An 82,610-nucleotide genomic window follows, 5' to 3' on the forward strand; every position below is an offset into this window, starting at 1 on the left:
GTCGGCCTTGTCGGCCGGCAGGTTGATATCGGCGGTCACCGTGCGGGAGAGCACGTCGTTGTGCGAGGGCAGCGGCGTCCGGACCCGGCAGGCAGCGAGGCGGGGGGTCGTCAGCGCGCAGGCAGGCAGCCGGACCATGCGCAGACGTCCCGCCCAGCCGCCGCCGTAGGCCGACGCGAACGCCCCGTAGCCGACGTCGACATGGCCGCTCATGCCGTTCACGGCGGTGGCGCTGAACAGCACTCCGTGCACTCCGGCGGCTTCCGCCGACGCGCTGCCGAGCGTGTCGATCCTCAACCGTCCGTCTGCGGCGGCCTGTTTCGTCGCGGCCCTGCCGGAGACGGCTACCGGCAGGCCGCCGGCGACCAATTGGTGCCGTGTGCCGTCGAGTACGCCGGTGGCCTCGCCGCGCTCCGGCCAGGCGGCTTTCTGATCGGCGACGGCCCGTTTCGCCCGCAGGGCTTTCGCCGCCTTCTGTGCCGCGACGTCCCGGGCGGCCTGGGCGCTCAAACGAGTGGACGAGTGCACGGCGCTCACCCGTTGCCCGGGGACCGCTGGTCGCCCGACTCCTGCCACAGGCACTCCGGCGTGGGCGGCCGGAGCCAGGCCCACGGGAACGGCCAACGCCAGGGACAGCGCAATTCCCGTCCCGACCTGGTGCAGGCGCGCTCTGGTACCGCTACCCACCTGTTTCCTCCATGCGAGGGTGAGGCGCGACGAGCTACGCGCCGACGATGTCTTCGATCTGGTCCCGGTCGGCGGCGGCGCCGACCCAGAAGCGCAGATCCGTGATGCGTCCGGGCAGGTAATGGTCGGAGGATCCGTTGAAGCCGTTGCCGACCGACAGATCGCCCGAGCCCAGGACGACGCTGAACGTCTTCTCCACGTCGTCGGGGTCGAGGCCGACGTACAGGCGCACCGTGCCGGATCGGGCGTTGTAGACGCCCGCGAGCGAGACAGGAGTGTCGACCGCCGCCGAGGCGTCCGAGGTCACGCCGTCGAAGGTGCCGTCGGCGAGGAGACGGCCGAAATGCCAGAACCCGACGGGCACGGTGCTGTCGGTCTCCGGATCGTCCTCGAATCCGGTCAGCTGGTACCACAGGCCCCAGGCCGACCCGTCCGCGCTGCGCTGCCCCACCGCTTGGGCGGTGTAGCCCACGGGCTTGGTGAGCAGGACGTCGGGGTCGAGCGAGACCTGCGTGCTGACGGTGAACGACCCGGTCTCGTCGATCACCGGACCTGGGGCCGAGGCGGAGCCGTCGGCTCCGTCGAGAACGATCGCGGCACCGTCGAGGCGGGCGCCGCCGGCGAGGGTCAGCACCTTCCCGTATCCCGTGGTGGTGTCCGCCAGGGTGGACGCGCCGGGAGTCGCGCCGTCGGGGTTCCAGTCGACGACGTTCTCCAGCGCGGGCAGGCCGTCGTTCTCCCTGAGAAGCTGCGTCTCGATCGCCGCTTCTTCGGAGGTCAGGGCCCGCTGCCACAGCGTGACCTCGTCGATGCGGCCGTGCCAGTAGGCCGAGTAGGTGCCCGGTGTGCCCGCGGTGAGGCGGGCCCGTCCGATCTGCAAGGCGCTGTCAGGTGTTTGCGCGGCGGCCGCGGCCGGCAGGGTCGCGGGCGGCTGCGCCTTGCCGTTGACGTACAGGGTGATCGTTCGCGTTGCCGCGTCGTAGGTGACGGCGAGGTGCGTCCAGGCTCTGAGCGTCACCGGTTGCGTGCCGTTCACTCCCGCCTGCTGCTGCGTCCCGCCGGAGTTCCACGTCCACAGGAACACCCAGTTGTGCAGGCTCGGCGAATACCGGAGGTTGAACCCGGACACGTCGCTGCCGATCTGCGAGACGACCGTCTGGAACTGCGTGTCATTGGTGAGGTAGGCCCATGCCGAGACGGTGAAGGACGACGAGGGGTTGATCACGGGGCCGCCGGTGTCGGCGTACCCCGCCTGTTGCGAGGGGTCGGCGGAGTCGTTCAGCCACAGGGAACGGTCGTCGTTCCCGCGCCGTCCCATGACCGACCAGCCGGCTCCGCCGTGTGCAGGGTGGCTCGGCGTCCGCTGTCGCCGGGACTCAGCGAGTCCGCGGCGGTCGTCGACGTCAGTGCGTCGTCGAAGTGCCAGTCGCGGACGGGGCCGGCGCCCATGGCCACGTTGAACTGGGTCGTTGCGGTGTAGCCCCAGCGTCCGCCCGCGACGCCGTCCTGAGCCCGGACCTGGAGCTGGACCGTGCCTGACAGCGGCGGGACCAGCGTGACGGTCGCGCTGGAGCCGGAGATCGGGGCCCGCCACTGGGCATCGGTGGACAGCTTGTACTGCAGGTGCGTCACGTTCACATCGGCTGCGGCGTGGGTGAAGGTGACCGAACCCGGAACGCCGGGGCCGCCCTGAGCGGGACAGGAGTTCGGCAGACACTCGGAGTACGGGCCGTCGAAGGTGATCACAGGCTCCTTGGGAGCCGTCTTGTCCACCGTGAAGTAGCACCAGCCGGCGGTCGTCACCGTGCTGGGCGAGTCGATGTGCGTGGTGCCGTTGTCGGCATAGGACCAGGTGAACGCGGCGAACCGGTAGAGGACGCCCTCCGAGAGCACGGCCGGGGACAGGTCCGCCACGGCCTGGTTCTCGATGGCGAACCCGTCATCGGGTTCGGGGCGCACGAAGTCCTCGACCGCGCTCCACGCGCCACCGGTGGACTGCTGCAACAGAAGCTCGGCGCGCAGGCTGGCGTGGTTGTCGACGGTGGTGCTCCCGGACGCGACCCGAACGGTCGCGCCCAGCAGCGGCTGGGGGTTGCCGATGACGTCCGGGTCGGACGCGTTCGTCTCGCAGCGCACACTGGTGCCGTTCTTCACCCCGGCGAGAGTCGGCTGGGTCGGGACGGGGATGTAGGTGACGCTGAGCGTGGCATCGTTCTTGAACCGCTTCCACGCGGACGCGTCGCCCTCGTCGTGCGCCCTCAGCTCCAGCGTCAGCTTGGCGAACTTGCCCGCTGCGAAGTCCTGGAGCGTCGGTGTGAGGTTCTCGTCCGGCTCGGCGGGGTTGTCGGTGAACTCGATGGGCGCCGCAGGAGAGTCCGGATCACACGAAGATCCACGGCCGGCCGAGAACAGCCGATCTCCCATCCAGTCCAATTCCTTGGGCCGACTCGACCAGGTCGTGGAGGAGGTGAAGTTGTCGGTGCGCACCAGATCGCTCGTACGGTCCTGGCACTGGAACGCCCACGGCGAAGTGATCCGAAAGGTCGCCGACAGCACGTGTTTGCCCTTCAGCGCTGCCGGGGTGAACTGGAAGTACAGCCGCTGTACGTACCCCGGGCCGCAGTAGTAGCCGTTCCAGCTTCCGCACAGCCCGTCGCCCTTGCCCTGCTGGCCGCCCGCCTGGTCGGTGTTGTCCCAGCCGTAGTCGGCGACCCCGTCGTTGCGCAGCAGTGTCCGCTCGGCGGAGGAGGGGTTCACGGCGATGGGGTCGGGATCGATGTACAGCGGGTAGGCGTCCGGATCCGTCTGGGCGAGCATGCCCGGGTCCGGCTCGATGGCCAGGCTCGTGCCGTCCACGTCGATGGGCACGGTGACGGCCGTCCCGCCCGGAGTCGGGCCGTCCTCGGTGCTCGCGCGGGAAGCGCCGGCTCCTTCTGTGGTGCTCGGCCTCGTCTGCGGTGCCGCGCCGGTGGACGCCGAGTCCCACATCCGGGCAGGAGGAGCGACGAACACCTTGCGTCCGTCGTCGTCGACCGCGGCCATCCCGCCGCCGGCGGTCGTCGCCATGTGCACGCCGGCAGTCGCCAGCCCGAACTCGATACGGCTCAGATTCGGGTCGGCAGCGGCAGCGGGGGTCTTGACGACCAGTAGCTCGCGGAAGCCGTCCACCGTCGCCCGCAGCCGGAGGTCCACGCCGGGCAGCACGTCCGCATACACGGCGGTGTCGCCCTCGGTCGTCGGAGTCGGCAGGGCGCCGGGCCACGTCAGCGACATCGACCGGTCGGCACTACCGATCGTCACCAGAGGCGCGCTGCTCCCGCCACCCGAGAACACCAGGTCCGCCATGGTCGCCGTGGGCGTCACGGTGCCGTCGGTTCGGCGGTGCAGCGTACTGTCCGGTGTCACCCAGCTTCCGGTGGCGTCCCTGACCCGGACCGGGACCGCCGAGTCGTCCAGCGTGTAGGTCATGCCGTCCGGATTCGCGTACGTCGTGGTGTACTCGGTGCGCGCTCCCACGACCTCCACCGCCTCGCCCGACGCCGCGGCGCGCTGGGAAGGCGTCTGGGTCGCTGCCGTCGCCCGTGCGGGCGGCGTGCCCTGGTCCGCGTAGGCAGTCGACGGGCCCGCGACGGCGGCGACGGCGGCCAGCAGTGCGGAAAGCGTGAATCGGAAAACGTGCAGCCAGCGCTTTTCGCGCACGCCGAACAGAGCCGCCTTGCGTACCAAAATCCCCACCCCACTGGCACGTCACACGTTCGAGGCGAAATCACATCAGTGTTCGCTGTGCTCGGTCAATGAGTTCTTTCGCCGATGGCGTGGCCGGAGAATGAACATCTCGGAAACGCCGAATGCCGCGGCCGCCGCGGTTCACGGGGCGTCGGTGCAGCCTAGGAGCTGATCGCGTCCAGGACGCGAGTGAGGCCGAAGTCCCAGGCGTCGTCGACGTCGCCGCCGAGGCGGAACGCTCCCGCGAGCTCCATGCCGATGAAGCCGTTCGCCCAGGCGACGAGGGTGCGCGCGGCCGGGAGCGCGGACCGGGGGCCGGACAGTTCGGTGACCAGGCGCATCAGCGTGGCCGCGGACCGCTGGGCGCGCAGGGCCGCGCCCTCGGGTGCCGCCGGTCCGTTGAGGAGGGCGTAGGTGACCGGGTTGGCGTGCGCGAAGGCGCGGTAGGCGTTCATCGCGGCCCGCAGGTCGGCCGCGGGGTGGCCGGAGCCGACCACCCCGTCGATCGCCGCGGTCAGTTCGTCGGTGACGTCCTCCAGGATCAGCCGCAGCAGGTCGGAGCGGCCGCGTACCCGCTTGTACAGCGACGGCGTGCGCACCCCGACCGCGTCGGCGACGTCGCGCATGGTCAGCGCCTCCGTCCCGCGCTCTTCGAGCAGGCGGCGGCCGGCCGCGACGACGGCGGCGTTCGAGGTCTGGGCGTGGGCGGGCATCCGGCGCCTCCTGGTTCGTCACCGACCGCCCCGGGGCGATCGGTTCGCGTGGCCTCACGTGGATCCACGTGGGGCGGACGACTTCAAGGCTAATCAGTGTAGCCATCCGAAGGCTAATCGATGTAGCCTTGAACTCGCCGGCCCCGCAGGGCAGGCAGCTCCCCACCCACGCCCGCCCAGGAGGCACCCCGTGAAGATCGCCGAGAACCTGCACCGCATCGGCTCCGACATCGTCAACAGCTACCTGGTCGTCGACGCCGACGGCGTGACGGTCATCGACGCGGGCCTGCCCCGCTACTGGCGGCTGCTGGAGGCCGAACTGGCCGGCATCGGGCGGAGCCTGGACGACGTCCGCGCGCTGATCCTCACCCACGGGGACACCGACCACATCGGGTTTGCCGCCCGGCTGTCCCGGGAGAAGGGCATACCGGCCTACCTGCACCCGGCCGACGACGCGCGGGCCCGCCTGGAGGTGAAGAAGCCCAGCAGCGGCTGGGGTCCGGTGAAGGCAGGCCCGATCGCCGGCTTCCTGTGGTACTCGGCCCGCGAGGGCGGGCTGCGCATCAAGCCGGCCGGCGAGCTGCGCCCGGTCGAGGACGGGCAGGTGCTCGACGTGCCCGGCAGGCCGCGGATCATCCACGTGCCCGGCCACACGCCCGGCAGCGTGGCGGTGCACGTCCCGGCGGTCGACGCGCTCTTCCTCGGCGACGCGATGACCACGCGCAACGTCCTGACGGGCGCGACCGGCCCCAAGCCCGCGCCCTTCACCCTGGAGCCCGGGCAGGCGCTGGCCTCCCTCGACCGCCTGGACGACGCGGACGCGACGTGGGTCCTACCCGGCCACGGCCCCGCGTGGGACGGCGGCGCCCCCGAGGCGCTGCGCCTCATCCGCGAGGCCGCCGCCGAATGACCGCGGCACCCACAACACCCGCGGCGCCGTACGCGTCCTCGCCGCCCGCGCCCGCACACCACAACGCCGAACGGCGCCCCCCGGGAACCAGGAGGCGCCGTCCGGCGCATGGGATGAGTGGAGGTCCTGACCACTTAGACATCGTTTCTTATGGTCGGCCCCACCCCCTTCCAGGCGGGGATACTGCTTTCAGTGCTGTTGACATGGATCGCTGAGGTGGCCGAAGAGCCGCTTGCATTGGAGCCGGGTAACCGGCGGGTGGAGTGGGAGACGAACACCTGGTCGCTGGGTGCAGGTGACGAGGACGGGCGGCCGTTGTCCGCTGCCGAGGTGGTCGCTGCCTTCGAACAGACTGCTGCCGGCATCCGGGAACGCATTCGCGAGCTGGGCTTCTCCGGAGTGGCGACGTTCTATGTGTGGCACGACGGGCAGGCCGGGCAGCTCCGGTGCTCGACCGGCTCCGTTCCTCCGGAGGAGTTGCCGTTCGACGGCACCTACAGGGTTGCCGACCAACTTGGTCCGATCGTGGAGGGTTTCCTGGCCGACAACATGCCAGGGGTCGTCGCCTGGCCGGAGCTGGACGAGGCGGACGGCCACTTGGAGCAGGTCATGACGGAGCCTGAGATCGCGCCCTTGCGTGTCTGCACCAGCAGCGTTGGAACCTCACACTGAATGCCCTTGCGCATCTAGGCGGGCGAGTCGGCGGTGGCCGATGAGGATTGCGGCTATGCCGACGAAGGCGAGGAAGTGCTCGGCCTTGCGTTCGTAGCGGCGGTGGAGCCGTCGGCAGCCGGCCAGCCAGGAGACGGTTCTCTCCACGACCCAGCGGTGTCGGCCCAGCCGTTGTGAGGACTCGATGCCTTTGCGGGCGATGCGGGGGCGGATGCCGCGCTCGCGGAGCCATCGGCGCAGGTGGTCGTAGTCGTAGCCCTTGTCGGCGTGCAGTTTCGCCGGCTTCCGTCGCCGGGGCCCGCAGCGGGAGCGGATGGGCGTGATGCCTCGCACGAGCGGCTCCAGGCCCTGGCTGTCGTGCATGTTCGCGCCGGAAATCCCCAGGGACAGGGGCAGCCCGTTCCGGTCGGTGATCAGGTGGATCTTCGATCCGAGTTTGCCGCGGTCGGTCGGATTCGGTCCCGTCAAAGGCCCCCTTTTGTCGCCCGCAGACTGACCGAGTCGATAGCGCACCGCGACCAGTCCAACTCGCCCCGCGCCCCGAGCTCGTCGAGGATCACGCGATACAACCGCGCCCAGACCCGCTCCCGGCTCCACTGGGCGAACCGCCGGTAGACCGTCTGCCAGGCCGGCCCGAACACCGGCGGCAACTGCCGCCACGTGCAGCCCGACGTCGCCACGAAGATGATCGCAGCCAGAGCCTCGCGGTCACCAGCCCGGCGTCGGCCGCCGCCCTGCGGACGTATCACCTCAGTCGGTGGCACCACCCGCCGGAACAACACCCACAACTCGTCCGGCACCAACCGCTCAACCAGATCCGTCATGCACGGAACAACGAACGATCGCGCCATAAGAAACGAAGTCTTACTCGAACCTGTCCGACCAGGTCAGAGAGTTGCGCGCGGCGCTGACGCGGTTGTCGGGGTCGGAGGCGCCAGCGGACGAGTCGGAGCTTGGTGATCAGCCCTACCGCTGACAAAGCGCCGACCATGGCCGACCGCAGCAACCAGCTTTGAAGGGCCGCGCGGCTTCACATGCGTACGCATCCGCTCGCGGAGCCGTTGTCTATGAAGCCCTAGTGACCTCACCAGCGATCAACCGATCTGGCGAAGTCGTTCTCTTGACCGGTAGCTTTTGAGCCACCGGTCACGGCGGTGATGCCGACTGAGAGGTTGGGGGGCCTTGATGGATCCACAGGTAACCACCCTTGCGGGTACTGCTGGTACGACTATCGTCACGCTCATGGCCACGGATGCCTGGCAGCGCACGCGAGATGGAGTCGTTGCCATCTGGCGCGGTGTGCACCCAGAGCGGGCTGAGTCTGTGGCTGATGAACTTGCCCAGACTCGTGAGGAACTGCTGGCCGCACGGAGCAGCGACGATCAGCAGACAGAGATCGAGCTTCAGGTGGAGTGGCGCGGGCGGATTCGCCGGCTACTGCTCGCTGATCCCAACTCCGCCGAAGAGCTGCGGGCGCTGCTGAACGACGTGTCACGTCAGCATTCGGCGGGCAGCAACCCTGTACATATGGAGGCCCACGCAACAGGACATAGCCGGGTCTATCAGGCCGCTCGCGACCAACACATCCAAGAGTCATGAGTAACTCTCAAAGCCGCATGACGATTGGCGCACAAGCATCCGGTCAAGCAAGAGTATACCAGGCAGGTCGCGACCTCTATGTCAATGACGGCGGCGACCCCGTTGTTCCGCCAACCGTCATTCCCCTGAGCCGAGCGGGACTTGCAATCGGTGAGTTCGTCGGCCGTGATGCCGAGATCGAGAACATCCTCTTCCACCTCCGAACGGCAGAAGGAGGCACTAGCGACCGCACTGTTCTAGTGCTATCAGGACTTGGTGGCATCGGAAAGACCGAGCTGGCCACACGGGCCGCCTTCCTTGCAATTCACCAAAAGCTTTTCCCTGGCGGCGCCGTTTCTGTCAACCTACGCGGATACGACACACCATCCGATCTCTCTGTGTACCCACATCAACTCTAATCGCCAGTTCTCAAGGCCCTGGGAGTCGACGCAATCGACCCGACACCCGAAAATCTTGCTCCGCAATTTCATGCCGAATTGGAAAAGCGAGCAAGGGCCAAACTGCCCGTTTTAATCCTCCTGGATAACGTCCGCAATCCGGAGCAAGTTCTTCCTCTCATCCCAAACGCCCCTGCACATAGGGTCATCATCACATCTCGGAATTCTATTGCCCCACTAATCCCCGGGGCGACTAATGTGCGACTAGACGTGCTTTCACCCGAAGAAGCAGCAGTCCTCATTAGCGCCAAAGCGAGACGGAAACTTCCTTCCGAGTCCGCTGTCGAACTAGCAAATCTGTGCGGTCGTCTACCTCTGGCCTTGAGCATTGTTGGGGCAATTTTGGCCTCCGATCCAGACCTGAGCGCATCAGAACTTGCGGGTGAGCTTACACAAGAAGAGCAGCGACTGGCGGGACTGGAACATGAAGAAGTTGCCGTACGTGCAGCTTTCGAGCGATCCTACGTGCGACTGAGTGAATTCCATGCTGCAGCATTCAGATCGGCGGCGCTTAACCCGAGCGCTGACTTGTCAGCGGAATCAGCTGCCCTACTGCTCAACACAGATCACCTAAAGGCGAAGCGGGCTCTGAGGTACCTGCTCAACTGCCATTTGTTGGAGAGAAGTGAATTCCCGGGGCGGTGGAGAATGCATGACTTGGTACGCTTGTACGCGGCCGAGCTGTCGCGGATTGTCGATACCAAGGAATCTCGCGACGCTGCTCAAACGAGACTCGTATCCCGCCTCGAACATCGAGCCGCCTGTGCCGCCGAATGGATCAACAGTCACCCACGAGATCAACTGACCGACGGTTTTGAAAATCGGACCGGAGCCATGGAATGGCTTACTGCCGAAGCGTCAAACCTGGTCGCCAGCGTTGCAGTATCCGCAGAGCTGGGAAAGTACGACACGAGCGCAGACTTGGCAGCGTCGGTTGCGTCATATCTCAACAACGTTGCGGATTTTCCCTCCTCTCTGTCTGTATTGTTCACCGCAATGGAGGCTGCGAAAAAATCCAACGATTTGTCGCGCCTATGCGGTGTCTACAACAATCTCGGCATTGCATACAACTCGATGAGGAAGTATCGCCACGCAGTGCGCTGGTTCAATAAATCGGTTGCTCTTGCGCACTCCCTGAAAGATCACGATCAGGAGGCGCGAGCGCTTATCAATCTGAGTGGCGCACTTAGGGACCTGATCGGCGTTGAGGCCAGTATGGAGCCTTTGACTAGAGCCATGAGAATCAGGGGAGACTACGGGGAAGAAGGAGGTTTTGCTCTGACCAACCTCGGGATCTCTCTCCGTGAGGCGGGAAGGTTCCAGGAGGCTGAGGGAGTATTGCGGCGGGCCCTAACCGTCCATGCTCGCAATGGAGCGAAAAAGGCAGAGGCATCGACTCTGGCTCAGCTCGGAACAACGCTGATGCAGAGGGCGGAACAAGAGCACTCCACTCCCCACCTCCGAGAAGGCGCGAGGTATCTCAATGCGGCAATCGCAGCATACCGAGAAGTAAGAGATAGCCAGGGTGAAGCGATGTGTTACTTGAATCTAGGAAACGCAGCAATTTTGGCTTCCGACGTCAAAAAAGCCTTGGAATCCTACCAAGTTTCCTTGCAGATCTTTCGTGGCGTGGGAGACGACCACGGGCAGGGAATCGTACTTACGGCTATTGGGTCAGCCCTGATTTCCACCGGAGAGGTTGAGCGTGGGCATTCCGCGCTAAGAGAGGCTAAGCGGTTTCTTGAGCAGTTTCATGAGCCCGACCGGAAGCGCTTGATAGACCAGTATCTTCATAACTCTGGCACTTAGCTCGGTGGACGCGCGCTCCAGTACAGCGGTGAGTGTTACCCAAAAATCATTGCTCCGTCCCACACCCGTTCGAAGCTCTCCGCGTAGTTGGCCGCGAGCATGCCGTCCTCGGTGGGGCGGACGTGGAGGACGGGGGCCGCGGCTGCGGGTTGGGCGTAGACGTGGGGGTTGATCAGGAGGTCGTCGTCGGCGCGGTAGATGGAGTTGTAGAGCGCCGTGCGGTGGAGGCGGAGGAGGACTCCGGGTTCCGCGGTGAGGGGGCGGAGGAGGGCGAGGGCGTTGCGGATGCGGGCGGGCATCGCGTCGCCGATGCCCTCGGACTCGCCGCGTTCGGCCGCTTCGGGGCTGTCTGGGTCGCCGAGCAGGATGCGTACCGAGACGCCCGCGCGCGCCCGGTCGGCGAGGGTACGCAGGATGCCGGGGTCCTCGACGAGGAACAGCGCGCTGTACGCCAGGATGCCGATTTCCCGCTCGGCGCCGGCGAAGTGGCGCAGCCACGTCTCGCGCGGCACGGCCCAGCGGTGCGGGTAGATCGCCAGCACCTCGCCGCCGGGTGGCAGCCGAGGGCGCAACTGACGCGTGGCGGGCCACAGTTCGTGCTCGTCACGGCCGACGAGGGCGGCGAGCGACGCGCGGTTGCGCGCGTACGGAACGCGGCCCGCGCACCACTGCTCCACGGTCTTGGGGTCGACGCCGAGCTGGGCGGCGACATCGGCGGCGTCGAGGCCGGCGGACATGAGGGCGCGACGGAGCGCGTCGTTCACGCTTCCCCCTTGTTCGGGGTGTGGACGGCTTCAGACTACCCAAGAAGTCCCTAGACGTCCCTCAAGACGCGGTGTCCGCGCCGGAGCGTGGGCCCGACGCTCGTGCCACGGACCCCGGCACCTCGCCCGCACCCTGTGGCGTAGGCGGTAGGCAGTACCCCAGACCGGCCGGGGCAGGAACGTCTCGAACGGAGCGAGCAGCCTTGGCCAGCATGCAGGAACACCCGGCGCAGCAAGCGGCCGTGAGCGCCAGGTCCCCGATTCCCGGCGTCGCGGGAGTCGTACGGTGATGCGCGTTCTTCCCTGGGCCGGCGAGGACGGTCAGCCCGCGTACGTGGACGAGGCGGACGAGGACTCGTACGTCTCACGCCTGGCGGACGGGCTGGAGTCCGTACAGCTCGCGATGGCCGAACGGCTTCTGCGCAACGTCGAGGCGGCGTGGGCCGATCGCCGCCCGGACACGGACCTGACGGGGATGGTCCCCCACCTGTGCCACGCCCTGCGCGACTCGATGCGCATGGCCAGGAGGCTGCGCGAGCGTCTTCTGGGGCCGGGTCCTGTGGATCAGGACTCGTCCGCCAGGGTCTACGCGGCGCTGGCCCGTGAAATCGCCCTCGATCAGGTCGACTTCGCGCCCACGGCGGCCCTGCCCGAGCGCGTCGAGGCGGGGCCGGAGTCCGTCGCCCACCGGTGGCCCGCCGAGCCCGCGTCCGTACCCGCGGCCCGGCGGACGCTGCGGCGCTGCCTGAAGCGGTGGGACATGGCCGATCTCGCGGACACAGCCGAACTCGTCGTGACCGAACTGGCCGCCAACGCCGTACGCCACGCATCAGGCCCCGACGACCGTCTCATCGAGATCCGGTTCGGCCGGCTGCCGGGCGGCCGGCTGCGCATCGAGGTCCACGACACGGACGACACGAAGCCCGAGCGCGACGAGCTGTCGGCCGACGCGGAGTCCGGGCGCGGTCTGCTCCTCGTGGAGGCGCTCACGGGCGGGCGCTGGGGCGTCGGCGAACGTGACGGTGTCGGAAAGCTCGTCTGGGCCGAGTGCGCACCCGCTGACGAGGCGGCCGAGACCGAGCAGACCAACGCGGGTACGGGAGCGTCCCGATGACGAACGCCGAGCGGGAGACGGCGCGTTCGGGCGAGTGGACCATCACCACGACGGACGGGGAGACGGTTCGCGGCTACCTCCCCGACTGGGCTCAGGACGACCCCAGCCGCAGCGGCGTCCGTCCCGACCGGCTCCATCTCGCCTTGGCCGACATCGAGTTGGAGGCCAACCTGCGCGGCCTGATCCTCCCCGTCACATTAGGTCAGGCCCCGGCGGAGGCCACCCCCGTCCTCGCGGTCACCATCGGCTGCAAGCCCTTCGGCGAGAACGACGAGCCCCGCACGCCGACCGCCCGCGTCCAGATCGTCGACGACTTCTGGATCGACGACCTCGGACCGGACGACCTCGCGGACCTCGGACGGCAGTTGCGAACGCTCGGGGACTTCCTCGTCACGACGGCGAAGTCGGTGCTGGAAACTGCCCGCGCCGACTGGGAGCGGCACGGGCCTGCGTCCCGGCCGCACGGGTGACGGCCCGGTGCCCGCACCCCGGCGAGCCGGACGCGTGCTCGGCCGCGCCCGGTTCGCCACCCGCTCCCATGCGCGACGATGGAGGCAAGCGGCGACGCGGGCCGAGGCGAGTCCCGGCCCGCTTCACCGCCACACACCACGAAAGGACGGCACCGGGTGGGTTCGCGCGCGACGCCGTGGGGCGCGTACAGGACGATCACGGACGCCATGCGCCGCCGCATCGCCGAGGGCGAGTTCCCGCCGGGTACGCAGCTCCCCGGCGAAGCCGCGCTCAGGGCCGAGTACGGCGTCGCGCGCAACACACTCCGCCGGGCGCTGGCCGATCTCGAACGCGAGGGCCTGGTCGTCACCGTGCCCGGCCGGGGGCGCCGGATCGCACAGCCCGGGGAGTCCGCCGCCCCGGCGCCCGCCTTCCGGCGGATCTCCGCGGACCTGCGCGCCGCGATCGAGCGCGGCGAACTGGGCCGGGGCGACGTGCTGCCGAGCGAGACCGCGCTGACGCAGCGGTACGGGGTGTCGCGCTGGACCGCGCGGCAGGCCCTCGCCGAGCTGGAGTCCGCCGAACTCATCGAGACACGTCACGGCAAGGGCCGTTTCGTACGGTGACGTCCACCCGGGATAGCCTCGACACCGTGCAATCCGTCCCGTGGTCACAGCAACTCGCCGGCGACCTGCTCGCCGAGGCGCTTCCGCGTCGCTGGGCGCACAGCCAGGGCGTCGGCCGCAAGGCCGAGTCCATCGCCCATCTCGTCGGGGGCGACGCCGAGTTGCTCGTCTGCGCCGCGTGGCTCCACGACATCGGCTACGCGCCGAAGCTGGTCGACACCGGACTGCACGCCCTCGACGGCGCCCGCTACCTCCGCGACGTCGAACACGCCGACCCGCGCCTGTGCGCTCTGGTCGCCTACCACTCCTGCGCCCACGTCGAGGCCCGCAACCGCGGCCTCGGGGACCGCCTGGCCGCCGAGTTCGAGCCCGTGGGCGGCCTGCTCGCCGACGCGCTGATCTACTGCGACATGACGACGACCCCGACCGGCGAACCCGTCGACGTCGAACAGCGGCTCTCCGAGATCCTCTCCCGCTACGGCCCCGGAGCCGTCGTCACCGCCTCCATCACCGAGGCGTCGCCGCGCATCCTCGCCGCCGTGCGGCGCGTCGACGAGCTGCTCGTCACGTAGCCGCGCGGCTCGACCGGACGAGCCTGCCCTGTTCGTCGCGGTTCCACTGGCGGCCGGCGCTGTCGAGGAACTCGATCTCCACGGGTTCCGGCTCGACGTAGGAGCGCAGCCAGTCGCGCGGGGCGGGACGGCGGACGGTCTTGCCGGGCGGGACGAGGCCTATGAACTCGGTGCGGGACTCCTCGCCCGCCGGGGCCGGCAGCGGCAGTTCGACCTCGTATATGGGCATGTCGCTGGCGTTGTGGACGTGGAGGGCGAGTTCCCGGGTGCCGTCCGGGCGCAAGTGCGCCTCGACCCACGCGCTGACGCGGGCCGCCTGCGCGCGGTGGGCCTCCTCCTCGCGGTCGGCCTCGCGCCGGTGCTCACGGCGCAGGAGGACGAATCCGGTGCCGAACGCGCCCACCGTGCCGACCGCGTTGAAGACGTTGGCCGCCGAGTCGAGCCAGCCGCTACCCAAGCTGGGGCAGCCCTTCGCCGCGGAGGTAGGCGTCGATGCGGTGGCGCATCGAGCGGTCCATCGTCAGGCCGGCGACCTCGTCGCGCGGCACCCACACCACCTCGCGGGACTCGTCGCTGGGCGTCGGGTCGCCGCTGACGTACCGCGCGGTGAAGACGATCGAGAACTCCTGCCGGACCTCGTCGTTGCTGGTGTAGTGGATGACGTGGCGCGGGTCGGTGTAGATGCCGACGAGACCGGTGATCTGGCAGTGGATCCCGGTCTCTTCGAGGGTCTCGCGGACGCCGGTCCGCACGATGGACTCGCCGACGTCCATGGCGCCGCCGGGCACCGCCCAGTTGCCGTTGTCGCTGCGGCGGATCATCAGGACGCGGCCGGCGTCGTCGGTGACGATGACGTTGGCCGAGGGGACGATGCTGTTGGCCTTGGGCGCGCGGGGGTCGTCGAAGTAGTCGAAGCGGGTGGGCATGCCGTCGTCACTCCAGTTGCCGGGCGCCGTCCCAGACGCGTTCGAAGCTGTCCAGGTAGTTGTTCACCATGCCGCCCCCGGCGACCTTCCGGAGGTGGATAACGGGGGCCTGCGATGCGGTGAACCCGTAGATGTGGGTGTTCACCAACACCTGATCGTCCGCGCGGTAGATCGAGTTGTAGAGGATCGTGTCGTGGAGCCGGAAGTCGATGCCGGTCACGCCGCGCAACGGCCGGTACATCACCAGGGCGTTGCGGATCTTTGCGGCCATGGCGTCGTCCACGCCCTCGTCCGCACCGCGTTGGGCGACAGCGGGACTCTCCGGGTCGCCGAGCAGTATCCGCACGCGCACCCCGGCGTCCGCCTTGGCGCGGAACACCTGGTGCGTACCGGCGTCCTCGGACAGGAACAGCCCGCTGTAGACGAGGACCCCGATCTCCTCCTCCGCGGTCTCGAACAGGCGGCGCCACAGGTCGGAGGGCACCGCCCAGCGATGCGGGTAGACGGTGACGATCTCGCTCTCCGACGCGCCGGCGACCTGGTCGGGGGTGAGCGCGTCGGGCCACAGATAGGTCTCGTCCAGGCCGAGTTGCGCCGCGACGGCGTACCGGTGCCGCCGGTACGGGGTGCGTCCGGTCGTCACCCAGCGCTCGACGGTCTTCGGGTCGACATCGATCGCGGTGGCCAACTCGTCGAGCGTGAGCCCGCGTTCGAGCAACGCGGCACGCAGGCGCTCATTAGGCATTCATCGACCTCAAGACGTCACGAGACGGCTCCACAATAGGCGGGACGTCTCGCACACGTCCAGTCATGTAGTGATGACGTACCGCGTTGCGACGGCACTCTCGGTGATGTCGGCGCGGACCCGCGCCGACCCCCGTTGAGTCCCGTTGAGTCCCGCTGAGTCGCAGCACTCGATCCCCGCCTTGACAGTACGTCAGTCGCTGGCCACCGTGGACGTGAACATGTTGGACATGTTCATATACCGCGTTCGAGTGGTGCGGCTCCCCGAGAGAGGAGTCGTCCCCGTGAACGTCATCCCCGACCCCGAAGAGGACCCGCGATGCCTGTGCGGAGCCCTGCTCACCGCGCCGGAGCGCCGCGGCCGGCGGAACGCCGGGCTGTGCCGCAAGTGCCGCGCCCGCGCCCATTGGCAGCGGCGCGAGCAGGCGCGGCGCCGCGTGACCGCCGGCCGCGTGTCTTCGACCGCCGCAGCGCGCGGGAAGCGGAGGGCCTGACCATGCAGGTCTCCGTCTCGGCCGCCGTACTGCTCGGCGTCCTCGTCTGGCTGCTGTGGAGGTACGCCAACCTCCGCGCCTGGCACGTGGCCCTGTGCGTGTTCTTCGGCTTCTGCCTCACGTCCACGACGTCCGGACCGCACATCGCCGACGCGTTGCAGGCGGCGGCCCGGCTCGTCTCCACGCTCCACCTGTAGCGCTCGGATGCTCCGCACCGGCCCGCTCATCGACGTTTTGCCCCGACCGAAAGGAGGCGGAACCCACCCCATGACCGACACCGCACCCCGACCGACCCTCGACAAGGAGGCCGTGTCCCACCACCTCGCCACCGCCGTACGCCGCCGCACGCCCACCGCACTGTGGACCGCGCTCATGGACATCCCCGTCCTGCTCGCCGAGCACGGACGCCTCTCGTCCCTCCTCACCGAAGCACGCCGCGACGCCGCGAACCTGCTCGCCGCCGCGCGCGCCACGCTCCACGCGCAGCGCGGCGAGCCCGACCCGCTGTCGTACCTCCGCGACGAGGTGGCGGCGCACGCCCCGACCGGCCCGTACGCCGCCGCCCCGACCGACCCGACCGACGAGGAGCGCCGATGAGGGCGTACGGCCGCAGGGCCCGCCGCTCGCGCAACGCGCAGCCGTTGATGATCGTCGCCGACGGGTCGCCGCTCGTCGACGCGCTCGCGGGGCTCGTTCGTCTCGCCTTCCGGTACCGCTCGGAACTCGCGCCGCTGACGACCGCCCTCGGACTCGAAATCGCCGCGGTGTGGCTCCACGCCGCGCACCCGGCGTGGTGGCGGTACGCGCCCGTCGCCGTCCTGGCCGTGCTGGTGACCGTGGTCAGGCGCCTGGACCGCGCGGAAGAGCGGTGGTACGCCGCGGTCCTGGCCGTAGGGGCCGGCGCATGGCTCGCCGCCGCGGCGCGGTCCGGGCCGACACGTCCGCCGCTGCCCACCCTGCTCGCCGTGACGACCGCGGCCGGCGCCGTCCCGTGGTGGACCCACCGACGCCGCAGGGTGCGGGTGCGGGTCGACCGCACCATCCGCGCGTGGCCCGGCGTCGCCGAGGCCGTGGGGCTCGCCGGCTCGCACGTCCTGTCCGCCGTCGTCGACCTGTGGGGATGGCGTGCCCGCATGACCCTGCGCCCGGGACAGACCGTCGCCGATGTCGTCGCCCATGTGCCCGCCATCGAATCCGGGCTCGGCACACGCCCCGGCGCCGTACGCGTCGAGGCGGACCCCGCGCACGCCGGGCGGTTCCTCCTGCGCGTGCTCGCCGAGGACCCGCACGCTTCCGCGATCCCCTGGCCCGGCGCGTCGGCCCCGTCCATCGGCGCGCCCCTCGATCTCGGCGTGTACGAGGACGCCGGCTCGGTACGGGTGACGTTCCTGCGCCGTCATGCCCTGGTCGGCGGCATCGCCGGATCGGGCAAGAGCGGCCTGCTCAACGTGATCGTCGGCAACCTCGTCGCCTGCCCGGACGTCGTGCTGTGGGGCGTCGACCTCAAGGGCGGCATGGAGCTGGGACCGTGGGCGTCCTGCCTCGACCGCCTGGCCACGACGCCCGCGGAGGCCGCCGCGCTGCTCCACGACGCCGTGCGCGTCGTCGAGGCCCGCGCCCGTGCGATGAGCGAGCGCAACGCCCGCCTGTGGGAGCCCACCCGGCATGCGCCGGCCCTGGTGATCGTCATCGACGAGTACGCCGAACTCGCCGAGAACGCGCCCGCAGCCGCCTCGTCCGCCGACTCCGTGGCCCGGCGCGGGCGCGCCGTCGCCGTCACCCTGCTCGCCGCCACGCAGCGACCGACCCAGCAGGCCATGGGCAAGGGCGCCGTGCGCTCACAGATGGACATCCGCATCTGCCTGCGGGTGCGCGAGCGCAAGGACACCGACCTCGTCCTCGGACAGGGCGCGTCCGCCGCGGGCTGGCACGCGCACACCCTCGACGCTCCCGGCAAGTTCCTCGTCTCCGCCGAAGGACTCGACCGGCCGCGCCGCGCCCGCGCCTACCTCATCACCGACGACGACGTACGCGCCACGGTCCTGCGCCACGCGCCCGGCCGCCCGCCGCTCGACGCGCTGTCGGCCGCCGCGCTCCCCGGCGACGCCGACTGCGCCCCGGAGCCCGCGGCGGAACCGGAGGACGTCGTCGACGCCGAACTCGTCGACGCCCCCGACCCCGAACTCGCCCTCTGGGCCGCCCTGCTGGACGCCGCCGACGAGGGCCTGACCGTCCCCGACCTGATGACCACCACCGGAATGGGCCGCACATGGATCTACGACCGGCTCCAAGCCCACGCCCGAGCCGACCGCGCCCACCAGGTGGCGCGCGGCCGATGGCGAGCCGCCGCACCCCACCGCCCGCCGTCCGCATAGCCGTCCTCGTCCGCGCGGACGTCCGCTCCCCCGCGCGCGTCTGCGCGTCGAGGAACGCGGACGGACAACGGACGGACACCCGCGCGGACGCGCCACGGAACCGCGACGTCGAACCGCTCGCACGCCACAACGCCGAACGGCGCCCCCCGGGAACCAGGAGGCGCCGTCCGGCGCATGGGATGAGTGGAGATGGCGGGAATCGAACCCGCGTCCTGTGGTGCGGAACCAGGGCTTCTCCGAGCGCAGTCCGCTGTGCTTTTCTCGGCCCCGGCGGTCACGCGGACAAGCCGCCGACGGGCTCAGCCACTGTGAGGTTTCCCGCCGTGCCCCGTGGCCGGGCTCGGCGGTTGAGTTCCCTAGATGATGCCAGGATCCGGGTCGGGAACAGCCCCGGGCTGACACTCCGCGGAGTCTTCGCTAGCTGCTAATCAGGCAGCGAGAGCGAAGGCGGAGGAATCGCGCTTGGAATTGGCGATTATTGGTTTCGGCATATGGTTAACGAGATCATTGCCGCTTCCTCGGCTCGCTTCCCCTGCTTCGACATCCCCAGTCGAAACCGATCATCCCCATGTGGTGTTGTCAAACTGCTCCCGCCGGTGCGGGCGGGCTCACCTCACCATCGTACGGGATCAACGCCGGACCGGGCCAGCGCATTCCCCCCGGCCCGCCCCCGCCGCGCCCCGCGCACACCGCGCACACCGCGCACGCCTGGGCCGCCCCAAGCGCCCCGGGGTCCCGCCGGCTGACGCGCGCTGCCTGCGCCGCGCCGCCGAGATCGCCCGGTCGGTCTCGCGCCGGTCCTGCTTCTCCCGCAGCGTCTGCCGCTTGTCGTACTCCTTCTTGCCCTTCGCGAGCGCGATCTCGACCTTGACCCGGCCGTCCTTGAAGTACAGGGCGAGCGGCACCACGGTGTGCCCGGACTCCTGGGACTTCTGGTCCAGCTTGTCGATCTCCGCCCGGTGCAGCAGCAGCTTGCGCTTGCGCCGCGCGGAGTGGTTGGTCCAGGTGCCCTGGGTGTACTCGGGGATGTGCACGTTGTACAGCCACGCCTCGTGCCCCTCCAGCTGCACGAAGCCGTCGACCAGCGACGCGCGGCCCAGACGCAGGGACTTGACCTCGGTGCCGGTGAGCACCAGGCCCGCCTCGTGCGTGTCGAGGATGTGGTAGTCGTGCCGCGCCTTCTTGTTCTGCGCGATCATCTTGCGACCGGTCTCTTTAGCCATAGCCGGCCCATTGTCCCACTACGAGGGGGCTCCCAGGCCAGCGAATACCTCGCGGCTGAAGGCGACCGGGTCCTGCCCGGCCGGCACGTCCACGTCGGGCGCGATGCCCTTGCCCTCGACGGTGCGGCCGTCGGGCAGCCGGTAGTGGCCCACGGTCAGCTCGGCGACCGATCCGTCCGGCAGCGCGCTGGGCATCTGCACCGAGCCCTTGCCGAAGGTGCGCGAGCCGATGACCACCGCCCGGCCGCGGTCCTGCAGCGCCCCGGCCAGCATCTCGGCCGCGCTCATCGTGCCGCCGTCGACCAGCACCACCAGCGGGACCCGGGTGTCGCCGCCGGGCGCGGCGTACAGGGCCTGCTGGGTGCCGTGCACGTCGTAGGTGGCGACCAGGCCGCCGTCGAGGAAGGCGGAGGCGGTCGCCACGGCCTCGGTGACCAGGCCGCCGGAGTTGCCGCGCAGGTCCAGCAGCACGCCGCGGGGCGCGTCCCGCACGGCCGCGGCGACCTGCTTGCCGACGCCGGCGCTGAAGGCGTCGACGGCGATCACGGTCGGGCCGCCCGCGGGCCGGGTCACCGTCACCGCCTCGGTGGCCAGCGTGGCCCGGCGCACGGTCACCGACCAGCTGCGGCCGGCCCGCTGCACGCCGAGGGTGACGAGGCTGCCCGGCACGTTGTCGCCGCGCAGGTCGGCGACGACCTCGGTGACGGCCAGGCCGGTACATCGGGCGCCGCCGATCGACGCGAGCACGTCGCCGACCCGCAGGCCCGCGCGGTCGGCCGGGCTGCCGCCCTGGACGCGGGCGATCTCGATCCGCCCGCCGTCGATCCGCCGCACCCACAGGCCGACGCCGACGTAGCGGCCGTTCAGCGCCTGCTGCAGTCCCGCGTACTCCTGCGCGGTGTAGAACGAGGACCAGCGGTCGCCGCTGCGGCTGACGAGCTTCTGCACGGTCTGCGCGCCGACCTGGCCGCTCTGGATCTCCGCGGCGATGCGGCCGGTGTCCAGCGGCGGCCGGTCGCCGTCCGCGCCGTCGTCGCCGGCCGGCCCGACGCCCGTACTGTCCGTGCCGTCGCCGCCCTGGCCGCCGGTTCCGCCGGCGGCGAGGGAGCCGTACGCGGAGGCGGCGCGTGAGCCGTACGGGCCGGCCGCGCCCTTGTCCGTACGGCCCTGGTCGGCGACGGTCGCGGCGCTCTCGGCGGCGATCCGGGTTCCGGGGCGGCGCTGGGCCGGATCGGTGAGGCTGCCGGCCGCGGCCCCGGTCGCGAGCATGGTGCCGAACACCAACGTCAAGGTGGCCCCGCGGCGCAAGCGGCGGGGCGTCCCGAACAACCACGGGCCCGACATGGCCGGCAGTCTAGGCCAGAACGGGCCGCCGGACGGGGCGTTGCCGCTACCCCGTGCGGCGGCCGCGCGCAACCGCGGGGCTCCTGCCTGCGGCGACGGGCGCGCGGTGCGGCGCGGGTCACACGGCCGGGGCCGCGCGGCGGCGGCGCGTCACACCTTCAGGTAGCGGCGCAGTGCGATGAACGCCGCGATCGCCGGCATCACGATGCCGATGCCGAGCACCAGCGGAAGTTCGCGCACGACCGGCCCCCAGCCCAGGAACGACACCAGCGGGATCTTCTCCTGCAGCCGCAGGCCCGAGTCGATCAGGAAGTAGCGTCCGCCGAGCAGCATCACGCAGGCCAGTCCCGCGCCGACGAGTCCGGCGAAGGCGGCCTCCATGATGAACGGCATCTGGATGTAGAAGCTGGACGCGCCGACCAGCCGCATGATCCCGGTCTCGCGGCGGCGGCTGAACGCCGAGACGCGCACCGTGTTGACGATCAGCAGCATCGCGACCGTCAGCATGAACGCGAGCACCACGTACGCGATCTTGGTCATGCCGTTGAGCAGGCTGAAGAGGTTCTGCAGCACGTCTCTCTGGTCGACCACCGACTGCACGCCGGGATGCCCCTGGAAGAGGCTGGCGATGATGGCGAACTTGGTCGGGTCCTTCAGCTTGACCCGGTAGTTCTCCTGCATCTGGTCGGGGGTGATGGTGCTGGCGAGCGAGGAGCTCTTGAACTGCTCCTGGTAGTGCTTGTACGCCTGCTCGGCGCTCTCGTGGTAGACCTTCTCGACGATCGGCTGGGCCTTGAGGTCCTTGAGGATGCTGGCCTTCTGGTCGTCGGTGACGGCGCCGTGCGCGCAGTTGGGGGTGGAGGCGCCGTCGCTCTTGTTGCACATGTAGATGGTGACCTGGACCTTGTCGTACCAGTACCCCTTCATCGCGTCGACCTGCTTGTTGACCAGGAACGCTCCGCCGGTCAGGGCGAGGGACAGGGCGACGGAGATGATGACGGCGAACGTCATCGTCAGGTTGCGGCGGAGGCCGACGCCGATCTCCGACAGGACGAAGTGGGCGCGCATGGGTCAGGTTCCTCTCAGGGGGCGACGGGGACGGACGGCTTCCGGTGACTCAGTGCTGGTAGCCGTACACACCGCGCGACTGGTCGCGGACCAGTCGCCCCTTCTCCAGTTCGATGACGCGCTTGCGCATCTGGTCGACGATGTTCTGGTCGTGGGTGGCCATCACCACGGTGGTGCCGGTGCGGTTGATCCGGTCGAGCAGCCGCATGATGCCGACCGAGGTCTGCGGGTCGAGGTTTCCGGTCGGCTCGTCGGCGATCAGCAGCATCGGGCGGTTGACGAAGGCCCGGGCGATGGCCACGCGCTGCTGCTCGCCGCCGGACAGCTCGCCCGGCATGCGGTCCTCCTTGCCGGCCAGGCCGACCAGGTCGAGAACCTCGGGGACGGTCTTCCTGATGGTGCCGCGGGGCTTGCCGATGACTTCGAGGGCGAAGGCGACGTTCTCCGCGACCGTCTTGTTGGGCAGCAGCCGGAAGTCCTGGAAGACGGTGCCGAGCTGGCGCCGCATGTGCGGGACCTTCCAGTTGGACAGCCGGTTGAGGTCCTTGCCGAGGACGTGCACGAGACCGGTGTCGGTGCGCTCCTCGCGCAGGATCAGGCGCAGGAAGGTCGACTTGCCCGAGCCGGACGAGCCCACCAGGAAGACGAACTCGCCCTTCTCGATCTCCAGCGAGACGTCCCGGAGTGCGGGACGGTTCTGTTTGGGGTAGGTCTTCGAGACGCTGTCGAATCGGATCACGTTCGCACCAGGTTTGCGGGGGGAGCGGACAGGGGATAGGGGCGACACTACCCGGCGCGGCGGGGGCGGCGCAGTCGCCGACGGGGGTTGGTGGCCCGCCCCACAGGGCATACCGGGGCAAGGGCGTCATCCCGCTCGGGACGGCGTCCGGGCGGCCCTTCGCGGCGGAACCTGGCACAGTAGGAGGCAGGGGGAGAACCGCGCGCGAGGCGTTCGCGCCGAGTGGAGCGGGGCCCCGAATGGAACGATTTCCGCGACGTGGGCGTTCACCGGACCGAGGAGGAGATCACCATGACGGTCGACCGGCTGGTGTGCGCGAACTGTTCCGGCCCGGTGAGCGAGGGCCGCTGCGCCGTGTGCCGCGCCAACCGCGCGCGCCTGCAGCAGGAGAACCCCTGGTCCTCCATATCCCCGCTGGCCCTGATAGCCCTCCTGGTCGCGCTCCTCACGGTGGCCCTGGTGGTGGAGCACGCCACGGCGTGAGAGCCGGCGGTGCCGCAAAGCCACGCCCTCGCGGTCACTTCAAGGGCTGCGCGCCCAGGTGGTACCTGAGCCAGTCAGTGCCGCCCATTGCCGCCACCCCGGAGTCGACAAGCCGCTTCGCCTCTGCCGTGTAGTAATGCCCGGCTAGCCAGGACCGGCTGCCCGACACAGTGTTCTCCACCCATGCCCCCTTGATCATTTTCGACCCAGCCTGCTTTCGACACCTTTTCCAAAGAGTCATCAGGGGCGTGTCGTCGGTCATCGCCGAGAGCACGGATACGCGAATCACCGATTCGGACTGCTCTCCTACAGAGATAAACAGCGAGTTCGGATTCGCCTTCGCGTATTCAAGGGCCGACTGGACGTCCAGGTTAATGGGCTCAGGGTTCAGCGACAGGCGGTCGACCACAACTTCCGGCTGCCCCGCCTCCTTGCCGATCTCAGCCTCGGGTCCGACCAGTCGAGCTTGATACGCGGGGAAGAACTGCTCCTCCACGAGGATCATCCCGGAGTCGGCAGCCCACTCTCGCACCATCGCGCAGATCTCACGACGATCACCATGAAACTGAAGCGATATCTTCATCCTGCCTCACTAGTTGTAGGCCACGAAGTGCATCTCGATTCCAATTCCTTCGAGATCTTGAAGCGCTTCAGCTTCTCTCTTGATAGGGGCGCCCGACCGCATCGATTGCTTTCCGACGTTGATTCCGTACAGCGATCCATCCGCTCGCTGCACGAGAATATCTGGGCGTCTCGACCCTTTGAATCCGCCGGGAGTGGCGAACTCCCTCTCTGGCAACCTTGCTCCTCCAGCAATGACCTCCCCATCGGACACCTGGTCAGCGACCTCGGCGATCTTCAGATTGTGCGGGCCGGTACCTGCCGGCTTTGGACCCCGCATCATCTGAGGCCGTCCACCGTTCGCGCAGTCGCATACGGAGCGATGGCGCGGAACAGACCCGCCGCAGTTGTGGACCAGGACCGGAGTGGCCCCCGCCAGGACATAGTACGAGTGGAGGTCGGTGACCGTCAGGTCGTAGGTGGTGGCCCGGCGGTGGTAGCTGCGGACCGCGGTCACGGTCGCGGTGGTGCCGTCGGGCTGGCGGAGGACGGTGCCGGCAGTCAGGTCGCGCGCATCGGTCCAGCGGTGGTGGGTGACGTCCCAGAAGGGATGGTGCCAGGTGGTCGTCAGCTTCTGGGGCGGTGCGTTGGGCTGCCGGTCTGAGTGGACGGCCAGGTCGGTGAAGTCCCGGTCAGTGTGGGTGACGATGACCCGCTGCACCTTCTCCGGCTTCGTGACCCCGGTCTGCGGATCGGTGGCCAGCACCGTGTCCCCGGCCTTCACCTTGGCGATGGGTTTCGAGCCGCCGCCGGCCAGCCGCACCGGGGTGTCGGCCAGGAAACTGTGTACCGGGCAGCCCGCCGCCTCAGCCGGCTGTGGCGGCAACTCGTCGGCCAGGTCGACTTCTCTGTCGAACTTGGCGAGTTCGCGCTCGGAGCGGACGGCCGCGAGCGCGTCCTCCGCGTCCTTCTCCAGCATGGTGGCGTCTTTGAGTGCCACCAACGCCTTGTCCAGCGCCCTGGCAATCTTGAGCGCTTTGCCGGCGACGCGTATCGCCTTGAAGACCTTCGTCCACGGCACGAAGTTCGCCAGGGTGCTGATACATCCCATGGCGCTGCCCTTGGTGATGCAGTCGATCGCGTCGTCGACACCGATGACCGCGCCGATGAGGTTGAGCAGCTGATGCGTCAGGCTCTGCTTGACCTTCTTCGCAGCCTCCTGCGCGGCGTGGGCCGTCGCCTTCTTCTGCTCCGCCGCGTGCTCCTCGTTGTCGAGTTGCTTCGTCGACGCCGTGCTGGTGCTCGTGCCCTTGGTGCACTTGCCCTTGTGGCAGGACGCACGGCCCGGGTTCTCGGGGTCGACGGGGCCGTCGGTGATGATGTCGCCCGAGCCGTCGCCCTTCGGTGTCCCGATGCCGCACAAGTCGGCCGGGCAGGCGCCGCTGGGATCGGAGCTGCTGACCGGGTCGTTGCCCGAGTACGCGTAGGCATTCCATGTCTGCGGCGCACCTGGTGACAGCAACGCGTCCGGCGTCAGGAAGCGCCCGGTCGACGCGTCGTACTCACGTGCTCCCAGATTGGTCAGACCGGTCTCGTCGTCCTGCTCGCCACCGACGAACCCGCGGTCGCCGACCCATCCCGACGACGCCGTGCGCAGCTGGCCGAACGGCAGGTACTGGCGCCGGGTGACCGCGCCCGTGCTCGCGTCGATCTCGATCTGACCGGTACCGTTCTGGTCCCCGACCAGGTACGCGAAACCCGCGGAGGAGTGCACGGCGACGGTCATCCCGGCGATGGCTATGTAACGGACCCCCGTGGCCGTGCTGTCCCCCGCCTTGAGCGTGACCTCCTCGTCGGGCAGGAACAGCACGCTGCCGCTGCCGTCGCGCCGCAGCAGCAGGTTGCCGTCCGCGTCGTACACGTACGACGTCGCCGTGGACTGGCCGGTCTGAGCGAGCTGGGTGAGCTTGCCCTCGTCGTCGAAGGTGAAGGTGTCGATCCCGGCCGAGGTGGTGCGCGTCGAGACGTTGCCTGCCTTGTCGTACGTGTAGTCCGTGTTCTTGTCGACGACCGGGGCGCCCGGCGTGTGTGAGGCCACCTGCGCGAGGGCATGGGCAGGCCCTCCGGACGCCTTGGCGTCGGTGTAGGTGGAAACCGCGTCGTCGGCACTGTCGCCGGTCAGGTCGTGATCGATCTGGGTCTTGCGGTCGCCGGTCGCGTCGTAGGTCCACGACTGCCAGTACGGAGCGGGTCCGCCGACGGTCGCCGCGGAGCCGGACGACGGTGTGGCCGCGCACGCGTCGGTGGCCGTCCATGCGGCGGTCAGCCTCTGTGCGTAGTCGTAGCCGAAGCATTGGGTGTCGGTCTGGCCGGTCTCCAGCTGGTCGCTGATCCGCGTGATGAGACCCGACGGCAGATAGGTGTAGTTCGCGTCGTCCGCCTTGACCCGGCCCGAGTCGGTGACGGTGAGCTGGTCCTTCAGCCGACGTGTCTGCTCGTCGTAGCTGTAGGTCGTGTTGACGACGTTGCCAGACGGACCGAACGAGAACTGCTGTGGCTCGTCGTACTCCGTCCAGCTGAGTTTGTCGACGTAGTCCCAGCTGCCGGCGTCGCCGCCTGCGGAGGTGGGCCGGCCGAACGCGTCGTATCCGTAGCTGACGGTTTCCGACGGCAGCGAACCGGCCGCGCTGTCGGTGTACGAGTGGAGGTTGCCAGTCGGGGTGTAGGTGCGGTCGGTGATGTACGTGCCGGCCGGGTCGGTGCCGTCGGGCGAGGGGGGGATGACAGTCTCGGTCGACTGGGTCCAGCCGTGGCTGTCGTAGCCGAGGATCTTCTGGGTGTAGGCCAGCCCGTTGTCATAGCGCGTGGAGGAAGTCGGCAACCCCTTCTTGAGGGTGTCGTAGGTCCACGACGCCAGCTCGTTGGACGCGGAGAGGGTGGCTGTGGTCGTGGTGTCGTACTCGGCCGTTTTGCGGCCCAGCACGTCGTACGCGTTGGTGATCGTGTCGCCGCGGGCGTCGGTGGAAGTGAGCTGCTGGCCCGCCAGGTCGTAGGTGCTGCTGGTGGTTCCGGTGTCCGGGTCTGTCTGCGACACCTTGCGGCCCAGCAGGTCGTATGTCGACGACCAGACGTTGCCGTCGTTGTCCTTCTGCCCGGTCTGATGGCCCGCGGCGTCATAGCTGTAGGTCACGGCGTCGGCGGGGCCGCTCGGGGTGGGGCCGTGATACGTGAGCAGTTCGACGGTCTGCCCGCGCGCGTCGGTGATGGTCGACGTCGCGGTGCCGCCCTGCGGAGGCGTGACGTCGGTCCGGTCGGAACCCGGGTAGGCCGTCGTGGTGCGCCAGGTCTCGGTCGCCTTGGAGTACGCGGCGGACGCGGTGACGCGGCCGGCGCCGTCGTAGAACGTGCCGGTCTCGGTGGCCACCTGGTTGTCCGGGGCGTAGACGAGGGTGCTGTCGGGTGCGCCGCCGTTGTAGTAGGGGCCGTTGACCTTGACCGTCCAGCCGTGGTCGTCGTACGCGGTGTCGGTGATGACCCGGCCGCCGTCGGCCGTGGCGGTCTGCACCTCGCGCGGCCGCAGCAGCGAGTCGAAGATGCTGACCGACGTCCGGTAGGCAGTGGCGCTTCCGTTGTCGACGAGGCTCTGGGTGGTCACCGTCGAGGGCGTGGTGCCGTTGGACAGGCTGTACGAGTACTTGGTGTTGGGGTCCGCTCCCAGCGACTGGGAGAATCCCGGCTCCCACACGGCGGTCACCCTGCCGAGCGCGTCATAGGTACTGCTCGTGACATAGCCGGCCGCATCGGAGGTGGACAGGGTCAGTCCGCGCGCAGGGTCCAGCTTGCTGGTGGTGGCGAACCCCTGGGTCTGGTTCGGCAAGCGGGGTTGCGTCACTTTGACGACGGCCGGTGCGGCTCCGGTGGCCGGGGTGTACTGAGTCGTGGTGGTACGGCCGAGAGCGTCGGTCTCGCTCAGCGACCGTCCGTACATGTCGTACGCGGGGTTGCCCGTGGCCGGATCGGTGAACTGCATGGCCGTCACGTAGTGCGGCGTCCCGTCGGCGGCCACCGAGTCGGCGCGCTTGACCATGGTGACGTCGCCGGGGCCGGTGAGCGCCGCTGTGTTGCTGGACGCGCCGTCGAAGAAGGCCTCGTCGTCGCTGATCAGGTCCGCCGGGTAGTGCGGGGTCGCGGAGCAGGCCACGGCAACGGCCTGGACCCGGCGGGGCGCCGGCAGCAGGTTCCCCTTGGTGTCCGCGGCGTACCAGGTCCGCTCACAGCGGTCGTCGCTGGTCAGGCCGGTGTCGCCGAGATCGTCGACGGCGGTCGGAAGTCCCGTATCCTGGTCGTAGCTGTAGTCCGTCTCAACGGTGCGCGGTTTGCCGTCTGCCTTGGTCGTCGTCACCCGTTCACTTGCGACGTTCACCATGTGGGCGGTCAGGACCGGGAGGCCGGCGGCGCTGCGCGACTGGGAAGCGGTCGGCTTGGCGCTCTCCCAGGGGTCACTGACCGCATCGACGAGCCGGGCGCCGCCGTCGCCGTTGAACGTCTGGGACTCGAACACCCGGCCGGCGAACTCGTCCTTGTCGGCGACCTTGTCGTCCCCCGCTGTGTCGGTGAGCTGGACGGAGCGTGTGCCCGAAGCCGTCTTGTCCCCGTCCATGCCACGGAAGTACGTCGTCCGCTGGAGCGTCACCACACTGGGGTAGGACCCGGTGCGGGTCTCGACCTGGCCATATCCGCGCCACTGGTTCCACGTGCGGTACGCCGCCTTGGTGCCGGGGTCGTCGGCGAAGTGCCAGGCCGGATCGCCCACATACGTGTAGACGGTCTCCACGGGCAGCCCGGCACCGGCGGGATCCTGCTCGGTGACGGAGTGGACAAGGTACTTGTTGAACCAGTCGAGCTGCGGGGTCACCTGGCCCGGCGGCGTCCAGTACGCGGGATAGCAGAGCAGGTAATTGTCGTCCGGGCTGGACGGCAGCACCACGGTGTTGAGGCGGTGGCAGTCCGCCTCGGTGTAGGTGATCTGCAGGACCTCGCCCGACTCGGTGGTGATGGTGTTCATCCGGTAACGGGCCAGCGGCTGGTAGCCGTCGAGGCCGTCCACCCGGTTGACCATCGCCTTACCCGTGAAGGTGATGGGCTTGAGCGCAACGGATCCGCCGTCCAGGCCGGTCCGGGTGATAGAGGACAGCCACGCGACGGGCGTGGTGGTGTCCTTCGCATCCATGGGCGGCGGGAACGTGTGCGTCAACGTCCAGGAATCGACGTTCTGGTAGGCGCCGGAGACCAGGATCTGGGTGCGGATGCCGGTGAGCCAGCGGGTGGTGAAGTAGGCGGGCCCGTGGTTGTTGCACGTCCCCGACGACGCGCAGATCTGGTCGAAGGGCACGTCGGGCCAGTGGAAGGCGTTGGCGGACGTGAGTTTGGCGGGGGCGCAGTCGAACGAAGCGCTGCTCAGGCACCGTTCCGCGGTGTCGAACCAGACCTGGGCGGCGGCGGGCGTGCCTGTGGTGTCGTAGACCTTGCCGGCCCGCTGGCCGTACTGGATCTTCGTCAGGTACCCGCCGCGGGTGTACGGGACCGGAGCGGTGGCGTTGTCCGCGCCGTAGTAGCCGGTCTCGGGCACGTACCAGTAGCTCATCGCGTTGCCGTGGTCGTCGACGACGTAGTCGAGGTTCCAGCGGTAGGCCTGGTTGCAGGCCGAGGCCGCGAAGGTGGCGGCGTGGCACGGCTCGCCGGAGTTGTTGCCGTAGACGCGGGCGGTCCATACGGAGTTGGTGACCGGGTCGTCGTCGGCGGTCGTCGTGGTGCCGTGGTCGGACCAGCCGGGAAGCTGGTTGCGCCCGAAGTAGTAGGTGGTGCCGTCCTGGGTGGTGACGGTGAAGTAGCGGTGCTCCTTGTCGGGATTGGCGGTGTCGGTGGAGACGGCAACCGTCTCGCCGCTGTCGCCCTGCGGGTGCCAGGTGCCGGTGGCGTCGTCATGGACGAGGGTGTTGGAGGCGCCGTTCAGGGAGAGGGTGATCTGGTCGGTGGCGTCCGACCAGCACTGGTCGCCCGTGGCGGGCGTGCCGCCGGCGGCATCATCGGAGCAGCTGCCGTACGACTCCTCGACGAAGCCCGGCGAGTAGTCCCAGCCGTCGCCGATCCAGGAGGCCTGGGGAGAGGTGGACGAGGTGCGGCCGTCCACGCTCTGGGAGCTGTAGGCCAGTGACACGGACGGCTGGAGCCCTCCGGGAACCTGGGGTGTGCCGATGCCGTAGGACCATGTGAAGTCACCGGTGGAGCTGCCGCCCGACCACTGGCCGGAAGGAGTCAGGGAGGTCGCCGAGAAGTCCCCGCCGCCGCCGGACGCCCCCGCGTCGGCGGCCACGACGGCGTCGGGGGCGAGCGGGACGGCGGCGGACACCGTGTGGGTCGCCGCGTCGTTCGTGGAGGGCAGCGGCTGCTCGATCCGGCAGGCCGGCAGCGCCGGGGTGGTCAGCGCGCAGGCTGGGAGGGACACCAGACGCAGCCGGGTGCCCCAGTCGGCGCCGTACGCGTCGCGGAAGGCGCCGTAGTCCACGCCGATGTCGACCCCGCCCGTCCCGGTGCCGCCGTCGGTTCGGGTCACCTTCAGGACCAGACCGTCGATGTGGAGGCGTTGGGCCGCCTGCTGAGCGACGACGGTGACCCGGGCCCGCGTGACGGGGACAGACGTGGAGGGAGCCGAAATGGCGCGGGTGGACGGGGAAGAGGCCGCAGTCGCACGACCGGGCACCGGTGTCTGGGCGAGGCTGACAGGGAGACCAGCGGCCCGCGTCGCCGTCGACCTCACCGACACGTCCGTGGAGCCGGCTTCCGGCCAGGTGTGGTGTGCCGCGGCGGCATCCCAGCGCGGCATCGCCGGAACCTTGACCGCGTGGGGGCTGACCGGCCGGACCGGTACGGACTTCTCCCTCTGCGGTGTGACGTCTTAGTGCGGCGTCGAGCTGGCTGCGGCGGGTCCGCCCGCAGCGATCGGAACGACGAGCGCGACGACGGCCGCCCACAGGCCCCATGCCCAGGATTTGCGTCCGCTTTTCACCGATCGACGGCACAAAGGCATGCCGATTTGACTGCGCACCACAGACCCCCCCAAGGGCATGTCAGGCCGAAGGCTGAAGGTAGCAACCAGCAGGACCGCGAGGAGGATTCCGAGGCGAACACAGTGCAAAAAATATCTCCTCGCATACCCATCGAATGTTAAAAATCGCAGGACGATGCAAGGAAAACTGATCTTCGCGACATATTCGTGCGGCATTGGTAGATAACGGACTTCCCATGCATAACCAGTGCAACGAGCCACACGGTGGCACCACGCCTACCCGCATCTTTGACGGCCCGTCATGGCCCGGTGACTCCTTGCCGCCTCGAACGCATGGGTATTACTTTGCTCCGGGTTGTCTCTTCTTTCGATTCACGCAGGGGTGGGGATGCATAGAAGAATGCGCATGCGCGGCGTCGGCCGGAAGAAAAACGGACGATGGAGATCCGCTTTTGTGGCGGGCATCCTCCTGGCCGGAATACTCCCGACGACAGGGCTGGCGGGAACGGCGGCCTCGGCCGCGGCCGACACTGCACCGGATGTTCGGGGAACACCGGCGAACGTGGTGGAGGCACCGCAACCGAAAGACCCGGACCACCCACCGGGCACGCCCCTCGCGTCCCGTGAGAGCGACGATGGGATGACCGCGCCGCAACGCGCGGCCCTCGCCGCCGCCCAGGACCAGGCTGCCACGTCCGGGGAACCCGTCCGCGTCGACGCACTGACCACCGAGACGTCGACGATCACCGCTGATCCGTCCGGGACCACGACGTACCAGTCGAATGTGCTGCCGGTCCGCGTGCGCAAGGACGGTGCCTGGACCCCGGTCGACGCGTCGCTCGTGCGGAACCCGGACGGGTCCTACAGTCCCGCCGCCGCGTCCGGCCCGCTGACACTCTCGGGTGGTGGCAGTACGCCGCTGGCGGTGATGGGATCTGGAGACGAGAAGCTCGCGATCGACTGGCCGACCACCCTGCCGGTTCCCGACGCCTCGGGGAACCAGTTGATCTATCCCGATGTGCTGCCGGACGTCGATCTGCGGGTCACGGCCACGACCCTCGGCGGCATCTCCGAGGTCTTGGTCGTCAAGTCGGCTGCAGCGGCAGCCGATCCAGCGCTGAAGTCCCTGGCGCTGCGCACGCACGGTACAGGGGTCAGCCTTCGGGACGGCGGCGCCGCGGGGCTCGCGGCGGTCACCTCGTCCGGTGACATCGCGTTCAGCGCCCCGGCGCCGATCATGTGGGACTCGGCCCGTCCGGCCGGCACCCCGCAACCAGCGACGGCGGCTGCGGCTGCGGCTGCGGCTGCGGCTGCGGCTGCGGCCGAGCGGGCCGACGCGACGGATTCCGCCGCAAGCACTGCTCCCCCACCGGGCGCGCACATCGCCCCGATCGGCACCCGGTTGGACGGCAGCGATCTCGTCCTGACCCCCGATCCGGCCATGCTGACCAATCCCGACACCGTCTACCCGCTGTACATCGACCCGAGCTGGAACCCACACCCCGCTTCGGCGTCACGTCAGCACTGGAGCGAGGTACAGAAGGGCTGCCCGACGCAGAAGGACAACTACGACTCGACGAAGTACGGCGACCCCGGAGTCGGCGACAACACCTACTCGGGCTGCGTCGGTGTCGAGCGGTCCTACTTCCAGTTGGGACTGCCGTCCGTCATCCGCGGCACGACGACGCACATCGTGAGCGCGGTCGTCAACGTGACGGAGACCTACGCGGCCCAGTGCGACACGACGAGCACCATCAACATGTACCTCACCGGAGCGATCGACTCCCCGTTCTCCTGGAACACGCAGCGAGGCCCCAGCACGAAGATCGGCTCACACGCCTTCGCTCCCGCCTGCACCTCTTACGTCTCAGGAGGGTTCAACGCCGCCTCGATCATGACCAAGGCGGCGCACGGCAGCTGGCCGGTGCTCGCATTCGAGCTGATCAACGCCAACGAGACGAACGGCTACTACTTCAAGCGGTTCGCGACCAACCCGTCGATGAGCATCACGTACAACCATCCGCCCAACATCCCGTCCAAACTGTCGATCCGGGTCAACTCCGCCACGTACGGCTGCGCGACGACGACGCCGTACCCGATCCTGGGCAAGACCGTCGCCACGACGCCTCCGTCCATGGACTCGGTCCTCTCCGACCCCGACAAGGACGCGGTCCAGGCGACGTACACCTACAACGCGTCCGGTGGCACGACGGCGACCGTCATGAGCGCGGACATATCGAGCGGACAGCACGCGCCCGCGAGCTTCCCCTCGGCGTGGATCAAGGGCCTCAAGGACGGCTCGGTCGTCGGCTGGACAGTGTCGGCGAGCGACGGCGAGGACTCCCACGGCTACGGAACGACATGCCACTTCATCGTCGACCAGCGCGCCCCAGCCGAGCCGACTGTGACGTCCAACGGGAACCTCTATCCCGACATCGACGCCGGCGACACCCCGGGAGCGCCCGCCGGAACCGCAGGCACCTTCACCGCGAAGGTCAATCCCGGAACGACGGGGAACAACGCGTCCAAGTTCGTCTTCGGGCTGGACACATCGCCACCGACCTCCGGGGCACCGGCCTCCCAGACGGTGACCGCAGTCAACAACGCCGCCTCTTACACCGTGACTCCGATCGCCCCCGGCACGCACACCCTCTATGTGTATGCCCTCGACACCGCAGGCAACGAGTCCCCCGCGCACGAATACCACTTCACCGCTGTGGGCCACGTCTCCAAGACGTATCCCAGCCTGAGTGCGGCCTTCAACAACACGGCGGTGAGCAGCGATGCCACGCCCGCAACTGCGAACGCGGACGGGGCAGGTGACTCCTTCTCCCTCCAGGACCTGGAGCAGGCGGGCTGGAACCCGGGCCAACACGTGACAGTCGACGGAACCGACTTCGCCCTGCCGAATTTCGGGTCCGGCCCCGACAATGTACTGGCCGCGAACCAGACGATCAGCCTCGACGGACAGAAGGGTGAATCGCTCGTCTTCCTGGCGACGGCGACCAACGGGAACAGCGCCGCAGATCACGATCCGGGCGACCACAGCAGCCCCTACGTACCCGACGGAACGACGATCGCCGCGAGCAACTGCACCTATGCCAACAACACCGCCCTAGACTGCAGCGAGACGAGCGGGAGCATCACGTACAGCGATGGCCAGACCGCGCCGCAGTCCTACTTCCTTTCCGTTCCTGACTGGGTGACGGGCCCTGCCACACTCTCCGCCCTTTATTTCACCCACCGCAACAACGCGGCAGGGCAACTGACCTCCGCTCCAAGGCTCTATGCGATCGCCGTGCCGATTGCCAGGAACGTACCGGTGGCGTCGGTGACTCTGCCGGATCTGGCGAACGGCGTTGCGGGGCGCACCCCGGGCCTCCACATCTTCGGGATGGCGGTACGCGACACGACGTCGGGCCCCGACAGCTCGCGGTGGACGGGGGCCTGGAGTTCGCCGAGTGAAGCCAGCGCCGTGAACTTCACGGGCACGGACTACGGTGACCAGACGTTCAGAATCGCCGCCAGGCCCAGCGTGAGTGGACACGCGGTCCGGATCAAGCTCTCGAACCGCGGCGGCGTCGCACCGCTGACCATCGACCATCTGACGTTCGCCCAACAGGCGACGGGCGCGGCGTCTGTCGCCGCGCCGACGGACGTGACCTTCAACGGTTCGGGTCACATCGTCATCCCCATCGGGGGAAAAATACAGTGACCCTCTCACGACACCCGTCACGGCTGACCAACCCGTGCTGATCAGTTTCCATCTGGCCAGCACGGTGCATTACATCGCCTATCACTCGCAGGCACCGGCAGCCGTCAGTTACCTCAGCGCGCCGGGCAGCGGAGATCACACAGCCGACGTCTCGGCATCTGCGTTCACCGGGACCGGCACCACCTCTGGCTACTTCAGCGATGTCGTCACCGGCGTCGATGTCGTCACCGACACCGACACGCAGACCGTCGACGTCATCGGCGACAACTTGGTGGACGACGACATATCCGGAACCCACCCGCTGCGGGGAGACGGGCGATGGAGACTGGCCGGCAGAATCGCCACCGCCGTGCAGGCGGATACGAGTGGAAACGCGCATTACGGAGTGGTCGCGGGCGACATCCACGAAAACCGCATCTCCGTCGACGCCGCCCACGGGCACGGAGGAGGCTATTCACTTCTCACTCGACTGAGTTACGACATCCTCTCGGAACCGAACCTCACTACGGTGGTCGTCGACGAGGGTCTTCAGGACATCGTCTACGGCACCGACGACACGGCGCTCACCACTGCCTATCAAGTCTTGCTCGACCAACTGAAGGCATGGGGCATCAGGGCAGTCGTCATGAACCTCACGCCATGCGAAGGCTATGCGGGCTGCACGGCCGCCGCTGACGAGAACCGCCAGGCGGTGAATGTGTGGATCAGCGATCTCACCGCTGCCATTCCGCCCGGCGTCCAGTCGCTGGACGCGAATGCCGCTGTGGCCGTGGACGACCCGAACAGCACTACGGACCCGGCACAGCAGCAGATCAGCAGCCAGGCAGCACCGCTGGACTTCGACGCCGGTGACCACGTCAACCTGTCCGCCGACGGCTACGCGGCGTTGGCGGCTGTTGTCACCAATGATCTGACGGTGCTTGGGCCGTCGGTGGCGGGTTAGGAGCCGCTGAGACGCCAAAGGCGGGTCCGGGGTGAGCCGGGCCCGCCTTCGCGGTGGTACGGGTGAAGCGTGGTGCCTCAGGCGGCGTCGCCGCGGCGGGCGAGGCGCGGGGTGAGGCGGAAGCCGACGCCGCCGGCGATCAGGGTCGCGGCGCCGATGATCATGAAGGTGGTGCCGCTGGAGCCGGTCTCCGCGAGTTGGCTCGTGGTCTGGCCCTGCGCGACCTGCGCGGTGTTGTCGGTGCCGGGGTTGTTGTTCCCGCAGTCGACGCTGTCACCGGTCAGGGTGCAGGTGTTGTCGTTCCCGCCCGAGGTCGAGGTGCCCCCGGAGGTCGAGGTGCCCCCGGACGTCGAGGTGCCGCCGGAGGTCGAAGTGCCGCCCGAAGACGACGACCCCCCGGTCGTGGAGCTGCCGCCAGACGTCGAGGTGCCGCCTGTCGTCGAAGAACCACCGGTGGTCGGCGTGCCGCCGTTGTCACCGCCCGTCGTCGGGGTTCCACCGCTGTCACCACCGGTGGTCGGCGTGCCGCCGTTGTCACCACCGGTCGTCGGGGTTCCACCGCTGTCACCACCGGTGGTCGGCGTGCCGCCGTTGTCACCACCGGTCGTCGGGGTTCCACCGCTGTCACCACCGGTGGTCGGCGTGCCGCCGTTGTCACCACCGGTCGTCGGGGTTCCACCGCTGTCACCACCCGTCGTGGGCGTACCGCCGCTGTCACCACCGGTCGTCGGCGTACCGCCGTCCTCGCCACCGGTCGGGATCGTGCCACCGCTGTCGTCACCGCTGGTGCCGTCCTCGCTCTGACCGAGCTGGACGCCGATGTGGAGGCCCGTGGAGGTGTTGCTGCCGTCGTTGGTGACGGCCTGGGCCGCGCCGACCGCGGTCAGGGACGCGCCTGCCGCGATCACGGTCGCGGCTGCGAGACGCGTGATGCGGACGCGCGTGGTGCGCTTGCTCATGTGTGAAGAACCCCCAGTGAGTCAACTGCTTCGGGGCCGCGCAGACATGGGCGGGTGCGGTGCCACTGGAGGGACCGGATGCGCTCGCCCCCGTGCGCTTACGCCTCAATCATGCGCATGCCGCGCAACACCCTCGCGGCTTTCCCGGGGACCGTCAAGGTCATTAAGCACGCAATGGGTGAATTGCCCACGCCTGCCCATCAGTTCTGCACAGCACTGTGACATGAACGATGCCGGGACCCTCCCCGGAAGCACACCTTCCGCCTCGGGCCCGGCACCTCACCGCCGCGCGCGCCCGCCGGCCACGCTCCGGCCACGCGCCGATCGCGCTCCGGCTATTTTCCGACCGCGCTCCGGCTACTCCCCGCTCTTCTCACGGGACTTGCGCCAGCGGATCCCCGCCTCGATGAAGCCGTCGATGTCGCCGTCGAGCACCGCCTGCGGGTTGCCCACCTCGAAGTCGGTGCGCAGATCCTTGACCATCTGGTACGGGTGCAGGACGTACGAACGCATCTGGTTGCCCCAGGAGTTGCCGCCGTCGCCCTTGAGCGAGTCCATCAGCGCCTGCTCCTCCTGGCGGCGCCGCTCCAGCAGCTTGGCCTGGAGGACGTTCATCGCGCTCGCCTTGTTCTGGATCTGCGAGCGCTCGTTCTGGCAGGAGACCACGATGCCGGTGGGGATGTGGGTGATGCGCACCGCGGAGTCCGTGGTGTTGACGCCCTGACCGCCGGGACCGGACGCCCGGTAGACGTCGACGCGGAGGTCCGACTCGTCGATCTCGACGTGGTCGGACTGCTCGACCACCGGCAGCACCTCGACGCCGGCGAAGGACGTCTGGCGGCGGCCCTGGTTGTCGAACGGCGAGATGCGCACCAACCGGTGCGTGCCCTGCTCCACCGACAGGGTGCCGTAGGCGTACGGCGCCTTGACCGTGAAGGTGGTCGACTTGATGCCGGCCTCCTCCGCGTACGAGGTCTCGTAGACCTCGGTCGGGTAGCCGTGGCGCTCGGACCAGCGCAGGTACATCCGCTGGAGCTGCTCGGCGAAGTCCGCGGCGTCCACGCCGCCGGCCTCGGCGCGGATGTTGACCAGCGCCTCGCGGGCGTCGTACTCGCCGGACAGCAGGGTGCGGACCTCCATCTCGTCCAGCGCCTTGCGGACCGACTCCAGCTCGCCCTCGGCCTCGGCGCGGGTGTCCGCGTCGTCCTCGGCCTCGGCCAGTTCGAAGAGCACGGCCAGGTCGTCGATCCGGCCGCGCAGGGCCTCGACCTTGCGCAGCTCGGCCTGGAGGTGCGACAGCCGGCTGGTGATCTTCTGCGCGTTCTCGGGGTCGTCCCACAGGGAGGGGGCCGCGGCCTGCTCCTCCAGCGCGGCGATATCGGCCCGCATCCGGTCCAGGTCGAGGACGGCCTCGATCGACCCCATGGTCGAGGAGAGGGACTTCAGTTCTTCGGATACATCGACGATCGCCACGTGGCCCAGCCTACCGGCTGGTCGTGCGAACGACGCCGCCCCGCTCGCCGCCGCGGTCCAGCCCCCCGCTCCCCCGGCTACGCCGGCGCCGTCGCCCTCGTGAGCGTCCCGTGCGCGGTCGGCGCGTACAGCTCCAGCGTCCCGGCGGCGCCCGCCGCGCCGACGGGGCCGCCGCCGAGCCCGGCCGGCAGCGGCGTCGCGGGTCCCTGGAGCGCCGACGCCCGGCCGGCGGCGAACACGTACAGCCGGCCGCCCGCGACCAGCGCCTCCGGACGGCCGGCCCCCGCCGCGTCCAGGCCGTCGACCACGGACGACGGCCGCCACGCGCCGCCGGAGAACGGCAGCCGCAGCACCGCGCCGTCCGCCTTGCGGACCACGAACGCCTCCAGCGTGCCGCGCCCGCGCGAGACCAGGGCCGGCGCGGAGGTGATCCGCCCGGCGGTCGGCACGAGCGCCCAGGCGTTCCAGCGGCCGTCCACCAGCGACGCCGTCACCAGGTCGCCGCCGACCCGGTCCACCAGGTCGATCCGGCCGGGTTCGGAGGAGGCCGCGGCCGGGGCCGCGTCGAAGTGCGTCCGCTCGTCCACCTGCGACCAGGCGTTCCAGGAGCCCGCGCCGGCCGCGCCGGACGCCGGGCCGGTGTACGTGCGCCGGTACAGCAGCCCGTCCGTGCCGGCCGCGAACAGGTCGATCCGCCCGGCCCGCGCCGAGACGACCGCGGGGTCGCCCTGGGTGCTTATCCCGGTGAGCTTGTGCCAGGGGCCGTAGCCGGAGCCGTCCCGGGTCACGTACCAGACGTTCTTGTCCTCGCCGCGCGCGAAGACGTACGTCGTGTGGCCGAGGACGACCGCGCGCGGGCCGCCGGTCAGGGGCACGCCCGCCGCCGGCACGTCCTGCGCGGCGCTCCACCGGGGCAGGGCGACGGGAGCGCCGGTGCGGCCCTGGGGCGAGGCGGCGCCCGCGGTGGGCGCGGTCGGGGTGCCGCCGCGACCGGCGGTCGGCGCGACGGACGAGCGGGCGGCGCCGTCCGCCGAGGTGTCGGGCGCGGCGGACCGGTCGTCGGTGGAGGCGCCCGGGTCCTTGCCGCTGCCGCCGTGGTCGGAGCCGGAGGAGCCCGCGGAGGCGATGCCCCAGCCGCCGAGCCCGGCGACGGCCAGCGCCGCGGCGGCAGCGGCGGCGAACTTGATCCGGCGGCTGCGCACCGCGTCGGAGACCGCGCGGTGGCGGGGGCTGGCGGGGCGGTCGGGCGCGGAGGCCCGCAGGGCGCCGGCGCCCGGCCCGCGGCCGTGCCTTTGCCGGTCCCGCCGTGTCCGGCGCCGTTCTTCCCGGTCTTCCCGGCGCCCCGGCCGCCCGCGCCCTTGCCCGCGGCCCGTCCGGCGCGCGAGGCGGCGCCGTACCCGGCCAGCTCGTCCGCGGTCGGCAGTCTGATGCTGGTGTGGGTGTCCCGGCTGGAGTCGGGCGCCGCGCCGCGCACCAGCGGTACGGCACCGCGCCGCCGGTCGGCGAAGCCGGTCACGGGCGCGGCGGGAGCGCCCGCGCCGCCGGTCGTCGGGCCGCCGACGCCGCCGCTCGCGACTCCGGGACCGCCGGCCGCCCCGGGGGCACCGGAGACGCCGGAGACGCCGGAAGCGCCGGGAACCCCTGCCGCGGCGGCGGCGCCCGCGGCCCCCGGCTCCGCGTCCTCGTCCGCGTAACCGTTCTCCGCCGCCGCGCCGTCCGCGCCCGGCGGCGCCACGTCCAGGGCCGGCAGCCCGGCCAGGTGCGGCAGCAACTCCCGCAGCCGGCCCCGAGTTCGCCCGCGGTCAGCCGGGAGGCGGGCGCCTTGGCCAGGCACTGCGCGAGGATCTGCCACAGCTCGTCCGGCAGGTCCGGCAGCGGCTGCACCGACTCGGTGACGTGCCGCCGCAGCACCGCGCCGGGGTGCCCGCCGCCGAACGGCGTGAAGCCCGCGAGCAGTTCGTACAGCACGGTGGCCAGCGCGTAGATGTCGACCGAGGCGCGCGGCGGCAGGCCCTCGATGATCTCGGGCGCGAGGTAGTCGGGGGTGCCGATGATCCGGGTCGCGCGGGTGCGGCGCGGGGAGTCCACCAGGCGGGCGATGCCGAAGTCGGTGAGCAGCGCGGGCGGCGCGCCGCCGGGTCCGGCCGGGGCGGCCGAGTCCAGCAGGACGTTCTCGGGTTTGACGTCGCGGTGCACCACCCCGCCCGCGTGGGCGGCGGCCAGGCCGTCGGCCACGTCGGCGGCGATGGCGACGGCGGCCTCGGGGGTCAGCCGGCGCTCGCGCTCCAGCCGGGAGCGCAGGTCGGTGCCGCGCACCAGGTCCATCACCAGCGCGAGGTCGGCGCCGTCCACCACCAGGTCGCGGATGCCGACGACGCGCGGGTGGTCCAGGGACAGCAGCGCGGTGCGCTCCTGCACGAAGCGGCCGACGAGGTCCTGGTCGGAGGCGAGGTCCTCGCGCAGCAGCTTGATGGCGACCGGGCCTTCCGGGCCCTCGCCGAGCCACACCGTGCCGGCGGAACCCCGCCCGAGCACCTGGTGGGCGGTGTACCGGCTGCCGATCTTCCTGGCCAAGGCTGCTCCGACTCCTCCGAAGGTCCGTCGCGTTGGCGACAAAGCTACGCGGAACCAAGGCCGTTCGGGGTACGCGTGGACGGTGAGGAGTCGTTCTGCCGGAGAAATCACCCTCCGGAAGTCGACAAATCCCCACGCCAGGTGTTACGTCCGCCCTCACGCCAGGTGTGACGTCAGCTCCGCGCGGACTCCCCCGCCGAGCGGCGGGGCGCGGTGGCGGGGCCCGGTGGCGCGACACGTGCGGCGGGACCCGAGCGGCGGGACCCGGCCCGGTCAGTTGCCCGAGCCGCCCGACCCGCCGCCGGAGTCACCGGTGATCGCGGAGACCTTGTCCCAGGCGGTGTGGACCCAACTCGACGTCGCGTCCCACAGGTTGCGCGTGCTGTTCACCCAGTCGGGCAGCGGCGTGGTGTACCAGACCACCACGAAGATCACGATCAGCACGAGGATCACCGTCAGGCAGCCCTTGAGGCAGCCGAGGCCGGGGATCTTCATCGGGTTGGCGCCGCGGCGGCGTTCGCGCGGCGCGCGCGGTTCGGGGGCGGGGCGCTCGGGAGCGGCCGGGCGCCGCGGCTCGTACCGCTGCGGCTGGGGCTCGTAGCGCTGCGGCTGGTACTGCTGCGGCGCGTGGCCGCCCTGCTGCCCCTGGCCGTAGCCGCCGCCCTGCTGCTGGTACGGCTGCCCGGACCGGCCGCCGTACGCCTGTTGCCCCTGGCCGTAGTGCTGTCCTTGGCCGTACTGCTGCCCGCCGTACTGCTGCTGCGGCGGCGCGGGGGCCTGCTGCGGCTGGCGGCGCGGGCGGCGGCGCAACGGGTCCTGCTCGGGGGCGAGGTACTGGACCTCGGTCTGCTCGTTGCGGTGCCGGGCGGCGCTGAGCTGCGACTCCCAGGGGTGCGGGCCCTGCGCCTGCGCGGGCTCCCCGGGCTGTCCCTGCTGCCCCGAGTCGGGCACCGGCGGCAGCACGCGCGTGCCGTCGCCGCCGCGCGGGCCCTGTCCGGCCGCCCCCGCCGCCCCGGCCGCGTCCGCGGGCAGCATGCGCGTCGCGGCGTCCGGGTCGTACGCGGGCGCGGCCGAGCCGCCGGGCAGCACCTGCGTCGGGTCCGCGCCGGGCGCGGCGGAGCCGGCGGGCAGCACCTGCGTGGGGTCCGCGTCCGAACCGCCCTGGCCGGCGCCGGTGCCGGGCACGGGCGTGGGCTCGGCGTCCGGGCCGAGCAGCGCGGCGACCCCGAGCGCGGCCTCGGCCTGCGCGGGAGTGGCCCGCGCGCCGACGCCGGCCGCGACCACCCGCAGCGCCCTGGCCAGATTCTCCGCGCTCGGCCGCTGGTCGGGGTCCTTGCGCAGGCAGCGCTCGATGACCGTCCACAGCGGCTCGGGCACGCCGGAGGCGCGCGCCGGCTGCTCGTGGAGATGCGCCTGGAGCACCTCGATCGCGTTCTCGCCGCGGAACGGGGGGCGGCCGGTGACCAGCTCGTACAGCAGCACGCCCGCGCCGTAGACGTCCACCGCGGAGGTCTGCGGGCGGCCCTGCGCGGACTCCGGCGCGACATAGGCGGGGGTGCCGACGAACTCGTGGGTGCGGGTCACGCCGGGCGAGTCGGCGAGCCGCGCGATGCCGAAGTCGGTGAGCATCGGGTGCATCCGCTCGGCGCCGTCCTCGCCCGCGACGGTCGCGAGCAGCACGTTCGCCGGCTTCAGGTCGCGGTGCACGATGCCGTCGGCGTGGCTGGCGGCCAGCGCGTCGGCGACGGCGGCGGTCAGCAGCGCGGCGCCGATCGGGCTGAACGGGCCGTTCTCACGCAGGTAGCGGTGCAGGTCGGGGCCGTCGACCAGGTCCATCACCAGGGCGAGCAGATCGCCCTCGACGACCAGGTCGCGGACCCGGACGATGTGCGGGTGGCGCAGCCTGACCAGCGCGGAGCGCTCGCGCAGGAAGCGCATCACCACGTCCGGGTCGCCGGCCAGCTCCTCCTTGAGCACCTTGACGGCGACGGCGCTGCCCTCGTCGTCGCGCACCCGCCCGCGCCAGACGGTGCCCGTGGCGCCGCGCCCGAGCGGCTCCTCGATGAGGTACTTGCTGCCTACCGGCCGCACGTCGTGTGCTCCCTCGCTTGTCGTGCCCGTCGTGACTGTCGTCGACCGCTCGCGTCCGCTCGCGCCCGTTTGTGGCTGCTCGCGTCCTGCTCGCGTCTGCTTGTGTCCGCTCGCGTCCGCGTGGGTGCGGCCGCGGTCCGCCCGCCGCGGTGCCGCCCTCCGGCGCCGGTCCGGTCCGCGCCGGGGCCCGGCGGGCTCCGGCGGTGTGCGGACCAGCGTAGTGCCGCGCGCGGGACCACCGCCGGATTCCCAGGTAGGACGCCGGTCGGGCGCGGATGGTTGCCCGGAACGGCTCCGCGTACGGCCGTCCGGGCGAGACCCCGGGCGAGACCCCGGGCGGGGACTGGGCGGGTACGTGCCCTTGGCCGGGCGGGTACGTGCCCAGGGCCGGGCGGGTCCCCGGTGAGGCCGCCGCGAGCAGCCCCGGAGGCCGGCTCGGCGCGGTCCGCGTCACCCCGCCGGGTGATCGTCGGCCCGCGGTCGCGTGATCGTCGGCCGATCGGTCAAGATCACCGGAGGCGGTACCGGCGTCCGGCTGTCCCCGGCGGGTGGGAGGATGGACCGCGCGGGCGTGCGCGCGGCGGTGTGACGCCGGGTGTGCGCGCCCTGCCGCGCCCGCCGCCCGTGCGGTACGTGGTGGTGTGGGCGGTGGGCGGTGCGGGCGCCGTACGGGGCGGCGCGGGCACCTGACGCCGCGTGACGTGTGCGGCCGCCCCGGTCCGGTGCCGGGCGGGCGCGGTGCGGGGCGCCGTGGGGAGGGACTCCCGCGGGCGGGTCCGCGCCAGGGTGATCACAGGGGTGATCAGGGGAGAAGGGACCGCGGACGAGATGCAGATCCGGCTGACCGTCCTCGGGCCGCGCGGCGGCCGGGCCGCCCGCGGCTGCGACGTGCTCGTCACCGCGCCCGAGGGCACGCCGCTGGGCAAGGTCGCGGGGGCGCTGGCCTCGGCGGCCGGGGCCGGGCAGCCGGGCGGCCGGTCCGCCGCCGCGGCCGTGGTGCTCTACGCGGGCCACGAGCGGCTGTCCCCGGCCGCGGTCCTCGGCGCGCCGCCGCTGGTCGACGGCGCGCTGCTGTCGCTGCACGCGCCGGCCGAGCCGCTCGGCGACCACGGGCAGTACGGCAGGTTCGGCCAGTACGGCAGGCCGCCGGCCGAGCTCGCCCGGCTGCACGTGATCGGCGGTCCCGACGCGGGCGGCGTGCACCTGCTCCAGGGCGGCCAGGCCAGGATCGGCCGCTCGGCGGACGCGGACGTGCCGCTGGACGACCCGGACGTCTCGCGGCTGCACTGCGAGGTCGCCGTCGGCGCGGACGGCGAGGTCACGGTGGCCGACCTCGGCTCCACCAACGGCACCGCGCTCGGCGGCCGGCCGGTCGGGCCGCGGCCCGTGCCGTTCCCCGCCGGCGCGCTGCTGCGGATCGGCGAGTCCACGCTGCGGCTCGACCCGCCGCACTCCCCCGCGCCGCCGTCCCTCGCGCCGCACCCCGACAACGACGGGCACCTGCGCGTGGCCCTGCGCGACACGGCGTGGCCGCCGGCCCGGCCCGAAGGTCCCGCGGGCGCCGAGGCGGCGGGCGGTACGGGTGCCGGTACGGGTGCCTGGCCGGGTGCCGGTGCCGGTACGGGCTCGGGTGCGCTGCCCCCGCGGGAAGACGCGGGCGCGGCGGCCGGCGCACGTCCGGCCACGGTCCCCGGCCAGGCGGACCGCCGTGCCGGCGGCGGCGACGGGTGGAGCGCGCCCGCGCTCGGAGGACCGGAGGCGACGGGTCCAGGACGCGTACCGGGAGCAGCGGACGCGGCGGCTTCAGGAGGCGCGCCGGGCGGACCGGGCCGGCTCCGGGCCCCGTCCCGGCTCCTGGCCGGCCGGCGCCGGGCCTCGGCCACGTCCCGCCGCAGCCCACCCGCGCGCCGGGCGTCCCGCCGGACGGCCCCCGTACCCACGGTTCCCGTACCCACGGCGCGGCGGACTGGCGGCCCGCGGCGGCCGAGCACGAGGCCGACGCCTTCGGCGACGGTACGGACGCGGGCGCGGGCGCGGGCTCGGGCGGCCCGGGACGGCGACAGGACGGGTCCGGCGGCACGGACCCCGTCGGCCCAGGAACGCGGCAGGACGCGCAGGACGCCACGGGGGCGCGCGCCGGTGGGCCCTTGGCGGACGCACCGGCCGACACCCGCCAGGCCCCCGGAACGCCCGAGGGGGCGCGCCGCGCCCCCGGCGGCGCCCCGGACCCCCGCGAAGGCCGCATGGGCACGCCCCCCGCGACCGGGTCGCACCCGTCGGCGTACCCCGCGGGCCGCCCGGACGGGCAGGACCGGGCCTCGCGCCCGGACGGCGAGCCCACGACCGCGCCCCGCCCCGACGCACCCGGCCGGGCGGCACCCTTGGGCGGGCCCGACGCGGACGCGTACCCGAGCCGGCAGGACCGGCCGGGGCAGCCAGGCGGACCCGACGCGGCCGCGTACCCCGGGCACGACCCGGCGCCGGGGGCGTATCCGGGCGGCCCGGACGCGGCACCCACGAACGGGCCCGAGGCGGAGGCGTACCCCGGCGACGGGCCGGCCCCGGCGCGCATCCCGGCCGGCAGGAACGGCCGGCGGCCCCGGGCGGAGCGGCCGGCTCCGGCACGCGGTCCGGCCAGGCCCCGGCGGACGGTCCCGCCGGACACGCCGGACACGCCGCAGGCGCGTACCCGGCCCACGGGCCGGGCTCCCCGGCCTACTCGGACCCGGGCCGCCGCACGGACGGCCCGGGCGGACCCGAGGCGGAGGCGTACCCCGGCGACGGGCCGGCGGCCCCCGGCGCACGAGCCGGCGGACCGGACACGGCCTCCCACGACGACCGGCGCGACGCCGACGCCCACTCCGGTGGCCGGGGCGCCGCCGGCCCGGCCCGGAGGGCGCCGCGCAGGACGGCGGGACGCGGCGGGCCACCGGGGAGCGGGCGCGGCCCGATGTGGCGGGACGGGGGCGCGGGGTCGGGGCGATAGGGGCGTGGGCGCGGCGGCGGTTCGCCGGCGGGCGCGGCGCGGCGCAGGAGGCCGGCGACGGCGGCGCGCAGGCCGAGGCGCTGCGGGAGCGCTGGCCGGACCCGGCGGCCGTGCTGCTGACCGTGCTGGGCCCGGGTCGCAGGCTGTGGGAGCGCGGTGTCGCGCACCCGGACGCGCTGACCGTACGGCTCGGGACCGCGGACCTGCCGGCGCGGGACGGGGCGCCGCGGCTGCCCGCGGTGCCGTTCACCGTGGACCTGCGGGCGCCGGGGAGCGCCGCGCTGACCCTGGCCGGTCCGCGGCCGCGGCTGTCCGGGCTGGCCCGCGCGGTGCTGGCGCAGCTGTGCGCGCTGCACTCCCCGACTGTGCTGGAGGTCGTGCTGATCAGCGCGGACCGGGCGCGGACCGCGGAGTCCCGCGCCGAGGAGTGGTCGTGGCTGAACTGGCTGCCGCACCTGCGGCCCGCGCACGGCCAGGACTGCCGGCTGCTGCTGGCGTTCGACCGCGAGCAGGCGGAGGCCAGGACCGCGGAGGTGGTGCGCCGGCTGGAGGACGGCCCCCTCGGGCCGTCCTGGGCGACGGCCCCGCAGGCCGCGGTGGCGGCGGCCGGGGCGGCGCACCGCGGCGCGTACACGCTGCTGGTGGTGGACGGCGACCCCGGTTCCGCGGCGCTGCGCGAGACGGTCGCGCGGGTCGCGGAGACCGGCCCGTCGGCGGGCGTGCACGTGCTGTGTCTGGCCGAGGAGGGCGATCCGCCGGTGATCGCGCACGGCGTGGTGGCCCGGCTGTCGGGTGACGTGGCGACGACGCTGCGGGTCGAGCCGCCGGGGCTGACGGCGCCCGCGGCGGGGGCGGGCCGGGGCGCGGACCACGGCGACGCGGGCGGCGGCGAGGTCGTGCTCGACGCGGTGTCCGCGGACTGGGCGGAGCACTTCGCGCGGGCGCTCGCGCCGCTGAAGGAGGCGGACGCGGACGAGTCGGGCGGCCGGTCGCGGCGGCATGCGCTGCCGCAGACCGTGCGGCTGCTGGACGAGCTGGACCTCGCGGTGGCGACGCCGGCGAAGATCGGCGCGCGCTGGGCGCAGGCGCCGGCCGCCTCGCCCGCGGCCACGGCCGTGCTGGGCGTCGGCGGGACCGGGCGGGTCGCGGTGGACCTGGCCGCGGAGGGGCCGCACGCGCTGGTCGGCGGTGCGCAGGGCGCGGGCAAGACGGAGCTGCTGCGGTCCTTCGCCGCCGCGCTCGCCGCGGCCGAGCGCCCCGAGCGCCTCGCCCTGATCCTCGTCGACGGGGCCGGCCAGGAACGCGGCGAGGGCCTTGCGGCCTGCGCCGAACTCCCCCACGTCACGGCCCACTTGGTGGCCTCGGACCCGGTGCGCATGCGGGAGTTCGCGCAGGCGCTGAGCGGTGAGCTGAAGCGCCGGGCGCAGGTGCTGGGCGGACGCGACTTCGCGGCGTGGCACGCGGAGCGGGTGGTCGCGGCGACACTGCCGCGGCAGGGGTCCGCGCCCGCGTCGCCCTCCGCGCGGGGCGCCACGGACCACGCGGACGGTGACCCGCTGCCGCGGCTCGTGGTGATCGTGGACGACTTCGACGCGCTGGTGGCGCCGGCCCTCGGCGCGCCCGGGCGGCCCTCCGCGGGCAGCGTGGTGCGGGCCTTGGAAGCGGTGGCGCGCGAGGGCGAACGCCTGGGCGTGCACCTGGTCGCGGCGACCGGGCGGCCGGAGCGGACGGCGGACACCGACGCGGACGAGCGGGCGCGGATACGGATCGCGCTGCGCGCCGCGGACCCGGAGTCGGCGGCGCTGCTGGTGCACGTCGAGGACCCGGCGGGGCTCGACGACGCGGCGCCCGGGCGGGGGTATCTGCGGCGGCCCGGCGGGGCGGTGACGCTCTTCCAGACCGGGCGGGTCAGCGCGCGGATCCCGCGGACGGCGACGCTGCGGCCCACGGTGGTGGCGCTGGAGTGGGAGCGGATGGGGGATCCGCCGGCCCGGCGGCAGGTGCGGGAGCTGGGCAACGGACCCACGGATCTCGCGCTGCTCGCGAGCGCGCTCCAGCGCGCGGCGGACTCCGCGCGGTCGACGTCGGGCTGACTCACCGTCGCTCGCTCAACGTGCCTTCGGCAGCGGGGAGTTGACGCCGAGCATCGGACATGACGTAGTGCCGGCACAAGATCACGGCATGGTCACGATCAGTGCCGCCGCAGCGTAGGGAGCCTTGTCGTGCGCAGGCCCAGGGGCGTAGGACAGAACGCCAACGGGACTGAGGGGATGGCCAGATGCTGACGTTGAGGAAGAGACCACGCACAGATCGCCCGACCCACCGCACTACGCGCATAGCGCTCGCGACCCTCGCCGCGAGCGCTCTCGCGCTGACCGCCGCGGCCTGCGGCGGCGACGGCAAGAAGGACGACGGCGCCACGACCTCGCCGTCCGGGTCCACGAGCGCCGCGAGCGCCACGGGCGGCAGCGGCGCCGGCGTGCACCTGCCCGACCTGCACGGCCAGAAGCTGGAAGTGGCCGCGGTGTGGACCGGCCCCGAGCAGCAGAACTTCCAGCGGGTGCTGGACTCGTTCGACAAGCTGACGGGCGCGAAGACCACGTACGTGCCCACCGGTGACAGCCAGTCGACCTTCCTGGGCACGAAGATCGCCGGCGGCGCGCCGCCGGACGTGGCGTTCCTCGCGCAGAACGGCGTGCTGCACCAGTTCGCCGACAAGGGCTGGCTCAAGCCCCTGGGCCCCGAGGCGCAGGCGCAGCTGAAGGCGAACTTCTCCACCGGCTGGCAGCAGCTGGGCGCCTGGAAGGGCACCCAGTACGGCATCTACGCCAAGGCCGCGAACAAGTCGCTGATCTGGTACAATTCCGCGGCGTTCGCCAACGCGGGGGTGAGCGCGCCGAAGACGTGGGCGGACTTCCTGAAGACCGCGGAGACCGTCTTCGAGTCCGGCACCGCGCCGGTGTCGATCGGCGGCGCGGACGGCTGGACGCTCACCGACTGGTTCGAGAACGTCTACCTCTCGCAGGCCGGCCGGCCAAGTACGACCAGTTGGCCGCGCACAAGATCAAGTGGACCGACCCGTCGGTGAAGACCGCGCTGACCACGCTGGGCCAGCTGTTCGGCAACAAGGACCTGATCGCCGGCGGCACCAAGGGCGCGCTGGCCGCGGACTTCCCCAAATCGGTGACGCAGGTGTTCACGGGCAGCAACCCGGCCGCGATGGTCTACGAGGCGGACTTCGTCGCGCCGTTCATCACCTCCAACACCAAGGCGAAGGTGGGCGTCGACGCCAAGGAGTTCCCGTTCCCGGCGGTCGGCTCCGGCAAGCCGCCGGTGGTCAGCGGCGGTGACGTCGCGGTGGCGCTGAAGGACGGCAAGGGCGCGCAGGCGCTGCTGACGTACATCGCCTCCGTCGACGCGGCGAAGATCTGGGCGTCGGGCGGCGGCTACCTCTCGCCGAACAAGTCCCTGGACTTCTCGGCGTACCCCAACGACGTGCAGCGCGGCATCGCCCAGGCGCTGATCGGCTCCGGCGACGACTTCCGCTTCGACATGTCGGACCAGGCGCCGGCGGCGTTCGGCGGCACCAAGGGCGAGGGCGAGTGGAAGGACCTGCAGGACTTCCTCGCCCATCCCTCCGACGTCGCGGGCGCGCAGGCCAAGCTGGAGGCGGACGCGGCCAAGGCGTACGGGAGCTGAGGCGGATGGCTGACGCCTCGCTCCCCGGGGCGGGGGGCGGCGCGGCCGGCGCCGCCCCGCTCGCGCCGGGTCCCGCGCAGGGGCCCGGCGCACGCCCCCGGCGCAGCATCGTCGGCACCCGGCCCTGGGTCGCCGCGGTCTTCCTGCTGCCGGCGCTGGTCCTGCTGGGCGCCCTGGTGGCGTATCCGATCGGGTACACCGTCTGGCGCAGCCTGTACGACGCCGACGGCAGCGGCTTCGTCGGGCTGGGGAACTTCCACACCGTCTTCAGCGACCACGACATCCTGATCGCGGTCCGCAACAACGCCATCTGGGTGCTGGTCGCGCCGACCGTGGCGACCGCGCTGGGGCTGGTCTTCGCGGTGCTCACCGAGCGGGTGAGCTGGGGGACGGCGTTCAAGCTGGTCGTCTTCATGCCGATGGCGATCTCGATGCTGGCCGCGGGCATCATCTTCCGGCTGGTGTACGACCAGGACCCGAAGGAGGGGGTCGCCAACGCGGTGGTGGTGGCGGTGCACGACACGTTCACCGGCGGCTCCGCCTACCCGGGGGCCCGCCCGCGGCCGAACGGCGACCTGAAGCCGACCGCCGGCGGCTCGTACACCTCGGCGTCCACCGCGCGCGTCGGCACGCCCGACGACCTGCCGCTGATCGGCATCCCGCAGAACAAGCTGCCGGCCGGCGCGCGGCAGGCGAAGCCGGCCGCGACCGCCCCGGACGCGGTGACCGGCACGGTCTGGCTGGACTTCAAGCCGGGCGGCGGCGGCCGGGTCGGGGCGATCGATTCGGGCGAGAAGGCGCTGTCCGGGGTGAAGGTGCAGGCGGTCAGGGACGGCACGGTGATCGCCTCGGCCACCTCGGGCAAGGACGGCACGTACAAGCTGCCCGCGAAGGCGGCGGGCGCGCAGCTGCGGCTGCCGTCGTCGAACTTCTCCGGCAAGTACAACGGCATCAACTGGCTGGGGCCGGACCTGGTGACCCCGGCGATCATCGCCTCGTACGTGTGGATGTGGGCGGGCTTCGCGATGGTGCTCATCGCGGCGGGCCTGGCCGGGGTGCCGCGCGAGCTGCTGGAGCAGGCGCGGGTGGACGGCGCCGGCGAGTGGCAGGTCTTCCGCCGGATCACCGTGCCGCTGCTGGCGCCGGTGCTGGTGGTGGTCATGGTCACGCTGATGATCAACGTGCTGAAGATCTTCGACCTCGTCTACATCATCGCGCCCAGCGCCACCCAGCAGAACGCGAACGTGCTGGCGCTGCAGCTGTACCTGTCGTCCTTCGGCGGCGGCAACGACGAGGGCGTGGGCAGCGCGATCGGCGTGATCCTGCTGCTGCTGGTGCTGCCGGTGATGATCTTCAACATCCGGCGGCTGCGCAGGGAGGGGCGGCGATGAGCGCGGCGGGCTCGATATCGGACGCGGGCGCGGACGCCCGCGGAGGCGCCCGCGGGGACGCGGACCCGCGGAAGGGACCGGCGGCTGCGGGCAGCCGCAAGGAGAGCCTGGGCGCGCGGCTCGCGGCGGGGGTCAGCGGCGGTGTGCTGCGGCTGTTCCTGCTGGTGGTGGCGCTGTTCTGGCTGCTGCCCACGCTGGGGCTGCTGCTGTCCAGCCTGCGCTCGCCGAGCGACATCTCCAGCAGCGGCTGGTGGAAGGTCTTCACCTCGCCGTCCCAGCTCACCGTCACCAACTACCGCACGCTGCTGGACAACCACGCGGTCACCGACTCGCTGTGGAACACCGCGCTGATCACGGTCCCGGCGACGCTGCTGGTGGTGGTGATCGGCTCGCTGGCCGGCTACGCCTTCGCGTGGATGGACTTCCGCGGCCGGGACTGGTGGTTCCTCGCGGTGGTGGCGCTGCTGGTGGTGCCGGTGCAGGTGGCGCTGGTGCCGGTGGCCAAGCTGTTCGGCGACATCGGCATCTTCGGCGACATCTCGGGCGTGGTGCTCTTCCACACCGCCTTCGGGCTGCCGTTCGCGATCTTCCTGCTGCGCAACTTCTTCGCGGAGATCCCGCGGGAGCTGCTGGAGGCCGCGCGGCTGGACGGCGCGGGCGAGCTGCGGCTGTTCCTTCGGGTGGTCATGCCGCTGGGCGGCCCGGCGATCGCGTCGCTGGGCATCTTCCAGTTCCTGTGGGTGTGGAACGACATGCTGGTCGCGCTGATCTTCGCCAACAGCGACTCGCAGCCGATCACCGTGGAGCTCCAGCAGCAGGTCCGGCAGTTCGGCAACAACATCGACATCCTCGCGCCCGGCGCGTTCATCTCGATGGTGGTGCCGCTGGTGGTCTTCTTCGCCTTCCAGCGGCAGTTCGTGTCGGGGGTGATGGCGGGCGCGGTGAAGTAGCCGCCTGGGGGCACGACCGGTTGCCCCCACCCGAGGGACCCGTGGGTGGCCCGCCCGGTGGACGGCGGGGCGGGCCGCCCGCGTGGCGGCCCGATCATGCGATGACCTTTTGGCACGCTGATTCCCGATCGATCGATTTCGGTCTGCTCATCCCTCTATGCGCCGATATGCGCATACGGGCGGGCCGCGATCGCCGCTGTGCGCCACCGGGAGTCGGGAGTTCCGCCATGACCTCGCAGCAGCTGGCCCCTGCCCCCGGGACCCGGCAGGGCCCGCCCCGGACGGCCGGCGGCCGGATCGGGGCGCTGCTGCTGGGCCGGCGGGTGCGGGAGGCCGCCGCGATCGGCGGCCCGGCGCTGGCCGTCATGGCGCTGGGCTGGCAGCAGCGCTGGGTCGGCGACGACGGCATGATCTACGCCCGCACGGTCCGTCAGATCCTGGCCGGGCACGGTCCGGTGTTCAACGTCGGCGAGCGCGCCGAGGCGTCCACCGGCACCCTGTGGCAGTGGCTGGTGGCCGCCGCCGCGTACGTCAGCGGGCGCGACCCGTCGCTGCTCGCCGTGGCGCTGGGCATCGCGCTCACCGGCGCCGGCTACGCGCTCGCGGTCGCCGCGGCGCGCCGCGCGGTGCGCCCGCTGACCGCCGCTCCGCTGCTGCCGCTGGGCATGCTGGTGCTGCTCGCGGTGAAGGCCGACTGGGACTACGCGACCTCCGGTCTGGAGAACGGCCTGTCCGCCGCGTGGATCGGCCTGGCCTGGTGGCGCCTGGTCGCCGCGCGCGACGCCTACGCACCGGTGCAGCCGGAGTCGGCGGCGGCGGACGGCACCCGCTACGACCGGGCCGCGCGCACCGTGCGGGCCGCGCACCGCCGCGGCGGCACCTACACCCTGACCGGTTCGTTCGTGCCGCGGCGCACCGAGAGCCGGCGCCGCGGGGTGTGGCCGACCGCGTTCCTGCTCGGTCTCGGGCCGCTGGTCAGGCCGGATCTGGCGATCGTCACGGCGGTGTTCCTGGTCGCGCTGTGGTGGATGGTGCGGCCGGGCGCATGGCGCGGCGCGGGGCTGCTGGCCGCCGCGTGCGCGCTGCCCGCCGGGTACGAGGTGTTCCGGGCCGGCTACTACGGCGTGCTGGTGCCGCTGCCCGCGCTGGCCAAGGAGGCGTCGGACGCGGTGTGGGCCCGCGGCTGGGCGTACTTCGGCAACTTCGCCGAGCCGTACCGGCTGTGGGTGCCGCTGCTCCTGCTGGTGCTGCTCGCCCTGGGGGCGCCGCGCGCCCTGCGCCGGGCGCTGCGCCCCGAACTGCTCGCGCCGCCGGTCGCGGGCCTGCTGTCGTGGGCGTACGTGTGCCGGGTCGGCGGAGACTTCATGCACGGCCGGCTGCTGCTGCCGGGGCTGATGCTGCTGGCGCTGCCGCTGTGCGCGGTGCCGGTGCCGGGCGCGCGGGGCGCCGAAAGCGCGGGGCGCGTGGAGGGGACGGGCGGGGCGGCGGGGGCGATCGGGGCGGCCGGAGCGACCGGGAGCGGCGGGAGCACCGGGGCCGCCGGGAGCGGCGGGACGGGGCGTGCGGCGCGCAGGTGGTTCGTGCCGGTCGTCGCGGCGCTGGCGGTGTGGGCGGTGCTGTGCGCGGTGCTGTGGCGCCCGCCCGCCTCGACCGGCAGCCCGTACCTGATCCTCGACGAGCAGGCCGACTACAAGGTGTACACGAACTCCGCGCACCCGGTCTCCGAGGCCGTGCACGCCGACCGGGACAAGCCGCTGCGCGCCGCGGTGGCCGCGGCCACGGCGGCGGGCCGGCCGGTGCTGCTGCTCCAGACGCCGGCGAGCAACGGCCGCTTCGTGTCGCTGCCGCTCGCCCATCGCCTCGGCCACCGGATCGCCGGGGCCTACGACCTGCTCGGCTACAACGGCATCGTCACGCCGCTGGCCGACGCCTCGGTCGACCCGCTGGGCCTGGCCTACCCGCTGGTCGCCCACCAGGAGCGGCCGGCGCGGCGCACCGACGGCCGCTCCGGGCACGAGAAGCCGGTCGACCCGGCGTGGATCGTCGCCGACCTGACCGACCCGGGCACGCCCGTGCCGGCCGGCGTCGACCCCGCCCGGGTGGCCGCCGCCCGCACCGCCCTGACCTGCGGTCCGCTCGCGGCACTCCAGTCCTCCGTCCGCGCCCCCCTCACCCCGTCCCGCTTCTGGCGCAACCTCACCGGCGCCTGGTCCCGCACCACCTTCCGCTACCCCGCCGACCCCGTCATCGCGGCGCACCGCCTGTGCCGTCGCTGACCGTGGCGGACCCGCGGTGACCACCGGAACGCACGGCGCCGGGCCGCGGGAGGCCGTCCCGCGGGAGGCCGGGCCGCGGCCGGGCGCACGCGGGGGGACCGGGGCGAGCCGACGGCCCGGACACCGGCCGCGCGGGTGGGCGCGCGTCCGCAGGCCCGGGCCGTACCTGCTGTTCGGCGCGGGGTTCTGGCTGGTGGTCTCGGTGGTCGTCGGGCACACGCCGATCGCCTCGGACTTCGGGCAGCACGCCGCGGCCGTGGAGCAGGTCCGCGAGAACTGGCGGCACCCGGCGAACCCGCTGCTGGCGGCGGACGGCGCCGGCAGCCCGTACTACTCGCCGTACGTGGTGGGGCTGGGACTCGCCGCGAAGGCGACGGGCGTCCCGGGGTGGGTGGCGCTGCGCTGGTGCGGGCTGCTCGACGTGGCCGTGCTGGTGGCCGGCGTCGGCGCGTACGCGCGGACGCTGAGCCCGCGGCCGATGGCGCCGGTGTGGGCGCTGACCGCGTTCTCGCTGCTGTGGGGGGTGCGCGGGACGGAGTGGAGCGGCTTTTGCGGACTGTGGTCGCTGACCCGCGGCGCGGCGTACCCGAGCACCTTCGCGGTGGGGCTGACGTTCCTGCTCTGGGCGTGGACGGACCGGTTGGTGCGGAGGGAGGCGGCGGCCGGGCGAGGAGGACCGGGGCGGGACGTGCCGGGCACGCGGGATCGGCCGGGCCGGCGGGACGCGCCGGTCGCGCCGGCCGGGCGGGAGGCGCCGGTCGCGCGGGGCGGGCGCGCGGTGCCGGCGGGGCGCGGCGGCGGGTGGGGCGAGCACGCGGCGCTGGGCGCGGCGTGCGCGGTGCTGCTACTGATCCACCCGATCACCGCCCTGGCGGCGACGGTCGGCGTGGCGGCGACGGTGGCCGCGCGCCGGCCCGCCCCGGCCCGGAGCAGCGGGCGGAGGCGGGGCGGCGGGTCCCGGTTCGGGTCCCGGTCCTGGTCCTGGTCCGAGGCCGCCCGGTGGGCTCTGACCGCGGCGGTCGCGGTCGGCGCGGCGGGCGCGTGGCCGTACTTCGACGTCTTCGCGCTGGCCGGCGACGGCACCCTCGACGCGGTGCACCGCACGCTCTACGAGCAGCCGCTGCGCTGGTACGCGCTGGCAGCGGTGGGGCTGCCGGCCCTGGTCCGGCGCGCGCGGACGGCCCCCCGGCCCGGGGACGGCGTACCGGCGGGGGACGACGGCAGCGGCGCCCGGGCGGCGTACGACACGGGCACTGCGCGGCCGGGCGACGCGCGGGTACGGGGCCGGGCGCGGTGGAGCCTGCGCGACCCGCTGCTGCTGATGTTCGCGGCGTACTGCGTGATCGCCGCGTACGGCTGGGTGAGCGGCCACTACACCTACGGGCGGGTGTTCGCGCTGCTCCTGGTGCCGCCGCAGTTCGCGCTGGCGGTCGAGCTGGCCGAGCTCCCGCGCTGGACGCGGCTGCGGGCGGTGCTCGCGCCGCTGGCCGCCGTCGCGCTGTGCTGCGGCCTGGTCGCACAGATCGGCGCGGTGGTGCCGCGCCGGGTGCTGCCGGTCGCGCTCGACCACCCGCTGCGCTTCCACGACTACCGCTGGGCGGCCGACCGGATGCGCACCGGCGACGTCGTCCTGACCGACAGCTACCAGGCCACGCACGTGCTGCCCGCGTACGGGGTGCGGCTGGTCGCCCCCACCTGGCCCGACCCGTCGGTGCCGGCCGCCGAGCGGGACCGCCGCTTCGCCGACCTCTTCACCTACCTGCGCGCCGGCACCTCCGACGACACCCGCGCCGCCATCGCCCGCCGCTACCACGTGCGCTGGCTGCTGCTCACCCAGGACGAGCACGTCCCCTACGACGGCGTGCTCGTCGACTGGGACGTCCCCTCCCACGAGCGCCTGATCCGGCTGGCCACGCCCTAGAAGCGACGGGAGCGGCGGGAGCGGCGGGAGGCCCTGCCCGCAGATCCCGTCATCTGACGCCGCGTCGGCCCGATGTCACAGAACTGATGTGAATCCGCCGCGAGTTGGGGACGGAGGACGGGCGGCGCGGGGACGGCCGGATAGCATCGGAGGTCGCGTGAACGCCTACCGGGGGGTGCCGCCATCTCCAGCCAGTCCAGCCAGTCCGGCCGCCACGAGGGCAACGGCCCGCTCCGGCCGCTGGAGCCGCACGACCCGCGCGAGCAGGCCGGGTACCGTCTGCTGGCCCGGATCGGCGAGGGCGGCATGGGGACGGTGTTCCTGTCGCACACCCGCGGCGGCCAGCCGGTCGCGCTGAAGGTGATCCGGCGGGAGTACGCGCGCGACGAGGAGTTCCGGCGGCGGTTCCAGCAGGAGGTCACCGCCGCGCGGCGGGTGCAGGGCTACCACGTGGTGCCGGTCGTCGACCACGACACGACCGGCGACCAGCCGTGGCTGGCCACCAGCTACGTGGCCGGGCTGCCGCTGGACGAGGCGCTGGCCCGGTACGGCGCGCTGCCGCTGCCGGCGGCGCTGCAGCTGGTGGGCTGCGCGGCGGAGGCGCTGCGCGCGGTGCACGGCGCCGGCGTCATCCACCGCGACCTCAAGCCCAGCAACGTCCTGCTGGCCGCGAACGGCCCCTGGGTGATCGACTTCGGCATCGCGCGGGCCGCGGAGTCCACGCAGATCACCCGCAGCGGCGGACTGATCGGCACCCCGCAGTTCATGTCGCCCGAGCACGCCAACGGCCTGGACCTCACCCCCGCCACCGACGTCTTCTCGCTCGGGCTGATCGCCGCCGTCGCCGCGACCGGACGGCATCCGTACGGGCAGGCGGGCGCGATCACGCTCGCCGCGAAGATCGCCAACACCGCGATACGGCCGCCCGACCTGTCGGACTACCCCGACGCGCTGCGTCCGCTGCTCGAACGCTGCCTGGCCGCCGACCCCACGGCGCGGCCCGCGCCCGCGGAGATCGCCGAGTTGTGCGAGCGCGGCGCGGGGCGTGCGCTGCGGGACTTCGCGGGGTGGCTGCCGGGGCCGCTCACCGCGGAGATCGCGCGGCGCGAGGCGGCGGCGCAGCGCCCGCAGCAGCAGCCGGGCGGAGCCGCCGGTGCCGCTGGGGCCGCCGGTGGCGCTGGTGCCACTGGGGCCGCTGGTGCTGTCGAGGCCGGGGCCGCCGGAGGTGCGGCGGGGACGGGAGCTGCCGGGGGCGCGGGTGCGGGTGCGGCGCCGTCCACCGTGCCGGACGCGCCGTCGGCGCCTCCCCAGCCCATGACGCCGCCTCAGCCGGCCGGTCCCCCGCGGCCGTCGGTGCCTCCGCCGCCGGCGTCCACCCCGCAGGGCGCGCAGCGCGCGGCGGCTGCCGGGCAGCCGGTGGACCCGAGGGTCGCGCAGCCGCGGCCGGTGGACCCCAGGACCGCGACACCACCGAGTGCGTACCCGGCGGGCGCGGCGTCATCGGGCGCGCAGGGTGTGCGGGGCGCGGCGGGGGCACCGGGGACGCCCGGTACCGGCGGTATGCCCGGACCGTCCGCCGCGACCGGTACGCCGCAGGGAACTCCCCCGCCGTACGCGACCGGGAGCAGCGTGCCGCCGTACCCTGCGCCCACCGGGCCCACGCCCACCGGCCGCTCGTACGACGGGCGGACCGGCGGCGGCGACGTTGGGCCGCACGCCACCGCGTACCCCTCACCGGGCGGCGGCCCGACCGGCGACCGTCCCCCGTACTCCCCGCAGCCGCACGGCGGCGGCGTGACCCGCAAGGTACTCGCCGTCGGCGGCATGGTCATCGCGCTCGTGCTGGCGGTGACGCTGACCTACGCCTTCGCGCGCCAGAACGGCGGCGACCCGGCCGCGAAGAACGGCTCCGGCAGCAGCGCGGGCGCGAACGCCGGAACGTCCTCCTCGGGCGGCGCCCCCACCTCGACCGCATCCTCCGTCGACGGCGGCTCGACCGTCCAGGACGGCGGCGGCCAGGACGCGGGCCAGGAGTCCGGCGGACAGGACACCGGAACCGCCGCGCCGCCCGCCGCCGCGCAGCCCCGCCTGCTGTTCAAGGACCGACGCTTCGTCATCCGCTCGCCCTCGTTCAACTCCGGCACCCACGTCGACCTGGACAAGGCCGTCGTCGACCCGAACGGGGAGATCGGCCAGACCAAGGGCATCGAGATGGAGTACCAGAACTGGAGCGGCGGCAGCCTGCGCTTCCTGACCGTCTTCGGGAAGTCCGCGGGCACGTCGTACCAGCAGTGCCGGGACGGCGTCGGCGCCGACGCGCTGCCCCAGGAGATCTTCGAGAACGACCTGGACTCCGACAAGTACTTCACCAAGGGATCGGTGCTGTGCACGGTGACCTCGGACGGCAACCTCGCCATGCTGCGGATCACCGACGAGACGCCCGGTGACTTCTCCGGCTTCGGCGAGTCGATGCCGGGCTACACCACGCTGCTGACGCTGTGGCAGCTGCCCGACGCCCACACCGCGTCGCCCGGCTCCGGCTGAGCGGCCGGCCGCGCCACCCGCGCCGGACCGCCACCCGCGCCGGCCGTCCCTCTCCGGACCGTCCCGCGCCGGCCGCCGGAGACTTCTCCGGCGGCCGGCCGCGGTCCGAGGAGCCGCGGGCCGCCTCAGCGGTGCGTGCGCAGCAGCGTGCGGAACGTCCGCATGGCCACCGACAGGCTGGCCAGGTCGAACTCCTCCGCGCTCTGGATCTCCTCCAAGGTGGTGCGGGCCCGGCCGATCAGCCCGGCGTTCTGGGCCTCCCACGCCTTGTACCGCTCCTCCGGCGTGGCCTTCTCCGCACCGGCGCCGAGCACGTCCGCGGTGAGCGCCGCGTGCGCCGCGAACAGGTCCTCGCGGATGGCCGCACGCGCCATGGACTGCCAGCGGTCGGCCCGCGGCAGCAGGATGATGCGGTCCAGCAGCCGGGTGATGCCCAGCCGGTCGGCGAGGTCGAAGTACACCTCGGCGACCTCCAGCGGCGCCCGCTTCGCCCGGTCCGCCACGTCCACGATGTCCAGCGCGGGGAACGCCGAGGAGAAGCCCGCGACCCGCACCGCCAGATCCTCCGGCACCCCCGCGCCGGTCAGCTCGGTGTGCAGCGACTCGTACCACTCCAGGTCGGCGCCGCGCAGCAGCTTGGGCAGCTGCGCCCACACCGTGGAGACGCCGTCGGCGAAGAAGTCGATGGTCTGCGCGATCTGCAGCGGCTGCAGGCGGTTGTTCAGCAGCCAGCGGGTGCCGCGCTCGACCAGCCGCCGCGAGTGCAGCCTGATCCTGGTCTGCACGTCGGCCGGCACCACGTTGTCCAGCGACTCGACCTCGTCCCAGATCGGGCCGAGGTGGAAGATCGCGCGGGCCGCGGTGTGCGCCCGGACGATCTCGTCGGTGGTCGCGCCGATCTCCTCGCGGAAGCGGTGCAGGAAGGTGGTGCCGCCGCTGTTGATCGTGTCGTTGACCAGCACGGTGGTCACGATCTCGCGGTGCAGCGCGTGGGTGTCGATCTGCTGGGTGAACCGCTCCCGCAGCGCGACCGGGAAGTACGCGTGCAGCAGCGACAGCAGGTACGGGTCGTCCGGCAGGTCGGTGTGGATCAGCTCGTCGGCCGCGGTGATCTTGGCGTAGGCGAGCACCACCGCCATCTCCGGCTGGGTCAGGCCCTGGCCGGCGGCCAGCCGTTCGCGGATCTGCCGGTCGGTGGGCAGGAACTCCAGCGCGCGGTCCAGCCGTCCGTCGCGCACCAGGCGGCGGATGAACCGCTGGTGGGCCTGGAGCAGGCTGGTGCTCTGGGCCATGCTGTTGGCCAGCGCCACGTTCTGCGCGTAGTTGTTGCGCAGCACCAGGTCGCCCACGTCGTGGGTCATCTCGGCCAGCAGTGCGTTGCGCTGTTTGACCGTCAGGTCGCCGTCGGCCACCACGCTGTTGAGCAGGATCTTGATGTTGACCTCGTGGTCGGAGGCGTCCACGCCGGCGCTGTTGTCGATCGCGTCGGTGTTGATCCGGCCGCCGGTGCCGTCCGGGCCGCCGGAGCGGGCGAACTCGATCCGGCCGAGCTGGGTGAAGCCCAGGTTGCCGCCCTCGCCGACGACCTTGACGCGCAGGTCGGAGCCGTTGATGCGGATCGCGTCGTTGGCCTTGTCGCCGACGTCCGCCTGCGACTCGGTGGACGCCTTGACGTAGGTGCCGATGCCGCCGTTCCACAGCAGGTCGACGGGGGCCTGGAGGATCGCCTTCATCAGCTCGGCCGGGGTGATCTTGGCGGTCTTGCCCTCGATGCCCAGCGCGCGGCGGATCGCGCCGTTCAGCGCGATGGCCTTGGCGGTGCGCGGGAAGACGCCGCCGCCCTGGGAGATCAGCGAGGTGTCGTAGTCGGCCCAGGAGGAGCGGGGCAGCTCGAACAGCCGGCGCCGCTCGGCGTAGGAGGTCGCCGCGTCCGGGTCGGGGTCGATGAAGATGTGCCGGTGGTCGAACGCGGCCACCAGGCGGATGTGCTCCGACAGCAGCATGCCGTTGCCGAACACGTCGCCCGACATGTCGCCGATGCCGACGACGGTGAAGTCCTCTTCCTGCGTGTCGTGGCCCATCTCGCGGAAGTGCCGCTTGACCGACTCCCAGGCGCCGGAGGAGGTGATGGCCATCTTCTTGTGGTCGTAGCCGACCGAGCCGCCGGAGGCGAAGGCGTCGCCGAGCCAGAAGCCGTAGGAGACGGCGACCTCGTTGGCGATGTCGGAGAAGGACGCGGTGCCCTTGTCCGCCGCCACCACCAGGTAGGTGTCGTCCTCGTCGTGCCGGACCACGTCCTTGGGCGGCACCACCGCGCCGGACACCAGGTTGTCGGTGATGTCGAGCAGCCCGGAGATGAAGGTCTTGTACGAGGCGATGCCCTCGGCCAGCCACGCGTCGCGGTCGGCGGCCGGGTCCGGCAGCCGCTTGCCGACGAAGCCGCCCTTGGCGCCCACCGGCACGATCACCGTGTTCTTCACCATCTGGGCCTTGACCAGGCCGAGCACCTCGGTGCGGAAGTCCTCCCGGCGGTCGGACCAGCGCAGTCCGCCGCGGGCCACCTTGCCGAACCGCAGGTGCACGCCCTCGACCCGCGGGGAGTAGACCCAGATCTCGTACGCCGGGCGGGGCGCGGGCAGGTCCGGGATCGCCTGCGGGTCGAACTTGATCGACAGGTAGGGGTGCGGCTCGCCGGTGCTGTCGCGCTGGAAGAAGTTGGTGCGCAGCGTCGCCTTGATGAGGGTGAGGAAGGACCGCAGGATGCGGTCCTCGTCCAGGCTGGCGACCTGGTCGAGGGCGCCGTCCAGCTCCTCCAGGATGCCGTCGGTCAGCTCGCTGCCGGCCTTCTGGTGGTCGGGGGACAGCCGCGCCTGGAAGAGGTTGACCAGCAGCCGGGTGGTGTGGACGTTGGTGCGGAGGGTGTCCTCCATGTAGTCCTGGCTGAAGGTGGAGCCGGCCTGCCGCAGGTACTTGGCGTAGGCGCGCAGCACCATGGCCTGCCGCCAGTCCAGCCCGGCCCGCAGCACCAGGGAGTTGAAGCCGTCGTTCTCCGCGCGGTCGGTCCACACCGCGGCGAAGGCGTCCTGGAAGCGCTCGCGCGCGTCGTCGCCCAGGTCGCCGAGCGCCGGGTCCAGGCGCAGCCCGAAGTCGTAGACCCAGGCCCGCGACTGGTCGGCGCGGCGCAGTTCGTACGGCCGCTCGTCGACCACCTCGACGCCGAGCCGCTGCAGCACCGGCAGCACCGCGGACAGCGAGACCGGCGCGCCGGTGCGGTAGATCTTGAAGCGGCGCTCCTCGGGGGCGGCGCCGACCGGCTCGTAGAGGCTGAGGGTGAAGTCGTCGGCCCCCAGGCTCTCGATGTGCTGGAGGTCGGCGACCGCGGAGCGCGGTGAGAAGTCCGCCCGGTAGCCGTCGGGGAACGCCTGGCCGTAGCGGCGGGACAGCTCGGCGGCGCGCTCCTCGCCGCACTCGGAGTTGAGCGCCTCGACGAAGCCGTCGGCCCACGAGCGGGTGGCCTCGGCGAGCCGGTTCTCGATCCGCTCCAGGTCGGCGTCGGTGAGCTGGGGCAGCGAGCTGCCGGGGTCGACGCGGATCACGAAGTGCAGCCTGGACAGCACCGACTCGGTGTTCCAGGCGGTGAAGTCGGCGCTGTGGCCGCCCAGTTCCTCCTGGAGGATGTGGGTCAGCCGCAGCCGCACCGCGGTGGTGTAGCGGTCGCGCGGCAGGTAGACCAGCGCCGAGTAGTAGCGGCCGTACTCGTCCTGCCGCAGGAACAGCCGCAGCCGGCGCCGCTCCTGGAGGTAGAGCACGCTGGTGACGATGGAGCGCAGCTCGTCGGTCGGGGTCTGGAACAGCTCGTCGCGCGGGTACGTCTCCAGGATCTGCATCAGGTCCCGGCCGTCGTGGCTGTCCGGGGAGAACCCGGCGCCCTCGATGACCTCCTCGACCTTGCGGCGGATCACCGGCACCCGGCGGATCGACTCGGTGTAGGCGGCCGAGGAGAACAGTCCCAGGAAGCGCCGCTCGCCGACCACCTCGCCGTCCGGGCCGAACGTCTTGACGCCCACGTAGTCCAGGTAGGAGGGGCGGTGGACGGTGGAGCGGCTGTTGGCCTTGGTGAGGATCAGCAGCTTGTGCTCGCGCGCCTTGGCCCGCGCGTCGGCCGGCAGGCGGCTGAACGACGGGGAGTTGGGGTGGCCCGGATGTCCGGGATGGGTGCTGTCGGCGTGCGGGTGCACCGGGTCGGAGCGCAGGATGCCGAGTCCGGTGCCGGGCACCGCGACGAGCACGTCCTCCTGGGACTCGTCGGCGCCGGTCTCGGTGGTGAGTTCGTACTCGCGGTAGCCGAGGAAGGTGAAGTGGTCGTCGGCCAGCCAGCGCATCAGCTCGACGGCCTCGCCGGTCTCCTGTTCGGGCAGCCCGGCCGGCGGCGCGTCGGTCAGCTCCTCGGCGATGGACAGCGCGGCCTGCCGCATCTTCGCCCAGTCCTCGACCGACTCGCGCACGTCGGACAGAACCCGGCGCAGGTCGGAGGCGATCTCCTTGAGGTCGGCGCGGTCGGTCTCGCGGTCGATCTCGACGTGGATCCAGGACTCGACGAGCATGTCGTGCGGCAGCGGCTCGTCGTCCGCGGCGGCGCTGCCGGCCGCGCCGACGATGTCCAGCAGCTTGCCGGTGACGTCGCGGCGGACCCGGAACTGCGGGTGGACCACCACGTGGATCGCCCGGTTCGCCTGGGTCAGCGCGTTGGTCACCGAGTCCACCAGGAACGGCATGTCGTCGGTGACGACCTCCACCACGGTGTGGCTGCACTGCCAGCCGTTCTCCTCGACCGTGGGGGTGTGCACCCGCACGTTGGCGGTGCCCTGTGGTCGGTTCTCGGCGATCCGGTAATGGGAGAGCGCGGCGCCGAAGACGTCGACCGGGTCGCGGTCCACCAGGTCCTCGGGTGCGCTGTGCAGGTAGTAACGCTGGAGGAAAGCGGTCAGCGCCTCTGTGTCGAGGCCCTGGCCGGGTAGTCCCCCCGCCGGGCTGTTCTCACCTACCCGCGCTGCTCGGTCCAGCAGCTCGGCCTTGGCTTCGTCCAGCTTGGTCTGCATGTCCTCTGACTCCTGTCGCGCGCCTTTGCGTGACGTCGGGTGATGGCACGACGCACCGTGGCACGGGGTTTTCCGCTACGGGACGACGCTATGCCGGAAAGGGGGACCACCGTGCCGATGAGCACGAATTGCCCCCTGGTGTGCGGATCAACGGTGATCACGCCAGCAAGGCTATCGCTCTCGGCGGGGTGGCTGTCATGCGCCGCCTACGTACAAATGCACCACACACCTTTGGCCTGATTGGACAGAAGAATCCGTCCTCACGGCCGGGCCGTCAGGCGTATGGCCTGGTCAACCGCCTCGGCCAGACTGTCGGTCACGGGCACGCCCGCGGTCGAGAGCGACGCGCGGCTGTGCGAGCCCCCGGTGTAGAGCACCGCGTGGGCGCCCACGTGCGCGGCGGCCACCGCGTCGTCGAGGGCGTCGCCGATCACCACCACGCGGTCGGCGTCGGTGATGCCGAGGGCCTTCAGATGCCGGGCCATCTGCGCGGCCTTGCCGTCCGTGGAGTGGTCGGGCCGGCCGTCTATCCGCCGGAAGTGGCCGCTGATGCCGTGCCAGCCGACGATGCCGAGGAGTTGGTCGTGCGGCGCGAGCGAGCACAGCGACTGGGTGAGTCCGGCCGCGGTCTGCGCGGCCAGCAGCTCGGCGGCGCCCTCCGCCAGACCGCAGTTGTCGGCCAGCGCCCAGTAGTGCCGGTGGAAGGCGGCGTCCATGACCTCCCATTCGGCGTCCGTGGGCAGCCGTCCGATCAGCCGCTCGTAGAACCGCGGCACCGGTACGCAGTACAGCTCCTTGTACCGCTCGAGCGTGATCGGGGGCAGACCGAGTTCGGCGAAGGAGGCGTTCGTGGCCTCGATCACCGCGTCGATGTCGTGGAAGAGGGTGCCGTTCCAGTCCCACACCAGATGCGCGTTCACATCCGGAACGGTACCCGCGGGAGGCGACAGCCCGTTTTCCGCCTGTGGAAAACTTCCGGAACCCGCGGCTGACCTGCGAAGGCTCAGCCGATCAGATGCGGGATCTCCTGCGTGGCGAACCACAGCAGCTCGTGGTCCTCGGCGCCGTCGACGGTGAACTGCGCGTCGTCGTCGCCCGCGTCCGCGGCGCCCACCGCGTCCGCGGCCGCGGCCACGTCCGGCTCCGCGTCGGCGGCGTCGGCGTGCACCGCCGCGGCGTCCGCGAGCCGTACCGGCGAGGACAGTCGCACCCGGCCGAGGAAGGCGGGGTCCAGACCGCGGTCGGGGTCGAAGCCCACCGCCGCGTCGGCCACGTCCACCGCCACGACCACCCGGCGGCGCGGCGTCCCCGGATCGGCGGCCAGCAGCCGCAGCGAAGCCTGGGCGGCCCGCGTCAACGCCGCGTACTCCAGCTCCTCGATGTCGTCGGAGACGTACCACTCGCGCAGGCTCGGCGTCACCGCGACGGCGTCCAGCGGGGCCGGCCCCAGTTCCCCGGCCTTGTGGGCGTCGGCCAGCCCGGCGAGCGTGGTGGGAATGTAGACGCGCATGGCGTGAAGCATACGTGCGGAACCAGCCTGATAGGTGAATCCGGGCGGCCCCGCCACGCGGGCGGCGGCTGCTTGCCCGGCCCCGATCCGGCCCCCTACAACCGGCCCTACCAACCGGTAACGATCTTTGGGGGTCCGCCGTGCACACGCCGTCCCAGTCCCTGGCCGCCCGCCGCAAGGGCGGCGGCACCGCGCCGCCGGGCCGCCGCGACCCGCGCGGCCCGGGCGCCCGCTCGCAGGGCCCCGCACGCACCGCGCCGCGCCCGCTGCCGCCCCACGTGTGGTTCGCCGGGCGGCTGCTCGACGTGCTCACCGGACGCCGCCCGCTGACCTCGCTGGCCGGCCGGGTCCGCGACGAGGCGTACCAGCGGCTGTGGGAGCTGCACGCCGCCCGCGCGGACTGGCGGCGGCGCGCCCGCGGACGTACCCCGTACGTGTACCGCTGCCGGTGCTTCCGCACCGACGGCGGCGCGCTGGAGGTGACCGCGGTGGTGGCGCTGGACCGGGACGTCTTCCGTGCGCTGGCCTTCCGGCTGGAACCCGGCAACGAGGAGTCGGGGCCCGGCTACGGCCCGGCCCGCTGGCGCTGCACCGAGGTCGCGGCCAGGTGAGCGGGACGAGCTGGACGACCGAGGCCACCGGCGCGACCGGGATGTCCGGGACGGCCGGACCGCAAACAGTTCGGGGCCGGACCCGAAGGCCCGGCCCCGAACCGGTCTGCGCGGGCGGCCCGTTCGGCCGCGCCGCGGCTACTTCTTGCGGCGGCGCCCGCCCTTGGCGGCCTTGCGGCGCTCGGCGCGGGTCAGCCCGTCGTCGGCGCTCTCGGCGGCGCCGCCGCCCTCGACCGCCGCGCCCGCGAACTCGCCCTGGACCACGCCGCCCTCGCCGTCCACCGACGGCGCGGAGAAGTGCAGCCGGTCGGCCCGCTTGGGCGCCTCAAGACCCTTCGCCCGGATCTCCGGCTGCTTGACCAGCGACGGGACCGCGTCCTGCACGCCGTCGGCCGCGACCGCGTCGGCCGGCGCGGCCGCCACCGGAACCTCCTCGACCTGCTGCTCGACCTGGACCTCCAGGTTGAACAGGTAGCCGACGGACTCCTCCTTGATGCCGTCCATCATGGCGGTGAACATGTCGAAGCCCTCGCGCTGGTACTCCACCAGCGGGTCGCGCTGCGCCATCGCCCGCAGGCCGATGCCCTCCTGGAGGTAGTCCATCTCGTACAGGTGCTCACGCCACTTGCGGTCGAGCACCGACAGGACCACGCGCCGCTCCAGCTCGCGCATGATCTCCTCGCCGAGCTGCTCCTCGCGGGCCGCGTACTGCTCGTGGATGTCGTCCTTGACGGACTCGGCGATGAACTCGGCGGTCAGGCCGGCCCGGTCGCCGGCCGCCTCCTCCAGCTCCTCGACGGTGACCTTGATCGGGTAGAGCTGCTTGAACGCGCCCCACAGCCGGTCCAGGTCCCAGTCCTCGGCGAAGCCCTCGCGGGTCTCGGCGTCGATGTACGCGTCGATGGTGTCGTCCATGAAGTGCTGCACCTGCTCGCGCAGGTCCTCGCCCTCCAGGACGCGGCGGCGCTCGCCGTAGATGACCTCGCGCTGCCGGTTGAGCACCTCGTCGTACTTCAGGACGTTCTTGCGGATCTCGAAGTTCTGCTGCTCGACCTGCGACTGCGCCGAGGCGATGGCCCGGGTGACCATCTTGTTCTCGATCGGGACGTCGTCCGGCACGTTCGCCATCGACATCACGCGCTCGACCATCTGCGCCTTGAACAGCCGCATCAGATCGTCGCCCAGGGAGAGGTAGAAGCGCGACTCGCCGGGGTCGCCCTGGCGGCCGGAACGACCGCGCAGCTGGTTGTCGATCCGGCGCGACTCGTGCCGCTCGGTGCCCAGCACGTACAGGCCGCCGAGTTCCTTGACCTCTTCGAACTCGGCCTTGACCAGCGTCTCGGCCCGCTTGAGCGCCTCGGGCAGGGCCGCGGCCCACTCCTCGACGTGCTCCACCGGGTCGAGACCGCGCTGGCGCAGCTCCGCCTCGGCGAGGTCGTCGGGGTTGCCGCCGAGCTTGATGTCGGTGCCGCGGCCGGCCATGTTGGTCGCCACGGTGACGGCGCCCTTGCGGCCGGCCTGCGCGACGATCGTGGCCTCACGGTCGTGCTGCTTGGCGTTGAGCACCTCGTGCGGGACGCCGCGCTTGGACAGCTGCGCCGACAGATACTCCGACTTCTCCACCGAGACGGTGCCGACCAGCACCGGCTGGCCCTTCTCGTGCTTCTCGACGATGTCCTCGACGACCGCCGCGAACTTCGCCTCCTCGGTGCGGTAGATCAGGTCCGGCCGGTCCTCGCGCGCCACCGGACGGTGGGTCGGGATCGGCACCACGCCGAGCTTGTAGATCTGGTGGAACTCCGCGGCCTCGGTCATGGCCGTACCGGTCATGCCGGAAAGCTTGTCGTACAGGCGGAAGAAGTTCTGGAGGGTGATCGTGGCCAGCGTCTGGTTCTCGTCCTTGATCTCCACCCCCTCCTTCGCCTCGATGGCCTGGTGCATGCCCTCGTTGTAGCGGCGGCCGGCGAGGATACGGCCGGTGTGCTCGTCGACGATCATGACCTCGCCGTCCATGACGACGTAGTCCTTGTCGTTCTTGTACAGCTCCTTGGCCTTGATCGCGTTGTTCAGGTAGCCGACCAGCGGGGTGTTCACCGACTCGTAGAGGTTGTCGATGCCCAGCCAGTCCTCGACCTTGGCGACGCCCGACTCGTGGATGGCGACGGTGCGCTTCTTCTCGTCCACGTCGTAGTCGCCGGTCTCCTCCTTGCCGAGGCTGCCGGCCTCGCCGCGGTTCAGCCGCCGCACCAGCCGGGCGAAGTCGCTGTACCACTTGGTGGCCTGGTCGGCCGGGCCGGAGATGATCAGCGGGGTGCGCGCCTCGTCGACCAGGATCGAGTCGACCTCGTCGACGATCGCGAAGTTGTGGCCGCGCTGCACCAGCTCGTCCTTCGACCACGCCATGTTGTCGCGCAGGTAGTCGAAGCCGAACTCGTTGTTGGTGCCGTAGGTGATGTCGCACGCGTACATCTCGCGGCGCTCGGCGGGCGACATGTTGGCCAGGATGCAGCCGACCTCCAGGCCGAGGAACCGGTGCACCCGGCCCATCCACTCCGAGTCGCGCTCGGCCAGGTAGTCGTTGACAGTGATCAGGTGGACGCCCTTGCCGGAGATCGCGTTCAGGTACGCGGGCAGGGTGCCGACCAAAGTCTTGCCCTCGCCGGTGCGCATCTCCGCGACGTAGCCGAGGTGCAGGGCCGCGCCGCCCATGAGCTGCACGTCGTAGTGGCGCTGGCCGAGGACGCGCTTGGCGGCCTCGCGCACCGTGGCGAACGCCTCGGGAAGCAGGTCGTCGAGCGACTCGCCCTCGGCGTAGCGTTCCTTGTACTCGTCGGTGAGGGCCCTCAGCTCGGCATCGGAGAGGTCGACGAAGTCCTCTTCGATGGAATTGACCTGGTCCGCGATGCGGTGCAGCTTGCGCAGGATCTTGCCTTCACCTGCACGCATGATCTTGCTGATGACGGACACGTAGGCTGGCTCCTTGCCGGTCGGGCCTGGCGCGGCTGCCGCGCCGGCACAGCGGGGTTCCTGATCTGTCTCGTCCCGGCTGCAACGGCCATCGTAAGCGAGGAGACCAGGCGGCCGGGAGGCCCGGCATCAGCAAAACGGTTTTCCGGCACCCGCAGTGCCCGGCGATACTCGGCTGATGGAGCCCGTCACCCTCACCACCGAGCGGCTGCTGCTGCGGCGGCTGGAGCCGCAGGACCTGGACGCGGTCGTCGCGGCCTGCCAGGACCCCGAGATCCCGCGCTGGACGTCGGTGCCGTCCCCTTATACGCGCGAGCACGGCGAGCACTTCATCAACGAGGTCAGCGCGGGCGGATGGCGCGACGACACGATGTACAACTTCGGCGTCTTCACCCGTGAGAGCGGCGCCCTGGTCAGCTCGATGGGCCTGCTCAGGCTCCAGCAGCTGGGGCACCCGCAGCGGCAGGCGGAGCTCGGCTACTGGACGGCCAGGGAGCAGCGCGGCAGGGGCTACACCACCGAGGCGGCGCGGGCGGTGTGCGTCTGGGGCTTCGAGTCGCTCGGCGTGGACCGCCTGGAGTGGTACGCCGAGGCCGGCAACGAGGGGTCGCGCGCGGTGGCCCTGAAGCTGGGCTTCGTGATGGAGGGCGTGCTGCGGTCCAAGGTCGTCCACGCGGGGACGCGGCGCGACGCGTGGGTCGGGTCGCTGCTGCCGTCGGACTGGGGCCGCGAGCCGGTGCAGCCGTACCTGCCGTACCCGTCGCAGCCTTCGTGACCGGCGTGCGGGGTGCGCCGGCGTGCCCGTCGCGAGCGCCGCGTCCGCCGGCGCTGCGGGCGGTGAGTCCGCAGGTCAGGGCCGGTTGTCAGTGGGCGGCCCTACGCTTCGGGGCATGACTGCCGTGCCGCCTCCCCAGCTCAGCCTGTCCGCCGACCAGGCCCGCAGGATCGCCCTGCGCGCCCAGGGGTTCCTGGGCGCCCCCGACCGGCGGGCGGGTACCCGCGGGGTGCTGCGGTCGCTGGGCGCGGTGCAGCTGGACACCATCTCGGTGCTCGCCCGCTCGCACGAGCTGGTCCCGTACGCCCGGCTCGGCGCGGTGGGCCGGGAGTCGGTGGAGCGCGCGTACTGGACGGGCAACCACGCCTTCGAGTACTGGTCGCACGCCGCCTGCATCCTGCCGATCGAGGAATGGCCGCATTTCGCCTTCCGCCGCCGCGCCCGGCGGGCCCGCGGCCACCGCTGGCACGTGCTGGCCGACGCCGAGCGGTCCTGCGCCGCGGTGCTCGACCAGCTGCGGGCCGAGGGCCCGCAGACCTCGACGCAGCTGGGCGGCGCCAAGAACGGCGGACCGTGGTGGGACTGGTCGGAGACCAAGATCGCGGTCGAGTGGCTGCTCGACACCGGCGAGGTGGTGTGCACCGAGCGCCGCGGCTGGAAGCGGGTGTACGACCTGGCCGAGCGCGCGGTGCCGGCCGAGCTGCTGCACGACGACATCGACGACGCGGAGTGCGTGCGCCGGCTGGTCGCGCAGGCGGGCGCGGCGATGGGGGTGGCCACCCGCGCCGACCTGGCGGACTACCACCGGCTCAAGGGCGAGCAGGTCATGGCGGTGATAGAGGGCACGGGCCTGGTCCCGGTGGAGGTCGAGGGGTGGGGCCGGCCTGGGCGGACCCGGCGGCGCTGGCGGAGGAGCCGCGCGGCCGGCACCGTACGACGCTGCTGTCGCCCTTCGACTCGCTGATCTGGGACCGTCCGCGCACCGAGCGGATCTTCGGCTTCACCCACCGGCTGGAGGCCTACACTCCCAAGCCCAAGCGCGTCCACGGCTACTACGCGATGCCGCTGCTGGCCGGCGGGAAGCTGGTGGGACGGGTCGACCCGGCGCGCGAGGGCCGGGCCCTGGTGGCGCGGCAGGTCTCGCTGGACGGTCCCAAGGCGGTGCAGCCCGCGGCCGACGCCATCGCCGAGGCGGCCGGCTGGGTGGGCTGCGACGAGGCGAGGGTGGAGCGTGTGCTGCCCGAGACGCTGCGGGAGCCCCTGGTCGCGGCGGTCAAGCGCGGCCACGACTGCCGCTGAGCCGGTCCGGCCGGCGGGAGCGGCGGGGCCGGCGGGGTCAGCGGATTTCGAGGATCTTCTCGCGCATCGCGTAGACCACCGCTTCCATCCGGGAGTGGAGCTGGAGCTTCTCCAGGATGTTGCGCACGTGGTTCTTCACGGTGTTCTCGCTGATGAACAGTTCCTTGGCGATGTCGCGGTTGTTCAGACCGGTCGCGACCAGCTTGAGGACCTCAAGCTCGCGGTCGGTGAGCTTGGGCGCGGGCAGCAGCCGCCGCTCGTCGGTGCGCTGGATCATCGACTTGAACTCGGTCAGCAGCTTCGACGCCATCGACGGGCTGATCTGCGACTGCCCGTCGGCCACCGCCCGGATCGCGGTGGCGACCTCGTCCGTGGAGATCTCCTTGAGCAGGTAGCCGGTCGCCCCCGCCTTGATCGCCTCGTAGAGGTCGGCCTCCTCGTCGCTTATCGTCAACATGATGATCTTGGCGCTGGGCGCGACCTCCTTGATCGAGGTGCACGCCTCGATGCCGCCGCGGCGCGGCATCCGCACGTCCATCAGCACGATGTCCGGCAGCAGGTCGGCGGCCTTCTCCACGGCCTCGGCGCCGTCGCCCGCCTCCCCGATGACCTCGATGTCCTCCTCGGTGGCCAGCACGATCTCCAGGCCCCTGCGGAACAACGCGTGATCGTCGACCACGAGCACCCTGATGGGCTCGGCCCGGACCGGCCCCGGCCGTTCGCCGTACGCGGCCGGGCCGCGCTCGCCGGGGCCCCCGTGTTCGAAGTCCGGCATCAGTTACTCCCCCTCCAGACCACCATCACCACGGGCCCAGCATTTCACGTCCGGACGGCGGCGGTGCCCCCAAGCGACCTCGGGGGCACCGGACTTCGCCATCTTGGACGGCGATCAACCGCCGCCGATCAACAGCCGATCAGCCGCCGACCGGCCGCCGACCGGCCGCCGCCGATCGAGCACTCCGGATCAGGCGCCGTGGCCCAGCACGCTGCCCGCCCCGGCCGGCGCCTGCGTCCCGGCCTGGTCCGCGTTCAGGTGGATGACGCCGTAGTCGTAGCCGTGCCGGCGGTAGACCACGCTGGGCAGCTTCGTCTCGCTGTCCACGAACAGGTAGAAGTCGTGCCCGACCAGTTCCATCTCGTAGAGCGCCTGGTCCAGCGCCATCGGCGCCGCGGCGTGGGTCTTCTCCCTGACCACCAGCGGTCCCTCGCCGCGCACCTCCAGCGGCCCGAACCGGGTGGTCGGAACCCCGTCCCCCTGCTGCTCGTCCACGACCAGCGTGCCGTCCCCGTCCAGCCGCGCGGCGCCGGGGACCGCCGCGCCCACCTCTGCGGCGGGCGTCCTCGCGTTGCCCCTGCGGGTGTGCCGCTTGCTCGCCGCCTTGCGCAGCCGCGCCTCCAGCTTGGTGACGGCGACGTCCAGCGCGGCGTACGGGTCGGCGGCGGCGGCCTCCGCGCGCACCACCGGACCCCGGGTGTTCAGCGTGATCTCCACCCGGTCGGAACGGTCCGCCTGCCGGGGGTTGAGCTCCTTGGACACCTCGACGTCGAGGCTGATCACCTTGCCGTCGAGCTTCTGGATCTTGTCCAGCTTCTCGGCCACGTGCTTACGGAACCTCTCGGGCACCTCGGTCTTGCGGCCCTTGACGACGATGTCCACGCAGAACTCCGTTCCCGGATCGCCCTCGTGACCGGGGGCGATCCCTTTCCTGGCCGGAACGGATGCCAGTCCGCCCGGCGCTGCGTTGGCTGCCGCTCCGCCGCCCCCGGGGCTTCCGGGTGCCGCGAAGCCGCGGCTTTCACCTCCTTCTGCCCCACTGGGAAGATCAACACCCGCGGTGTCGTCGTCCCTCTCACCCGAACATAGTCCCGGAGTGTGGATGTCGGCATCCCCAGCGACGCGACAGCTCCTTGCGAGTGAATGTCCCCCTCTCCCGCCTGCGGCGATGCGCCCGCGAGCGGTTCCCGTGCGCCTCCCTCGTCGTCATGGACCCTGCGGCCCGTCGTCATGGATCATGCGGTCCGGCCACCACGGCCGCCCCGGCGACCCGGCCGCCGGCGACGGTCACGGCCCGGGCCGCCACCGCCAGTGACGCCCCCGTGGTCATGAGGTCGTCGACCAGCACCACCGGCGCGACCGCCAGCAGTGCCGCGGGGCCCGGGGCGGCCGCCACCGCCCCGGCCAGGTTCGCCAGCCGCCGGGCCGCGGGCAGGCCGGACTGGTCGGCGACCGGGCGCAGCTGCCGCAACGCCGCGAGCGTCCTGGCGGGGACGCCGTGGCGCCGCAGCTCACCGGCCGCCGCCCTGGCCATCCGGACCGTGGCGTCGTGCCCGCGCTGCGCCACCGCCCGACGGGAGGACGGCACCGGCACCAGCAGCAGCGGCCCCGCGGCGCCGGAACCGCGGACCGCCCCCGCCAGCGCGGCCCCCAGCGGCGCGGCCAGCCCCAGCGCACCCCGCTCCTTGTGCGCGAGGATGACCGCGCGGACCTCGTCCGCGTACGTCCCGACCGCCCAGACCGGCGGCAGCCCCGGCGGCTCGGGGGACGGCCGCACCCGCCGCGCCGTGGCCACCCCGCCCAGCCGACCCCGGCACCGCACGCACAGCTCCGTCCGCGGACGCCCGCAGCCCGCGCAGTCCGCCGGGAGGACCAACCCGGCGATCTCCTGCCACCAGCCCCGCATGACTCCACTGTGCGGGTCGGCCGCGAGCGCCCGCCAGTCACTCGTTCGAGGGCTGTGGAAAACTCCGCGAGGGGACGTCCCGACGCCGCGGCCGGCAGGCAGGCACGGGCAGGCAAGCCCGAGCGGAGTGGTCTTGCGCAGGCCATGGGCCGCCGCGGCGCCCGCGAGCCGCCGGTTCAGCCCGGATAGACCGGGCTGCCGCCCTTCGGCTTGATCTGCCGCCAGTCGCCCTCCGTGGACAGCAGATACACGCTGCTCTTGTACGAGGCCAGCAGCGGCTGTCCCGACCCCTCGGACGCCGCGACCGAGACGGCCTCGCCCACACCGCCCTGCAGCGACGTCGTCACGGAGCCGTCGGTGTTCATGTACTCGGTCTGCTGCACCCCGGCGGTCTTGCTGTCCAGCGCCACCATGCGGCTCGCGCCCGCCCAGGAGACCGAGGCGACGCTCTCGCCGGGAGCGGTCAGCGTGCGCAGTCCGACGATCGTGAAGCCCGGGTGCTCCAGGGTGCCGGTGCGCTGGACCAGGCCCAGCTCCAGCTTGGTGTCGTCGCCCTGCTGGACCAGCAGCGCGACGCGCATGCCGTCGCTGGACACCCGCAGCGTGTCGATCCGCCCATCGGGGTCGGGCATCGCCACGGACACCGCGGGTCCGCGGCCGCCGGGAAGCACCATCACCTTCGGCGCCGAGGGGTTGCGGTCGGCGACCCACAGGTCCCCGAGGCCGTCCCAGCTGGGCGCGCTCAGCCCGTTGTCCTGGCCGCTGCCGGCACTGGCCACCAGGGCCTGGCCGAAGTCGGAGTCCGAGCCGTCGGTGAGCGAGCCCACGTACAGCCCGCGTCCGTTGTCCCGCACGCCGGCGGCCATGGTCTGGTCGCGGCGCACGGCGACGGAGTCCAGGTCCGCCTTGGTCCCGCCGAACGGTCCGAGCACCGGCGACGCCGTGGGGGACGCGCTCTTCTCGTAGCCCAGGCGCAGCTCCATCAGCCGACGCGGGGCGTCGGCGCTGATGAAGTACGGCTGCGGGCTGTCGCCGATGAGGTTGCCCGGTCCGTACATGTCACTGCCGCTGGGGCCGGAGGAGCACAGCGCCGAGCCGTCGGGCCGCTCCACCTCGGCCACCGCGAGGTCGGCGGTCGCCTGCGCCTGCACCGTCGCGTACAGCTGCGCGGCCAGCCGGTTGCAGGCGCTGCCGTGCAGCCGGCTCGCGGACCGCTTGTCCAGGCGCACCTTCAGGTGCTGCGAGTCGTCCAGGGTGACGCCCTGGTCGGGGCTGTCGCGGTCGAGTGCCGCGCCCGACGGCGCCGCGGTGGTCACCACCGGCGACAGCCACGCGCTGGGGCCGCCGAGCAGCGTCGCCACGATGGAGACCAGGGGGTCGTTCTGGTTGCGCAGGTACACCGGGTCGGGCACCAGCGTCTGCGTGGCACTGCCGTGGCTCGGGCCGCCCGGGCCGAGCTTGGCGAAGTAGTACATGTTCACCGAGTGGTAGACCCGCTGGAAGTCCGAGGCCGACATCACCAGGCCGTCGTCCAGACCGTCGATCCGCCAGTCGCTGCCCTGCCTGACCAGCCGGAACGACGTCTGGAACGGCCGCTGGTCCGGCTGGTACGCGTGCTTGGCGTCCACGGTGGCCGCCAGGGTGCCGTCGAGGGTCAGCGTGATGATGCCCTGCTTGCGGCTGGTGTTGTCCGTCTGCTCCGGGCGCATCTGGCTGCTGGCGAACACCGAGATCCCGCTCGTCGGGTTCCAGTCCCGCCTGGACTCCTTCGTCAGGTACTTCTTCGCCGTGGCGAAGTCCGGCTCGCTGCCGGTGGTGGCCTCCAGGAAGCCGTCGAGGATCTCCCCGGGGCTCTCGCCCGGATGCGGCGGCACGGGGACCACCCGTACCTGGGTGTCGGCGTCCGCGCGCTGGCCGTCACCGACCTTGCGCACCTCTCCGCTGCTGGGCATCGACGCACAGCCGGCCAGCAGCAGTCCCGCGCACACCGGCAGCAGGACACGCCGCATCCGCCGCCGTCCGCGGCCCTCCGCCGTCCGCCTCACACGTCGTCCTTCCGGGCCGCTTCCCTGCGTTCCACCACGCGCGCGCCGTTGCCCGGCAGGGCCGCCGGGTCCGCGGCCGGCGGCCTGGACGGAGCCGGCTGCATCGGCGGCAGCGGCCCGCGGCGCGGCACGGCGCCGCGTATGTTCGCCGCGCCCGGCCCCGCGTACCCGCCGTGGCCGGCGCGCGGAGTGCCGCCGTCCTCCGGGCCGGTCGCCGGGGCGCCGGGACCGGACGCGCGCGGCTCGGGGACGGCCGGCAGCGCGGTGCCCCGGCCGGTGGGCGTACCGGTGGCCGAAGCGCCGGCCCGCGTACCGGGCGCGCCCGACGCCCCCGGCGCCGCGGACCCGCCGGGGGCAGCCGGGGGCAGCCCGGAGGACTTCAGCCCCCGGTTGCGGCGGGAGTCGTCCGGCTCCAGGGGTATCGGTGAACCGCGCAAGGTGTCCCCCGCGGTCCTCGGCAGCGTCATGCGGAACTGCGAGCCGCCGCCCGGCTCGCCCCAGGCCTGCAGCCAGCCGCCGTGCAGCCGCGCGTCCTCCACCGCGATGGACAGCCCCAGGCCGGTGCCGCCGGTGGTACGGGCACGGGCCGGGTCCGCCCGCCAGAAGCGGTTGAACACGCGGGTGGCCTCGCCCGGCTTCAGCCCGACGCCGTAGTCACGGACCGCGACCGCGACCGCCCCGCCCGCCGAGGCCAGCCGCACCACCACGTCCCGGCCCTCGCCGTGCTCGATCGCGTTGACGACGAGGTTGCGCAGCACCCGCTCCACCCGGCGGCCGTCGGCCTCGGCTATCACCGGCTGCACGTCGCCGCGGATGACGACCCGGCTGCCCTTGCGCTCAGCGAGCGGCTCGGCCGCCTCGACCACCCGGCGCACCACCTCGCCCAGGTCTATCGGCTCGGCGGCCAGCTCCGCGGCGCCCGCGTCGAACCTGCTGATCTCCAGCAGGTCCGACAGCAGCGACTCGAAGCGGTCCAGCTGGTTCTGCAGCAGCTCGGCCGAGCGCGCCGTCACCGGATCGAAGTCGACCTTCGCGTCATGGATCACGTCCGCGGCCATCCGCACCGTCGTCAGCGGGGTCCGCAGCTCGTGCGACACGTCTGAGACGAACCTGCGCTGCATCCGGGACAGATCCTCCAGCTGCTGGATCTTGACCTGCAGGTTCTGCGCCATCTTGTTGAAGGACTCGCCGAGCCGCGCGATGTCGTCCTCACCGGTGACCTGCATCCGCTCCTGGAGCCGCCCGGCAGCGAGCCGCTCGGCGATGCCGGCCGCCATCCGCACCGGCGTGACGACCTGCCGCGTCACCAGCCAGGCGATCGCGCCCAGCAGCACCACCACGAAGATGCCGGCGGTGGCCAGCGTGCCCTTGACCAGGCCGAGCGTCTTCTCCTCCTGGTCGAAGGGGAAGAGGTAGTACAGCTCGTACGAGCCCTCGTTCGGGTCCAGCATCCGCTTGCCGACCGCCAGCGAGGGCCGCGGCGCGCTGCCGTCGTCGGTCTTCGCCAGGGTGTACTGCTTGTACGCCCCGGCGTGCGACTCGATCTCGGTGCTCAGCGAGTGCGGGATGCTCGCGTCCGGCAGGATGCTGCCGGACCCGCGCGAACCACGCGCGCTGGTGCTGCTCTGGCCGGGGGCCGACGGGTCGTCGGTGCCGCCCGGGCTGAGCGTGGCGACCCAGTAGACGCCCTTCCCACCGCTGGCCAGCTGCTCGACCAGTTGGTTCAGCCACTCCCCGGAGTTGATCGGCTTCTGCGGACTGCCCGCGGCGGAGGTGTCACGGGACTGGCTCTGGTCGGCCATCCGCTCGGCGATGGAGAATCCGCCAGCCGCCTGGTTGGTCGCGGCCTTCTCCTTCGCGTCCAGCAGGCCGTTCTTGACCTGCCCGATGACGACGAAACCCAGCAGCAGGACCACGCCCACCGACATCAGCAGGGTGAACGCGACCACGCGCAGCTGGATGTTCCGCCGCCACAGCCGGACGGCCGGCTGGACCGGCCGTCTGGCGAGGCGCACGCACGAGCGGATGACCGGCAGCAGCCCTCGCATCGGGTCCGCGAGCCGGCTCTCCAGTCGTTCACGCTCGTACGACGCGCACATCTCAGCCCGGTCCCGCCTTGTAGCCGACGCCGCGGACCGTGACCACGATCTCGGGGCGCTCGGGGTCCTGCTCGACCTTGGACCGCAGCCGCTGCACATGCACATTCACCAGGCGGGTGTCCGCGGCGTGCCGGTAGCCCCACACCTGCTCCAGGAGCACTTCGCGGGTGAAGACCTGCCACGGCTTGCGCGCGAGCGCCACCAGCAGGTCGAACTCCAGCGGGGTCAGTGCGATCGGCTGTCCGTCGCGCTTGACCGAGTGGCCGGCCACGTCGATCACCAGATCGCCGATGGTCAGCTGCTCGGGCGTCGGCTCCTCGGCCCGGCGCAGCCGCGCCCGCACCCGCGCGACCAGCTCCTTCGGCTTGAACGGCTTGATCACGTAGTCGTCCGCCCCGGACTCCAGGCCGACGACGACGTCCACGGTGTCGCTCTTCGCGGTGAGCATGACGATCGGCACGCCCGACTCCGCCCGGATCTGCCGGCACACGTCGATGCCGTCCCTGCCGGGCAGCATCAGGTCCAGCAGCACCAGGTCGGGCTTGCTCTCCCGGAAGGCCGCCAGCGCCTTGTCACCGTCCGCGCAGAACGACGGCTCGAACCCTTCTCCGCGCAGCACGATGCCGAGCATCTCTGACAGCGCTGTGTCGTCGTCGACGACCAGGACACGTCCCTTCATACCGACCATCATCCCATTTACGTATCGGTTCCCGTGACCAGCGGTGATCGAGGTCACGGAGCCAGGGGAGATGTCCGCGATCGCCCGTGGATGTCCAGGGACAGCGCGGACATCCATCGACATCCGGCGGAAGTCGTCGCCATCGGCGCCCGAACCTTCTTCGCGACTCAGCGTACAGACCGCGACCGGTCCGCGGAGCGGTCGACGGATCAGCCTGTGGACAACTCAGCCTGTGGACGACTTCCGCCCGGCGCACACCGCCGCCAGACCGTCCGCCGTCACCGGGGAGACCGTCCCGTTCTCCGTGACGATCGCGGTGATCAGCTCCGCGGGCGTGACGTCGAAGGCCGGGTTGTACGCCTGGGCCCCCAGCGGCGCCCGGGCCAGCTCGGTCACCTCACCGGCCGGCCGCTGCTCGACCTCGATGCCCGCACCGTCCGGCGTCGCCAGGTCCACGGTCGTGGTCGGCGCCACCACCACGAACGGCACATGGTGGTAGGCGGCGAGCACCGCCAGCGGATACGTGCCCACCTTGTTCGCCGTCGAGCCGTCCGCCGCGATCCGATCCGCACCGACCAGCACCGCGTCCACCTCACCGGCCGTGAACAGCGACCCCGCCGCATTGTCCGCGAGCAGGGTGTAGGGCATACCGGCCCGTGCCGCCTCGTACGCCGTCAGCCGGGAGCCCTGCAGCAGCGGCCGCGTCTCGTCCACCCACAGCCGCCGCAGCTCGCCCGCGCGGTGCGCCGCCAGCACCACGCCGAACGCCGTACCCTCACCGCCGGACACCAGAGCGCCGGTGTTGCAGTGCGTCAGGAGGCGGTAGCCACCCCCGGGCGCCAGTTCGGCGAGCAGCCGCTGCCCGTGCGCCGCCATCGCCGCGCTCGCCGCCGCGTCCTCAGCATGCAGCGCCCGCGCCTCGGCGAGCGCCACGGCAGGAGCCCGGTCCGGGTCCGCCGCGCGGTACGCGGCTACGGCACGCCGCACGCCGTACGCGAGATTGACCGCGGTCGGCCGCGCCTGCGCGAGCAGCTCCGCAGCCTCTTCGACGTCGTAGCCCCGCGCCGCCGCGAGAGCCACGCCGTACGCCCCGGCGATGCCCAGGACCGGCGCGCCCCGGACCGCGAGCGAACTGATCGCCCCGACCAGCGCCTGCACGTCCGTGCAGACCAACTCGACCTCCTCATGAGGCAGCCGGGTCTGGTCGAGGAGCACGAGGACCGGCCCGTCCGGGGGCTCTTCCCAGCACAGGGTCGGTATGGCAGCGTCGTCGGGTCGCGTCACGTGATCACCCATCCCCTCAGTCTGCCCTGCCAGAGCCCGTTGAAGGCAGGTCGTGACACGATGGCGACCGGCGGCAACCAGCAGTTCTGCGCCAGCAGAAGCCGCCGGACCGCACGCGGGACCAGAGCGGGAGACACACGCGGGACCGCGCGACAGAACCGCACGCAGGACCACGAGTACGACGAAGGGGCAGCCTCCGATGACCAGCACTCCGGGCCCGGCGCCCGGATCCTCCGACTCCCCCGAGCCGGACGACGGCGCAGGCCCCACCACCAAGCCCGGCCCGCAGTCGCAGCAGGACGGTGTACCCCGGCAGGGGCAGCCGGGACAGACCGCGCCGCCCACACCGCCCGTCCCACCCCCGGGATACGGGTACCAGCAGCCGTACAACGGCGGGCCGCAGTGGGGGCCGGCGGCCCAGGGCTGGCAGCAGTACCCGCAAGCGGGCTGGGGAATCCCCGTGCCGGCCGCGCCCAAGCCGGGCGTCATCCCGCTGCGGCCCCTCGGCTTCGGCGACATCCTCGACGGCGCGATCGCAACGCTGCGGCGGCACTGGCGCGCCCTGCTCGGCACCACGGTCGTCGTCGGCGCGCTCACCCAGACCGCCAACGTGGTCTTCGAGCACCAGTTCATCGACCACGACAGCCTGAACGACCTGCAGGACAAGACCGATCCCAGCGCCGGCGACGTCCTGCACGCCGTCGGCGGCTCCCTGGCCGCCTCCGGGCTGAGCGTGCTCGTCACGATCATCGGCACGATCGTCGCCACCTCCATGCTCACCATGGTCATCAGCCGCGCCGTACTGGGCCGGCCGGTCACGGCCCGCGAGGCATGGACGTCCGCCCGGCCCCAAGTCCCGCGGCTGCTCGGCCTGATGGTGCTCACGCCGCTGATCCTGTGTGCCGTGCTGGCCGTCTCCGCACTGCCCGGAGGACTGGTCGCCCTGCTCGGCTCGGACGACGGAGGAGCCGCGCTCGCCGTCCTCGGGCTGTTGGCGGGGAGCCTGGTCGCGGTATGGCTGTGGGTCCAGTGGAGCCTGGCCGCACCGGCGCTGATGCTGGAACGCCAGGGCGTCGTCGCGTCGATGAAGAGGTCGGCGAAGCTGGTGTCCGGCGCATGGTGGCGGGTCCTCGGCGTCCAGCTCCTGGCCGTCGTTCTGATCCTCATCGCATCCGCGATCATCGAGCTGCCGTTCAACCTGATCGGGGCCGGCGTCTCAGGACAGAGCGCGTCCGGGCTGTTCAGTACGGACAACACGTCGCACTGGAGCTACCTGATCTTCGTTGCCATCGGCGGCACCATCGGCTCGGCTCTGACGCTGCCGATCAGCGCGGGGGTGACCGCGCTCCTTTACATGGACCAGCGCATTCGCCGTGAGTCCCTGGACCTGGAGTTGATCCGGGCCGCGCAGGACGGCAACTGAAGAGAAACAGGAACGCAGAAAGCCCCGGCCCCGAGTCGTGAGACTCGGGGCCGGGGCTTTGAATGATTGTTCGGCGGTGTCCTACTCTCCCACAGGGTCCCCCCTGCAGTACCATCGGCGCTGAAAGGCTTAGCTTCCGGGTTCGGAATGTAACCGGGCGTTTCCCTCACGCTATGACCACCGAAACACCATGAAACACACCCACCCGCCAACGGGTGGGGCTGGTTGTTTCAGAACCGCACAGTGGACGCGAACACACAGTCTTGTAGACAAGCCCTCGGCTTATTAGTACCGGTCAGCTCCACCCCTCACAGGGCTTCCACATCCGGCCTATCAACCCAGTCGTCTCCTGGGAGCCTTAACCCCTCAACGGGGGTGGGAGCCCTCATCTCGAAGCAGGCTTCCCGCTTAGATGCTTTCAGCGGTTATCCCTCCCGAACGTAGCCAACCAGCCATGCCCTTGGCAGGACAACTGGCACACCAGAGGTTCGTCCGTCCCGGTCCTCTCGTACTAGGGACAGCCCTTCTCAAGACTCCAACGCGCACAGCGGATAGGGACCGAACTGTCTCACGACGTTCTAAACCCAGCTCGCGTACCGCTTTAATGGGCGAACAGCCCAACCCTTGGGACCGACTCCAGCCCCAGGATGCGACGAGCCGACATCGAGGTGCCAAACCATCCCGTCGATATGGACTCTTGGGGAAGATCAGCCTGTTATCCCCGGGGTACCTTTTATCCGTTGAGCGACGGCGCTTCCACAAGCCACCGCCGGATCACTAGTCCCTACTTTCGTACCTGCTCGACCCGTCAGTCTCACAGTCAAGCTCCCTTGTGCACTTACACTCACCACCTGATTGCCAACCAGGCTGAGGGAACCTTTGGGCGCCTCCGTTACCCTTTAGGAGGCAACCGCCCCAGTTAAACTACCCACCAGACACTGTCCCTGATCCGGATCACGGACCGAGGTTAGACATCCAGCACGACCAGAGTGGTATTTCAACGACGACTCCCACCAGGCTGGCGCCCGATGATCACAGTCTCCCACCTATCCTACACAAGCCGAACCGAACACCAATATCAAGCTATAGTAAAGGTCCCGGGGTCTTTCCGTCCTGCTGCGCGAAACGAGCATCTTTACTCGTAGTGCAATTTCACCGGGCCTATGGTTGAGACAGTCGAGAAGTCGTTACGCCATTCGTGCAGGTCGGAACTTACCCGACAAGGAATTTCGCTACCTTAGGATGGTTATAGTTACCACCGCCGTTTACTGGCGCTTAAGTTCTCAGCTTCGCCCCACCGAAGCAGGACTAACCGGTCCCCTTAACGTTCCAGCACCGGGCAGGCGTCAGTCCGTATACATCGCCTTACGGCTTCGCACGGACCTGTGTTTTTAGTAAACAGTCGCTTCTCGCTGGTCTCTGCGGCCACCCCCAGCTCACACTGCAAGAGTGATCACCAGGTGTGGCCCCCCTTCTCCCGAAGTTACGGGGGCATTTTGCCGAGTTCCTTAACC

Annotated in this window: 51 protein-coding genes, 2 rRNA genes, 1 other RNA gene and 6 pseudogenes (2 of these 60 cut by a window edge); 26 read left to right on the forward strand and 34 right to left on the reverse strand. The window is 71.7% G+C overall.

Going from position 1 to position 82,610, the window contains the following annotated elements:
- From VSR01_RS13330 to VSR01_RS13345, 4 genes are all read right to left on the reverse strand, one after another.
- Positions 1-510, reverse strand: the start of a protein-coding gene (locus VSR01_RS13330; RefSeq protein ID WP_326449443.1) for a polymorphic toxin-type HINT domain-containing protein. The gene continues 6,393 nt to the left of window position 1, outside the view; only the first 510 of its 6,903 coding nucleotides appear in the window; the start codon lies at positions 508-510; its stop codon lies beyond the left edge, outside the window.
- Between the two features lie 211 nt (positions 511-721).
- Positions 722-2,005 (reverse strand): LamG domain-containing protein, encoded by a 1,284-nt coding sequence (locus tag VSR01_RS13335; RefSeq protein ID WP_326449444.1) that lies wholly within the window; start codon positions 2,003-2,005, stop codon positions 722-724.
- Positions 1,966-4,386: a hypothetical protein gene (locus VSR01_RS13340; RefSeq protein WP_326449445.1), complete on the reverse strand. Its 2,421-nt coding sequence runs from the start codon at positions 4,384-4,386 to the stop codon at positions 1,966-1,968. Before VSR01_RS13340 ends, VSR01_RS13335 begins: the two co-directional genes overlap by 40 nt.
- 188 nt (positions 4,387-4,574) lie before the next feature.
- Positions 4,575-5,126 (reverse strand): TetR/AcrR family transcriptional regulator, encoded by a 552-nt coding sequence (locus VSR01_RS13345; RefSeq protein ID WP_326449446.1) that lies wholly within the window; start codon positions 5,124-5,126, stop codon positions 4,575-4,577.
- 190 nt (positions 5,127-5,316) lie between these two features.
- Here VSR01_RS13345 and VSR01_RS13350 point away from each other — a divergent pair, with 190 nt between their 5' ends.
- Both VSR01_RS13350 and VSR01_RS13355 read left to right on the forward strand, forming a co-directional pair.
- Complete coding sequence (locus VSR01_RS13350; protein ID WP_326449447.1) at positions 5,317-6,036, forward strand: MBL fold metallo-hydrolase; 720 nt, start codon at positions 5,317-5,319, stop codon at positions 6,034-6,036.
- Positions 6,037-6,186: 150 nt separating this feature from the next.
- Entirely contained in the window at positions 6,187-6,708 is a 522-nt protein-coding gene (locus VSR01_RS13355; protein ID WP_326449134.1) for a hypothetical protein, read from the forward strand.
- On the opposite strand, the gene VSR01_RS13360 is transcribed toward VSR01_RS13355, so the two are convergent.
- Positions 6,700-7,532 (reverse strand): IS5 family transposase gene (locus VSR01_RS13360; RefSeq protein WP_442785436.1). Its coding sequence is split into 2 segments (ribosomal slippage): positions 6,700-7,178 and positions 7,178-7,532, totalling 834 coding nucleotides; the frame shifts between segments, so codons are not numbered across the junction. The two genes, VSR01_RS13355 and VSR01_RS13360, sit on opposite strands and share 9 nt — an antisense overlap.
- Positions 7,533-7,950: 418 nt before the next feature.
- Between VSR01_RS13360 and VSR01_RS13365 the strand changes: the two genes are divergently transcribed.
- Both VSR01_RS13365 and VSR01_RS13370 read left to right on the forward strand, forming a co-directional pair.
- On the forward strand, positions 7,951-8,307 hold the full coding sequence (locus tag VSR01_RS13365) for a hypothetical protein (protein WP_326449448.1): 357 nt from the start codon (positions 7,951-7,953) through the stop codon (positions 8,305-8,307).
- Between the two features lie 647 nt (positions 8,308-8,954).
- Positions 8,955-10,553, forward strand: coding sequence for a tetratricopeptide repeat protein (locus tag VSR01_RS13370; protein WP_326449449.1), 1,599 nt, complete (start codon positions 8,955-8,957; stop codon positions 10,551-10,553).
- A 35-nt stretch (positions 10,554-10,588) separates the two neighbouring features.
- Here VSR01_RS13370 and VSR01_RS13375 read toward each other — a convergent pair whose 3' ends face one another.
- Positions 10,589-11,317 carry an XRE family transcriptional regulator gene (locus tag VSR01_RS13375; RefSeq protein ID WP_326449450.1) on the reverse strand — a complete coding sequence of 243 codons (729 nt, stop codon included), beginning with the start codon at positions 11,315-11,317 and terminating at the stop codon, positions 10,589-10,591.
- 289 nt (positions 11,318-11,606) lie between these two features.
- On the opposite strand from VSR01_RS13375, the gene VSR01_RS13380 reads away from it, so the two are divergent.
- The 4 genes from VSR01_RS13380 (at position 11,607) to VSR01_RS13395 (ending at position 14,079) form a co-directional block, all read left to right on the forward strand.
- On the forward strand, positions 11,607-12,431 hold the full coding sequence (locus VSR01_RS13380) for an ATP-binding protein (protein ID WP_326449451.1): 825 nt from the start codon (positions 11,607-11,609) through the stop codon (positions 12,429-12,431).
- On the forward strand, positions 12,428-12,901 hold the full coding sequence (locus VSR01_RS13385; RefSeq protein WP_326449452.1) for a DUF6907 domain-containing protein: 474 nt from the start codon (positions 12,428-12,430) through the stop codon (positions 12,899-12,901). Before VSR01_RS13380 ends, VSR01_RS13385 begins: the two co-directional genes overlap by 4 nt.
- 156 nt (positions 12,902-13,057) lie before the next feature.
- Positions 13,058-13,507 (forward strand): GntR family transcriptional regulator, encoded by a 450-nt coding sequence (locus VSR01_RS13390; protein WP_326449453.1) that lies wholly within the window; start codon positions 13,058-13,060, stop codon positions 13,505-13,507.
- 26 nt (positions 13,508-13,533) lie between these two features.
- Positions 13,534-14,079 (forward strand): HD domain-containing protein, encoded by a 546-nt coding sequence (locus VSR01_RS13395; RefSeq protein WP_326449454.1) that lies wholly within the window; start codon positions 13,534-13,536, stop codon positions 14,077-14,079.
- Here the strand turns inward: VSR01_RS13395 and VSR01_RS13400 are convergent.
- The 3 genes from VSR01_RS13400 to VSR01_RS13410 are packed head-to-tail and all read right to left on the reverse strand — an operon-like array spanning position 14,072 to position 15,750.
- Positions 14,072-14,536, reverse strand: coding sequence for a hypothetical protein (locus VSR01_RS13400; RefSeq protein WP_326449455.1), 465 nt, complete (start codon positions 14,534-14,536; stop codon positions 14,072-14,074). The genes VSR01_RS13395 and VSR01_RS13400 overlap by 8 nt on opposite strands.
- Entirely contained in the window at positions 14,529-15,005 is a 477-nt protein-coding gene (locus VSR01_RS13405; protein WP_326449456.1) for an NUDIX domain-containing protein, read from the reverse strand. The genes VSR01_RS13400 and VSR01_RS13405 overlap by 8 nt, the downstream gene beginning before the upstream one ends.
- Positions 15,006-15,012: 7 nt before the next feature.
- Entirely contained in the window at positions 15,013-15,750 is a 738-nt protein-coding gene (locus VSR01_RS13410) for an XRE family transcriptional regulator (protein WP_326449457.1), read from the reverse strand.
- 495 nt (positions 15,751-16,245) lie between these two features.
- Between VSR01_RS13410 and VSR01_RS13415 the strand changes: the two genes are divergently transcribed.
- From VSR01_RS13415 to VSR01_RS13425, 3 genes are all read left to right on the forward strand, one after another.
- Positions 16,246-16,440 (forward strand): hypothetical protein, encoded by a 195-nt coding sequence (locus tag VSR01_RS13415; protein ID WP_326449458.1) that lies wholly within the window; start codon positions 16,246-16,248, stop codon positions 16,438-16,440.
- 70 nt (positions 16,441-16,510) lie between these two features.
- On the forward strand, positions 16,511-16,840 hold the full coding sequence (locus tag VSR01_RS13420; RefSeq protein ID WP_326449459.1) for a hypothetical protein: 330 nt from the start codon (positions 16,511-16,513) through the stop codon (positions 16,838-16,840).
- On the forward strand, positions 16,837-18,618 hold the full coding sequence (locus tag VSR01_RS13425; protein WP_326449460.1) for an FtsK/SpoIIIE domain-containing protein: 1,782 nt from the start codon (positions 16,837-16,839) through the stop codon (positions 18,616-18,618). Before VSR01_RS13420 ends, VSR01_RS13425 begins: the two co-directional genes overlap by 4 nt.
- A 181-nt stretch (positions 18,619-18,799) precedes the next feature.
- On the opposite strand, the gene ssrA is transcribed toward VSR01_RS13425, so the two are convergent.
- From ssrA to ftsE, 5 genes and pseudogenes are all read right to left on the reverse strand, one after another.
- Positions 18,800-19,186, reverse strand: a transfer-messenger RNA (tmRNA) gene (ssrA, locus tag VSR01_RS13430).
- A 178-nt stretch (positions 19,187-19,364) separates the two neighbouring features.
- A pseudogene (gene smpB, locus VSR01_RS13435) lies at positions 19,365-19,841 on the reverse strand (SsrA-binding protein SmpB); the annotation flags it as partial.
- An 18-nt stretch (positions 19,842-19,859) separates the two neighbouring features.
- The gene (locus tag VSR01_RS13440) at positions 19,860-21,185 is read right to left on the reverse strand and encodes a S41 family peptidase (RefSeq protein WP_326449461.1); all 1,326 of its coding nucleotides are present in this window, start codon (positions 21,183-21,185) and stop codon (positions 19,860-19,862) included.
- 150 nt (positions 21,186-21,335) lie between these two features.
- The gene (gene ftsX, locus VSR01_RS13445) at positions 21,336-22,253 is read right to left on the reverse strand and encodes a permease-like cell division protein FtsX (protein WP_326449462.1); all 918 of its coding nucleotides are present in this window, start codon (positions 22,251-22,253) and stop codon (positions 21,336-21,338) included.
- A gap of 49 nt (positions 22,254-22,302) precedes the next feature.
- Positions 22,303-22,992 carry a cell division ATP-binding protein FtsE gene (gene ftsE, locus VSR01_RS13450; RefSeq protein ID WP_326449463.1) on the reverse strand — a complete coding sequence of 230 codons (690 nt, stop codon included), beginning with the start codon at positions 22,990-22,992 and terminating at the stop codon, positions 22,303-22,305.
- 291 nt (positions 22,993-23,283) lie between these two features.
- Here ftsE and VSR01_RS13455 point away from each other — a divergent pair, with 291 nt between their 5' ends.
- The gene (locus VSR01_RS13455; RefSeq protein WP_326453639.1) at positions 23,284-23,475 is read left to right on the forward strand and encodes a hypothetical protein; all 192 of its coding nucleotides are present in this window, start codon (positions 23,284-23,286) and stop codon (positions 23,473-23,475) included.
- A 34-nt stretch (positions 23,476-23,509) separates the two neighbouring features.
- Here VSR01_RS13455 and VSR01_RS13460 read toward each other — a convergent pair whose 3' ends face one another.
- Positions 23,510-24,058, reverse strand: a complete 549-nt coding sequence (locus VSR01_RS13460; protein ID WP_326449464.1) for a hypothetical protein — start codon at positions 24,056-24,058, stop codon at positions 23,510-23,512.
- A 9-nt stretch (positions 24,059-24,067) separates the two neighbouring features.
- Positions 24,068-30,649, reverse strand: coding sequence for an RHS repeat-associated core domain-containing protein (locus VSR01_RS13465; protein WP_326449465.1), 6,582 nt, complete (start codon positions 30,647-30,649; stop codon positions 24,068-24,070).
- Between the two features lie 907 nt (positions 30,650-31,556).
- Here VSR01_RS13465 and VSR01_RS13470 point away from each other — a divergent pair.
- Positions 31,557-34,817: a hypothetical protein gene (locus VSR01_RS13470; protein ID WP_326449466.1), complete on the forward strand. Its 3,261-nt coding sequence runs from the start codon at positions 31,557-31,559 to the stop codon at positions 34,815-34,817.
- 34 nt (positions 34,818-34,851) lie between these two features.
- A complete protein-coding gene (locus VSR01_RS13475) occupies positions 34,852-35,760 on the forward strand; it encodes a hypothetical protein (protein WP_326449467.1) in 909 nt (302 codons plus the stop codon).
- Between the two features lie 77 nt (positions 35,761-35,837).
- On the opposite strand, the gene VSR01_RS13480 is transcribed toward VSR01_RS13475, so the two are convergent.
- From VSR01_RS13480 to VSR01_RS13500, 5 genes and pseudogenes are all read right to left on the reverse strand, one after another.
- Positions 35,838-36,719 carry a hypothetical protein gene (locus tag VSR01_RS13480; RefSeq protein ID WP_326449468.1) on the reverse strand — a complete coding sequence of 294 codons (882 nt, stop codon included), beginning with the start codon at positions 36,717-36,719 and terminating at the stop codon, positions 35,838-35,840.
- Between the two features lie 357 nt (positions 36,720-37,076).
- Positions 37,077-38,192, reverse strand: a complete 1,116-nt coding sequence (prfB, locus tag VSR01_RS13485) for a peptide chain release factor 2 (RefSeq protein WP_326449469.1) — start codon at positions 38,190-38,192, stop codon at positions 37,077-37,079.
- Between the two features lie 77 nt (positions 38,193-38,269).
- On the reverse strand, positions 38,270-39,394 hold the full coding sequence (locus tag VSR01_RS13490) for a hypothetical protein (protein WP_326454012.1): 1,125 nt from the start codon (positions 39,392-39,394) through the stop codon (positions 38,270-38,272).
- Positions 39,395-39,552: 158 nt separating this feature from the next.
- Positions 39,553-40,766 (reverse strand): annotated as a pseudogene (locus VSR01_RS13495) (serine/threonine-protein kinase); the annotation flags it as partial.
- A gap of 273 nt (positions 40,767-41,039) precedes the next feature.
- Positions 41,040-42,857: a serine/threonine-protein kinase gene (locus VSR01_RS13500; protein ID WP_326449470.1), complete on the reverse strand. Its 1,818-nt coding sequence runs from the start codon at positions 42,855-42,857 to the stop codon at positions 41,040-41,042.
- Positions 42,858-43,685: 828 nt separating this feature from the next.
- Between VSR01_RS13500 and VSR01_RS13505 the strand changes: the two are divergent.
- The 8 genes and pseudogenes from VSR01_RS13505 to VSR01_RS13540 form a co-directional block, all read left to right on the forward strand.
- Positions 43,686-44,243: pseudogene (locus VSR01_RS13505) on the forward strand (FHA domain-containing protein); the annotation flags it as partial.
- A 1,566-nt stretch (positions 44,244-45,809) separates the two neighbouring features.
- A complete protein-coding gene (locus VSR01_RS13510; protein WP_326453640.1) occupies positions 45,810-47,936 on the forward strand; it encodes an FtsK/SpoIIIE domain-containing protein in 2,127 nt (708 codons plus the stop codon).
- Between the two features lie 185 nt (positions 47,937-48,121).
- Positions 48,122-49,542: pseudogene (locus VSR01_RS13515) on the forward strand (ABC transporter substrate-binding protein).
- 5 nt (positions 49,543-49,547) lie between these two features.
- The gene (locus VSR01_RS13520) at positions 49,548-50,933 is read left to right on the forward strand and encodes a carbohydrate ABC transporter permease (RefSeq protein ID WP_326449471.1); all 1,386 of its coding nucleotides are present in this window, start codon (positions 49,548-49,550) and stop codon (positions 50,931-50,933) included.
- The gene (locus VSR01_RS13525) at positions 50,930-51,883 is read left to right on the forward strand and encodes a carbohydrate ABC transporter permease (protein WP_326449472.1); all 954 of its coding nucleotides are present in this window, start codon (positions 50,930-50,932) and stop codon (positions 51,881-51,883) included. The genes VSR01_RS13520 and VSR01_RS13525 overlap by 4 nt, the downstream gene beginning before the upstream one ends.
- 227 nt (positions 51,884-52,110) lie before the next feature.
- Positions 52,111-54,159, forward strand: coding sequence for a hypothetical protein (locus tag VSR01_RS13530; protein ID WP_326449473.1), 2,049 nt, complete (start codon positions 52,111-52,113; stop codon positions 54,157-54,159).
- 16 nt (positions 54,160-54,175) lie between these two features.
- On the forward strand, positions 54,176-56,080 hold the full coding sequence (locus VSR01_RS13535) for a hypothetical protein (RefSeq protein ID WP_326449474.1): 1,905 nt from the start codon (positions 54,176-54,178) through the stop codon (positions 56,078-56,080).
- Between the two features lie 306 nt (positions 56,081-56,386).
- On the forward strand, positions 56,387-58,624 hold the full coding sequence (locus VSR01_RS13540) for a protein kinase domain-containing protein (protein WP_442785447.1): 2,238 nt from the start codon (positions 56,387-56,389) through the stop codon (positions 58,622-58,624).
- Positions 58,625-58,749: 125 nt separating this feature from the next.
- On the opposite strand, the gene VSR01_RS13545 is transcribed toward VSR01_RS13540, so the two are convergent.
- The 3 genes from VSR01_RS13545 to VSR01_RS13555 all read right to left on the reverse strand — a co-directional run bounded on the left by VSR01_RS13545 (position 58,750) and on the right by VSR01_RS13555 (position 65,233).
- Positions 58,750-63,723, reverse strand: a complete 4,974-nt coding sequence (locus VSR01_RS13545) for an NAD-glutamate dehydrogenase (RefSeq protein WP_326449475.1) — start codon at positions 63,721-63,723, stop codon at positions 58,750-58,752.
- Between the two features lie 260 nt (positions 63,724-63,983).
- Positions 63,984-64,643, reverse strand: coding sequence for an HAD family hydrolase (locus tag VSR01_RS13550; RefSeq protein WP_326449476.1), 660 nt, complete (start codon positions 64,641-64,643; stop codon positions 63,984-63,986).
- Between the two features lie 83 nt (positions 64,644-64,726).
- On the reverse strand, positions 64,727-65,233 hold the full coding sequence (locus tag VSR01_RS13555) for a DUF6912 family protein (protein ID WP_326449477.1): 507 nt from the start codon (positions 65,231-65,233) through the stop codon (positions 64,727-64,729).
- 140 nt (positions 65,234-65,373) lie between these two features.
- On the opposite strand from VSR01_RS13555, the gene VSR01_RS13560 reads away from it, so the two are divergent.
- Positions 65,374-65,844: an Rv3235 family protein gene (locus VSR01_RS13560; RefSeq protein ID WP_326449478.1), complete on the forward strand. Its 471-nt coding sequence runs from the start codon at positions 65,374-65,376 to the stop codon at positions 65,842-65,844.
- Positions 65,845-65,982: 138 nt separating this feature from the next.
- On the opposite strand, the gene secA is transcribed toward VSR01_RS13560, so the two are convergent.
- Positions 65,983-68,811, reverse strand: a complete 2,829-nt coding sequence (secA, locus tag VSR01_RS13565) for a preprotein translocase subunit SecA (protein WP_326449479.1) — start codon at positions 68,809-68,811, stop codon at positions 65,983-65,985.
- Positions 68,812-68,989: 178 nt separating this feature from the next.
- Between secA and VSR01_RS13570 the strand changes: the two genes are divergently transcribed.
- Together VSR01_RS13570 and VSR01_RS13575 are read left to right on the forward strand one after the other, a co-directional pair.
- Complete coding sequence (locus VSR01_RS13570) at positions 68,990-69,586, forward strand: GNAT family N-acetyltransferase (RefSeq protein WP_326449480.1); 597 nt, start codon at positions 68,990-68,992, stop codon at positions 69,584-69,586.
- 115 nt (positions 69,587-69,701) lie between these two features.
- Positions 69,702-70,885, forward strand: a pseudogene (locus VSR01_RS13575) (winged helix-turn-helix domain-containing protein).
- 37 nt (positions 70,886-70,922) lie between these two features.
- Here the strand turns inward: VSR01_RS13575 and VSR01_RS13580 are convergent.
- The 7 genes and pseudogenes from VSR01_RS13580 to mtnA form a co-directional block, all read right to left on the reverse strand.
- Positions 70,923-71,591 (reverse strand): annotated as a pseudogene (locus VSR01_RS13580) (response regulator); the annotation flags it as partial.
- Positions 71,592-71,849: 258 nt separating this feature from the next.
- Positions 71,850-72,542, reverse strand: a complete 693-nt coding sequence (hpf, locus tag VSR01_RS13585; RefSeq protein WP_442785448.1) for a ribosome hibernation-promoting factor, HPF/YfiA family — start codon at positions 72,540-72,542, stop codon at positions 71,850-71,852.
- 346 nt (positions 72,543-72,888) lie between these two features.
- The gene (locus VSR01_RS13590) at positions 72,889-73,566 is read right to left on the reverse strand and encodes a ComF family protein (protein ID WP_326449481.1); all 678 of its coding nucleotides are present in this window, start codon (positions 73,564-73,566) and stop codon (positions 72,889-72,891) included.
- Positions 73,567-73,742: 176 nt separating this feature from the next.
- Positions 73,743-75,611 (reverse strand): LpqB family beta-propeller domain-containing protein, encoded by a 1,869-nt coding sequence (locus tag VSR01_RS13595; RefSeq protein ID WP_326449482.1) that lies wholly within the window; start codon positions 75,609-75,611, stop codon positions 73,743-73,745.
- Positions 75,608-77,710, reverse strand: a complete 2,103-nt coding sequence (mtrB, locus tag VSR01_RS13600) for an MtrAB system histidine kinase MtrB (RefSeq protein ID WP_442785449.1) — start codon at positions 77,708-77,710, stop codon at positions 75,608-75,610. Before mtrB ends, VSR01_RS13595 begins: the two co-directional genes overlap by 4 nt.
- Before the next feature lies 1 nt (position 77,711).
- A complete protein-coding gene (gene mtrA, locus VSR01_RS13605; RefSeq protein ID WP_326449483.1) occupies positions 77,712-78,401 on the reverse strand; it encodes an MtrAB system response regulator MtrA in 690 nt (229 codons plus the stop codon).
- 213 nt (positions 78,402-78,614) lie between these two features.
- The gene (gene mtnA, locus VSR01_RS13610; protein ID WP_326449484.1) at positions 78,615-79,685 is read right to left on the reverse strand and encodes an S-methyl-5-thioribose-1-phosphate isomerase; all 1,071 of its coding nucleotides are present in this window, start codon (positions 79,683-79,685) and stop codon (positions 78,615-78,617) included.
- A gap of 187 nt (positions 79,686-79,872) precedes the next feature.
- Between mtnA and VSR01_RS13615 the strand changes: the two genes are divergently transcribed.
- Positions 79,873-81,096 carry a hypothetical protein gene (locus tag VSR01_RS13615; protein ID WP_326449485.1) on the forward strand — a complete coding sequence of 408 codons (1,224 nt, stop codon included), beginning with the start codon at positions 79,873-79,875 and terminating at the stop codon, positions 81,094-81,096.
- A gap of 68 nt (positions 81,097-81,164) precedes the next feature.
- Here the strand turns inward: VSR01_RS13615 and rrf are convergent.
- Positions 81,165-81,281 (reverse strand): 5S ribosomal RNA (gene rrf, locus VSR01_RS13620).
- A gap of 80 nt (positions 81,282-81,361) precedes the next feature.
- Positions 81,362-82,610 (reverse strand): 23S ribosomal RNA (locus tag VSR01_RS13625) (it continues 1,880 nt past the right edge of the window).

This window comes from Actinacidiphila sp. DG2A-62, from assembly GCF_035825295.1.
Lineage (GTDB): Bacteria > Actinomycetota > Actinomycetes > Streptomycetales > Streptomycetaceae > Actinacidiphila.

What these genes read in the sequence shown, in the direction of transcription:
- VSR01_RS13335 (WP_326449444.1), bottom strand. Translation starts at nt 2,005, where the DNA reads ATGGGACGGCGCGGGAACGACGACCGTTCCCTGTGGCTGAACGACTCC.
- VSR01_RS13345 (WP_326449446.1), bottom strand. Translation starts at nt 5,126, where the DNA reads ATGCCCGCCCACGCCCAGACCTCGAACGCCGCCGTCGTCGCGGCCGGC.
- VSR01_RS13355 (WP_326449134.1), top strand. Translation starts at nt 6,187, where the DNA reads ATGGTCGGCCCCACCCCCTTCCAGGCGGGGATACTGCTTTCAGTGCTG.
- VSR01_RS13365 (WP_326449448.1), top strand. Translation starts at nt 7,951, where the DNA reads ATGGCCACGGATGCCTGGCAGCGCACGCGAGATGGAGTCGTTGCCATC.
- VSR01_RS13380 (WP_326449451.1), top strand. Translation starts at nt 11,607, where the DNA reads ATGCGCGTTCTTCCCTGGGCCGGCGAGGACGGTCAGCCCGCGTACGTG.
- VSR01_RS13385 (WP_326449452.1), top strand. Translation starts at nt 12,428, where the DNA reads ATGACGAACGCCGAGCGGGAGACGGCGCGTTCGGGCGAGTGGACCATC.
- VSR01_RS13405 (WP_326449456.1), bottom strand. Translation starts at nt 15,005, where the DNA reads ATGCCCACCCGCTTCGACTACTTCGACGACCCCCGCGCGCCCAAGGCC.
- VSR01_RS13410 (WP_326449457.1), bottom strand. Translation starts at nt 15,750, where the DNA reads ATGCCTAATGAGCGCCTGCGTGCCGCGTTGCTCGAACGCGGGCTCACG.
- VSR01_RS13415 (WP_326449458.1), top strand. Translation starts at nt 16,246, where the DNA reads ATGCAGGTCTCCGTCTCGGCCGCCGTACTGCTCGGCGTCCTCGTCTGG.
- VSR01_RS13420 (WP_326449459.1), top strand. Translation starts at nt 16,511, where the DNA reads ATGACCGACACCGCACCCCGACCGACCCTCGACAAGGAGGCCGTGTCC.
- VSR01_RS13425 (WP_326449460.1), top strand. Translation starts at nt 16,837, where the DNA reads ATGAGGGCGTACGGCCGCAGGGCCCGCCGCTCGCGCAACGCGCAGCCG.
- VSR01_RS13440 (WP_326449461.1), bottom strand. Translation starts at nt 21,185, where the DNA reads ATGTCGGGCCCGTGGTTGTTCGGGACGCCCCGCCGCTTGCGCCGCGGG.
- ftsX (WP_326449462.1), bottom strand. Translation starts at nt 22,253, where the DNA reads ATGCGCGCCCACTTCGTCCTGTCGGAGATCGGCGTCGGCCTCCGCCGC.
- VSR01_RS13455 (WP_326453639.1), top strand. Translation starts at nt 23,284, where the DNA reads ATGACGGTCGACCGGCTGGTGTGCGCGAACTGTTCCGGCCCGGTGAGC.
- VSR01_RS13460 (WP_326449464.1), bottom strand. Translation starts at nt 24,058, where the DNA reads ATGAAGATATCGCTTCAGTTTCATGGTGATCGTCGTGAGATCTGCGCG.
- VSR01_RS13480 (WP_326449468.1), bottom strand. Translation starts at nt 36,719, where the DNA reads ATGAGCAAGCGCACCACGCGCGTCCGCATCACGCGTCTCGCAGCCGCG.
- VSR01_RS13520 (WP_326449471.1), top strand. Translation starts at nt 49,548, where the DNA reads ATGGCTGACGCCTCGCTCCCCGGGGCGGGGGGCGGCGCGGCCGGCGCC.
- VSR01_RS13525 (WP_326449472.1), top strand. Translation starts at nt 50,930, where the DNA reads ATGAGCGCGGCGGGCTCGATATCGGACGCGGGCGCGGACGCCCGCGGA.
- VSR01_RS13530 (WP_326449473.1), top strand. Translation starts at nt 52,111, where the DNA reads ATGACCTCGCAGCAGCTGGCCCCTGCCCCCGGGACCCGGCAGGGCCCG.
- VSR01_RS13540 (WP_442785447.1), top strand. Translation starts at nt 56,387, where the DNA reads ATGGGGACGGTGTTCCTGTCGCACACCCGCGGCGGCCAGCCGGTCGCG.
- VSR01_RS13545 (WP_326449475.1), bottom strand. Translation starts at nt 63,723, where the DNA reads ATGCAGACCAAGCTGGACGAAGCCAAGGCCGAGCTGCTGGACCGAGCA.
- VSR01_RS13555 (WP_326449477.1), bottom strand. Translation starts at nt 65,233, where the DNA reads ATGCGCGTCTACATTCCCACCACGCTCGCCGGGCTGGCCGACGCCCAC.
- VSR01_RS13570 (WP_326449480.1), top strand. Translation starts at nt 68,990, where the DNA reads ATGGAGCCCGTCACCCTCACCACCGAGCGGCTGCTGCTGCGGCGGCTG.
- VSR01_RS13590 (WP_326449481.1), bottom strand. Translation starts at nt 73,566, where the DNA reads ATGCGGGGCTGGTGGCAGGAGATCGCCGGGTTGGTCCTCCCGGCGGAC.
- mtrB (WP_442785449.1), bottom strand. Translation starts at nt 77,710, where the DNA reads ATGTGCGCGTCGTACGAGCGTGAACGACTGGAGAGCCGGCTCGCGGAC.
- mtrA (WP_326449483.1), bottom strand. Translation starts at nt 78,401, where the DNA reads ATGATGGTCGGTATGAAGGGACGTGTCCTGGTCGTCGACGACGACACA.
- mtnA (WP_326449484.1), bottom strand. Translation starts at nt 79,685, where the DNA reads ATGGGTGATCACGTGACGCGACCCGACGACGCTGCCATACCGACCCTG.
- VSR01_RS13615 (WP_326449485.1), top strand. Translation starts at nt 79,873, where the DNA reads ATGACCAGCACTCCGGGCCCGGCGCCCGGATCCTCCGACTCCCCCGAG.